Origin of the sequence: Candidatus Kuenenia sp. (genome assembly GCF_039794105.1) — a bacterium.
Lineage (GTDB): Bacteria > Planctomycetota > Brocadiia > Brocadiales > Brocadiaceae > Kuenenia.
The window spans coordinates 173015-273391 of sequence record NZ_JBDIWA010000002.1 but is presented as its reverse complement, the minus strand read 5'-3'; the positions used below and the strand labels follow the sequence as shown (position 1 = coordinate 273391).

Here is a 100377-nt window from a genome sequence, read left to right as displayed (position 1 = left end):
TCATCTGAAATGCCCCTTTTTCTGGTTATTGGAATTTTTACATATCACCATCTTAACCAGTAAATTCGGGCATTTCAACCTACCTTACCTCTCTCGGCTTAAAAAATTACGCTTGAAGAAGGATTAGCTTTTAAAGCGCAAGGGGAAAAACAATAAATCGGCTGCCTTTGGCAGTTGCCTTTATTCTTTTACACTGAGAATTGAACATTGAATATTAATTTTCAAAACCGTACAACTCATGTTACGCAGCAAGAAAAATATTCAATGTTCAATTCTCAAATTGTTACTCATTTGCCTTTATTCTTTTGCGAAGAAATTACTGGTAAGGTACTAATAGAAGCAAGATATTTTAAGTTGATTTTTCATTGCGGCTATAGTATCTTGCCCGGTGAAATTTTTATTAAACACTCTTATAATAAGCAGATGGGACAAAGGCAATGCAAATAATACTTTTGACTATGTGAATCACATGTGATATATTCCCGTCTGCGTAACTAAATAAAATTCGATAATGATGTGTAATTTTAATGCATTTGCATTGAAAAGGGGAACAAATCAATGCCAATAAACAAAAAAAAACCAAAAACAGCAAGCATGAAAAAGACTGCAAAAGGCGCCATGAAAGCTACAAAAAAATCTACGGATAAGATTGTTTTAAGTTCTCTTTTTAAAACAATTATCATTGACGGCAAAACGGAGCAGGTGACCAGGCAGATTAGGCGGACGCTCCTTTTTGACCATGTGGAAGTGTTTCCCTTTACGCAAATTAAAAAAATAGAATTAGTAAAAAATGAGAAAGAGTCAATAACAGACAGCTATTTGACATACGCAGTTTTATTGCATCTTAACAACGGAAAAACCATGTTGGTGGATGAACTTGGCGAAACATCCGTCAGGGGAGGCTTCAAAGAAATGAAAAACCTCGGGAAAAAGATCGGCATAATTACAGGCAAAGAATTTATTTTGTGTGACGATTAGTCCATTTCCATTGATAACCTTTACCTTGAAGCAGTTGTGGGGAGAGTTTCGCAATGTTCATTACGAGAAGTTTTTTTACCGCCATTTTTACGGCGATACTTGTCTCTCCCGGTATCGTAAATGCCTTTGAAGCTGAAATGAACGAAGAACATATTGCAGCGGCCATTAGTTTCGGGAAGAAGCATAAAGGTATGGATCTTTTTAAAAGCACTATGGTAAAAAATGCTTGTTTTGGAAAATATCCTGAATTAGATGGCGGATTGGTTATGAGTAAATACATTGAGTTTGCCATTGTTTCTGCCATGAATGCGGTAAAAGAGAAGGAAACGACTGCGGATGTTATAAATGAAATACAATCTGCGGATTTTTTTAAAGTAATTGTACTTGTTTCAGAAAAAGGCATTCAAACTCCAGGGGACGTGCAGATTACATTAAAACAAGGTTTAAACAACATCTTACCGCAAAAAACCGAGTTTGGGAGAATGCACAAGGAGGATAAGCAAAGCGTGATAGGGGTCTTTAGGTATGACAAGGTAGATACGGATGCAAAAACCGCGATTATTGTAAAGACGAAGGGATGGGAAAAAACATATAAAATAGATTTTTCTGATATAAAATGATCAAGGAAGTAGAAGAAATAAAGACATGCCCAAAGCATACCTTTAGAGATAAACTTTTCGATTTTTCCTGCCGTCGCATTGGTTCGCAGCAAACAAAAACTTTATTTAAATTATATGATCTGGCCACCTTCGACCTCTATGGCAAACCAAAAGGGGCAATAGGTGCGATTGATATTACCAACCGTTGTAACTTGCGTTGCAAACACTGTTATTTTTATACGCATGATTACGCAGAAAAACCGGAGTTGAGTGACGGTGAGTGGATTGAAAAACTGGAGGGATTGAAAGAAACAGGTTTCCCCTTTTATCAATGTTCATGGATTGGCGGTGAACCTTTGCTTCGGAAAGATTTGCTAGAGCGCTGCATGAAGTATTTCCGGTCAAATCTGATTGTCACAAACGGAACACTGGAACTTCCCAATTGGCCGGATGTGAATTTTTATATATCGGTTGACGGTAAAAAGGAGACACATGACGCCATCCGTGGAAATGGTTGTTATGACATAATAAGAAAAAATGCGGTGAGAAACGATTTAAAGATTATCGTTTCAATGGTAATTAATAAAATGAATTACCGTGAAATTGAATATTTTATTGAGGAGTGGAAAGATATTGGCGTTCGGGGTTGTTTGTTTCAAATACATACGCCGGTAAAAGGGTTGGCGAACAATGATTTTTGGCCTGGCTGGAAACTTCGGGATGAAATAGTAGATACATTGCTTCGATTAAAAGAGGAAAAGTATGGTGATTTTATAGGAGTGCCAGTGCATGTGCTTAAGCTTATGAAATCCGACAAATGTAAGGAAGTGACACGGAATTGCATTTTCAAAAAAGTATCGTTTTGTTTTGACCATCAGGGCCAGATTAAAAAACCTTGTATGATTGGACCGCAAGCAGACTGTCTGCGGTGTGGCTGTATCCTTCCTTTTTACCTGTGGGCATTGGAAGACAAATGGCTTTTAATGAGAGAGCTTATGATATATTTTAAACGCCGAGTAGGTAAAAAAATGCTTCGCTAGCATATCGATGCCAAAATAATAACATAGTAATGAGGGTTGTTTTTAATACCTTTACTTTTTATTACTTTGGAATTGCACTACCAGCTGCTTATACAATTCTTACATTCTCATGCCTCATGCCCCTGACAGGTGGGTTGTCTCTATCATAAAACACATATACGAGCACTATTACCAAACCCGAAAATATGAAATTCCAAAAAACGCAATAGTTCACCCACCTCTAATGGTAAAATCCGAAATGCTAAATACGAAATCCGAAACAAATTTCAAAATACAAAATCCCAATGAAAAACCAGGGTTTTGAACATTTGAAAATTTTACTCCGTTAGATGCAGAATTATCCAACAATAGTAAATGTACTATTGAATGTTATCTAACGGGGTGAATTTGGAATTTGTTTCGTATTTCGTGCTTCATATTTTTTATCTCGTGCTTGTTGGGTTCTGGCTATGCCAGCTTAGGATATTAATTCTTTATGTCTTACATTAAGAATATTGCAACTCGTTCATTCTTTATTAGCGGCATAATTTTTTTTCTTCTGTGCGGCGTCTATTTCTCAATTCCGGTAATTTTAGAAAAGAAAATTCTCCCTCTTCTTTTTAACAAAGCAGGATTCGTTCAATCAACCGGTAAAATCAGAAAATTTGGCTTTACTGGTTTGGATGTAACTTCGGTTAGATTGGGTAACCCGGAAAATCCCTCCGTTTCCCTTGATTCTATCCGCGTTGATTATTCTTTAATGGGGCTGGCAAAAAGGCACATTAAAAAAATAATAATCAGCGGCGTGGAGATACGGGCGGAGTTTAAAGATGGCAAAATGGGTATTCCCGGAATAGATTTCGGCAAACTCTCCAGAAATTCCTCAAATACCGGACGGGAACAACAAAAGGTTTCCCAAAAAATTCCCATTAACATTGGAGAACTTGAAATACGGCATGCCGCAGTTCTTTTGAAATCAGGCGTTGAAGATTTTTATATCCCTTTCAGTATGCGGATATATCCCGTCTTTGAGAATAAGGAAGAACAACCTACCGGCTACGCAATACAGTACAGATTAGACCTGCAACATGCGAATATCTTCCATGGATTAAGGATAAAATCCATGATAAATGGCAGTGCAATGTATGATTTTGCCACCTCTGATTTTGCATTGCGGCTCGATCTTACCGATATGGATATGGAGTATAATGACATACAATTTCAGAATGCTTCGAAAGACGTTCCGTTAATAATAACCATCACAAGAACAAAAAATATCGTTCAAATGCATTTTAACCGGTTTCGGGTTATGTCGCTCCTCCCCTTTGAAGTATCAATGAATCCTGATAGTCACCTTTCGGTGAATATGGATGGAGACGCACTGAATGCCGAAGGGAGCGTGAAGGTGTTTTTAAAGAAAGAATTGATGAACAACGATCCCCATATTGGCCTAAAATTAGACCAGCCAGCAGAGCTGCCAATTTTTTTTAAGGGAGAAACCCAGGGAAAGCAGTGGCGTTTTTCACTAAACTCTGCTGGAACATCGCACCCTTTGACTTTTTCCCGGGGAACCGAAACAATGAGTATTTCCCCCCAAAAGCTTTCCGTACAGGGAGAAGGTCTGAATGCCAGCGGTTCTCTGCAATTTGATGCAAGCCTTACTCATGTGCAGTATCGGGGGGATAATATGCATATACTGATTCCCCTTGTCTCATTGCAGGGCAGCGGATTGCTAAACTCCACGGAGAGTCCTTTTCTCCATGCATTTGTGCAAATAACTGATGCTGAATATGCTTCTAACGATTTTCATGCAAGGAAGATACAGGCTAAGATCCCCATTCAATGGCCATTCCCAGCTTCCGAAGATAACGACAATATTGCGGAAGATACGAATGACCGCTATGTTGCCATCGATGATATAAACTATGGCGGCATAAACATTGGGTCAATTGTCGCAACGCCCTATCAAAACGGCGCAAACCTTTATTTTACAGGATTGTTTAAGGGCGTGCTGTTCCCCGGTTTTAATGTAAATTTTACGGGCATGGCGGGTCTGAATGACGAGAATATATTTATTTCCAGGGTCGATTTCAACTCTGCAGAACCGGAAAAGACACTGCAATTTGAATTATCTTCTGTTGCATCGCAATTGAGCGGGATATTTTTTAATGGCCTTGCCGACATCCGTGGTAATTGGAGCTTTGATGGAACCAGGGGAACAAGCACGGGCATGGTGTTACTTCGCAATACGAAAATAGATAGCCCTCAAAAAAAGATGGCAATAGAAGGAGTGGAACTTCAACTTGCCATGAGCGACCTGTTAAACCTCCGCAGCGATCCTGGACAAATGCTGAAATTTCAGCGTTTTACATGGGGAGATATAGAAATACATGAAGGAGTGGCGTCGTTTCAAATAGAATCCCCTTCTTCCCTTTTCCTTAAAAAAAGTAGTTTTCTCTGGTGCGGGGGAAATGTCTATACGCATGGCCTGCGCTTAAAACCAGGCAATGATGGATTCGATATTATCTGTTACTGCGACCGGCTGAGACTGGCGACTGTTTTAAAACAGTTTCACCTCGCATCCGCTGAAGGTGAAGGCTCTGTAAATGGTCGTTTGCCCATCAGTTATAAAAACGGAAAGATAAAAATCACCGATGGTTTCCTTTATTCCACGCCCGGGGAGGGCGGCATTATTCGTTTTAACACAGAAACGCTTATCCCTGGCGCTGCGGGCATACAAAAGGGCATACAAACGGACGTTGCAATGGAAGCCCTTAAGGATTTCCACTATGATTGGGCAAAACTTTCGTTATTGAGCAAGGGAGAAAACCTCCACGTTTATTTACAGATGGAGGGAGCGCCTGTTAATTTACTGCCGTTTGCCTACACAAAAAAATCAGGGCTGGTGAAAGCAAAAGGAGAACCAAAGGCTCGCTTCCAGAAAATACTTTTTAATTTTAACTTTACATTACCCATTGATGAATTATTACACTATAGCGCAGGCTTGGGGGAATTATTACAATATCAGTAACATACAAAGATTTAGTAACACTTTAGTTTTTTGAAAAACGTAAGAGCGAGAGACGAAGCATGAGAGACGAGAGACGAGAGACGAAGGATGTTCGCAGTCTGTCGTCCATCATCCGTCGTCCTTACATCGTGCAGAAAACAGCGCTATTACGCTAATATTGGAATTTTTCGAAAAACTAAAGTGTTACGGAATATTGGGTTTTTTGTAATTAGAATTTGTTTAGTATTTCGAATTTAGTTGCGCCCAAATGCTGCGCTAAGATAATTATTGTGATAGGGTATTCTTGCTTTTATTCAAAGGCATCCATAAGGAATTAATGTTAAGGGGGAGGATTGATGAAACAAAATAGTGTCATTTTATGCATAGTTTTTTTTCTCGTTTTGCATGGTTGTAAAACGGAACATAAGGTAGAACTTGAAGTCAAACCAATGCAAATCACCATTGATGTGAATATTCGAATAGATAGGGAGCTGGATAATTTTTTTGGTAACCTTGATGAAGCCGCAAAAACACTAGGCGGGGAAGTCGGTGATTCTAAAGCAGTGGAGACGCCAAACCCTGGCCAGTAGTTTTCTATTGATTAAGAGATTTTTGTCATAAGGAGAAAAATAAATGAAGTCAAATTTTTTTGCAATATTTTTACTTATTTTATTGAGTGGAATTTGTTCTGCCACTACAGCAATCTTTGCCGATGATATACAGACAATAAAGGTGCAGATGGAAAAACGCCTTCCTCTCATAGTAGAGTTAAAATCGAAGGGAATTATTGGTGAAAACAACACAGGATATTTACAGTATGTGGCGACGAACCGTGAAAACGAAGAGGTTGTTAATGCGGAAAATGAGGACAGAAAAAAGGTGTATGCTATTATAGCAAAAAAGGAAGGCGCAAGCATCGGGCAGGTAGGCAGTCGCAGGGCATTGCAGATTGCAAAAAAAGCGCTAAAGGGCGACTGGCTACAGGACCAAAACGGAAAATGGTATCAAAAGTAGCACATGTAAGCATACTCTGCCAGGGTTGATGCGCGGGCAGAATGCTTCATTTATTTTTGTTGTGCGAAGTCTGTTTAGCACAACTCTGTTAATCGTGTCTTTCGCCATGATGGGTTTGTTTGATGATTAAACGGCAATATTATGAGGTGCAAAATATGTCTTTTAAAGCAATTATTTTTGATCTGGACGGCACACTGATAGACTCTCTGGAAGATTTATGCAATGCCGCGAACCGTGTATTAAAGAAAAATAATTTTCCAACGCACGAAATGGAAGAGTATCGGTATTTTGTTGGGGAGGGAGTTGTTGCGCTTATCACACGCGCATTGCCGGACGAAATAAAAAATGAGGACATAATAAACTCTTGCGTAGGGGAATTTCGTGAAGAATATCGGAAAAGCTGGAATATAAAAACAAAACCATACGAAGGGATTGCCGAGATGCTGGACTTGATCACATTGCGCGGCTTAAAAATGGCGGTCCTGTCAAATAAGCCCGATTACTTTACAAAAAAATGCGTAGCAGCATTTTTGCCAAACTGGAAATTTGACCGGATAATAGGCCAGCGCGATGATGTTCCTAAAAAACCCGATCCTGCAGGCGCAAAAGAAATTGCAGAATACCTGGCCGTTTCTCCATCGGAAATTATTTATGTTGGCGATACGCCCATTGATATGGAAACGGCCATTGCTGCAGGTATGCTTCCAGTAGGTGTTCTGTGGGGGTTCCGTCCTGAAGACGAACTTAAAAGGAGTGGTGCGCGTAGAGTAATTCAGAAACCAGAGGAAATTATTGAAGTTATCGACCATTAAAAATGCTTGTTCCCAAGTAGCGGCAAGGCATGCCTTGCCGCTACTTGGGAATGAGGGCAAAAGTGTAGGGGGGCACGTTGCAACGTGCCTCTATACTACTTCAACTATTCACCATGCTGAAGCATGTGGTTAACGCATGGACGGATTTTTCAAAACTCAAGTGTGTCTTCGTAAATATTAATTTCAATATCACGCTTAATAAAGTAATCCCTGTGAATTACCGCGTTAGTAATCGCTTCTTTAACGGCTCGTTCAGGAATACGATATTTGTTAATAAACCCTGATGATGGGATAGTTATACCGGCTTGCAAAAGCGTTAAAACATATTCCTGCGCTTCCTCCGTTAATGGGTGCATTCCCGGTTCTTTGTAACTATCTGCACAATGTAACACAAGCATCCTGCTTGTGATATTTAATACACAAGCTGCCAGCCTATACGTCCCGGCACGCAGGCAGGCGACTCGCCCAGACCGGGACGGTCTGGCTACCTTTGGAAACGTATGCAGACAGGGAACGTAGAGACACGCCATGGCGTGTCTCTACTGATTACTAAAATTTAATATACAATCCAGGTATCAATAGATGGGTGGCACAGGCATCTTGCCTGTGCGGAATACAGGCAGGATGCCTGTACCACCCTTGCAATAATTTTATTATTCATCTTCCGATGCGGGAAAAAATAGAATGATTTATATGAAATATTTGCCTTACATCCTGAACTGTGGAACACGATGCTATGTTAGGTTGGATATTAATCCAAAACTAATGAATAATGAAATGGCAAAAATAAGAATTTCTGTGCCGTCATTAGAAGGCTTAAATTTTGCTGACTTTGGTTGTTTCAATGTTTTTGTTCCTACAAAAGAGGAACAAAAAGTCATAGTAGATTTTCTTGAAAGAAAGATATCAGAAATCGATGGTCTAATTCAAAAAATCGAATCCGCAATCGCGAAACTTCGCGAATACCGTTCATCGCTTATCACAGCGGCGGTGACCGGGAAAATAGATGTAAGGGGGGCAGTAAAATGTTAACTGATAATAAATCATATAACGTTTATTGCGACGAAAGCTGTCATCTGGAGAATGACCACGAAAAGGTTATGACTCTTGGGGCAATTTGGTGTCCTGCTGAAGTGAAAAAGGATATGTTTTCTCGTATTCGGGGGATAAAAGAGAAGCACGGGTTACCCAAAGATTTTGAAATAAAATGGACAAAAGTTTCACCTGCAAAGGTTGAATTTTACAAAGAAATGCTGAATTTCTTTTTTAACGAGCCACATTTGCATTTTCGGGCGGTTGTAATTAAGGATAAGGACAAGCTTGATCATTCTAAATTTAGAAATCAGGATCATGACGTCTGGTACTATAAGATGTTTTTCTGTCTTTTGAATGTTATTTTCGAACCACATTCCCGTTACAGAATATATTTGGATAAAAAAGATACCCGAAGCGGCGAAAAAATAAAGAAATTACATGATGTACTGTGCAATAGTAAGTATGATTTTTCAAAAGAGATTATCGAAAATGTGCAGTCCGTTCATTCCCATGAAATTGAGTTGTTGCAATTAGCAGATCTTTTAATCGGAGCTGTTGGGTACGCTAATCGGGCATTAAAAACAAGCCGGGCTAAATTGGAGTTGGTTTCTTTAATTCGTGATCGTTCCGGTTATAGCTTGTCTTCGACGACTCTTTTAAAAGAGGAAAAAGTGAATCTGTTTTTCTGGCGTCCAAAGGAAGGTGATGAGAATGCCGAATGGTTTTAATTGGTTGCCGGAATTAGTGCTTTTTGAAAGCTACAATAGTTGGGATGCATATTTAGAGGTTCTTTATAACTTTTATAAGGCTGATTTTATAGACACTAAGCCAAAATACAAAAATAAGGATGTTGGTGTTAAAAGGTTACCGATGCACCATGGCAAGGAATCGAATTTTTGGCATTTGATTCAGGAGGCGTATCAAACCAAAAAGGAAGATGACCGTATTCCCGATTTGAGAAGATGTGAAAGAATTCGGTGGCCAAGGCCTGTTATTGAAAATGGAGAAAAATCAGTCATATTGCTCTGGGAAAACACAAGACATTCTAACTCAGGGGTAGAAACGAATATTTGCATGTGGCTGAAAGAAAAGGAATATTTGGTTGTTTTGCGAAAGCGAAAGGAATATTTTTTACTGTGGACCGCTTATCCAGTGACAAAAGAACATACGAAAAGGAAATTGCAGAAGGAATACGAGGCGTATAAAAAAACTGGGGACGCCATTTCTGACGACCCCGTTACTGCTTCTACGCATGGTAGATGAGCTAGTCAAAGTATGCCTTACTCTATTGACGAAGTCAATGATTATTTTTTGGCATATTTTGCCCTGTAGCCCTTGATTTTCAAGGGATGAATTCTCAAAACGGGCTGTAGTGCCGACCTTTCGAGATGACCCCTTGTATTTGCTGGTTTGGCGGCTTATTTGCCCCTCGAATTGCGAAGGTAATGTTAGCTGCCTTGTTTGCTGCGAAGGCAATGGCGCCAATTATTGCGAGAGAAATAGCCGCTGTCGTTGAAAAGGAATTTGGAGCTGCTTTTATCAGGAAGATGCGGGTATTTATCAGAAAGCCTGAATTGAGCGTGGTAAAAGACGCATTGCTCGCCAATAAAACCTCCGAAATTCATGCCATGCACGATCCTACAGAATGAGGTTTGCCCGCAGGAATAAATGGATATTGCCACCGTTTCCTGTTCGGGAGCGTTTGTTTACGGAGAAGCTATACCCTGTTATAAGGAAACAAAGTTCATCTGCATAATGTTTACTGTTCATTTACTTGGCCTTATCGCTTCCGGAGTGTTGTTGATAGCGTTGTCACCCCCCGGAGATACAAAAGAAGTTGTTGATAACATGGGGGAAAGTGGATAGTATGTACTGTGATTGGAAAAATTTACCCAAAAAGCGGGTGATTAAAGCTGCTGAGAAGGGGAAGGGTTACAAAATGCCTGTTTTTAAGAAAGATGAGATTATAAAGATTTTGTAAAAATAATCAATGTCAACAACACAACGTATTGATACGGCAATGCACAACACCGTGCTGCCAATTGAGTGATTAGAGAAAAGGAGGTCATACATGCCTGATTATGGACCGCGCAGAAAACAGCCGGATATAAACTTCGAACAAATATCCTTGCAGCCATTAAAAAAGTTTCTCCCACCCATCATTATGCTGCTCTTCATTATCATTAGCGGGTATTCGGCATTTTACACGGTAAAGGCGAATGAAGAAGCGGTAATTTTACGGTTCGGAAAATATAAAGAAACGGTTGGACCAGGATTGCATACCAAAATTCCTTACGGCATTGATAAAATACTAAAAGGAGAGGTGAAAACAATCTATAACGAGGAATTTGGCTTCAGAACAAGACAACGCGGCAATACGAGTATTATTGACTATGAGTTCCCTGAGGCGCAAGAGGAAAAACTTATGCTTACCGCAGATCTTAACTGTGCGGAAGTGAATTGGGTTATTCGTTACAAAATTAAAGCCTTAGAAGAGTATTTTTTCAATGTAAGGGATGTTCGTGAAACAATCCGTGGTATTTCGCAATCGGTAATGAGAACCCTGGTGGGAGACCTTTCCATCGATGAGGTTTTAACCATTGGCAGGATTGAAATAGAGCAAATGGCCAAAGAAAATATACAAAATGGCCTGGATGAGTATAAATGCGGCATCAGTATTCAATCGGTTTTGCTCAAAGGAGTTGATCCTCCTATTGCCGTCAAGGACGCCTTTAATGCGGTAAACCAGGCAATACAAAACAAAGATAAAATCATCAATGAGGCGGAAGGGCAAAAAAATAAACTACTGCCCGCGGCTGAAGGGAAAAAAGAGCAGGCAATCAGGGAGGCTGAAGGATATTATGTAAGAAGGATAAACAGAGCAACAGGGGACGTAAAGGCATTTCTTGCGGTATATGAAGAATACAAAAAGGCGGAAGATGTAACAAGGCGGAGGCTCTTCCTTGAGACGATGGCGGATGTGCTGCCAAAATGCGAAAAATTGTATATTATCGATAAAGATTTAAAAGGATTATTACCTATCCTTGGCCTCAATGAGGAGGGAATTAAGAAATGAAAAGGAACGTTATCATCATATTAATCGCAATAGGCATCATTGCAATATTCCTGAAAAGTTCCATGTATGTTGTTGATGAACGATTGCAGGCAGTAATCACTCAGTTTGGAAAACCCGTGCGAACGGTAAAGGAGCACGGACTTCATGTAAAAACCCCATTTATTCAGGACGTCAGATATTTTAATAAACGCATACTGAACTGGACGGGTGAAATTAGTGATATTCTCACAAGGGATAAGGAAAATATAGGCGTAGCTTCCTGGGCGCGATGGAAAATTGTAGACCCTCTCAGTTTTTATACCTCACTGGGCATAGAAGCTCGTGGACAGGGATTGCTTGATGAGGTTATCGAGTCGGCGGTAAAAAACGTTGTGAGCGCCTATCCGTTAAAAGAGGTTCTCAGAAACTCCAATCGTAAACTGGAATATACTACAAAGGAGCTTGAAGTAGCGGAAGAGACAAAAAAAGTAATTATTAAAAAAGGCCGCGATGAAATTACAGCAGAAATCCTTGCCATGGCACGACGCTCGCTCGAAGACCGGTATGGGATTGAATTGGTGGATGTGCGAATAAAATACATTAATTACGTGGCGGCAGTAATCCCAAAGATTTATGACCGTATGCGCTCGGAACGTATCCGCATCGCAAATAAATATGAATCAGAAGGGAGAAGGGAAGAGGCTGAAATTTTAGGCACGATGAGGAAGGAACTGGAAAGAATCGAATCGGAAGGATATCGTACGGCAGAGGAAACCAGGGGACAAGCTGATGCAGAGGCCATTAAGATTTACGCGGAAGCATATACAAAAGCCCCGGAATTGTATTCCTTTCTCAAAACACTGGAAACATATAAAACCACAATAAGCGCACAGACACGGCTTATTCTCAATACGGACGGAGAATATTTCAGGTATCTCAAGGGCTTTGAAAAAGATGGTGGAGCCGTTGAAGCGTGGTCTTTAGAGTAAAAAAACGGGAAGGGTTTCGCTTGTAGATCAGGAAACCCTTTTTTTAAGAACTGGCCTGAAAATTCAGAGAAAGGCTGCGGGTTGCATTTATATCTGCCCCGCAGCAAAGTCCAAAGTATCCCAAGGTACTCGTAAAATACTTGTTCTGCCTTATCAAAACCATGTGAACTGGGGAAAAAATCACCGGGCGCGGTTGTTTGTGATTTCAAAATAGTGCGTGTCCCGCAGGAGCAGGTATAGGACTCCTCCCTGATTTTTTTAACATTCCCATTGCGCGCGCCATGTGATTTGCCGATGTAACTAAAATAAAATGGTCATTCTCCACAATGGGTTTTACAAATTTTGCCTCATCATGCGTATCTTTTGATTCGGATTGCAAAATCAGCGATTCATCTTCGACTCCAAGCTCCATTGCCAATTCTGCCATTGCTTCCGCTCCTGAAACGAGATCAAAAACCCTTTCCCCAGATAAAACAATCCTGCTTTCAGGCGCCAACCTGTGTAGTCTAATATCGATTTGTTCGAGAAACTCGTAACACTTTAGTTATTTGAAAAATTCCAATAATCTCGACGTTCGCCCCTACTTTTTCAAATAACTAAAGTGTTACATAAACCTTGGTTTCTCAAAATAAAATCAGTATGTCTTGTTTCTTATCCTCGCCGGAAACAGAGTTTCCCGCGTAATTGCCTGTCTGCCGACAGGCCGGCGTTCCCAAACTGATACTTCACTATGTTCAGCACAAGGTTTGGGAACGAGTCGTGTTTTGGTCGTTTAATATATTACGATTAATGGTTACAAAATCAATTAGATAATAAGCAACAGCAGTTACGCATATAGTCCTAAAGAATGATGGGAGATGGGATATGAGTATTTTTATGACGCATATAACAAGTTGTGCTTCATTTCAAAACGATCGTGCTTAGTGGACACTGACGAGTAAAAAATGGGACTGCCTTGAAATGACACTTACGACAGAAAACCTACTTTTAATTGGTTCAATATTATTATTGTTAAGTATTCTTGCCAGCAAGACAACAGGAAAACTTGGCGTTCCTGCGCTTATTATTTTTCTTGCAGTGGGTATGCTTGCAGGTTCGGACGGAATTGGCGGTATCCACTTTGACAACCCCAATCTTGCACAATCACTGGGTGCTATTGCCCTGACTTTTATTTTGTTTTCGGGCGGACTTGAAACAAAATGGGAAAGTGTAAAACCTGTTTTGTGGCAGGGTGTTACTCTATCAACTTTGGGAGTATTGCTCACAGCAGTTTCTTTAGGATTTTTCATTTCCTATATTTCTGGCTTTACACTTACAGAAGGACTTTTAATCGGTGCAATTGTATCGTCAACTGATGCTGCTGCGGTATTCTCTATTCTTCGTTCAAAAAGCATAGGGCTAAAAGGAAATTTAAGACCATTGCTGGAATTGGAATCGGGTAGCAACGATCCGATGGCATATTTCCTGACTATTGGTATTACATCTTTGCTCGTGCATAAAGGCACCTCTTTTGTGTTATTAATTCCAATGTTCTTTCAGCAAATGATTATTGGCGCAATTGCGGGTTACTTATTGGGTAAGGCAATGATATGGATGCTTAATAAGATAAATCTTGACCATGACGGGCTTTATCCCGTCCTGACGCTTGCTCTCATATTTTTTACTTATGGCATTACTACTTTTTTCAATGGCAATGGTTTTCTTGCCGTTTACCTCTCAGCAATTATTCTTGGCAATGAAAATTTTATTCACAAAAAAAGCATTATACGGTTTTATGACGGGCAGGCATGGATGATGCAAATTGTGATGTTCCTTGCTCTTGGTTTGCTTGTGTTTCCAAAACAAATGTTGCCTTTCATTGGAACAGGAAGTGTCATTGCTCTTTTTCTGATGTTTGTAGCAAGACCACTTGCAGTATTTCTTTGCCTTTTATTTTTTAAAATGAGAAACAGGGAACGCCTGCTTATCTCGTGGGTTGGGTTAAGAGGTGCAGTTCCTATTGTATTTGCCACTTATCCACTCATTCAAGGTGTTGAAAAATCAGAAATGATATTCAATATTGTTTTTTTTATCGTGCTGTCCTCTGTAATGCTACAAGGAACAACCATTCCGATTGTTGCAAAGTGGCTTTATTTATTTAAACCTGTAAAATTCAAAACCCGTTATCCGCTGGAACTGGAACTATCGGACAATTTTAAAAATGAACTTTTTGAAGTAGAAATAAAAGAGAATTCAAACGCAATCGGCAGACAAATTTTTCAACTCAAATTTCCGAAAACATCACTTATTGTATTGATTAACCGTAGTGACAAATATATTACACCAAGCGGGACAACTACCATAGTACAGGGCGACAAATTATTGATTATGTCGGACAATAAAAAAGACAAGGATGAAATTGAACAAGTAATTCTTAACTACACAGAAACACCATCAAACTAATACTATGGACACAGAAGACAAAAAAGAACGAACGCGAACCGTCAGACAGGACAAGGGAGGAGGCTGTCCTTGAAAATAAATATAAAATCTGTTGCGCCGCTTGTTTAAACCTTCTTTGTTTCTGAAAAGTATGAATACATGGCAGGAACAATATAGAGTGTTAAAATTGTGGAAAAGGAAAGTCCGCCGATTACAGCAATTCCCATTGAAGTACGGCTTTCCGACCCTGCGCCAAACGCCAGCGCAATAGGCAGCGCCCCTAAAATAGTGGATAAACTTGTCATTAAAACAGGCCTGAATCTCAATACTGCTGCCTCCTGAACTGCCTGAATACGGTTTAATCCCATGGATTTCTTCTGGTTGGCAAATTCTACAATAAGGATACCGTTTTTTGCTACAAGTCCAACAAGCATAATGATACCAATCTGGCTGAAGATGTTCAGTGTTTCTTTGAAATACCAGAGGCTGACTACCGCCCCTGCCACTGCCAGCGGAACGGTAAACATAATAATAAGAGGGTCCCTGAAACTCTCAAATTGGGCAGCCAGAACAAGATAAACCAGCACCAGGGCAAGAAAAAATGCAAAGGACATACTTGAAGAGCTTTCAACATAATCCTTTGAAGGGCCTGAGAGCGAGGTACTGAAGGTTTCATCAAGTACATTATCCGAAATAGCATCCATTTCAGCAATGCCGTCTCTGATTGTTTTCCCTTTTGTCAAACTGGCAGAAATGGTTGCAGAAAGATAACGATTATAACGATAAAGTTGCGGCGGGGTACTCTCCTCATATAAAGAAATCAAATTGTCAAGTTGTACCATATCACCCTTTTGATTTCTTACAAAGAGGGATTTTAAGTCCAAAGGTTCGCTTCTATCTTCTCTTTTTAACTGACCAATTACCTGATATTGTTTGCCGTTCATAAGAAAATATCCGAATCTGTTTCCGCTTAGTGCAAGCTGCAGTGTTTGAACAACGTCCATTGCCGATACCTGCAGATTTCTTGCTTTCTCGCGGTTGATGTGTACATTTAGTTCCGGTTTGTTGAATTTCAGGTTTACATCTACGAATTGAAAGACGGGGCTTTTATATGCATGTGCAAGAAAATTGGGAAGAACATCCTTTAGTCTTTCTATGTTTGCCGCCTGGATAATATACTCAACCGGTAAACGGCTTCTGCGGTCGCCAATAGTCTGCTCCTGGGAAATATATGTCCTTGCTGATGGTAAATGTTTAAGCTTCCTTCCAAGGTGTTCGGCAATTTCCTGCTGCGTCCTTTTCCTTTCACCAGGATTTTTCAATCTCAGGCGTACGGAACCTGAATTAACGGAACTCGATGCACCGAAGTCCGGAGAAGTAACGGTAATTATTCCTTCTGCCTCGGGAATTTCTTTTTGGATTAATCCAATAAGCTCATCCATGTATGCGTCCATATACTCATAGGAAGCCCCTTCCGAAGCTGTTGACTGTAGTCTTAAGCCACTTCTGTCTTCCAGTGGAGCCAGCTCCGAAGGAATCCTCACCCCAATTCCAAAAATTAATCCTATAGACAGTATCATTACTGCAAAAGCAAGCGAACGTTTTTTCATAAATGCTTCTAATGAATTACGATAAGCATTCGTCAAACCAATAAAAAAGGGTTCCGTCTGCTGGTAGAACCAGTTATGGGATTTACGTCTCTTGAGGATTTTTGTGGAAAGCATCGGGGTAAGGGTTAATGCGACAAAAGAAGATATAATTACTGCCCCTGTGATTACAACGCCAAACTCACGAAATAGCCTTCCGGTAATACCCTTGAGAAAGATAACAGGGAGAAAAACCGCCGCAAGGGTGATTGTGGTCACAATAACAGCAAAAAATATTTCCGATGAACCTTTGATTCCCGCCTCTGCCGGAGCCATTCCCTTCTCAATTTTGGTGTAAATATTTTCCAGCACGACAATTGCATCATCCACAACAAGACCGATAGCCAGTACGATACCCAGAAGACTCAACACATTTATAGAAAAGCCGGCAAGGTACATAATAAAAAAGGAACCGATTAATGAAATAGGGATGACAAGTACCGGAATAATTGTGGTACGCCAATCCCTCAGGAAAAAAAAGATAATGCATATGACAAGACAAAAGGCAATGAAAATGGTTTGTTGTACTTCGGTGATGGATTCCCGGACGTATTTCGTAGTATCAAAACCAATACCCAGTGTAATATCATCCGGCAAGTCTTTCTTTATTTGTTTTATCCGCCTGTAAAACTCATCGGCAATTTCAATGTGATTGGAGCCTGGCTGGGGAACGATAGCGTTCCCCACCATTGGGATGCCGTCCCTTTTTAAAACGGTACGCAGATTTTCAGGGCCAAGCTCAGCATGCCCGACATCACGGAATCTCACGACTCTGCCCCTCTCTTCCCTGATAATAAGGTTATTAAATTCCTGAGGTGTTTTCAGCCGTCCGAGGGCCCTTACCGTTAATTCTGTGGCGCTCCCTTCAATACTGCCGGAAGGCAATTCGATATTTTCCCGCAGAAATGCGTCTCTTATATCAAGGGGAGTTAACTGATACGCAGCTAACCGCGCAGCGTCCAGCCATAAACGCATAGCGTATTTTTTTTCTCCCCAAATTCTTATTTCGCTTACACCGGATATAGTTTGCAGACGCTCTTTAAAGGTTTTTTCCGCAATTTCCGTGAGTTCGGGAAGAGAACGCTTGTCGCTTGTAATGTTGAGAAAAATAATGGGATCTGAATCTGCATCTGCTTTGGAAACTACAGGTGGGTCTGCATCCGGTGGCAGTTTGCCGATTGCCCTGGATACCCGGTCTCTTACATCGTTTGTAGCGGCTTCAAGGTCGGTATCCAGGCCAAATTCTACGATAATAGTACTTCGCCCATCACGGCTGACGGAAGTGAGTGATTGAATTCCCGCAATTCCGTTAATTGATTCCTCTAGCGGGTCGCTAATCTGCGATTCTATGACATTCGAATTAGCTCCGACATACGTAGTGCTTACGGTAATTACCGGTTTATCAACATTTGGATATTCACGGATTCCAAGGTAATGATATCCGATAATCCCAAATAAAACGACAACGATGGACATGACAATGGTAAGTACCGGACGTTTTATACTGACAGATGAAAGACTCACAGGGGAAATCCTTTAATTTATCTCTTGTAATTCCACGGAAACACCGTGTCCGATTTTCAGGATTCCTGAGGTAATCAGTATGTCACCCGGTTGGAGGCCTTGGAGTACCTGTATCTTACCTTCCGTCCTGAGGCCTGTTTTAACATAAGCGGATTCGGCCTTGCCATTTTTATAAATATAAACCTTCTGCTTTCCGATTTCCGGGATAAGCGCCTCCGTAGGGATTTGAATGGCGTTCTTAAACTCTCTGAGCGTTAATTCGATGTGGGCAAATGCCCCCGGTAAGATTTCGCCTTTAGAATTGGGATATATTGCCCGTAAGCGGAGTGTGCGTGTCTGCGGGTCAATCTTTGATTCCACTGCATAGACTTCTGCATTGTACCTGTGATCATTTCCTTCTGCCGTGAAGGTTATGGTAGCGCCGTTTTTTATCATGTTTCCGTACTTTCCCGGAACGGCAAAGTCGATCTTAACCGGCGTAATACTGATCAATTCAGCAATCCTGGCGCCGGTAGAGAGATATGCCCCTTCGCTTACATAGCGTAAACCAACTATGCCATCAAATGGCGCCTTTATTTCGGTTTTATTGATATGGGCTTTAATAAGGTCTACTTCTGCTTTTAATGAATTTGCTTCAGTTAATGTGCTGTCGTACTCTTCCTGACTGATAATTCCGGTTTTTAAGAGTTCACGTTTACGCTGTTCTGTTTGTACGGCAAGTTTTTTCTGATGGATTGTTTTTCTGAGTTGTGCCTGCATGTCCTCATTGTTAATCTTTACCAGCAAATCGCCTTTTCTAACGGCACCACCTTCTTTAAAATAAATACCGGTAATTTTCCCGGCTATTTCGCTTGTTAACAACACTTCCTCATTCGGGATAACAGTACCTGAGACCTTTATTTTATCAGCCAAATATGAAGGCTCTATGCGTTGTGCCCTAACTGTTATTTTAACAGGCTCTGTAGATTCGTTGATATCCGGTTTCCTTAATTTCAAAAGATCCAACCTTATCGCGGTCAATATCCCAATTATGGTAAGGATTAATATTAGAGTGACTATTCTTATAGATCTTTTCTTCATTTTATGCGCAGGTCGATAAATAAAGGAAAAGGAATACAAATTTCTACCGCTTGATTGTTTTTAATTGTGCAGAGACGGGGAAGTAAATACAAATCAGAGGGTAGGTGAACTATTACCAAAAAAAGCCATTAAAAACAAATTAATGGCTTTCCATGGACACATTGGGGGTGTTATTTTTGACAGGTTAAAATCATTAAGTATTTAATTACAATAGCTTAATTGGTGGAGGCGGCGGGAATTGAACCCGCGTCCCTAGATGTTTCAATATAGGCTTCTACGTATATAGTCTGTTTTTTAATTTCGCCGTTAAAACCCTAACAGACAAGGTTTTTAAAAGCTAGCACAACTACTAGTTCATTTAAGACCCCGCGGTGCAAAAGGTCTAAACTAACCTGCTATTCTTCGTTTCATCAATTTCGCAGGTAAAACGGATGAAACGTGGCTGTCAATTAAGCAGCCATTGCCATTGGTTCTTCGGCATTTAATTGTTTTGCCAGGTTTTTAATGAGGCCGCCTGACAACCTCAATACGCAACCTATATATCGTACAATCCGGTCGAATCCTTTCGCCCCCTTATTTTCTCTTTATTAAAAATTAATATGTAATACTTTATAAAATAATTATAGCATAAATGATGGGAAATGCAATTCTCCAAATGTATGTTTCCCAAATTATTCTTTGGTTTTTGTGACCAATTTCACAACGGCATCACCAATAATCGTTTTTTTTTAAACGGTGAATAAATCCTGTGCTTTAGAAAAGCCACATACAAAAAATTTTATTAACAGCGTATCCACATTAAAATAATCCGCATTCTTTTCAAAGAAACATACTTTCCCGAAGACAATCGCTAATTATAACTATTTAAATCACATAGAAATACATCATCTATTCGGAGAAAGATGTCGGGTAAAAAAACAATAGCGTTTTCCTCTTTCTTTTGTTTCTTTCATGACGAAAATATATAACTATCGTCTTTAGGCATGAAAATAGCTCGTATGCTATGCAACTTTAGAAATTGTATATGGGATTAGGTGGTTTTTGGGAAAGTAAAAATATGATAAATAATGTGAACTCATCGACGTCAGAACTGCTAAAACAAATACAAAGATTGTCTTCTCAAACAAAAACAAAACCAACGCCAAAACCAGAAACGCAGGCACCTTACAAAGGCAATGAAGTAAATACCCGCGCAGAAAACATAAAAAAAATACTTAATAATATAAAAACAAACAACTTAGAGAAAACACAAAAGGGAAATACGGTGGCGGCGCAAAAAATTGATGGAATGAAAAAGGTGAACAATGACGGTAAAAACCTTCAGATAGCAGAGAATTACAAACCCATTCCCTTAGAAAAGATATCCTTTAGCAGGCAAGTTGGTTCGTTTCTTGATACATATGTTTAAACTGTTTCGTCAATGAAAACAGACTGCCGTTTCGTGTAACAATCCACTATTACTCAATACCCCCATAGCAACAAATACTTCCCTTGATTTCCAGCTTGTATTCCTTCTGCGTTTCTGTGTGCTTATCGTTGCAACATAAAATTCCCCCAAAAAATCAGCAAGCTGGTTTTTGTAGAAAAGGAGGAAAACAAAAACCAGCTTGCCCTTGAGAAAAGGAGAGTAATGTTGCTTTATAAAACAACTATATTTCATAAAAAGTTCCAATGTAACTAATGTAAAATTTGTTTTTATGTTTCTTTAAATTTAAGTATAATTATTGACAATACATTGTAGTGTTCCCGCATAGTTGTGTTTCTGTTTAGTTGTAAGGGAATGTTTCTTTTGCAACTCCTTAGCGATTGTATATGACAACAATTTCAAAACATGCCCATTTAATAAAAAAAGTCCTATTTATAACCGGGATATGCATTTCTTATAGTAGTATCATCTTCCTTACGTATTGCGCCATTATTAAAGTACATAATATTAACGACCCTGAACATGCAAAAAAGATTGTTATTAGTACTTTTTTTGCCAATATAATTCTTTTTGGGGGGAGTATTTATTTGATTTTAAAGCTGAAAGGTCTATCAAAATAAAAATGAAAATTACCAAAAAACTCTTTCTTGTTTTGCCGCTAACACTCTTCCTTTTCTCAAGCAATAGGTTTGTCTTCTCAAATCAGGATATTAATGCAGAGACGTTGAGGCAGGAACTTGTCGAACTCGAAAAACACGCAAAACCAATCATAGAAATATTTCGAAAGGTTCCTGCGCTGGTGAATCCTTCTGTTGTAAGCCTTATTACGGAAAAAAAGGCATATGGGGGGGATAATCATCCCGCCCAACCGGCAAATCCTGACCAAGGCCCGCATGCCGGTGCAATTCCCAAAAAAGGACTTGGTTCCGGCATAATAGTGGATGAACGCGGTTACATTTTGACTAACAATCACGTTATAAGCGATTATTCGCCGGAAGAAATCACGGTGGTCACGTATAACGACGAGCAATATCATAATATTACCATCATAGGCATCGATCCAAATACCGATCTGGCGGTCATAAAAATCGATGGTGAAGGATTTATGCCGGCAAGGTTTGGCGACCCTGAAGAGGTACAGGTAGGCGATTGGGTTATTGCTATTGGCAATCCTTTCGGATTTCAGCAAACAGTTTCCATGGGTATTATCAGCGCCAAAGGAAGAACACATGTAATACCGCTAGCGCTTCCCTTTCTCTATGAAGATTTTTTCCAGACAGATGCGGCCATTAACCCTGGTAACAGTGGAGGACCATTGGTTAATCTAAGAGGGGAAGTTATTGGTGTGAATACCGCAATTGCCACCCGTTCAGGCGGATTTCAAGGCGTGGGTTTTGCGCTGTCTGCAAGCATCGCGCAAGAGACAGTCGAAACCATAATAAATACCGGTACAATCGTGAGGGGTTACCTGGGTATTGGAACACAGGATATTACCGATGAATTTGCGTTGAAGCTTGGTTTTGAAAATAAGTATGATATGGTAAAACACTTTGGCTTAGTCAATGACAAGGGTGTATTTGTCATGGAAGTATGGAGCGAAACCCCTGCATTTAAGGCGGGAATCCTTCCCGGAGACGTTATATGTGAAATGAATGATGATGTTATAAAAAATTCACTGGATTTGCAACGCGTTATAAGACATGCGAAGATAGATGCCCGTATCATAATTAAAGTTATAAGAAATGGTAAGGAAAACATCCTTACGGCCATAGTTGAACAGCAACCCGAAGACCTTTCCGGAAGAACATATGCCGCTTTTAGAAAACAAGATGAACCCTCGAAGTTTTCAATAGGGCTGATTGTCAATGATGTAACGTATGAAATCGCGAGATCGCTTGGGCTGGAAAAAGAAGAAGGTGTGTTGGTGCTTGAAGTGGACGATAATAGCCCTGCCGGTCATGCAGGCATAGAACCAGGCGATTTGATTACCAAAGTTGGAACAAAAAATGTCAATTCCGTCATTGAATTCATGGGAATTATTGAAGAGTACCTAAGCTCTAACGAAACAATCACGGTGTATATTAAAAACAAAGGATTTATTACCCTGAAGTAGCTATTTTATTTTGTCACACCAAGGCTTGTATCCGTAGCTTTTATTATATAATCCTCCATAAGAATACACCTGAACCTTTTCGCAGACAGTGCTGCAAAAAGGAAATCCGAAACAGGCAGGTTTTGCGGTCACAGCAAACGGACAGTCTCATGGTCTTGGTTTTGAACATTTGAATTTTGAGTTTTGGTATTGTTTCGAATTTCGTATGTAGACGCTTTGACATATCGGCAAAAAATTGTCGATGTTTAGGCGCTAAATGCCTAAAATGCCCTGTGATACTGCAATCATCTTAAGGAAATCAAATGCAAACCCAAATGTATAAACTCTATCAGATATTTTTCACACTGTTTTCATGGCTAACATTTGTTTTTGCCTGGATGCTTGCCACATTTCTATCAATACTTCTCAGTATGGACACAAAGAATAAAGAAAAGGTATTTAACACGATGGAAAGGGTTTTCAGCCGTATTTCTTTTAAGATCATTGGTATGAAGGTTGCCTTGGAAGGATTGGAAAATATTCCCAAAAACGAACCTGTCATCTTTATTGCAAACCATCAAAGCATGATGGATATTAAACTTTCTCTTGCGTACATTCCGGTAAATTTTAGTTTTATCTCGAAAGAGGCTATATTTCACGTGCCGGTATTGGGCGCATATATGACCGTTTCAGGACATATACCTATTAAAAGGGAAGAGGACAGAAAGGCATACACTAGTCTCATAAAAGCAATTAATGAGTTAACCGCAAAACAAAAATCACTGGTGATATTCCCGGAAGGCACAAGAAGCGAAGATGGCACACTGGGGACATTCAAAAGAGGGATATCGCTTATTGTCTTAAAATCAAAAAGAAGGGTCGTCCCTATGGCAATAAGTGGAAGCAACCGATTTATGCCAAAGCGTGGATTCTTATCGTATCCTGAAAACAGGAACGTGAAAATATCATTTGGTAAACCGCTCTCCTTTGATAATTCAAGGACTGATCGGGAATATACCATTTATGTTACCAATACACTGAGAAATGCAGTGATGGAACTTTTGTGAAATACTCAGCAGCGAAGAGACACTGAGAGGTGTAAATGCCATTAAAAAGATTCCGCTTTCCTACTTTGAAATCATGGAGATGTCTTTCTATCACTGTTTTTTAATATTGACTTTGAAAGTATTTATCTATAGATTAAAATAACTATTACTGTTAAATGCCGAAAAGAATTTATTCTGTAACTACTGTTTGTTAAGGAATTTGCAATTGAAGAAAACATTGATTTTCATGTGCCTTGCAGTGTTCTGTGCTGGCTGTTCCTTTAGCCACACAGGGGAGACGGGGAGTCAAAGTAAAGCAAGAAAATACCAACTGGCAATGGATTATAACAATCTCGGGACGAAATATTTCGACAAGGACATGATTCATGAGGCCATCATCCAATTTAAAAGGGCTATTGCTTTGAATCCTGACCTTGCAGAGTCGCACAACAACCTTGGCGTGTCCTATTGCAATATACAAGAATACGATAGCGCAATAGAAGAATTCAAACTTGCCATTAAGCTGAATCCTGATTACTCAAAGGCGCACGATAATCTGGGCTTTGCATACACAAAGAAGGGTTTGTTTGAAGAGGCAATTGCCGAACATCAGAGGGCATTAAAAATAAATCCGCAGGATATGGTGGCAAAAAAGAATTTAGAAATTGCCAAAAGGGAGGCAAGCCTTGAAGTAACGAAAAAAAAATTCCAAATCGAAACTAAAGCTATTTCTCCCGGATACATTATTGGTTATAACCAGTATACGAGTGGTTTATTTGACGACGCCCTCTCTTCATTTAAAAATATCATTGCAGGGTATCCTAATGATTTGATGTCCTATTACTACCTCAGTTGTACCTATACCATGAAGGGGATGGTAAATGATGCCATAAATTTATACAAAAACCTCCTGGCAAAAGATCCATCCAATATTATCGCCCGATTAAATCTTGCGGATATTTACCTGGAAAACGGACTTTATGACGAGGCGATTTTCGAATATGAGAATATTATACGAATCACCCCGAATAACATCCACGCACTGTGCAAACTTGGAGAGGCATACGCAGAAAAAGGACAGCCGGAAAAAGCAATCCTTATATACAACAAGGCTATTGCCTCAAACCCTGATTTCCCCAAGGCTTACAAAGAACTAGGCAGTGTTTATATGCAAACAGGCCTTTATGATGATGCAATATCGGCGTGGAGCAAATTTATCGCACTGAGTCCTGGTTCATCTAAAATACATTTCAATCTTGGCTTGGCATATGCCAACAAAGATATGTTTTCAGAAGCGATAGCAGCGTTTAAAAAAGCGTTGAGTATTGATCCGGAAAATATACAAACCCTTTATCATTTAGCAGATGCCTATGATAAAAGCGGTTTGATTGATGACGCTTTCCATGAATACAATATTGCCGCCAAATTGATCTCGAAAACGAGAAATAAGAAGAATAATGCATCTGCGGATAAACAAAATAATTCTGAAGAAATAGTCGTTACATTCGGAGAAAAATGAACTTTGAGAGGAAAAATGACCATAAAGCCAAGATTAAAAGTACTCATTATAACTGTTATGGCGCTGATTATTACACTAATTTCGCTTTATTCATTCGTAAGCGTTTCGCGCTCAATAGATCAAATTCGTGGCGCCGATTTATTCTGGAACTGTTTTGCCATATGGATAAAGAGTGTCATACTAACACAAGGGGTGCTTGTTGTCGGAGGACTTTTTTTATTCATGCTGAGAAAACCAAAAGGTACCGGATAAACCAGAAATGCTGCGATTTATTATTATCTTTGCCATAATCTATCTGGTGTACCTTTCGCTAAAAAAGAGTCTGCAGGGGGGGAAACAAAGGGGGGGGAGTACTAGAAGCCGTACTGAACAAAAAAGAGATGTTTTCAATACAAATCGTGTTAAAGAAATTTCTTATTTGTTTTATTCTGCAACAAAGGACGATTCAACATGTGATATTTGCAAAGAACTTGACGGGAAACATTTTTTACCCAATCACGAAATACATCATTCAATAAAACCCCCGCATCACCGTTGCAAAAACCCGAACGGCTGCCGTTGCTCGCTTGTCTACGTTACGGAAGATGAAGCGCAGAGTGAAAAAATAGAATTGATCCTTAAGAAATATGGCGGTACATGCAATAAAAGCACCATAGAAAAAGAACTGAGAGTGTAAAAAATTGTCTGATAACATACCGGAAACAATAATTGTATTTGTAACGGCAGGTTCAATAAATGAGGCCAGAGAAATAGGTAAAACACTAGTGGATGAAAGGTTAGTTGCCTGCTGCAATATAATGAATCCTATTGAATCCATATTTCAATGGCAAGGAAAGGTTACTTTTGAGAACGAGGCGCTCATGATCTGTAAAACAAAGGAAGAACTCTTTGAAAGAGTTGCAGACCGTATCCGCCAATTGCATAGTTACGAGGTGCCTGAAATTATCGCCGCACCTATAGTTCGCGGCTCAAATGATTATCTGAACTGGGTCAGAAAAGAAACCCTTCAATAAGACCGCAATAGGCGTTACTTTGAAAGTTTTTAACAATTTAGTTTTTTGAAAAATTCCAATAATCGTCGTGTAGGGCGAAGCATTTGCCGTAAATTGTCATAAATGCGTTCATACCCAAACGGGCAAATGCTTCGCCCATACTTTTTCAAAAAACTAAAGTGTTACGAAAGTTAAGATTATTTTTTTACTGTTTTAAGGAGCATTACGTTGGCTAAGGCTTTGGCATTATTATCCGGTGGTTTAGATAGCACTTTGGCGATACACGTTATTCAGGAGCAAGGTATTGAGGTTATAGCGCTGAACTTTGTCACAGTTTTTTGCCGCTGTACTTCACATGGCAGTTGCAAATTGGAAGCAGTAAAAGTTTCAGAAAAATTTGGAATACCGATTAAGGTAATTAATACCACAGATCGATTTTTGGAAATAGTGAAAAAACCAAAACATGGATATGGGAAACACATGAATCCGTGTATCGATTGCAGGATTAATATTTTCCGTGCGGCGGGAGACTACATGCGCGAAATTGGCGCAGATTTTATTATTACCGGGGAGGTACTGGGACAAAGACCTATGTCCCAGCGAAAGGAAGCTATGAGGATTATTGATAAAGAGGCAAACCTTACCGGACTGGTATTGAGACCATTGTGCGCAAAGCATATGGAACCGACTATCCCTGAAAAACTCGGGCTTGTGGACCGAGAAAAGCTGCTTCAAATCAGAGGACGTTCCAGGAAAGAGCAAATACAACTGGCAGATGTTTTTGAGATCAAAGATTATCCTTGTTCTGCCGGAGGATGTTTGCTTACTGACCCGGAATTCGCGCACCGCATGAGAGATTTGATAGAGACATCCGATGCCGATGTAAATGATGTTAATCTTCTGAAGGTGGGAAGGCATTTTAAAATAGATAATACAACAAAAGCCATTGTAGGAAGGAACGAAGCGGAAAATGAAAGAATAGCCGCCCTTTTTAAATCCGGCGATTATCTGTTAAATTTGATTGATGTGCCAGGTCCGATCACGTTGGTTCGCGGTGAAATTACGGAAGAAAAAATTCACACTTCAGCGCGTATCGCAGCGAGATACGGGAAATCACAATTTCTTCCACAGACAAAAGTGGCTGTGAGAAAATCGAACAATGGAACACCTGCGAAAATAATGGAAATTGTTCCTATGACGCGTGAAGAAGCTGATGTTCTCATGATAAACAAAAAAAATGATTTTAACTGAATAATAAAAGGCCAACCGTATCAGTCTACAGTCGGTAATCGGCAAATTGCAAATTGCCGATTGAGGATTGACTTATTATCCCCCTGATAAACAAACAGGGACTAATTGCTAATATTCGATTTGCAGTTTTTACAAAATAAAAACAAAGCGCTTTCCAACCATGAAATTCATCTCTTTTAATATTTCCAAATACCTTGATAAATTTAAAAAAACTGCATCAATCGCAGAAAAACCATCCTTTATCAGGACAAATAAACAGATTTCTTTGATTATCGGAAGTATCTTTGCAATTTGTGTTGTTTCCCTTTGTTGCTATTGGTTTCTTAAAGAAAAACCTTATTATGAAAAACTGCTCTTAGAAAAGGATGAACAAATAAAGACGTTAAAATTTTTACGCATGAAACAGCAAAAGATCGATGAAAATGCGTTCGAAGCAAAAATTGCCGAGTATGAGGAAAAATTAAAAAATGAATACATTCCCAGGTCTTTTTATAAGGAAAAGATAAAGGAATATGATGAAAAACTTGCTTCTTATGAAGGTGATTATTTTTCAAAAAAAGAACACGAAAAACAGATGAAGGAATTAGAACAAAAATTCAGAGAAGAGCATTTATTGGAAATAACTGCTATTAAAAAAGAAAGTGAAAAGAAAACGACAAGGCTTGAGCAGAAAATATCCTTACTGAAGGACAAAAATTTTGAACTTACGAATATTTTTGATAAATCAGTTGGTTTTATTGAAAAAGAAAAAGAGGCACTGGAAAATGCCCTCTCTGCAGAAAGGAAAAAGGCCTTCATATCTTCATTGATTCTACCTGAAACTCAAAATAAAACATTAGACGCCAATACCCTCAAAAAACTTGTTGCAATAAAAGAAAAATTAGAAAATATTGAGAAACTGAATATCAGCTTAAACTCAAACACTTACTTTGAATTGGGGCTTGTTTCTTATTATAACGGTCAATATGAAAAAGCAATAGAACAGTGGGAAAACGCGGTATCTCTCAACAAAAACAATTTAAGATCGTATTTATGTCTAGGAATAGCATACAACCAGGAAAATATGTCGGAAAATGCTATTATAATTTTAAAACGCGCAATAACAATCAACCCAAAACATGCAACCTTGCATCTAGCGCTGGCACGTATTTATGAAGAAAAAGAGCTGTTAGATAGTGCTATCTATGAATATTCAAAAGTATTGGAAATACAGCCAAACACCGTTGAAATATTAAACAATTTAGGCAACTTATACGAAAAAAAAGGTATGAAAGAAGAAGCAAAAAAGGCATTTGAACGATATAGAAAATTAAAAAATGATACTACTGGTTAAATTGCCTCCCCCCCAAGACTTAAAAATTAAATGACTTTGCATTGTTTAGCATGCGCCTTTTTTGCTCAATACTGCAAACAAGGTCAAAAAGATAATTTTAATATCCAGAAATATTGATCTGTTACGTACATACGCTATATCATATTTTATCCAATCGCCGAATTTCCCGGTAGGTCTGCCATAAATCTGCCACAAACCTGTCAGTCCGGGTTTTACCGTAAGCCTTATATTTTTCCAGAGGTCGTAGCCTGCCATTTCTTCTTTCGCCAAAGGCCTTGGCCCCACCAGGCTCATTTCACCTTTTAAAATATTAATAAACTGTGGCAATTCATCAAAGCTCCATTTTCTAAGAAATAATCCGATTCTTGTAATCCTTGGGTCTTTTTTTATTTTAAATACCGGCCCTTCCATTTCATTAAGAAGATTTTTTTTCAAAATCTCGGCATCATCAACCATGGTTCTGAATTTTAACATAAAAAATTCTTTACCATTTTTTCCGCAGCGTTTTTGTTTAAAAAAAACAGCGCCTTTACTATCCACTTTGATTAAAACTGCAACAAAGAAAAATATTGGAGAAAAAAGCATTATAAAAAACAGACTACAGGCAATATCAACCCCCCTTTTTACCACATTTTCTATAGTATGTTTCATAGTAGAATAATCTTTTGAATCTATATTTGGGCCAAATACGTCCTGTGTAATAATCTTTTCTGATAACATATAAATCCCCCATCTTCTTCTATAACATTAAAAACGATACAATTTCAATGCACATGGTGAAAATTTAGAAAATGTACTCTCTGCTTTTGAATATATCAAAATAGCAGACATAGTTTTCACAATTCTTATTATTCATCGCTAATTTTTAAACAATTATCGATGATAATTAGCAAATGCGCAATGCTTGTGCCAAACATTCATGGAAACTGCCTTTATTATTGCTCATCCAGCGATAATTTAAGGCATGGTCAATAGCGTGAATAAACAATAAACACGTATTTCTTTAATCAATGACAGTATGACTTATTTATGTGTTATGCCTGTTTCACTATTCGTCATTGTATAAAAAATATTTATTTATGAATATGATGTTTGTCACATTTATAAAGATTTTTATGGTGCGGTAAAAGGGGGAGGGCATCCTGTTTTTTTTATTTTTTCAGATTTTTTATGTTTTCCCTGACTTCATCGGCATCTGGCGCTTCGGGATTAAGCTTTAAGTAGGTTACATAATCCTTTAACGCTTTTTCTTTACATGCTAAATCACGGTGAGTATTTGCACGGTGAAGATAGGCAAGGGGATTGTAAGGAAAGAGTTCTATGGAGGTATTAAAATCAGAAATGGCTTCAGAAGGCATTCCTAATATTTTTTTTACAAGTGCGCGTTCATAATAAACACCTGCAAGCGTTGGTTTCAATGCTATCATTTTGTTAAAATCTTCAAGAGACTCCCTGAAACGCCCGCTTCCTCGATACGCCTTTGCCCTTATGTAATATGCAAAGGCATTTTCAGGAACAGATTCAATAAAGGTAGTTATGTCCTGTATCGCCTCTTCGTAACGCATCGCATCGGCATGAAGGATGCTTCTTTTCATGTAAATATCTACGTTGCCGGAATCAAGTTCCAATGCCTTATTAAAATCTTTTAACGCTTTTTCCGGTTCATTTGATTCGGCGTATGCCAGTCCCCTCGCTGCGTAAGCAGGGGCATATGCCGGGTCAAAAGTTATCACCATGCTTAAATCGTGTATTGTTGATTCTATTTGTCCAATTAAATAGAATGCGATGCCTCTGTTATAATACGCCAATTTTGAGCCGGGGTCTAATGATATTGCCTTGTTATAATCCATTATGGCAGTATCAATATTTTCCATTTTGGCATAATAAGACCCCCGGTTATAATACGTCGGCGCATAATCCGGATTCAAATCAACCGCCCTGTTATAGTCTGCTATTGCCTGCTCATTATTGCCAAGTTTTTCGTGGAGTACACCTCTATCACAAAAAGCAACTGCATCGGTATCACGCAATGCCATAGCTTTATTCACGTCATGCAATGCATCTTTAAATTTGCCTTTTTGTTTTTGAATAAGGGAACGATTTAAATAAACACTGGCAAGCACCTCATCCACGGTAAGGTTTTTCAAATAATATCCATTCTTAATACTTTTTTCTGAGATAGCCTTTCCGGGAACGTTTATGTAATAACTATCAGGCATGGAAAGTCCGTTATAACCTGTTTCTATGTTTATTTTATAACTTCCGTTATCATATCGCACAAACATATGTTCCGGCACACTTACCCCATAAACCGGCAATTGGAGATTCTCTGCTATGCAAAGATACAGGAGGGATAATCCAACACAGTTGCCCATTTTATTGTCCAATACCTTATTTAGAAATATATGTTCAATATCTCCCGCTTGTACATATTGGAACCCGAACGTATCAAAAAGAATGGTATTTATCGTACTGATGATATACTCCGGCGCTTTGTTTTTTCCCACAGAGGTTTTTATGATTTCGCATATTTCCTCTAATTGTTTAAGGTAATGTGTTTTGTCTATTCCCTGGCAGGACTCAGTGGCAATGTCAAGAATAGTGCCTGCAATGCCTTTTTTCTCCGGTTCAATTTCCCATACATGGTCAGGAATATGGTCTTCCGCGGATACGTGAAAAGCAACATTGCCCTTATCCGTAAAAGAGAAACCTCCATAAATTACGCAAAGAAAAAAGCAACGTAGCAGGACTTTTTTAAAGCTGTGTTCCATAATCAATAGGCATGTTTGTTGATAAAACCGCGCCATAAGGTAAGCCAGATAATCTTCAAATCAAATTTCATCGACCAATGTTCGATGTAGTATAGATCGTATTTTATCCGTTTTTCAAGGGAAGTATTACCGCGGAAACCGCAAACTTGCGCCCATCCGGTAATTCCAGCCTTCATTTTGTGTCGTAACATATATTTTGGTGTGGTATTTCTGAAATTCTTTATAAAAACAGGCCTTTCAGGACGCGGCCCGACAATGCTCATATCCCCCCTCAACACATTAAAAAATTGCGGCAATTCGTCTAAACTTACCATTCTTAAGAGTCTCCCGATTTTAGTACACCTGGAGTCGTTTTTCTTTGTCCAGACCGGGCCGGTTTGTTCTTCCGCATTTATGTACATCGTCCTGAATTTAAGCAGGTTAAAAAGTCTTCCATCCAACCCCATCCTTTCCTGTTTATAGAAGACAGGCCCCTCCGAGGTGAGTTTAATTCCTATTGCTATTGTTAACATAATTGGGGCTGCTACGATCAGCACAATTGTGGCAAAAACAACATCCAATGTCCTCTTCAAAATAACACTCCACCCGTAAAGTGGTGTATCGCGCAGGCTTATAAGAGGCATGCCCTCAAATTCACTAACATTTCCGCGTAATGTCACAAAATCAAAAAGATCTGGCAATACCATGATAGTAACCATTTCATCGCCAATATGCTCTAATACCTCTTTTAATTGGTAATGTGAATGAAAGGGCAATGTGATAAAAACAATATCAATATTATGCCGGGCAATTAAATCACGAATGTCAGAAAATTTACCTATAACTTCTATTCCGGCTATTTTTTTGCCGATACCGTTTGCATCGTCTGACACAAATCCAGCTACCTGTATGCCCAGTTCCAAATGTTTTCTTAATTTGCTTGTAAGTTCTTGTCCCAGTTTTTCCGTACCAACAACCAATGCGTATCTTTGGTTAAAGCCTTTATGCCGTATAAACCGCAAAAATTTCCTGAATATTACCCTTGTAAAGCACAGGAAAACGATGCTAATAATCCAAAAAAAGAGGAATATTACCCTGGAAAACTCATCCTGACGGAAAAGAAACGTCAGGGAAATGAGCATTAATGTTGCAAAAGTAGACGCCTTCACAATATCTATAATCTCTGATAATTTAGTAGAAACCCGGCGGGGACGATATAAACCAAATGTCTTAAATACAATTCCCCAAAGGGGAATCATAAAAATTAATAAAATGATGTAGTTTTTGAGAGGAGGGATACCCTTATATACGGGGATAATTTCAGCATAACAGCGTAAATAATAAGCGGTTATCCATGAAACGGACAGGGCGCACCAATCGGCAAGCAACAACAATGATTCAAAAAATTTGCTGTGTTTTTTAAGCATAGGGAAGCGCTACATTAAATTACCCTGTTTGTTATTAAAAAAAAGCACCAAAGCGCCTGGTCAAAACAACAAATTTCAAACAAATAATAACGATAAGACTACTACAAAACCATGTCGTTAAATGCAGAAAAGCGATTTGTTTTTAGCACATTTCTTATTAAACAAACTATGTATAACATACGGAAATGGAAAACACACGCGGTGATGAGGAAGCGAAGTTATGAAAATGCTCTTTGTTATATAACAAAAGGCATTTTGTTTTAACAATACAAAGATTCTTACCAGTTACAGGTCACATAAACGGCGATGCCGGAAATAGAGGCAGCAGGACTTTTTATAATAAAAGCTGTTACGCCACTCTATAGCATGGGTAAGAAAGGGCTAAAAACAATGGATACCGTTTATCCCCTGTAAAAAGAATGCAGAACTATCGCGTTGTATATAAATTCAGGCTATTTTGTGTAAACAAGAGCCCCTGTTTTACAAGCCTCAACACAAGCCATCGTATCGAATCCCTTGCAATCATCACAATTAAAAGCGTAGTTAAGTTCTGTATTTTTAGTAATGGCGCCAAACGGACAAGCGCTTACACACTCCCAACACCCGACACATTTTGCAGTATCAATTACAACATTTCCATCCTCATATTTCGTAATTGCCCCATATTCACAGGACGCCAGGCACTTTGGTTTTGCGCAATTCTGGCATACCGTCATATAGGGATGATCTTTCCTGATAGACACTTGCAAACGATACTGTGATTTCGGGTTTTCAGTAAAAGCGTCATAAAGGTTTCGGGACGATGAATGCCTCACCGCACACTCTATCATGCATTGTTTACACGTTACGCATTTGCTTTTTACAAATTTCTTTTTATGCATCGTTTCATACTCCTGAGTTTGACAAGTTCATTAAATAGTTTCTATGCGATTTATCTTCACAAATAAGTCAACGTGAGAAGAAATTTTCGAAACCACTGATTGTACAGATAAAAATATCGATACTTTGTGAAATCAGCAGCTTCAATCTTTTTTAACCGGCTGATAGTTTCCTCTCACCAGTACACGCGTATTTTATAATAGAATGAAACAAGCCGCAAACAAAATTCCACTATGATTGTTTTTCAGGGTCAACAACAGTAGGAGCGACTATCTTTTTCAGACCAGCCCCTTTGGCGGCATCCATTACGTCAACGACAAGTCCATAGGGAACATTTTTGTCCGCCCGCAAAACAAGGGTCTTTTCCGTTTGTTGAGAAAAAGCCTTCTTCAATACCTGTATAAGTTTTTTTCTTTCAACAGGTTCATTCTGGAAAAATAATCTTCCGTCACGGGAAATAGTTAATACTTGTTCATCTACTTTGCTGGTTGGTGTGTGTTTTGTCGTGGGAAGTTCCAGTTGAATATTCGGCTGATCTATAAAGGTTGAGGTAACCAGAAAGAATAAAAGGATAATGAACAACATATCCACCAATGGAGTAAGATTAATAAATGATTTTGAAGGAGTTTTTTCTCTGAATCTCATTGTTTAATTACCAAATTTCTACGGCTTCGGATTTGCAACCCGAAGCCCACATTTATTCCCATTCGGAGGGAATAAGATTGAAAAGTTGCAAGCCTAACCTGGGTTTTTATTTAATATGCAATTAAAAAATCTTTTGTTATTTAGACTAACTCTTTGAATTCTTCGTCAGACAAACCAGCATCTTTTATTATTGATTTCAATGTATATGGGTTAATCCTTTTATGGCGTGGTATCGTTATTTTGCGTTTACCATCTGACATACCAATATGTTTTCCCTGCGTAATAATTCTAAAACCGGCTTTAGAAAATGCATTTACTGCACGATCGGAAGAAATATCAGTAAATAGCATCAGGCATTTACCTCTACCTCATAAATAGCGCCTTTGTTTTCCTCGGCAAGCATTGTTAAATATGTATGAATCGCATCTTTAATGTTTTCCAGAGCATCTTCTAAAGTATCTCCCTGGCTGTGGCAGCCAGGGAAGATTGGACAATGCACATCATATCCATATTCACTTTTATGCACCACTACCGGGTATTTCATTTGTCAGCCCTCTTTCCAAAACAAAATTAGTTTTTGATTATTTCTACGTCTACTTCTTCGTACTCTGGAATAACCACTGTTCGTTTTGCCCCGGGATAATTCAAAATATGGGTAACACTTTAGTCTTTTGAAAAAGCGAAATGCTCTTTCCCAAGTTCTGCAGACAGGGAAAAATATTCAATATTCAATATTCAATATTCAATTCTCAAATTGTTGCTCATTTGCCTCTATTCTTTTACATTGAATATTGAATTTCGATAATTAATGGCAACTTCATAAAATCTATCCTTTTCCTAAAACTTGTTTTCGATGTCTTGTCTTCCTTTAATTCTTTTCTGAAAAGCCCCTTTATTATAACTCCAAACAAAAAATATCTTTTCTCTATACTTCCGGCGGATAAAGCTTGTTAAGAATGGTGAGGGAATATTCTTCTATTTCACGGACATAGCCATCCACCTTCCTGTCAAAATAATTATATGCAACCAAAGAAGGAATTGCAATACACAGGCCAAACACCGTTGTACGTATGGCAACCGCGAGGCCTCCGGCAAACGCTTTCGCATGTCCAAGACCCAGTTCAGAGATAATGGCGAAAATATCTTCCAGCCCTAATACGGTACCCAGCAACCCCAGCAAGGGAGCGATTGCGGAGATAACCTCCAAAAGCCAAAGACGCTTTTCAAGCACCCTTGTTTCCTGCCTTCCCATGGCCTGGATATCAATAAACTTTTCTTCCCGCGTGAGGTGGTTGTTCGAAAGAATACGCCGCAAAAGATTAGAAAAAGGGCCTTCTATTACCTCGCATTTTGAGATTGCAAACGGTATGTCCTTCGGGCTTTTTATTGCTTCTATTGTCTGTATTATTTCAGGTTTGAGCACCTTGCTCTTTCTTAAATTAATTGACCGCTCCATAATAATTGCGAGTGAAAACACCGAACATACCAATAATGGTATCATTATCGGTCCTGCTCCCAATAGCCATTCCAAATTACAATTCCTCCTGTTACGTATTTTTCTGAATAATTAGAAAAAATAAAAATTAAACCTTACATCAATAGATGTTTCCTTAATGTGCGCGGGAAAGGGGTCCAGCGGAGAAGCGCTCTTAATCGAAGAAACAATACGCGAGGCAAGTTGAAAATTGCCCGCATCCTCCACAATTTTTACCCCTTCGATAGCACCATTTGGCAACACTTTAAATTCGATAATAATCGGCTTGTCTTTGTTCGTTTCCAGTTTAATCTCTGCCCGTGTGCCATATCCCAGAAACCAATACAATGATATTCTCTGCCGTATATGTTTAAAATATGCCGCATACTTGTGTTGTTTAACGTTAAAAGACGGCGCCCCTGGAATTTCCGCATTCGACAGCGTATCTTCAAACAACACCGGATCATTGCCAGAGCCTTCATCCTTGGCGTCAACATTAAAGGAGGCCTTGGGCTGCTCCTTTTTTGTTACAACCTTCTGGCTTTCCGCGGCGGTTTCTCTTATATTTTGCTGTGTAATGCCGTATGTTCCTGAGGGCGGCGGAATTACATGGTCTTTTCTCTCTTGTCCCGTTTCTTTTGTTAATTCATTTTTCCTTATGCCTTGCAGCTCTTGCGGCTCTGGTAACAACTCACCTTTTTCCACTTTTGATGCATTTTTAATATTCCTTGTTTCTTCCAGAACATGTATCCCCTCCTGGCGGGAAATTTCCTCGGGGAATCTTTCCTGTCTCACGCCGGCTTCTGCCGCTAACGTTTGTTTCTGCAGTTCTTTTCCATCGGTATCCGTCAGGGTAGTGGTTTTATCGGTTTCATTTGCCTTTCCCGCGGATGGCACTCTTTTGTATTCTTTTACGTCAACCCTTTCCTGCTGCATACCTATGGAGTCAATTTGTTCTTTCTGGAGAGCAGGATTTCTTTCTGCCTGCCGAGATTCCTTGGCAGCATTGTTTTCTACAACTCTCTCTTCCTTACTGCCAGACTTTTCAACCGTTTTCTGCGCCTGGTTTTGCCGCTGGTCTTCAATGGAAATGCCCTGTTCGCCTTTTCCCAGCAAAGGAACCTTTGATTGTCCACCTGCGTATGGTTCGTTGTTAAACACACTTGTGTCATCCGGGTTTTTGCCTTTTGCGAATGCCCCTTTTTCACCAATCCTGTCCGTTTCTGCGGAGGGTTCCTCCTCTTCTTTGTTTTTAGAAGTATCGGTAAATGTCTTATACTTCTTTTCCTTTTCTAATAGGCTTTTTTCCTTCAATACTTCAGCCGCCGTGAGTTCTTTTTTATCGTCCTTACTTTCCAGGTCAAATGTAATTGTGAACTCATCCGGTTCGCGCACAAAACTATCTCTGAGCGACCTGATGCTTAATAACTGATTTCCATGTGGAGAAAAGAAAAAAAAAAGGCCATGGATTGCTACAGAAACAATAATAAGGAGGGCAAACAGGTATCTTTTATAAAAATCGGAAAGGTGTTTAATGAACATATTATACCGTCACGGGTTAACCGATAACAGTTTTAACGCAGATATCTGGCGGAGATATAATCATAAATAATCGTTTTTTTATTCGTGTTGAAGTTTAACGCACGCATATTTTCTTGTCAATATAATATAAGAGCCGCCTTTTCTACGGTAAATAACTATCATATCGATAATTTTCAAATTTTTTATTGAGAAAACCCCATAAAGTCCCTATAGTTATCCAAATTTGCGAAAAGGATAAATTACAGGTAGTATATACTTTTGCAAATTGTATGTTTTTAATAAATACAACGTTCAGGAATTTCAATATTCTTGTAGAGACGCATTGCATGCGTCTCTACATTTAAAAATGGGGATAAAAAATGGGTTTAAACTGTGGTATCGTAGGTTTGCCAAACGTTGGGAAATCTACCATCTTTAATGCGCTAACATCTGCCAAGGCAGCATCTGCAAATTATCCCTTCTGCACAATCGACCCCAATGTGGGCGTGGTATCGGTGCCGGATATACGTTTGGATAAAATAGCGGAAATAATACCAACGGAAAAAATTGTCCCTACAATAGTTGAATTCGTTGACATTGCAGGGCTGGTAAAAGGGGCAAGCAAGGGCGAGGGACTGGGGAATCAGTTTCTGGGACATATTAAAAACGTAAATGCCATATTGCATGTAGTGCGCTGTTTTGAAAAAAGCGATACCATCCATGTTGAAGGTAGTGTTCACCCGGAAAGGGATATCGACATTATTAATACAGAACTGATCCTGGCGGATATTGAAACGGTCGATAAAAGATTAACCAGGAGCGAAAAACTAGCAAAGACCGGGGACAAAAAAAACCTGGCAACTATTGATGTTCTGAAAAAGGTGAAAAACTCCCTGAACAATGGCGTACCGGTACGGTTATTGTGTTTGACAGATGAGGAAAAAGCCGACATTGCAGACCTGCATTTAATCACGTCGAAACCCGTATTATATGTGGCAAATATCTTTGACATAGAACAGGACAAAAAATACATCGACGCCATTGCCGGGTTTTCAAAAAAAGAAAACTCCGGGTTTGTCGTAATTTCCGGAGATATCGAATCAGAAATTGCGCAAATGGAACCTTCCGAAAGAAGGTCGTATTACGAAGAAATGGGGCTGCAGGAATCGGGACTCGAAAAGCTTATCCGGGAAACATACCAATTGCTGGGATTGATTACCTATTTTACCGCCGGACCAAAGGAAATAAGGGCATGGACTATCCTTCAAGGCACAAAAGCGCCTCAGGCGGCAGGGGTAATTCACTCGGATTTCGAGCGGGGTTTTATCCGTGCGGAAATTTATAATTATAACGATCTTATCGCCCTGTGTTCCGAACAAAAGATAAAAGAAAAAGGGCTTTTGCGGCTGGAAGGCAAAGACTACGTCATGAAAGACGGCGATATCGTTCATTTCAGATTTAATGTGTAACCGCCCTGTCGGAGATAAAGATAATGCCAGAGTGAGAGCGAAAACTTTCACTCTGGCTTTATCTCTCACTCCGAAGGGCGGTTACGGTTTGTTTTTATAAGTGCCAATCAATTCATCCCGCGTAAAGAGGGATTCAAATATAACCATTTTCTTTTCTATATTCTCCCTGCCGCCTTCCTGCCTGTCTACAAGCGCAATTACCTTAACAATTTCAAGTTTGTGTTCTCTTGCCCTGTCTATGGCCTGAATAGTAGAACCCCCTGTGGTAACCACATCGTCCACAATCACCACCTTATCGCCTTCCGACACATTGCCCTCAATAACCTTCATAAGCCCGTGTGATTTGGCTTCCTTCCTTATAACAAATGCCTGAATTGGTTTTGATCTGAGACCTGACCTCTGATCTCCGGTCTCTGACCTCTGGCCTCTGGCTTCTGACATAGCGCTTACCATTGAGGTTGCAAATGCTATGGGGTCAGCGCCATGGGTTAGGCCGCCTATGGCATCTACGTCAAGATGTCTGATTTTTTCATAAAAAAGACTGCCAATAAGCAACATTGAGGATGGATTAAGGGTTGTCGCCTTACAATTAATATAATAATTGCTTGTCTTTCCGGAGGTAAGCTTGAAAACAGGCCTTTCATTATACTTAAACGATCTTTCTATAAGTGCTAGCAGTAATTTTTTTCTGGCGTTATCGATATTTATGGGCGAGTTTTGTACAGATTCAAAATTGATTGTCAATTGTATACTTCTCCTTTTAAAGCCGTCTTCAATGTTAATATCATCTCCGGATCGTTTGTAAGCATTTTTCCAAAATAGGCGCTTGCCGGTGCAATTCTATCCCACATTAATATTGCCGGCTTCAGAAAGATACGTTGCTATTTTTTGTCTTTCATAGGCGCCAATGTCTTCAAAATGTATACTGGTCAGATATGTTTTTCCCTTCGCCCCGGCATACATTCCATTTCTAACGCGCACAATTATTCCAAAGCCCTCAACAGTTTCGTTCTTAACAGGCAGCTCAAGTGTTATCTTAACCGGCGTAAAAGAGGGCAAATATTCTGTGGTCTCGCAACACACCCCCCGTTCACTCAAATTTATGCTATTCGCGGGAAAAGTATTGCCATCTACATACAATGTGACAGGAAAGTTAGTCCCAAATCTTGGAGAAACCCTTCTTTCTTCAGACACGTTATGCAACTCCTTTCATTTGCCTAATGATGTTTATAATAAACGTATAGCTCAATTAACAACGCGGTAATAACAATAATAGAAATAATGATAATTGTTTTTTTCACATAACCCTCCTCCGGTTTAGAGAGTAATTTAGCAAAGGTGTAATGATTTTAAAAGTAAATATTTATTATTTTACAACAATATGCGAAAAAATGGAAAGAATAGGGGTTGGCGGTACAAAACTGGAGTTCAACAACCCATGCCTGAAGCAATTGCGCAATCCACTCACAGTCCTTCATGCTTCCTGGAGGTTCCAGAGCGGTCTCCAATATACGCATGCCCCAGACACATTTTCATCGTTTCTGGGTGCCGCTAAAGCGGCATGATGACCGGTTCGTAAACGGAAAATACGGAAAAGAGTTTGCATTCTTCTTCATTTTTGTGCTAACATCCTTCCATTTCCGGGGAAACGCAATTTCCTTGAGTTGCGCGTACAGGACATTGATTTTACCCGCAATGAAATCCCTGTATGCAACGGCAAAGGAGCGAAATACTGGAAAACGATGCTTCCTGAATTGCTTAAGAAACCACTTCAAGATCATATGCTAAAGGCCAGAACTGTCCATGAGAGAGACCTTGCCGAAGGCTGGGGATGGGTGCAGATGCCCGATGCTTTGGATCGCAAGTATCCCAACGCGCCAGCCGATTGGCACTGGCAATGGGTCTTTCCGCAGGGGAACAGATGGAAAAACACGTAACAGTTCATACCTTCTGGGTTGTTCCAGTATTTGAAAAGGACACACACCCCTCTCAAGAGGGGAATATAAAAAGTCCCCTCTTGGGAGGGGATTAAGGGGTGGGTGAATTGTTACTGATATTCGTACCATCCAGGAACTTCTTGGCCACAAAGACGTCAGCACAACGATGATCTGCATTCATGTCTTGAACAAAGGTGGTCACGGTGTCCAAAGTCCAGTCGATAGGTTGTAGGTTGGTTTATACAGACTGTATAAACCGGAATGAACAAAAACAAAAAAATACACAAAGGCTTTATAAAAAATAAGTTACAATGCGTTATAAGAAGATACGGCAACTTCTTATATATACTGAAACAGTCTGTATTTGCCGTTTTATACAGACTGTATAATCATTGTTAGACGGCAGGAGGGCTTCCGGGATGGGTCAAACCCGGGGACACCAGATGAGCAACGGGGGCACGAATGAAAATCCTGACGCGAAGGCCACGGACGCGGAGGTGCTGAAACGGGAGCGATACGAGCTGCTCCAACGTTTGGAGGGCTGGCTGGAAACACCGATGCTAGTTCTCTCGTTTGCGTGGCTTGGGCTATTGGTTGTGGAATTGATTCGGGGCGAGAGTCTGCTGCTCTATTTTCTTGGCACGATTATCTGGGTCGTCTTCATTCTTGATTTCGCTGTGAAGTTGGTCCTGGCCCCGGCCAAGGTCGTTTACCTCAAGGGTAACTGGCTGACCGCCATTTCACTGCTGATCCCCGCGCTGAGGATCTTCCGCGTCTTCCGTGCGTTTCGGCTACTCCGCCTGGCCAGCACGGGGCGGGGGTTGCGGCTGGTCCGTGTCGTCAGTTCGCTGAACCGCGGGATGAAGGCGCTGGGCGCGAGCCTGAGCCGACGGGGCTTCGGGTATGTGATCGCCCTCACAGTCCTGGTCACGTTCGCCGGCGCGGCCGGGATGTACGCTTTCGAGAACGAGGCGCCCGGAGGCCCGAACAGCTACGGCGAGTCGCTGTGGTGGACCGCCATGATCATGACGACGCTGGGCTCGCAGTACTGGCCGCAGACGGCCGAGGGGCGTGTACTGTGCGTCTTTCTGGCGCTGTACGCCTTCGGTATCTTCGGCTACGTGACAGCGGCGCTCGCCACCTTCTTCGTCGGCCGCGACGCCGATAGTATCGACGCCGAATTGGCAGGGGCCAAACAACTGGCCGCGCTCCGGGATGAGGTGATCTCCTTACGCGATGAGATTCGCTCCCTGTCGCGACAACCGCCGGAGTTGTGAAACGTATTCCAGGGACTAAAAGGCATGCCGAACCAAACGCTGCAGCAGACCGGGCCAGCATGTCGGTTTCTGTGGTTCATTGCCGCTATGGCGGCCCCGGCTGCTGAGCGGGGACGTTTAGCTCTCAAATCATTTCTTCGATGAAAACGCGAAATATAATTACGATGAGGAATTAATTGTGGATTGGCTGATCTTAGTATCAATCTGGCTTGGAATTGCCGTTATATACTTTGCGGGGCCCACATACCTGAGAGAAAAGGGTAAGAACGCAGCCACTCGCGAGGATATCGGAGCTATCACCCGGATTGTGGAGCAGGTTCGTTCGGAAACGCATGAGGACATAGAGCATTTAAAGGCCACTATTTCCGACATATCGGAAGCCACTGTCCGGCGACGCAACGTTTATGAGCGTTTAAGTGGCGCGTTGAGAATCTTCGTTCAAGGTCAATTTCCAGAACCCCGTGTTCATATAGAGCGTCAGCAGGACTTTCTGGATTCTTACGTAGCTTCATGGCTTTGGGCTCCCGACGATCTAATCCGCACGCTCAATAGTTTCATTCTTATGAATCAACGAAAACCCGCGGAAGACAATCCGGGTCAGCGAGAACTAAAGGAAGCCTTCTTTCGAGTTCTATTGCAAATGAGAAGGAATGCGGGATTTCCAGATACGGAGCTCGAATTCGAGGATTTGGTGTTTGTGCAGTTATGAATGGTAGGAAGGGGTCAAATCTTTACCATTGACAAATATGTAGCGGATACTTCCTCCGGTCTACTTTTATTACTTCCACCTCATCAGGATTGTCTACTTTTTTGAGCGTTACTCCATCACGGCCCTTTTGCCCGCCTGCCTTCCTTTCACCCTTCGCCTTGCTTTCTCTCTTGAGATTCGGATCACTTGAGGGCGGCTTGCGGTTGTTCCGGTTCAGACGTCCTGCCAGCAGTGTTATCAACAATACCTACAACTCTATCATTGACCTCACCGCCGGGGACAGCCCTTTCTCTTCAGAAAGTAGCTTCTCTACTTTCCGGAGTGTTGCGTCTACGTCTATATTCTCTATCGTCAATGGATGATACCTGTATAATTAGCCTGAAATTATCTACTGCATCTATTATACCACAGGTTTTTTCAGCCTTTTCTTTCGCTCTATAACACACCACAAAGGCTCGAAATTCTATCACTGAACAGACCTCACGCCTCTCTTTGCAAAGACTTCCTATGGACTGCGGTGACCGCATCTGCAACCCTATATATCGCTAACCATACTTGCTGCCTGCTTTTCTCATATTATCTGTCAAATAAATTCTAAATTATTTTCGCTGAATAGATACATTCCTTGTGAAAAATCGGGTAATGTGCCGCACATTGCCCATCTTCTTATACCCATATAATTTCTATAATTTCACACCATTCTTTCCCATTTCTCTCCCCTTTGGTGTTCAGTAAAGTAAAAAATATTGTAATCTTTCTTTGTTTTTGCTAATCTGACCACCTGATGAGGAAAAGCAATTTCTTATCATCCATCTATCATCTGACTAACAGACAAGCAAGAGATTTCGCACGCATTGCGCAATTAAGATACCGTTTATTGTCTCATCAATACGCTAAAGATCGGAGGGATACTCTATGAAAGTAACTGTCTACGATACCTACGTCGTAAAGAAGAACGGGGCGACGATGCATTTTGATATTATCGTCCCAAAGGATCAGCTCCACGAAAAGGTCCTTCAATATGGTCTTGAATATCTAAAGAGAGTCGGACAGGAGGGACAACCGCTCACAACCAAGGAATGTCGCATCTGTCATACGGAAGAGGCATCAGAGGATGTTGAAAAGGCCATTAAAGAGAGCGGTTATTACATTTACGAAATGGAAGGATGTGATTGAGAAATACCCCATCCGATTTTAATGCGAGGCGAACATGGAATTCAAAAGGTTGACAGATAATATTACAATACCTGTTATAGGTCTTGGAACATGGAATATTGGCGGAGGAGATGTGGCAGACACTACGTATGATAGTGAAGATATTTCTGCAATGAAAACTGCGATCAAACTTGGAATAACAAACATTGATACCGCGGAAGCGTATGCCCAAGGCCATACAGAAGAACTGGTTGGACGGGCAATCGGTGGTTTTGATAGAAAAAATCTATTTATCACTTCGAAAGTTTCACCGGAGCATTTAAGCTATGAGGAACTCATTGTTTCTGCGAAAGGGAGTCTGAGGAGGTTAAATACGGATTATATTGATTTATATCTGATTCATGCGCCGAACCCGAACATCCCAATACAGGAAACCATGAAGGCCATGGATTTTCTAGTTGAACAAAAACTGGTTAAGTGTATTGGGGTAAGTAATTTTGCGGTTGAACAAATAAAAGAAGCGCAGAAATATACGAAAAATAAAATCGTTGCGAATCAAATTGAATACAACCTGCTTGTGAGAGACAAAGGTAGAGTTACAGAAAATATGGAATCTAAAATAATTCCCTACTGCCAGGAAAATAATATTCTCATTATCGCATGGAGACCCCTTGCAAAGGGTGAGCTTGCAAAACCTGGTTTAAGAATTTTAGATGAACTGGTTAAAAAATATAACAGGACGCAGCCTCAAATTGCGATAAATTGGCTAATTTCCAAGAAGGGGATTGTTACCATAACGAAATCAACAAAACTTGAACACCTTAAGGAAAACCTGGGTGCCATCGGCTGGAAATTACAGCAAGAAGATATTGAACGATTAAATAACGAATGTATAACTTCAAGCTAACACTCGGCTTAAAAATTGGCTAAAATAAAAAATTACTATGCCACAGAAGTTATGCTACTTGTTTTAGAATGAGACTGGATTTCTTTATAGAGTGAAGAGAAAGGTGGTTTAAATTTGTCCTGTTTGGAATAAAACGGGTTTATGAAAAACCGGACGAAGGTGATGGGATAAGGGTACTGGTTGATCGTCTCTGGTCACGGGGTCTAAAAAAAGAAGAGGCTAAAATTGACCATTGGATGAAAGATATCTGTTCCAGTGATACGCTCCGTAAATGGTTTGCTCATAAAGAGGAACACTGGCAGGCGTTTAAAAGTCGTTATATGAAAGAGTTGAAAGATAAAAACGAACTCTTGTGAATAAGAGAAAAGAGAATTAAACACATGTGCAACAAAACAAACTTGCTAAAGATTTTTTATCTGTTTTTATTCTTGGAACTGTCAGTTTTTGGCGCCATGTGTGCCGAGGCTAATGAGTTGCACAGAGAGAACCATGCTTTGACCGAGAAATTTTCACATTTACCGAAGAAAGCAGTTGAAGTTGAAAAACAATACCCGCTCGATATAAAGCCAAGTCCGATAATAACAGCTGCGAATCAAATGTGCGTCGAATGCCATAAAACCATTACGCCTGCTCTGGTAATGGAGTGGGAACGATCACGCCATGCTCAAAAAGGGGTAGGGTGTGTTGATTGTCACAAGGCTAATGAGGGAGAAATAGACGCCTGGCAGCATATGGGAGCTTTGATTTCTATATTAGTTACTCCCAAAGACTGCTCAAATTGCCATGCAAATGAGTATAAAGAGTTTTCAAGAAGTCATCATGCAAAAGCCGGTGAAATCTTTGATAGCCTTGATAATCTGCTTGCTGAGAAGGTTATTGGCCTTCCAGACAATAATGCAGATGCCGTTAACGGTTGTTTGCAATGCCACGGAAGCATAATAAGATTTAAGCGTAATGATGCGGGTGAGATATTGCGGAAAGAGGGAAAACCGGTAATTGACCCTGATACATGGCCAAACAGTGGAATTGGCCGGCTAAATCCGGATGGTTCAAAAGGTTCGTGCCACGCATGCCATTCGAGACATTCATTTGAGGCAAAATTGTCCAGAGCACCTGAAAATTGCGGAAAGTGCCACATGGGGCCTGATCATCCGCAAATGGAAATTTATAAAGAGTCAAAGCATGGAATTGCGTATACCGCCAATATTGATCACATGGCACTGGATAAAGAAGGTAGTTGGGTGTTGGGAAAGGATTACTCCGCAGCTCCGACGTGTACTACCTGCCATATCAGCAGCTATATGACATCGGAAGGAGAGCATAATGCGAGTAACCATGATGTTGGAGAACGAATTAGCTGGACACTTCGGCCGGTCGTCAGTACAAAAATAAATATGGTAATATATAAAGATGGTTTTAAGGAAGATTATCCCGATACCCGGAAATTGCCTGAGATTGGTGAAGAGGTTCAGGTGATTGAAAAAATCGTGCACGAGGAAACGTTGGTTAAGAAAATCGTTTCAAAACGTGTTGATAAAATTGTGACCTGGCAAGAACGGCGTGAAAAAATGAAGGGCGTGTGTAGAAATTGCCATAATCATACCCATGTCGACAATTTTTACCAACAATTCGATAGTCTTGTGGTCCTCTACAACAAAAAATTTGCGAAACCTGCGCAGGTGATGATGAAGGCACTGACGGAGGATGAAGTCTTAAACCCAAAGGTCCCATTTGAACATGAAGTACAATGGGTTTTCTGGGAATTGTGGCACCATGAAGGCAGAAGGGCACGACATGGAGCAAGTATGATGGGTCCTGATTATACTCACTGGCATGGCATGTATGAGGTGGCAAAGCACTATTATATGAAGTTTTTACCTGCCGTAATTAAGGCCGCTGCCCAAAAGAGTGATGAGATGAAGACAAAATACGAACAAAAAATTGAGGAATTGTTGGAACAGGAAGAACATTTGTGGATGAAGGGTCTTTCTGAAGAAGAAATAAAAGTATTAAAGTCTACATACGAAAATCGTTATAATGAATAAACAGGTTTTAACCGTATGACTCTATAAATATGAGTGCTTCCTATCCCATTACCCTTCGTTGTAATCCATGATTTCGATATAACTAGTTTTGAGCAAAAGAAGGAGTATTATCAAATGTTCGTAGCAAAGTGGTGGAAGGGAAAGTTACATTTATAGACAACTAATCGGATAGTGAATATAAAATGAATTTAAAAAAGGAGGGTGAACAAGATGACGAAGTTAGATCCAATTGCAGAATTCAGAGAAGACCACAGAAAAGTAAGGGACGGATTGCTTGAATTAATGGAAGCCTTGCAATCAAAGGATGTTGCCAAAGCAAGAAAAATACTTGACAAGATAAACGTACTTGTTGGCCCACATTTCAGATACGAGGAAGAGATTCTTTACCCAACGTTACGTGTATTTTTGGGCGAGTATGTCGATCAGTTACTCAAGGAGCATGATGGGGTAATAGCTACTGCCCGTTCTTGTGCCGAGCTGTTAAAGAAGGATAGTCTAACTGGTGAAGAGGCAAAGCAGGCTGTTTCGGCGGCAAGAGCACTCCTGATCCATGTCTCAAACTGTGACGGTTTATCCATACTTTCCGAAAGATTGAATAAAAAGGAAATTGATAATTTAAGCGAAAAACTTGCTGCCGCAAGAAAGACGGGCGTATCTTTGTTAGATTGGGCAGATACTATTAGAAACAAATAAAATAAATGGAAACAGATAAGGAGGGTTTGTCGATCATATTTCATAGCGGTTCTTACGACCGCATTTATCACGGTTTTTCCATTGTCCTTGTAGCTTTGGCATTAGGCAGAGAGGTAAGGTGTTTTTTTACCTATTGGGCATTAGAATATCTGGTAAAAGGAAAATCTATGTTCCAACTTAATGAAGAAGGACAGACTCACAGGAAACTATTAGAAGATCATATGAGAAAAGGTCATATTCAAGAAATATCTGAACTTTTAACCCAGGCTAAGGCAATGGGTGCAAAGTTTTATGTCTGCACCAATTCTATGGGCTTGTTAAATATATCCCGGAACGAACTCGTAAATGAGGTTGACAAGAGTATGGGGTTAACCACATTTCTTGCTGAGACTGGTCAAGATCAAATTCTGTTTATTTAATTCATTTAATTTAATTTAATTCAGGAATCAGCAATGGGGTCACCTAACCTATTGACAATAATGTTTTTTCCCTATTCGTATTTCGAATTTGGTTGCGGCCAAAGGCTGCGCCAAGCCCTTTGTGGTTAAACTCTTTTTGGTTACGGCTTTTTCCTGCGCTATGTATCTCAAGTAGTTTTTTTTCTGCCGTGTAAATATTTTTGATAATGTCCTTCACCAACACACTCGCTTCCCACTGGACACTTCTCAATACAGCTTTCAGGGATATCTCGCTTTATCATTCCCCCGCAGCTCTCGCATGCGAATTCATATTCAAAACCGGCAACCGACGCCGTACCTTCCTGGTGGCAGTGGGGACACGTTACCTCCAAAATTTCCACCCTTTTTATTTTCTCCGCCCCCGGACATTGAAAGACGTTCGGTTTTTTGAATTCTTTTGCGGAAGATTGAGGGGACTCCTTTATTTTTGCAATAGTTTGAACCGCCAAAACGCGGAGAGGCATTCGCCGCTCTCCCTTTAAAAAGTCCTGAAGCATTTTTATGGCCTCGCGATTCCCCTTTCCGGATCTGCCGATTTCTTCAAGGGCCTGGCGCACCACTTCGCTTTCATTATGCTGCAATCTTTGCATAAGCAATTTCATAGGTGAATGCTCTTCGTTCATGCGGCTACTATGGCATATTTCCCACTGATGAGGAAGTAAAAAAACCTGACACAAAAGCCCACCAGACAGGTAATTTTTACATCGCTATTTTGTAAATATTACACAAAGGCGCAAAAATCTCTGTCAAAATCGTTTGCGTTATTTATTTTAACCATTGCCATGTTGTTATTTAACTCAAAAAAGCCGCATTGAAAATGCCTGGCATATATATTGCTTGGTAATTACAATTCATCAACGCAATGACTTGTGCAATGGTTATCTGCGTCTTTTCCGAAGAAAAAAGGTATTAACTAAATAATGAAAGATTACACGAAAAACAAACGTCCGGATATGCTGGAACCCTTTTTCCCGAACGAAATGTTCCGGTACATTATCGTTGGTTGCTTCCTTGTGGTGCTTGACCTCCTTGCCGTTTTGTTTTTCCCGCTCCCGTTTAACCCTGTAAACAAACCGGAACATATTCCATGGTTTTTCATTCCCATGTATTTACTCAAAAAATGTATCCACAACGAATTTGTCTTTATTTTTATTCTTGTGGCATGCGCCTTGTTCTTTATCTTCCTTCCATTCATTTTCAGAGGAAAACGAAGGCATGATACAAAGCAATCCTGAAAATGCATCAATAGGCATGCGCCTGTTTCCCTTTTTCATAGTTATCTTTTTCTTTCCGATGGCCTTCATTATCAGCGGCTGCATTATTTACCCTGAGCTGGTGGAAACAGGCATGAAATCGCCTGAAGCGGGAAAATGCGGCGATTGCCATATTGATATTTATCATGAATGGAAAGATTCTCCCCATGCCGGAAGTTATACCAGCAATGCCTTCAGGGAACAAACATTTGATTATTCATTCATTTTTTGCCTTGGATGCCACGCACCGGAAACCATTTTTACCGATGCTAGCATCGTCCCTCGGAATATACATGTAGAAGAGGGGGTCAATTGCAATGCCTGCCATTTAAATGACTGCACACTCGCCGGGCCAACCCCTGCCCGCGCCCCGCATCCGGTTGCCGGGATGAATATGTTTTACAAGACCAGTGAACTCTGCGGAAAATGCCACGTCGGCACGTATAACGTCTGGAAAGAAATAAAAGACGCTGAAGATAAAAAGACCTGCCAGGACTGCCATATGCCGGAAATAGTCCGAAAACTTATTCAGGATGAACCCTGGCAAAAGATATATCCAAAGCGGGAAGGCAAGCAGCATCTTTTTTCTTTTCAGGAGTTAATTCCCGCTGACGAACGTATTTTGTCCCTTTGCTTTACCAAAATAGTTCAGACAGAAGATGCTATTGAGGGCGTACTTGAAATAACCAATACCGGCATCCCGCATAGTGTGCCAACGGGTGATTACGGATACCGGGAAGTGCTCGTGACAATAGAGTTGTTAAATACAAAGGGGCATGTTGATGACTACATAGAGGCAAGCCTGTTTGTCGAATTGAAAACAGCGCTGCACTATAAGGAGAAGCGAATGATACCATTCCACTTTACGCTGAAAGATAATGTCTGTACCATCAGGGCAAAAATGATAAGAACGTCATTAAACCGTGACATATCCATCGTTTTGGCGGAAAAGATATATTCCAGTTGTAAGTGAAGAATAAATCATGTTCGAAGAAGTAAAAAAATTAAACAAAAAACACGTCGTCCGGCTGGCAATCTCTGCACTCATTGCCATTGTAATTGCAGTGGCAGCGCTGTTTTTTACCGTGACGAAGGTGAAGTATACACAATATTGCGGCAAGTGCCATTCGGACGTCACATTCAACAATAAATGCTACAATGTCTTGTCAGGGAACATTGCCTGTATCGACTGCCATGCACCCGAAAACAGAAGCATGAAGGTAATGGCGGTTGAACTGGCGGATGAACGTTGTACGTCAGAACTGTGCCATCCTTTACAAAAACTCTCTGAAACGGCAACCCGATTCAAAAAAACAAGAGATTTCCGGCATGCAACACATACAAAATATTTTCCGGGCAATCTTACGTTGCGCTGTGTTTCCTGTCACTCGCATGGTAATGGCGGAAAACATTTTGAGACAGAGGCCGATACCTGCAACGTATGTCATTTTACCGGCATGCAGCAAGCCCTTCTCACAAGGGAGAAACAACCCATTTCCGAATGTACCTTGTGTCATGCTCCCGTAGAAAAAACCATTCAAATTTACGGCAACACATTTAACCACATTGCTTACGAAGAAAGAAAGAACGTAGGTTGTTCCGATTGTCATTTCGCTGTTGTACAGGGAAACGGAGCCGTTGTCAGGAAGAATTGTTATGTATGCCATCAAACTATTCAGGAAAAGTATACTGCACCGGACATGCATGATATCCATATAATGAATCACAAAACATCATGTGTTGCATGCCACAATGCCGTTACACACACCGCTATAAAGAAAAATGGAGTTGTGCTTTCAAATATTCCGAACCGCACATTTGACCTCTCTCTCTACAAAACGCAATGGATGGTTATGGCGGGAACGGGCGGAGCAGGCATTGCGGACGAACCCGATCCCATGTTTATCGCAACGCTCAATTGCTCGGCATGCCACAAGGACGTATTATTATCAAAAGTAGCGCCGGGGGTATGCAACAATTGCCATGATAGTGGATTTGACAAAATAGTATCTGAGCAAATATCTTTCGTCTCGAAAAGAATGCGATTGCTAAAGCTTCTTTTGAAAAGGGCAAAAAAACTCCCCCTTCCGGATGCAGGGCATGTTATTACTGAAGCGGAGTCGAATTATTATTTTATTAAGGAAGACGGGAGTAACGGCGCCCATAACATTAAATATGTAAAGGACCTTCTGGAATACAGCATCACGAAACTCAATCAGGTTTTGCAGGAAAGCACATGAAACGATTAATAATCATCGCCTGTTTTCTTATCGCTTCGCTCAATCCACCCACATCAGGGGAAGAAAACCTGTTGATGCGGCAAACCCCGTTCGTGTATCCTTCAGGCTCATGCACGGACAGGTGCCACGTAAATTATTTGCATTACCGTACAAAATATAAGGAAGGCGTTTTTTTGCATAACCGCCATTCACCCTTGCAGAACATTGAGTGCTGTGAATGCCATACCAACGATCCGGCAAACACTAAAACACACGGCAATTTAATTATCGAAGAAACCGGCTGCAAAAAATGTCATCACAATGAGGCAACAAATGACGATTGTTTGAAATGCCATTCCGCAGTAAACGATTACCGAAACGGTTCGCTCCGATATGCGGGCATCCATTCTCCCGTCACCGGCGCCCCTGATTGGATGTACAAGGCGGTGTTGTGTACCGATTGCCACAAACAGGAGGAAAACAATTTTCTCTTCCGTGATCCCCGCAGTATCTGTATAGAGTGTCATAATGATGATTACGGATTACTCTATGATAAATGGAAAGAGTTTTTGAAAGAAAAAACGCAGCCGGTTATACTGGAAAACAATACTAACACGAAAATGCAAAGGTATGTAAAACAGATACAACAATATGGCATACACAATATCCAATTATCACGAATGCTTTTGAAAGGCATTCAAAAAGAAAGGGACGTCTCTGCACAACCATGAACATAACAGAAGAACACGTTCGTTTTCCTTCGGATAATTTATCCCTCGAGGGAGTATTGGCATACGATGAAAACACAATGCCTTCCAAGGCAATTCTTTTATGTCCCCCTCATCCTATCCTCGGCGGCGATATGGAAAACAATATAATAACGAGCCTTGCGCATGTTTCGGCAAACGACGGCTTTCTCTCGCTCCGTTTCAATTACCGCGGTGTTGGCAACAGCGAATGCGGGGCAAAAGATATTGCAGAAATATTTCAGTACTGGGAAAAAACACTGAGCAGTGAAAATTATGCCGATGCCGTAACGGACGTTCATTCAGCTCTAAATTTCCTGGTAAAGCAGTCCGGGAGGGGCGCGAAGATATTTATTGCGGGGTATTCATTCGGTTGTATTGTTGGCATGAGAGTGGCGGCGGCAAGCGACGCAGTATCGGCATTTGCTTCAATCTCCACGCCATTTGGAAAATATGACCTCAGTTTTTTAAATGAATGTAAAAAACCAAAATTATTCATATATAATCAAAATGATTTTGCCACTACAGTGGAAGACACACTGCAAGGTTTAGAAAAAATACCCTTGCCCGTGACAAGTGAGTTAATAGAAGACAGCGACCATTTCTACCGGGGAAAAGAAGACATTGTTTCCCGGAAGGTGTGTCATTTCTTTGATGGTATCAGGTGTTGACAATGCACTCAACCGGCTCGCCATTTGTAAGGTATACTCAAAAAGCTCACAAAATATGAGTTTTATAAGGGTGGCACGGACTGCCATGTTTGGAACTATTAGAGTTGCTGGTGTTTTAAGATTTCAAATGAAGGTAACAATTGAAAGCTTCCAAAAATCTTCACACAAAGTAGCCATTATATACAGCCAAATTTGAAGCATCTGTACAATGCAAGTTTAACTATATCCCATGATTTTCTTGACTTTATAATTGCAAAGATATAGTTTAACCACGAGCCTTGATATCGAGAGTTACTATAGCAAAAGGAAACGGGTGCAATCCCGATTTTTGTAACTATCTGCACAATGTAACACAAGCATCCTGCTTGTGATATTTAATACACAAGCTGCCTGTCTATACGGGTGGCACAGGCATTTTGCCTGTGCGGAATACAGGCAGGAATGCCTGTACCACCCTTGCAATAAATTTTATTATTCATCTTCCGAAAACCTTATTTTTTTGACTATATTTACAAAAAATCGGGAATGCACCCTATTCATGCCGTGAAAATAGAAGTCAATTATGATTTCAATATTCAGGCAATGCTCAAAGACAAACAACTGCAAGTAGGCAAAAGATTGTTGCAGGTAAATATTATTCACGCAGACATTTTTAATCAGTAAACAGTATGGAAAAGTTGCTTAAAAACGATTTACTGTCACCGTATGTATCCATGCTGGATATAGACCTGAATGATGCCTTTTCTTCAATTAAACAAAAAGAATGGACTGCGGATAACTTTAAATTTGCCACTGCAGTATCGGTAATGTCTTCATCCCGTATAGAAGGCGAAACCTTAGAGGTTGACAGCTATGTAAAACACAAAGTGCTCAACATTGAATATCTGCCCAACCTGACCGAAAAGCCCAATGATTTGTACGCAGCCTATGAATTTGCAAGGGACAACAGGCTTAGCCTATCCAATTTTTATAAAGCCCACAGCATAGCTACCCGTCAGTTATTGCCGGAGGCACAACGAGGCGTGATAAGGACAGGTAACATGCTGATTATGGAGCAGCAGTCTCAACGCATACAATACGAAGCTGCGCCTGCATCCATTGTAAAAAAGGAATTTGAACGCTTTTGGGATGAACTGGAAACATTGCTTGCCGGTTCGCCCGGCCCCGAAGAGATTTTCTATTATGCATCTTACATTCATTTAGTATTTGTAAAAATTCATCCATTCAATGATGGTAATGGCAGAGCTGCCAGGCTGCTGGAAAAATGGTTTTTAAGTAGCCATTTAGGTCAAAATGCGTGGTATATAGCAAGCGAGTATTACTATTATCACAACCTGCAAGCCTACTACAATAATTTAGCCCGCACAGGATTGTTCTATGAAGATTTAAAGTATGAAAAAGCATTGCCTTTTCTGCTAATGCTTCCAAAGGCATTGGAAATACAGTATAAAAGCAGTTAAGTCAAAATTATGGAATTAAAATTATATCAACATATACGCAGGCACTTCCTGAAGGAGACGATTGATTTATTCGACAAGTTCACACAGGAAAAAATTGAAGCTTATGATGCTTCTATTGGTTTGGATGAAAAAATATTGGACGCCGTAAAGAAGTATCTGAAAGCTTACAACACTTATCTGGAAACCCACAAGCAACAAAAAGTAACCCTTCGTTACTATCAGATATTGGCGATTTACTTTACCGAAGTTTTTTTCAGGCAACGTTACAGCAAGGAATTTGAAGACTTTGCAAAAAGTGCATTGGCTTACTGGATGGCAACAGGAAGCGGTAAGACAATGATAATGCACATCAATGTTTTTCAGTTTATAGAACACAACAAAGGTTTCAAAGACCTGGAACTTATCATCACCACACCCGGAGTAAACCTGATACATCAACACGAACGGGAAGTAACGCCATTGGTGGAATACCTGAATAAAATCCATCGAAACAAAATCAGATTTACCATTGACACCACAAGTACCTTGCTGAACAAAGCGGGCGGCTTTTTTGACTTTCCCGACAACAAAAAATATCAGCGTTTGATATTGGTGGATGAAGCTCACATCGGTTTAGGAACAAGCCAAAAAGATGATGAAGGAGAGTTTTTAAAACTGAGAAGAAGGCTAAATATCAAACACAGTTTTCTTTTTGAGTATTCGGCTACTATCCACAACCTTGATAGCAAATTAGAAAATGAATACAGTAAATCCATTATTTACGATTACAACTACAACCTGTTTTATCGGGATGGTTATGGTAACGATTTTTACTTCGAGAAAGTAAATGCAGATGTGTTGTTGAACGGCAGTTTGGATGATAACCTTGCTTTGAACCTGAAAGTAATTGAAGAAAAATTAGACGTATTTAACAAGCTCGATTACTCCGGCATCAAAGACCTATTCTCCGCCACAGCCTTTCCTGACAAACCACTGATTGCGTTCAAGGGTAATACCGTAAATGACAAGAAAGATGAAGGCAAAAAAGGTGCTGATGAGCTTTCAGACATTTCAAAAATTGCGGACTATCTCGCCAAGCTTACGAAAGCAGAAAGGGCGAAAATCAAAAATGTATCCAACAGCGATTACAATGGTAAACTAACGCTAACTCGAAACCCCAATGCAGAAGATGAAATTTTGCTTTCTTATGGCACAGGCGATTATTGGGGTATCATCAATGTTGGGAATGGCTTAAACTTCATCAACGATTACAAAGGAGAAAATGTAGAAAAAGTTACCAGCGCTTCGGTTGTAATCAGCAACATTGAAAAATACCTCTTTGAAAACATAGACAAACCACAATCCCCCATCAATGTATTGATTGGTAGTAGAAAGTTTGCCGAAGGTTGGAACTGCTTCCGTGTTTCGGTAATTGGTTTGATTAATTTGGGCAAAACCAAAGGCAATAAAATCATTCAGATTTTTGGTCGGGGCGTTCGCCTGAAGGGTTTAAAGAATGACGGTAAGCGAAAAGACCTGAATCACATTTAAGATTATTTTGCACTGAAAAACACCGATTGGGATAACCTTAAAAGATTGGAAACGCTATGTGTTTTCAGTTTGCGACGCAGCTATCTTGAAACCTTTACGGAAGCAGTAAGCAACGAATTGGAAATTACCAAGACCTTTGAAATGGCCGTTAATCCAAGTTTGATTAAACTAAATAGCGGTGATGTAGATTCCGATACATACAAAAATGACTTAAAGGTTTTCAAACTTTCTAAAACTTCGGTTGATGTAAAACGGGTTTTGTTTTACCCTGATGATAAAAAAGTGGAATATGAATTTGTGCTTGATGGAAAGCAACAAAAAACCGTAATCAATAATTTTAGTTTAAGTCTTGAATACCGAACAAACAGAAATGACGAAGGAAGAAATATCAGAAACTCTTTAAGCCAAGCAAACAATAATTGTTTTTAAAAATTTTCCAATGCTTCAAAAAAATAAAACACCCTACACAAGCCAGACAAAAAAGCACTCGACAAATAACAGTAACAGAAGACATAAAAATGGTAGTAAGCCACGACAGACAAGAACGCCAGCCTATAACAGCGTGTTGCCAAAATTAGCGGTTCCGTGCTTCATATTACAGTTGTGGGTCAACAAACAGTAGTGCTTCGAATGAACTTTAGTGCTGAAAATCGCCAACTTCGGCAACACGCAAAACGTTGGCGGTCATTGTAAGAGACGACACCGAAACCATAAACGAACAGACAAAAAAGGAAAGACTTGATGCAGAAATATTCAGTTAACCAACACTTAATCGAGACAATTTTAGCTTGGGTAAATTCAGGAGAAATTGCAATTCCAGAAATTCAAAGACCATTTGTTTGGGACAGTTCAAAAGTCCGCGACTTAATGGACAGTTTATATCAAGGTTATCCTGTTGGCTATGTTATCGCTTGGAGAAACCCTAACGTAAGGCTGAAAGACGGAAGTTTAAGTGAAGGAAAAAAGGTTTTAATTGATGGACAACAACGAGTAACAGCATTAACAGCTGCAATTCTTGGACAATATATAATCAACAAGACATATCAACAAGTAAAAATCAAAATAGCGTTCAATCCAATTGAAGAACGGTTTGAAGTTCAAAATCCAGCCATTCTTAAAGACAAAACCTGGCTACACGATATTTCAGAAGCAATAAACGGAGACCTATTTGAGATTGCTGACAATTATTTTGAACTAAATACTGATGTTGACAAAAAGCACGTTCGTAACGCTTTCTCAAACCTTATTAACATACCGAAAAAGCAAATTGGTTTAATCGAACTTTCGCCTGACTTAGACATTGAAACCGTTACGGAAATTTTTATCCGCATCAACTCAAAAGGAGTTGTTTTAAGTCAAGCAGACTTTGCAATGAGTAAGATTGCAGCAGACACCGAAAATGGTGGAAATGAACTAAGAAAAACGATTGACTATTTCTGCCACCTTGCCATTGCTCCTGACTTTTACAAACACATAGTAGATAATGACAAGGAGTTTGCAAAAACAGACTTCTTTCAAAAAATGCAATGGCTCAAAACTGAAAATGAAGACCTTTACGACCCCGACTATAATGACTTAATTCGTGTTACTTTTACTTCACAATTCAACAGGGGCAGACTTTCCGACTTGGTTAGTTTGTTATCAGGAAGAAATTTTGAAACAAGAACATACGAAGCAGAAATAGCTCAACAATCATTTGCGACACTTAAAAACGGAGTAACCAACTTTATCAATGAAACCAATTTCAAAAGGTTTTTAATGATTGTAAAATCAGCCGGCTTTATTTCACCTAAACTAATCCGTTCACAAAACGCTATAAATTTTGCTTACATAGTTTACCTTAAACTGAAAGACCTTGGAGTAAGTTCCATTGACATTGAGAGTTATGCAAGACGTTGGTTGGTTTATTCAATTCTGACAGGTCGGTATTCAGGTTCACCAGAAAGTGCGTTTGACTTCGACATTAAGCAGATTTCACACAAACCATTTAACGAGATTTTGAACGAGCGAGAAGAAGCCGAACTTTCAGAAGCATTTTGGAACGCTTCTTTGCCACAAAGTTTGGACACTTCTGTTGCAAGTAGTCCATATTTCCACGTATTTCTTGCCTCACAAGTAAAAGCTAATGACAAAGGATTTTTATCAAAAGACGTTTTAGTTAGCGACTTGATTTCGCTTCGTGGTGACATACACCATTTGTTTCCAAAAGGCTATTTGAAGAAGAACGGGCTTGACCGAAGCAAATACAATCAGATTGCAAACTATGTGTATATGCAGTCAGAAATAAACATTAAGGTGGGCAACAAGCCTCCTAAAGACTATTTCGACTTACTCAAAACGCAAATGACTGAGAACAACAGACAAGTAAGTGGAATTTCGACAGAGCAGGAACTTTTGGACAATTTAAAATTGAATTGTGTTCCGACAGAGTTGATGGAAATGACCATAGACGACTATCAAGACTTTCTGGCTTTGAGAAGGAAACTTATGGCAAACAAAATGAGAGATTATTACTTCGGACTATGACGACAGAAAAAGAACAACGAACCGCCAACAGGCGTTTGGCGCAATGGCGGGTGACGCGGTTAAATCAAGTGCAGTGCTTCTATCTGGCATTTATACAGGTTGACAGTTTTGTGCTTCTAAGTCCGCCACGGGTGCATTCCCGATTAAGCTTTCTAAAGGAATATGAAGATTAAAATGAAGCTTTTTAATCATATTTAAAGTAAGATTTCTTTGATGATTAAAAATTTCTGACACTCGACCACGTTTTCCTATAAATGGTTCTAAATCCTTTCTGGATAAATCCATTTGTTCCACTCTAAATCTTAATGCTTCTACCGGATCAGGTGGATCAACTGGATAGTGTTTTTCTTCGTATGCTTCCACCAAAACTAAAAGAATATCTAGTTTATCTCCTTCTTTTGTATTTTCCTTTGAGCCCCAGAGATTTTCAATTTCGGAAAGTGCTTTTTTGTAATCTACTTCTGTTTTTATTTGATAAATGTCCATTATATAACCTCCGCATTGATTTTATTATATTGTTGATAAAGGAGCAAAAGGGGGTAACATCTTGATCCTTGATTTCAAAAATGGGTTTAATCACATATCAAGATATGACCCCATCCCCTCGTGCTCAATCCTCAGTCCACAATCCACAATCCACAATTTGTCGATTGTCGATTGCCGACTGCCGACTGCCGACTACCTACTACCTACTACCTACTACCTACTACTTACTGCCTACTGCCTACTGTCCGTTTTTATGTAAAGAAAGATATTTTGTTTGCTCAGCGCCTTTCTTTTCATCCACAAAAAAAAGCAGTACCCCTCCGGCTATAAAGAGAATCACGATTGACGCAATGCCTATTCGCGAACTCTCAAAAAATATCCCCGTAATGCCGATTAAAACAGGGCCTAGAATAACGGCAAACTTGCCCACCATATTGTAAAATCCGTAAAACTCCGCCAATTGATCATGGGGAATAAGGCGTGAATAAAAAGACCGGCTCATTGCCTGAATACCGCCCTGAATAAGCCCTATTATGATAGCAAGCCCATAAAACTCATATGTTGCCTTCATCCTCATTGCCCACATTACGGCAAAGATATAGACTCCGATAGCAATAAAAATCGCATGTTTCGCCCCTATTCTTTCTCCCAGTTTTCCAAATGCTATAGCGCAGGGAAAACTCACGAATTGGGTGATAAGCAATGCCAGCAGCAAGTCCCTGTATTCGAAACCTATTGACAATCCATAATCAACCCCCATTCTTACTATAGTATCCACGCCATCAATATAAAGCCAATAGGCGGTTAAAAAAAGAATTATCGTTTTCATGTGTTGTATCTTATGTAAGGTATGAGCTAATCTTTTCAATCCGCTTCGGAAAGCAAATTTCAACGAAATGCGGGTTTCTTTCCCTGGTTCCTTTACAAAAAAAATAATGGGTAATGTAAATATTCCCCACCAGGCGGCAACGGTTAAAAAGGAAACCCGTATTGCGTGGTTCGCATCTTTTAGTCCAAAAAATGCCGGTTGTAATATCATCCAAATATTGAATGCAAAGAGTATCCCTCCGCCAAGATAACCCATTGCATAACCCAGCGCAGATACATAATCAATCCTTTTTTTATTTGTTATTAAAGGAAGGATGGAATCATAAAAGATAACACTGCCTGAAAATCCAACCGTGCCAATTGTGTAGGCAACCGCCGCAAACAGCCAATTACCCCTCTGCACCATAAAAAGTGCTGTTGTTGACAGGACGCCAAGATACGCAAAAAAAATCAGGAATCTTTTTTTATACGACCCGCTATCCGCAATCGCACCAATTATTGGGGCAATCGCCGCCACTAAAAACCCCGACAAAGAATTTGCCATTCCCAAAATCGCAGTACTTTTTGTCACTTCCATGTCCTGACACAAGTAATTTTTGAAAAACACCGGGAAGAATCCTGCCATGACGGTTGTGGCGAATGCCGAATTCGCCCAATCGTAAAAACACCAGCCCAATTCCTGCCTGTTTTTAAACTTCAGCATATATGTTCTTATCCTTTTTCTTTGCCATTACCTGTCTCTTTCCTTGCATTACAATTTGTTGATAAACAATTGAGGCGAATAGGGTTTTTTCGTTGACGGATAACCCTGTTTATGCTTGAATTTTAACTTGTAATGGCATCCTGCATGGAAACGCGGACCTTTATTGGGCGAAGCATTTGCCTGCATAGAAGATAAGGAATAAAATACTGTACATGCGCCTACTCCGCTCTGTTGAACGAGTTATATTGTAAGCAGGCAAATGCCTTGCCCCTACTATAGAATATCCTTTTACGAAGAAAGAGAGAAAGACATGGTTAAAAATAAATTTAAAGTATTTTGCACCCCGTTTTGCCCGAAATGTAATCAATTACTTGCATACTTAAACAAGAGAAATGCAGATTACATTTCCTACGATATAGACAAGGATGAAGACGCAAGGAAAGATGCAATAAGAATTGTTGGCACAGATGACATAGAATCTCTCGACAAACTTCCCATTGTCGTTGTTAATGAAGATAAGATATTGTATGGTTTCAATAAAGAAGAAATCGACGCATATCTTGTCTGATAATCTCCGGCTTTTTGCCGGAAGACGCCTGCCCATCCCTCTTTTTGCGCAGGCGACATCTATCAGTGTATCAATTATCAATTCAGTCCAAGCATATATTCAACAACTTTTTTCTCCGGCGCAAATTTATTTAGCTGGCTTAATCCCAGTTTTTCTACTGCAACGTTGACAAGGTTTTGTTCGTTTTCTTCCGAAGAATAAAAACGCCCTGCCGCAATGAGGGCGCCTTTTGGTATAAGGCCAATAACCTCGCTGCCACTGGCATTTACGCCATAAACGTTTGCAAGTTTCTTTATCTCTTCAAAAACAACATGCGGCGGGGTTACTTTGTAATTCAGGATGTTGGTGGATACCTGAGTGATTTTGTATTCCTTTAAATCCACGCCCATTGCCTGAACGAATTTCAGCGTACCTGCAACACGCTCCTTTTCCCCTTTTTCATTCAATTTCATTCTCCCCGAAGACCGGATTATCGCTGAAATAGTATTGGCAACGGAAATATCGTCGGTATCCAGATTCACATTGTAAGCGATTAAAAATTCCCGCGCGCCAATTACCGTGGCGCCTGTTTTTTTCACACGGTCGTTAAATATTGAAGGGCCGTAATCAGGCCGCCATTCCGCATCGCTCAATTTTTTTGAAAGGCCTTCATATTCGCCTTTCCGTATGTCCGGGAGCAAATAACGTTGAGGTACATTTGCCGCTTCCGCGTAAAGATACACGGGAATGTCAATCCTTTCTCCAACATCCTTGCCTAATAAATGCGCGATTTTAACGCATTCAGCCATGGTAATATTTGCAACGGGAACAAAAGGGCAAACATCTGTTGCGCCAATACGCGGATGTTCCCCTTTTTGCAGTGTCATATCAATAACGTTCGCTGCCGTTTCTATGGCGAAAAAAGCCGCATCCCTGACCGCCTCCGGCTCTCCCGCAAAGGTAATTACCGTGCGGTTATAGTCAGGATCAGATTCGACGTTCAGCAATTTTACCCCCTTAACCCTTTGAACCGCAGCAGCAATTTTTGCTACCTTCCGGGGATCTTTTCCTTCGCTAAAATTAGGCACGCATTCAATTATTTTATTCATATCTTTTCCTTAAAAACAAAAGACCTCCTGCGTTTTATTAAACGCAGGAGGTCTATGTAAATATATCTTCTCCGGCAGCACTCTTAGTGGGCTTCCACTACAAATTCTTCTTCATCATTGTAAGAATCTCTTCTGTGGCCAAACATAGAAACCACCGTCCCGCTTGCAAGCCCGGTAATAATGGCCACGACAAAGGTGATAACAACCCCCTTTATCTGCAATCCGGGTACTGCGCTGCCTGCCATAAAAATTGCTGCCAAACCACCCAATATACCAGGCATACCATGAAGGTTATGAACGCCGCAGGTATCAATGCCCTTAATCATTCTCTGAAGCCGTGGTTGTATGAGTGCAAAGCCAATGACACTCAAAATACCGGCTATGAAACCTAACATCAGCGCTGCCCTTGGCGTTGTATAAGCACATGAAGAACCGATAGCCACACCGCCGGCAAGTGCGGCATTTGCCATATCTTCAATAACGATTTTCTTTCGAATCAGCGTGGTCGCCAGGTAAGTAGAAATTGTTGCTGCACATAAGGAAAGAATGGTGTTTATCGCCGCAGTAACCATTTGTGACGCCTCGGCGGCTGCCGCACAAAACGATGGCCAGAATATCCACAGCACCATACTTCCAAGCATCGAATACTGATTGCTTATCTTATCGGACTCAATACCTTTCGAGAAGTCTTCCTTTGTGGTCATCCTTATTATTACGCCCAATCCAAAATATGCACCAAACTGATGGATAACTATCGACCCGCCCGTATCAATGAGCTTCCCCTTTGGTATCAAACCCATTCCATCGTCTAACATAATCCATTCGTTAAGCATATAGGAAGGAACGAACAACAATGCCGCAATAATATACTGAGACATTTTTAATCTTCCCAAATATGCCCCCATTGCAATAAGCATGGACGCCGCACAAAATTCCGCGAGGATCAAACGGTCTATTTGAAATTCCGCCGCCTCTCCGAATAGCCCCTTTGATTTTAAGTACATGTAGTAAGGAATAACAAAACTCACGGCAATATAGGTGGCGGTAACAGACCCCCAGCCGTATCTTTTTACGTAGACCATTAAAAATCCGAAACCGACCATCAACATTGCCATAACGTGAATGGATTTATTGTATTTATTTACTTCGAGCAATTCCTCCACTGCAGAAGCAACCCCTCCGCCTATTGCACTTATCTTAAAAAAATCAAAGTCCGCATTGGCCGTGGTTTTTTGTTGAGCGTTAAAACCTACCAAGCCGACCTGCGGATGTTTAAAATGTAAGCCGGAAATGTGATCTACGGTCGTCCAGGTTTCTCCATTCGTGCTGAAAGCGCCGGAAATACTTTCCCCGGACTTTGTTAATTTTAAATACAATGTTGTCAATGATGTGGCGGCAGATTTCGCCCCTTCCGTTTTAGAAATAGACCTGCTCATTACGACGTGCTGTGCGTCATCTTTTTGGCGGGTGAGCATTACATAGTTTTCCTCATCCTCGTAGAGGATTATTCCTGCTTGCTGAAACTTTTCCTTGGGATCATACGTTAACTTGACGACTATTTCAAAATCGCCATGTGGCCCACGGCGAAGGAGTTTAATCTTGTTGTTTACATTTATTTGCCACAAGTCTTCAGCCTTGGAAACAATCCTTAAATGCCCCGGGCTTTCGGTAAGACTAATATCACTTTGATTTTCACGTAATATAATCCATGAATTTTCCAGAGATTTCCCATCAAATTCATCCTCAAACAGTTCACTTGCATGAACCTTTGTTCCCCCTATCAACGGAAAACTTATGAGGCCAATAAAAAAAATACACAATACTAATGTCAGTTTTTTCATCACTTCCCTGTCCCCCTTTCTTAAACAATATTGGTTTCTGCCATTGATTACCAAATTTTAAAGACCAAATACAAATCTCTCATAAAAAATACAAACTCTCCTTTCAAAAAGTAAAATGAACATGAAACGAACGTAAGATTTCAGCCAGTTTTCTAAATGATTTCCACCAATTATTATGCTGTATGCACCAATGACGCCTTCAATGTATTGGTCAATAACTTACCGTTTTTTCGTACAGCCAAAAACAAAGAAGTGTGGCTTCACATTGATATTTTTCGGGATATATATATTTTATTCGCAATAAAATATCAAGCGAAAAAGTATTGGCAGGATAGGTAATTCAATTTAAATAAACGTCAGGTATGATAAGTGAGCGAAATGTATGCCAGAAAGATTTATGCCGGAAACAGGTTTACTAATGAGGAGTTACAACGTTTTAGTAGGGGCGAAGCATTTGCCCGTTTGGGTATGAATGCATTTATGACAATTTACAGCAAATGCTTCGCCCCTACAATGTTGCGGCGAACATCGCTAGTATTGGAATTTTTCAAAAGACTAAAGTGTTACCTTTTTTTGTAAGTTTTTCTTTGTGTCCTTTGCGTTCTGTATTCTTTGTGCCCTTTGTGGTTATAGGACAGACGCACGGCCGTGCGTCTCTACATTTTGGTTGCGGCTTTGCTGCGATATGTATTTAATGGCAAAATCCCCCCTACCAGCGGGAATACGCATTGATGCGTTTGTGGAATAAGAGGCGTGTCGATGGGTAAAATATGGTCAATTGCCCGTCAATTGTGTTTTTTTGGTTTCATAGTCTTCTTTGGTAATGATTCCTTGTTCCATCAATTCACGAAGTTCTGATAATTTTTCGTTGTTAACCTCTTTATCAATAATATCATAGGTAAAAACATCCTTACCTGTTAATTCCTTGTATTTGAGCCGGTAATCATCTTCTGTAATAAGCCCGTCATTATATAACCCTTCCAGCTCGCTTACTTTTTCATCATAGGTGTTTTCATCAAAGGCAAAAGACCCGGATTCCTCTTTCACGCTTAATTCATTATACTTATGCCGGTAATCTTCCTCCGTTATCAACCCCTCTTTATATAATTCTTTAAGGGCGCTAAGTTTATCTTCTCTGTCAGCGCCTTGTTGAGGGGGAATCGGAAAAGTCTTTTCTTCTGTTTTAAGGACCAACTCCCTCTTTTTTCTTTCAAAATCTTCTGCTGAAATCAGGCCTTCCGATCGCATTTCATTCAATAGCCTTAACTTATGATCCGTTGGCAATGTCTCAATCGCTGAAGTTCCCTCATAACCCGCCTCTCCCTGTCGTTGTTCATCTCCCGGTTGCGTATACGGATCTTCCTTATAATAGGTCTCTTCAATATCGGTATGCTTATCTAATGGTGTATTGGGCAAACGGTATGTATCTTCCGGTCGTTGTGCATATTCATCAACCTTTTTTAAGAGCGCAGCGTCTTTTTGGGGCAAGTCTCTTTTCTGCAAATTCTCTGGCTCTGTAAAGGTATCTCTCACTCCACCCATGATCAGCGCATCTTTCTTTTTTTCATATTCATCGGCGGAGATAATCCCTTCTTCTTTTAACTTCATAAGGTGGGTAAGTTTTTCATGCAAACTTACGATGTCAACTTCTGGGGGCTCAACAGACTCTGCATTTTTTGCCTTTTTTTTACCCCTCTCTTTTAACGTTAGATAATCGTCTGAAGCAGTACCTTCTTTTTTTGTTTGAAAATCCCGATCATCGGACAAGGGCAAAGCAGCTTTTTCTTTCATCCCTTCCTCTGCTGTTGCAACTTTCTCCGTTTCTTCGATAATTTCTTCCTCTGTGCCTTCCTCTGATGAGACTTCAACTTCTTCCTTTATTTTCTTTGCAGTAACACCTGCAAGTCGTTTTTCTTCTTTTACCCCCCGGTCGGCCCTTTTCTCTTTTTGTGTAAATTTCTGATCCCTACCATCAAAAGGCGGAGAAAAAAGAGAAATAGCCATAAATGCTTCATCACCGGTATTCACAAATTTGTGTACTGTTTTGCTGGGAATCTGCAAAATAGACCCCGGTTTTACCAGGTATCTCGTACCGTCAAGTATCGCTATAGCGTTGCCCTTTTTCACATAAATAACTTCATCATGGCGTTTGTGGTAATGTGAGGAAAATTCGGTATTTTCACGCAATTGAAAGACATGCATGCTGGAATTTCTATTTTCGCCAACATCGGTAATTTTTACATCTTCACCTTCCTGAAGAGGGTTCTTTTCCACGATATCCTCAATATTTTGTACGCTAAAATCGAAAATATCCGGGAATTTAGTGGGATGCTTCAGTGATTCTACAAAGTTGGACGGATAATACTTAACGGTCGTGCAGCCAATGCCGACGAATAAGAGGAAGAGAAGTGAAAGGGAAAAAGTTTTTCTTTTTATGTATGCCATTATCGCTATGTTCAGTACAATATTTAGTGTAGGGGCGAAGCATTTGCTATAAATTGTCATAAATGCATTCATGCCCAAACGGGCAAATGCCTCGCCCCCACTTTTTCAAAAAACTAACTTGTTACGAAAAATCACTTTTTTGTCATAAGTATGAATATTACCTGAAAATTATTTAAGGGAAAGTAAAATGTCTGTAAAAAGTGCTGAAAGAAGATTATTTCTTAAAAAGGCATTGCTAATGGGAGGGGGATTTTGCACCACTTCAATCCTGGCAAAATACCTGACACATTGTACCGCACACTTTGCGCATGGAAATGATATGCAACCTGCAGTTCTTCCCGATGTAGTTATAGGGCGGGATGATGCCATTGCCAGCGACAATGGAAACGTAAACGTAAAAGAATCAAAAATAACAAATATCCTGCATGCAGCAGTTATGCAACTGACAGGCTCTGCCTCAAAAGAGCATGCATGGCAGAGGCTTTTTCGCCCATCCGATATTGTAGGCATAAAACTAAACTGCCTTTCCGGCCGTATTATGTCGCCGCATGTCGCAATAGTAGATGCCATTCTACATGGACTCAAATTTGCCGGTGTGAAAGATGAAAACATCATTGTATTTGAGCGGTATAACAGGGAACTTGAAGCGGCAGGGTTTAGGGTGAGGCGTGCAACCAAAGGCGTGCAATGTTTTGGCACTGACGAATTGCCGCAGGGAGGTTACGACTCCGAACCCCAGATAGCGGGAAGTGTAGGAACGTGTTTCAGCAAAATAGTCTCTCAAATGTGTACCGCCATCATTAACGTCCCCGTCCTGAAAGACCATGATCTGGCAGGCATTAGCGTTGCCATGAAGAATTTCTTTGGAGCAATGCACAATCCGAACAAATACCACACCAACAATTGCAATCCCTATATTGCAGAACTGAACAGCCATCCTTATATCGTAAACAAGGTCAGGCTTATTGTTTGTGACGCCATACTGGCGCAATACAACGGAGGCCCCGGTTACAAGCCTCAATGGACATGGAATTATAACGGCATTATCGTAGGAAGGGACCCTGTTGCTTTTGACAGGATATGCCATACTATTATAGAAGATCAGCGAAAAAAGATGAAACTTCCCTCTTTACAGCAAGCCCGCAGGGAGCCGAAATATATCTCCACTGCAGCCATGCTCGGATTGGGAACAGATGATCTCTCAAAAATAAACCTTGTTTCTATTTAATGTATTGATTTGCTCAATAGCATTTGTTATCATTTTTTTTCAAAAGATATTTAAGCCGTGTAAAGCTCTGTGAATACAAAGCGGGCCATGTTATGGTACATGGCCTTTTTTCTACAGATAATTAACAGATTGGCAAATACGTTAGGAAGAAAGTATGTCATTATCATTTACTGAAGAACAAATAGAACGATATTCCCGTCACATTATTCTCCCCGAAGTCGGAGGCAAAGGCCAGCAGAAGTTATTGAATGCCAAGGTGTTTCTGGTAGGTGCAGGTGGCCTTGGCTCTCCTGCCGCATTTTATCTTGCCGCCGCCGGCGTTGGAAAAATCGGAATTGCCGACGGTGATTGTGTTGATTATTCAAACCTGCAACGCCAGATATTACATTCTACAAAAGACGTCGGGCGCTCCAAGGCTATTTCGGCAAAAGAGACCCTTGAGGCATTAAATCCCGATATAGAAGTCATTCCTTATACCGAACGTTTAACTTCCGGCAATATCCTGGATATTATTAAAGATTATGACGTAATACTTGACGGCGCTGATAACTTTCCCACCAGATATCTCGTGAACGATGCCTGCGTTTTTCTCAGAAAACCGCTTTCGCACGGCTCCATTTTTCGCTTTGAAGGACAAGTAACCACCATTCTGCCATTTGACGGGCCTTGTTACCGCTGCCTTTATGAAGAGCCTCCCCCTCCGGGCCTGGTGCCTTCTTGCAAAGAAGCGGGAGTATTGGGGATATTGGCAGGCGTCATTGGCACCCTCCAGGCGACAGAAGCAATCAAACTCATTCTGGGAAAAGGACAGTTATTAAAAGGCAAGCTGCTAATATATGATTCCTTAAACATGGAATTCAAAAAGGTGAATGTCCGGAAAAACCCCAATTGCCCGGTATGCAGCGATAAAGCCACGATCAAGGAACTTATCGATTATGAAGAATTCTGCCAAATAAACACTTAACATGATGAAAAAACACATCCTCTATTTTGAAAACCCGGGAAAAGAAAATACAGAGGAATGTATAGAAATAGCTGCATCCGCTGTCTCTGAAGGATATACGCACATCGTTGTTGCCACTTCCGTTGGGGAAACCGGCGTTGCAATGGCAAAGAAACTGCACGGTAAAGAGGTAAACCTTGTAGTTGTCACTCATTCAGCCGGTTTTCAAGAACCCAATCATCAGGAATTGCTTCCCGAAAACCGGGATCAAATCGTAGCCCTGGGAGGCAAAATCTATACAGGCACCATCCTTACCCACTCAATAGAAACCTCTTTTTCGCAAAAATTTAACGGACTCTATCCGGCAATGATCGTTGCACAATCGCTACGAAGACTGGGCGAAGGATTAAAGGTTTGCTGCGAAATTGTTATGGAGGCATGCGATGCGGGACTCATCCCCGAACGGGAAGAAGTGGTTGCGGTTGCCGGCACAATAAGGGGTGCAGATACCGTATGTATAATAAAATCTGCAGCCTCAAAGAGGTTCCTCGATGTAAAAGTACTTGAAATCCTGGCAAAACCACGTTGTTAATCCCCCCCGGCGCCCTTTTTCCATACCAAAATGTAGAGAGGCACGGCCGTGCGTCTCTACTCCGATGCGAACCTTTCTAATGTCTCGAGGAAATAAACATGGAAGTATCCGGGAATTTTCTACAAGCAGCCATTGATGGTATTCGCGCATATATCAATATAATCGACAAAGAGTACAATATATTGTTTGTCAACGACGCGGTAACAAAAAAACTCCGGAAAACACGCCAATCCATTGTCGGGAAAAAATGTTATGAACAATTATGGAACAAGAATGCGCTCTGCGAGAATTGCGTAACTCCAAAAGTCTTTGAAAACGGCCAACCCCACCAAAGGATAAACTGGGAAAACAACGCTGATGGAGAAAAGCGCTGCATTGAACATTTTGTATTCCCAATACCAAACAAACAGGGCCAGGTTGAATTTGCGGTAGAAATCTTTATGGATATCACCGAAAAAAAATTGCTGGAAAAAGAACGGGAAGAACAGCGTTTGGAATTGGGCAAAAGAATACGCGAACTTCGCCATGCGTACGAAGAACTCAAATCTCTGCAAAACCAGCTTTTGCAGGCTGAAAAAATGTCTTCAATAGGACTCCTCGCCTCCAGCCTCGCGCATGAACTCGATACCCCCCTTGCTACCATCTCCGGATATTGTGAATTGTTATTGGAGGAAGTTCATGATGAAAAAGCTCTCGGCAAAATCAAAACCATCTCCGATCAAATCGCCAAATGCCAGAAGGCAACACGAAATCTATTAATTTTTTCAAGAAAGTCCGACAGTGAGAAAAAGGAATATCATATAAATACGTTAATAACTAATATTCTGGCGCTGGTGGAACATCGTTTAAAAATCCACAAAATAAACATCCGCAGGGCATTTGACAAACAGTTGCCCCCTTTATTAGTTGAGGGGAATCAAATCCAACAGGTTATTTTAAACCTTGTAAATAATTCAGTGGACGCCTTGCCTAATGGCGGAGACCTGTTTATCAAAACGAGGATGAACAATGCAGAAAAATCCGTGGAAATTGTATTTGAAGATAATGGAACAGGCATCCCCGAAAAATATCATAAACGTATTTTCGAACCATTTTTCACCACTAAAGAACAGGGAAAAGGCACCGGGCTTGGTTTATCAATTTGTAAGGACATAATTTCCGCCCATAACGGCACGATACGCCTTGATAGCAATACAGACAAGGGGGCAAAATTTATTATCTCACTCCCCTGCAAATAGTAGCTTAAAAGTTGTTTTTTACATTTTTTGGTAAAAGATTTAACTGTCCCTTCTGCAGTCGGCAATCTACAGTCGGCAGTCGGCGGTTGACCAATGATCAATGACTGTGGTAGGTTTTTATAAGGGAGTCATACTCTGAAAAAAATATTAGTGGTAGATGATGACCCGGCATTGGGAGAAATGTGTACGGAACTCCTGAAAAGCAAAGGATATGCAGCGGATGCCGTTACAAATGGCGTTGATGCCATAGAAAGGGTTTCAAAAGATCCGGAGTATGCCATTGTCCTCACGGATTTTGTTATGCCGGAAATGGACGGCATACAACTGCTCTCAAAAATCAAACAGATCAATTCCGCTATTGATGTGATTGTAATGACCAGTTACGGCACCGTCTCAAGCGCCGTAGAAGCAATGAAGCACGGGGCGTCTGATTACATAACAAAGCCTTTTAAACGCGATGAACTTGTTCTGGTGATAGAAAAAATACTGCAAATGCAACGCCTCGAAGGAGAGGTGGACAGATTACGGTCTGAACTGGGAGAAAAATACACCTTTAGCAATATCATCGGAGAAAGCCCTAAAATTAAAAAAATATACGATATTATCTCCCATGTCTCAGGCACGGAAGCAAACATACTCATCCAGGGCGAAACGGGCACCGGAAAAGAATTGGTGGCAAAGGCAATACATTATAACAGCGCCAGAAATAATCACCGCTTCGTTAAAGTAGATTGTTCCTCTTTAACGGAAACCTTGCTGGAAAGCGAACTTTTCGGACACGAAAAGGGGTCTTTTACCGGTGCGACGAAAGACCGGATTGGGCGTTTCAGAAAAGCAGATCATGGCACTATCTTCCTTGATGAAATAGGCAATATCTCCCTTGCCGTTCAGGCAAAGCTGCTGAGAGTCCTGCAGGATAGTGAATTTGAAGCGGTAGGAAGCGATGAATCCATAAAAGTTGATGTGCGCATCATTGCCGCTACGAATGCCGATCTTGAGGGCTACGTTGGAAAAGGGCTTTTCCGCAGCGATCTGTTTTACCGGCTTAATGTAATACGGATATTTCTACCGCCATTAAGAGAACGAACAGAAGACATCCCCCTGCTTGCCGCCCATTTTCTCGCTATCCATAACAAGAAAAACCGGAAAAACGTGGAAGGGTTTTCCCGCGATACACTAAATATACTCACGTCATATACGTGGCCCGGAAACATCCGCGAACTTGAGAATGTAATTGAACGTGCGGTAATTCTTTGCAAAAAGAACAGAATCACCCCCGAAGACGTTCCATTATATCAGGAAAAAATGGGGATGTGCCCCGGCTTGTCCGGGAAACCGCTTCAGGAATTATTGGAACAGACCGAACGCCAGATAATCATAAATACATTAGAAGCCAATGACGCCGATAAGGAAAAAACCGCAAAAATCCTGAAAATCTCCCGTGCAAGTCTCTACAATAAACTCAACAAATACAAGATATGAGCATAGGGGACACATCCCATCCCCATCCACACGTATAGTCATATTTATGCACAATTCCGGCAGGCAAAACTACCATCCAATAACGCCTTTTTTGCTCTGTTTTGAAAGTTCCTTTTCATCTTCCCATACGGCAAGGCCTGCGTTATTCGTGAGGGAAAGTTGAAAGGTATACGATACTTGCCTTATGTCATTTTGCCGTTCACGTTTTTCAATGATCTTGCCTGAAAGCGAGAAATCCGGCATGCGCTGCGGTTCTGCTTTGTCGCTATAAAATTCTTTCTCCTGTTGTATGCCTTGCGCCAGAGGGTCTTCGGCTATGCCACCCAACCCGATTGTAGTGGTTGTCAGCGCCTTTCCACTTATGTTCAGCGCGACCCTGATCTTTTTTATTAACAGGTCAGTATCAATCTGTTGAGTAGTATTGTTTGTAATGCGGCTTATTGCAAGCATTGCCGGCTGGATTGGTGCAGTATCCAACGCACCCGACGCCAGAAGCGAATTAATCATTTCCTCCGCCGCATAAGAAAAGTCCTGTATGTTTATATCAGTAGTGACGAGGGTACGCGGGCCTCCGGTCTCTACATATCTTGTATGGGTAGAACAACCGGCAAAAAATAAAGATGCTACTGCAGGCAACATAACTACGGTCAATGGTAATTTCATCTTGTATCCTTTCTTCTCTTAATTATCTCTGACGTTTTCCATAAATTTCACACGAAAATCACGCGCAGTCTGTTTCGGCGCCGTCGCAGTAATAGAAAGTGTCTCTTGCCCCTCTATTTGTCTTGGAACCCATACAGACGCAGGTGTATCCACACGCATGCCATTCTCATCAAACCACTCTATTTTATAACTAACTTCCTGCATGGAATTTTTTCTGTTAAGTATTTCTATCTGCACTTGAAGAAACCCGCCCGGCGTTACGACTTCGTTCAATCCAACAATGCTGACCTTTTTATTAAGCGTAGCATCGGTAATAACACGTTTGTCAGCAACCACCTGCTTTGTCCCGACAGATTCTTCACGCTCCACGGTGTTAACTGTGGTGCATGAAGAAAAAAAGGTTATGCCAATAAACATCCCTGCTAATAATAGTGTAATATTTTTCATGCTGCCTCCTTTATAAATTATTTAATGGTGCACTTGGAGGGTTCAGGTTTGCAATCTGAACCCGCCTCAAGTTTGGGTATTAACGCCTTCATGACAATTTACAGCAAATGCTTCGTCCCTACTTTTTTAAAAATCCAAAGTGTTACGGCATTTCCTGATTTGTCTCCGTATTTTTCTCTTTTTGGACATCTTGTTCTGCGGAAAAGGCCTTAGCATCTGTAGCCGCAACGACCGGTTCTGGGCGCCTTACCGGCAGTTTTATCCCTTCCGGACTATCTTTTAGCCTGAATTGGGTAACCGTAAAAGGACTATTCCTGTTTATGGATTTGACCCATACCACATTGATTATACCATCATCTATTGCTACCGGTAATTTGAAACCCGAATACGGTTGTTCCAGTTCAATTTTCCGGTCAACCGGTGTAGGAAAGCGGCAAAAATGAAATTCCTTAGGCAGGGTCTGCCATGTCCTTATATCAGCCTGATTCATTGCCGCCTGATACACGAATGCAGCAAACATCACGGCAAGCCCGGCCGTTGTGTTTTTTTGGTTGCTGCCTGTTACGCCTGTGTATGCACCATATGCTGCACCAGCCTTTATTGCTGAAGCAATAAGTGTTTTAGTAACTATGAGGGGTAATTCATTTTTAAAATCCTGCGCAATAACGGCATCCATGCTTGACAACAACATTGCCGGCTCTGTCAGGCCGTCATGTGAAATGTTCAGAGAGGAGATAAAATCATTATTATATAGAAGTTTAGGAATCGCCGCACCAAAGTAAGGAAGGCCTGGTGTTATGAAAAAAAGCGGCAAATCAATACGCATGCTGTCCCTTGCCGGCGCTTGCCCTGTTTCAAAGATAACATAGGTGGTAGCCTGCAGCGGTTGCCCTATTATTCTTTGTCTCACCATTTCAATATCCTGATTGATATATGCATTTTCTCCGATCATGCTGCACACCCGTTCAAATGATTTCAGTGATCGCTCCAGGTCTGAACTGCTTGTTGCCTGCGCCATAAAATACAGCGCGTCGAGATAAACCGTCAGAGGGTTGACATAAAGCTCAAGGGCTTTAAACCGCTCAAGGTCTGAAAAATTATTTTCATATTGTTGCTTAAATTTACTGTCACTATTAATTTGGGCAAGATTAATATTGTAGTTTTGCCTTTTCCCTTCTTCCTCCGCTTTTTCAATTCGGGCTGAATTGATATAGACAGCATCTTCCTGGCGTTGATGTGCGAGGTAAAGTTCGACACGCGCCTTTTCATACTCTGCAAGTTGAAGATAATTAAGCGCTTTGTAGGTATTCATCATAATTTTGTCATACGCAAAACCTTCATAAGGCAGCATTGCAAGGTTCGTGACAGTTGCTAGCGTCTCTCGGGTAACTTTTACCTTTGCCTTATCCTCATACTTATCAATAAGCTCTTCCGCCAGATCAAATGCCTTGTTGCTTTCTTCGTATTTCCCCGCAGTTCGCAGGACTGCCCCCTGCTCCAATCTCCACACAACAGCGTCCTTTGATTCACCTTTTTTTTCTGCCTGTTCTGATATTAACGCTGCCGCCTCATTGAAATTGCCGGATTCCCACTTTTGGTTCATCCTCTGTGTTTGCATATTGTAACTGACGCATCCGGCACATAACAACATCGATACCGTCATACTCAATAAAATGTGATGCCATATAGTTTCTCTATTGTGTCTCATACCAACAAATTTGTCATAGAATATTTTAAGACAATTCACCCAATTTAATGTTTAGGCATTTCAATATTTTTGTAGAGACGCATTGCATGCGTCTCTACATTAACATCAACAATAGAATAAAGTCGCTGACAAAGGCAGCCTGATTCATTCTCATGGTAGGTTGCAAACCTGAACCAAACGTTTTATGCCTTCAATCCAGCCTTCTATTAACAGAACAAATGACAAATAAATTCAAGATTCCAAACAGGGATTTTGGGATTTGGGCATTGGAATTTTTCCTACCCCATTATACGCATAAACTCATAGGTTCAGGCTTCGTCGTGAGCTCAGCCGAACGGTTGCAAACCTGAACCCGCCGGGAGTCGTGTAATGTTTATGCTGAATAGTTGCCTGCAATCTGCAACTTGCCGATTGCTGACTGCCGACTGCCAAAATTTTACTGAGCCATTCTCACTATTGCCCCTTTATCAATCCCATGATCTTCTATAATCTCAGCCGTCGATACCTTCGGGAGTATATTAACAATTTTCACCTTGCCAACCAGGATTTCTTCTCTGCCGAGGGATTCGTTTGTATCGGGATCAATCAATTCATCCCCCACTGCAAATATGTCCCATATCTGACCTGAAGCAATATCAGTTCCATCTCCCCGGTTAATAGTAATCCGGTTATCCCTTTTATTTATCACTTTTGGTGGAAAAATCACATCTGTAACCCGGTGAGTAATTTTATCTGCCATTTTGCGTGCAATTTCCACTAACAGCGCTTCATTGAGATCGCCATCCCTTGTCGAATAGGTTTTATTTTCATAAATGTCCTTATTGCTTATCTGAAAATTGGCAGATTCCAGCAATTTGCCGGTAGTAGCGTCATATATCTTACCGATACATGAAAGCCTGATAACCCGTTTCGTAGCGGTTCTTTCTGTTTTCTTAAATGTTGCAAGCTCGTTATAATCCTGAAAATCATCAATTGTTGCAACGAGCAAATACTTTATCCCTGATATCTTAAATTGTTTCGCAGCGGTTCTGTCATCCGCAGAAACATTTCCGGAATGTGCAAATTCCTGTTCTTTGACAATATCATCAAGATCATTACGGGCAACTATCTGGAATTTTCTGGTTGCGTTAATGCGGTCTGCCAATTGCCCGTTCATCGATTGAATCACGCGGTCCAAAGAAAGCCTGCTTCCACTCCTGTTAGCGCCATCTATTATTGCTTGTGTCGGCCTAACGGTCGCAATACCAATTGTTTCTATTTCTGCAAACGCCCTTGTTTGCATCAAAAACGCCAGCGCACATCCTAAAAAAAATATTTTCATTATGGTTAGTCTTTTCATACACACCTGCCTTTCTTATAAAGTAGGGGCGAAGCCTTTGCCAGTTCGGGTATGAACGCATTTATGACAATTTACGGCAAATGCTTCGCCCCTACACTATGCGGCAAACACCACTATTATTGGGATTTTTCAAAATACTAAAGTATTACAAAAGTGTTTCTTTCTGGTTTTCCATGACTACCAGAACAATTCGAAGATGGAGTTTATTTCCTTGGCTACATCTGCCTTTACGTCAATTTTGAATCCGCTTTGCCGTAACATCTGCGCACCACTCTTTATTAATTCAACATTGGCGTCCGTTAATTTTTCGCCGTTTTTCAAATGATGAAGAAAAGCGGTATTATCCTTCCACCTTGCATAACCGGCTTCATTCATCTGCAATGCCACCTTCAACCTTTGTCCGTTGTAAACATTAATTGTCCTTTCCCAGTCCCTGAATCCTTCACGGGTAAGCCGGATCTTGTTTAACCCGGGTGGTGCTTTAAAAACGCCAGGTGCAGCGCCAATAACAACGCCGTTGAGTTCTACGGTTACATCCAATACCTGCACTTCAAGATTGCTGTTTTGCACTACAATCATAGTCTTGTCTTCCTTTACCAGGACGTCAGGCACACTTACCGGAAGTTGCGCAAGGTCTTGCATGCCGCAGGCAATGGTAATTTCCACAAAATCAGGCTTTGGCGGAGGCGGGGCAATATGCTTGCTCCCCAAACTTTCTGCAATCCTGTATGCCGTCTCGTCCAGCAGCATATTCATCATGTCATCATCTTCAACCGTACTCCTTTCGGTAAACCGCTCAGATTTGCTTGCCATAATTGTATCCGCAACCAAGGTGCTACCTTGTGAACCTTCCAGTATTTTGAAACTGGCACGCAGATTGGTAACCAGATTAACTGTTTCAACACCATATCCTTTAAACGTTTTCTTTTCCGTTCCTAATGAACTTATCGATGCGGCAATAAGATAGTCGGCATTCATCATCTGAGCCAGTCTTAGTGCGGATGTATTGTTACTGAGAAGTGTATCCAGTCTGTTTTCTTTTGCCGCACCGGGGGAGTAGGTTTTCAAACTACCGGTTACCACTTCACGGCTAATGACGTTAAACCCCTTTTCAGCAACACGGCTGGTAATAAAATCCTCAAATACTGCAATCTTATTATCAAACTGGCGTCCTGCCCTGTTTTCCACAAAAATTGCCGCTTTATGCACCTGTTTATCATCTTGCTGCGCCAAAAGGCCTGCATTTAAGGAAAGAAAATACAAAAGCATAAAGCCTGTAACAAAAGACATGCGTTTTAAAAAAAGCGACATAATTCACCTCCTTTCGGTATATTTCTGATTTCATAAACCTTATTTGTTCGATCATATTAAACATTTAATTATTATACTAACCCGTATTTTATAAAATATAGATCAATAAATCACGATTTAGTTTATTCGAATCGCATATCTGGTGGATTGTAAGAAATCATTTGTATTGTAACGCTTTAGCTTTTTGAAAAATTCCGGGAAAAAAGGAGAACCCCGAAGGGGTAATATGATTATAGAAAAACTTGGGTTTCAATCCTCATCCAGCCCGAAGCTTCGTCGCTCCACTACCCGCAATGACAAATGTTTTGAACATTCAAAACATTTGAATGGTTCGACTTCGCTCACCACAGGTTTAGGATTTGTTTCGTATTTCGATATTCAATATTCGAGTTTTTTCTCGAGGGTTTTTTTCAGTAATACGTCTTCACGTTGTCTGCGTTGAATCCACATATTATGCGCCTGTTGAGTATATATCCGGAGGTATTATTATTCCTCGATTGTGAAAATTAATTGAAATGCCAAAATATATTGACTAACATTATGACATTATGTTGATTTATATTTCAGGCTTGTTTTGTTTAGGAAAGATACAATGAAAATTACCATGTTAGGATACTCAGGGTCAGGCAAAACCACTCTCATGCACGGAATGGCCTCCACCCTGGCGCCGGGAAACGCAGACCATGATTATGCTTTAATCCCCAGGCGAAAAAATGATGATGAATTGGCGTCTTTTAATGAAGAAGTTGATGTACTGGTTGATTTTATGGAAAATGCCGTTGAGCATGCGGGTTACTGGCCTCTCGGAACGAATAAAACCACGGTATATCCATTTGCAATCGAATACCTAACGAACCATAAAATTACAAATATAGAATGGGTGGACTTCAGAGGCGGGCTTTTATCACATATTTTTAAACCTGCACATAGAGATGAAAAAGAACTGGAAGCCCTGTTTTTCCACTTAATCGAAAGCAATGCGGTGGTGATTGTTGCAGATGCTTATCATCTTACTCATTTTACCAGAATTGATGAAATCAGACATTTTTCAGGCGCTAAGACTATTAATCTGATAATGAACAGGTTTGACAGAATATACCCCAACAGAAAATTGAACATTTTAATTGTTCTTACAAAGGCCGATTCTGTCGATACCTGCTGGAAGGAAGAAGATTATAAACAACTTCTTGACAAGGGAATGGAAGTATTTGACCCTGTGGTGAAACTTTGCCGGAATAACAGCAACTGGAATGGCGGTATCCTGCCGGTTTCTGTTATTGGTGAAGAAAATGTAGAAAGAAAAATTACACCGAAAACCGATTCAAATAGCCCTATGGATATCCCATTTTTAGCGGAAGACAAAATTATAGGACTGCCCCAACCGTTTAACACGGAATATGTTCTTTATTTTTGTCTTGGCTTTTCCTTGTTGCAAATGAAAAATGCGGCAAAGGAATCTATATCAGATTATCAAAAAACCATAGAGCAGGTGCTTCAGGACGCCGGGACATTAAACTCAATCTGGTCATTTTTACGCGGCAAGCCAAGCGCTGCTGAAATTGCCCGCAAGTCCTCGGAAAAGAAAAAGAGAGACGAAGAATCCTTGCTTAAGTTTGAAAGCCATATAGATACACTTCTGGATTGTACCAGGAAAAGGGTAAGGCTTTTTGTATGAATGTGGAACGATTCATATATTCGAGGACTTTGACTGCTGACTACCGGTGGATTGTTACGTCTCCTTCGCTTTCTTCTAAAGAGACACATCTCCTTGAACGATTTCTTGATTTTTTTAAAAAATATCGTTTTGCATACGCAAAAGCCCCGCTTAAACCGCTTTTTTGCATAAATTTTCCGAAAACTACCGTGCTTTTTACCCTTCAAAGCGGTATGTTCAAAGATGAATTCGGCAGGGACATTTATTCCCTGGAGGGCATTTGCACAGGTCGTATTCACAGGAAAACTTTATGGAAAAAAATGCCGGAGATAATAGACAATTACGCAGGGGCGCTTAATCCCTGGACCGATATAAATTTCCGGAAAGCAGATAATCTGGTAAATAACCCATCGGCGTTTTACACACTGGAAAATCTGATTCCTGATAGAGCCCAGCCCCAGCCCGAAAGCATGGAAGTTCTGCCGGAATCGCAAGCCCCCTCCGGCACAATCATTATACCTTTTGTTGAAGAAGGATTGAGAAAACTGAAAAAAACAGTTAATACCCCTTCTTTTTCACCATCAAATTTTGCATTTGGATGCACTGCAGAGATGCTGAAAGCAGAACAATTTCGCATAATAGCTTACGTAGATGACAAGAACAGAAAAGAATCCATTGGAAAACCTGCAGAAAGGAAAAAGAACAAATCATCCATTTCCGGCGCCTCTGATGCTGAGGTGAAAATTACAACAGAAAATATCCAAAAAATTAAAGGAAAAAGACGTTTCTTCACAGATGAAAAATGGAAGAAAATAGTTGATAAAATACGGCTCGTATTCCTTAAAAAATAGTAACTATTCAGCGTAATCTATTAAACTACCGGAGCACAACTCGCTCCCAAACTCCTTTTCGGAAACGTACTGGCGCTGGAAACTACATGTGCGGGTTCAGGTTTGTAACCTGAACCAAACGTTTTATACTTTCTATCCAGCCTTCTATGAACAGAACAAATGACAAATAAATTCCAGTGTACAAACAGGGATTTTGTGATTTGGGCATTGGAATTTTGCCGGAGTACATTGCCCCATTATACGCATAAACTCATGAGTTCAGGTTGCAAACCTGAACCCGCCAGGCATCGTGTAATGGTTTACGCTGAATAGTTACAAAAAATAATTGCAATATGTTTTATAACGATTTGTATTCACTCAATAATTCTCTGAACTTGCCAAAGGCTGCTTCATACTACTTTCCCCTGCAAAGTCAACCTCGGCGCGTCTTTTAGAATTTCCAGAGGTTCTTTTCTTTGCGTGACCCAGCGCCCAGAAATCTACTGTCAGAACCCAAAGGAACCAATCATACTACTAATGGCATAAGTTCTAAAACCCTCGTCTTTGGCTAAACAATAAACCCAATATGGACTTACTTTATTATTAGCATTGTTTTTCAATTTTCATGTTGTCCGGTTTATGCATCAGCGCATTGAATTCTTTCTCTGCTTCAACGGGAGCATTCCCAATTTTTTGTAAATTTTCCCACATTGTATCGCAAGCATCTTGCTTGACTCTCAGGAATTTCAAAGTTGTAGAACGAAGCGATTGTTTCGTTCGAGCGAAGTGGCACTTCGCTCTACATCAACGAAAAAGTCGTCTAAGGCCTAACTTGTGAACTCGTAAGGTATAGCAGATGGAGGGCATTCCTGATTTTTTGCGACTTCCGCTGGTTTCGGTGAAACGTTGCAGAGTATTAACACTGTCAGGGTTGTTTCGTCCTGATCCCATGAACGGTTACAAAAAATCTGGAATGCGCCTGCTTCAACATTGTTGCCTGCACGATATAACGCACTTGCAAATCTAAAAGTAATTCCAAACCTGTCTTTCTCGTCCCGCAGATATCGCAGTGCCTGTCGATATGCCTCGCTCGTCAGACATAGCTAATGCCGGGTTCAGATTTTAAAACATTGATAAACATATTTCTTTTTCTACGACCGGTGTATATGCGCCTACATTTAAGATTGCGGTTGCCCCGGTCTTTGTTAATAAATCTTCGGGAATTATTCTCGGTGATCATCAAGATAGGAATGGATGGCTTGGATATTTAAATTCTAAATTTGTTCGTTTTCTTCTCAAGGCATACGTTAATCATAGCGTAGAAATGGAAGTCGATGACCTTAAGACCTTGCCTGCGTTGCCTAAGCATAATTTTCTATCAGATAAAGTCGAAGATATTATGAATAAACAAAGAAGAAATTCATCTTACGACTACGCATCAAACGAACCGGAATTTATAATAGGCTAGCGAGAATGACAGCATACCTATTTTAGTTTGTAGAATTAAGTGAAGTGTCACCGGAATTCCAAATTAAATTAATTATTTCCATTCCCGGTTTGCAGGGACTTTTAAGTTGTCAGCGTAGCTGCCAAAAATGCTCATGATGCAAACCCGAAATGCCCGCTGTTAAAGCATAATTGTCTTGCTAAAATACATCCAAATGCATATAAACATAAAACAAAAGGATGGTTTTGAAAAAGCGGAAAGCAAAGGGATAAAATATAATGTGTATTTCTCCTTATTTTGCTAAATTATTCATCCTTTCACGTCCGGCCTGTTTTCGTTAGGCTATTTACAAAACAAATCGCCGTATGAAAAAGATAAAAACATGTATAGCGAAAACAACCTGCCCTAAGATCGCTAATATCTTTCCCAGAGAAAGATTGTTTCGTTTGATGGATAAAGGCAGAGACAAGCCTGTTATCTGGATATCGGCGCCTGCCGGTTCCGGGAAGACAACCCTTGCCGCAAGCTATCTGGATAGCCGCAAACTCCCCTGTCTCTGGTATCGCGTGGATGAAGGGGATGTTGATATTGCAACCTTCTTCTATTATATGGGAATCGCAGTAAAAAGGGCCGTTCCCTCGCGACGAACCCCCCTCTCCTTGTTAACCCCTGAATACCAACGGAGTATTCCCCTGTTCACCAAAAGGTATTTCGAAGAACTCTGCGGCAGGCTGAAGCCGCCCTGGATAATCGTCTTTGACAACGTGCAGGATGTGTCTGTTCAGTCTTTGTTCCATAAAGTGCTGGCCCAGGGGATTGACATAATTCCTAAAGGCATCAATATTATAGCAATCAGTCGGGATAACCTTCCTCCCCAATATGCCGGTATGTGCGCAAACAATAAATGTCATCTTATTGAATGGAACGATATCCGGTTTAACATGAAGGAATCCAAAGAGATACTGCTAAAGGGGGTAAAAAAAAGAATGACAAAGGCATCCTTCCTCCGGTTGCACACACAAGCGGAAGGCTGGGCGGCTGGTCTTGTGCTTATAGTGGAGCATATAAAAACAAAGGGTAGTGATGATACGTTGCAGAACGGATTAATATACGAGAAGGTATTTGACTATTTTGCAAATGAAATCTTTGTAAAGACGGATAAGAACACACAAACATTCTTACTCAAGACATCCTTTTTGCCAAGAATGACGATACCCATGGCAGAAAAACTTACCGGCGCCAGAGAATCAGGACGCATCCTGCATGAGCTGAATCGAAAGAACTACTTTACCACGGCACACTATCAGAAAAATACTATTTACCAATACCACCCGCTTTTTCGGGAATTCCTGTTTTCCATGGCAAGGGATTCTTTTGACACCGGAAGATTGTCCGCTATACAGCGAAAGGCTGCTGCGCTTCTTGAAAAATCAGGGCAGATAGAAGACGCCGCTCTGTTATTCAGCAATGTCGGTGACCGGGATGGCCTTGTCAAGCTGATATGCAGCCATGCATTGTCCCTCATAGCGCAGGGGAGAACAAAGACGCTTGAGGAATGGAGTACAAATATTCCTGAAATTACAAGAGACAGGGAACCGTGGGTACTGTACTGGCACGGTGTTTGTAAATTATCGTACAATCTTGTAGAGAGCCGTAGTTGTTTTGACAGGGCATTTGTGCGGTTCCGCTCTCAGAATGAACAAACGGGCATGTGGCTGTCCTGGTCGTATGCGGTAGATACTATTTTTCACGAATTTGAAGATTTTCCCCGTCTTGACAACTATGCATCATTATTTGACGACATATTTCAGAAAAGAACACCCTTCCCTTCATTTGAAGTTGAATTGAGGGTTCTTCCCTGTAGGTTCTTCATTATGGCGATGCGGGAACCAAATCACCCCGAGATTGAGAAATGGGCTCACCGGGTTTTTTTGTGCCTGCAGGGGTGCAGGGACGTTAACCTTCGCCTGCAACTCGGATTCCATCTTGTGGTCCATTACTTATGGATGGGTGATTTTACAAATGCTGGCATTGTAATAGACTCGATCAATGAAGGGCGACTATCCGAAACAATCCTTCCGCTGGAGCGCCTTTTGTGGAAAAACACAAATGCTATGTATACATGGCTTACAGGTTCTATTGAGTCGTGTCTTCGTTCCGTTTCTGAGGCGTTAAAGCTTTCCTGCGAAACGGGCATACACCTCTGGGACCACCACCTCCTCTCATTTGCGGCTTGTGCAGCGCTGAGCGATGGGGATGTTGAAACGGCCACGGGAATGATCCGTAAAATAGAAGCCGGCCTGACACATGCGCGAAAAATTGACATTGTCTTCTATCACTTCCTGTGCGCATGGAGAGACCTGGCCTGTGGAAATGTGTCATCTGCCGCAGAGCATATAAGAATACATGCTGGCCTGGTTGCAGAGATAGGCACATATCTCCCCGTTGCGGTAAATCACGTTGCGTCGGCGCATATCTTTGCGGCAAAGGGAGAATACCGTAAAGCAATATCATGGCTCAATCGTGCCCAGCACATCGGACGGCAGACAAAGAGCAAGCTTGTCAAATATATGTGCCTCCTGACGAAGGCCTGGTTCGCTTTGGAATACAGCAGAAAGGGCGCTTCTGAGAAAGATGGTCTGGATGCGTTGCGTAAGGCAATGTCGTTCGGAAGGGAACATCGTTTTATCAACAGTTTCCTGTGGCGGCCTGAAGTCGTCTCACGGTTGTGCATAAAGGCGCTTGAGGCCGGAATCGAGACAGACTATGTCCGGCAGCTTATCTGCGCACGAAAATTGGCACCCGATACACCGCCCCTGGGGTGCGAAAACTGGCCATGGCCGTTAAAGATATTCACGCTGGGGAGGTTTACCCTGCTGAAAGAAGACAGTCCCGTTTCTATGTCCGGAAAGGTACAGCGCAAGCCGTTGGAACTTATCAAGGCGGTTGTTTCTCTGGGAAGCAAGAATGTAGCTATAGACCGGGTAATAAATATCCTGTGGCCCGATACAGAAGGAGACATGGCGCATCATGCCTTTGAGAGTTCGTTGTACCGGTTGCGCTGGCTTATTGGCAATGACATGGCAATCAGGCTTCAAGGCGGACATTTATCGCTTGACAGCCGCTATTGCTGGGTTGACGTGTGGGCATTTGAAAAATTACTGGAGGAAGTTACGGAAATCTCCGTTTCCTGGAAGTCTGCGGCTTGCTTTCGCACAGATATCCTGAAGTTGATTGAGAAGGCTTTTGATCTTTATAAAGGATGTTTCTTGCCAGACGACTTGTTACATATATGGACGGCTTCAGTTCGAAAATCTTTACAAAAGAAATTTTTCAGGCTGGTTATGTTATCAGGGAATTATCTGGAACGCGCAAAACAATGGCAGACGGCGTCGAAATATTACGAAAGGGCGATTGAGGCAGATAATCTTGCCGAAGAATTTTACCAGAGGCTTATGATGTGTCACCATTGGCTTGGCAGGCGTTTGGAAGCGGTCAAGGTATATCAATCATTTGAGGAATGTCCTCTCTTCAGTTTATCAGATAACACCATCCCCGGAAACAGAAGCAATATACAGATCAATACTATCAGAGCAGAACAAGCCGGAAGGCAGACCCGGGTAGTTACACTATTTTAAAAATATTGAGAATCGGTGAGCTAGCAGAATCAGTTCCGGCAGTAGTTATACATCATATTGCTCGGATCAGACCCTGGCCCATGAAATGGGACACAATATGGGATGCGGCCATGATGATGCCTCGACTACGGGAATATTTAGCTATTCATACGGATACTGTTTTTATCCCTACAGATCGGTCATGGCCACTTGTGGCACAACGAGGGTCAGCTATTTTTCGAATCCCGATATATCCTATGAAGGATTTGTTACCGGAACAGAGGATGCCAATAATGCCCGTTCGATAAACAAAGTCAAACAGACTGTTTCCCAATTTCGGGATTCGGAATGCCTGGGATCGATAACTACAGATCCCAATAAGTTATACCTAAGTCGAGAAGAAAGCAGCGATGTGACAGTGACCGTAACAGGCGAATACGATTCTCCTTCTGAAGGCGAGACGATAAATGCAACAGTAAACAAGGCGGGCAAAAAGCGCATATCGGTTTCACCATCCGGCAATATCACAGACGCCAACGGGCAGGCTCTATTTACCATAACCGCAAAGAAAAAAAAGGGGACTGCAAAGGTCAAATTTAAGACAGATTGCCTGAAAAAATCACTAACGGTAAAGGTTGAATAGAAATTTTACCGTCTCTTTTAACTATGCATTGATTTTGCCCTGCCAATCAAAAAATAAAAACATATCCGTTCACTCAATGCTTGGAAATAGTACAGCCTTTAAATACTGTTGATTAATGAAACAAATTTGATTTGAGTAGTTTACGTTTAATGGCCATTTCACATAATTATTTTATTAAACACATCGTTATCGTTCAATTTTGAATAGTTTAGCAGTAAAAACAGAAGGTCTTACAAAAGTTTACAAAGACTTTTGGAAATGCAAAAGTGTTTCCGCCCTGACAAACCTGAACCTTTAAATTAAACACGGAGAAATATTCGGGCTATTAGGACGGGAGCATTCCCAATTTTTTGTAAATATTCGCACCTGCCTGCCGTCTGACAATTGTATCACAAGTATCCTGCTTTATTAACCCTGACAGGGTTTGAAACCCTGTCAGGGTTGTTTCTTTCTAGCCCCATTAACGGTTACAAAAAATCGGGAATGCTCCCGTTGTTTTCCTTCAACTTCAGAACTCCGGAAGTGCCTTTTTTGTAAAAAAGTACCTAAGCTGATTAATTACAGTGTGATAGGGAGGGATTCAAGAGAGGCATTGCCATTGCGGGATGGAAAATGGCATGACCCCTGTTTTTGCACCCCTCGTTCCTACGCTCTCAGACTGGGTCAAATGGGCAATTTTGCTTTATTTTGTGGGTGTAATTCCCCGCTTTGTTAGTGAAAAGCGACAAAATAGGCGTAAAAACAGGAGTTTATAGCAATTCATCCTCACTTTGGAGGCAAAAAAGTTCTTTTGACCCAGTCGGAGCGGCAAGGCATGCCTTACCGCTACTTGGGAACGAGCATTTTTAATTTTTAAAAATCGTAAATCGTCCCTCTCGTCCCTCAACCCAACCTTCAGGCTATATACTCAGGATTTCGCTTACCTTATGAAATAATTTATCAGGAGTTATCGGTTTTTGCAGAAAATATACCCTCCCATCCCGGAGGTCTTTGTTTGTTAAAATATTTTCTGCATACCCGCTCATAAATAATATTTTAATATCGGGTTTGGTTTTTTTAATACGGTCATATGCATCCCTGCCATTCATTCCCGGCATCATGACGTCAAACAGCAGCATATCGATGCCGCCTTTATGTCCCTCAAATTTATTTACCGCATCCTCGCCGTCCACCGCGGAAACCACCTTGTATCCCTTGTTTTCAAGCAGTTTTTCCATTATTTCCCTCACGGCATATTCATCCTCGGCCACAAGGATTGTTTTCGGCTTTTCGCTGCCTGCGGCATACATTGTTTCCGGCACGTCTATTATCGTTTTTTTGGGTCTTTTTTCCGTTATGGGCAAATAGACATTAACTGTTGTCCCGCTACCAGGTTCGCTCACAACGTCTATGTTTCCGTTGTGCTGTTTAACGATGCCGTATGCTATCGAAAGACCTATTCCTGTGCCTTTGCCTCTTTCCTTTGTTGTAAAAAAAGGTTCAAACAGCTTTTTCTTTGTTTCTTCATCCATGCCCTTTCCTGTGTCAGAGACGGACAGGACGGCGTATTTCCCCTTTTTATCCAGTCCGTGTTTGAACGCAAATGTTTCATCCGCATCCATAACAGCAGTATTTATGCATAACCGGCCGCCTTCCGGCATAGCATCTACGGCATTTGTCGCAAGATTCACTATCACCTGTTCCAGTTTGTCGCAATCCGCCATTACAACAACGTCGTTATCCGTCAACTCTGTCGTAATCAACACTGTTTCCCCTGAAAGGGCGATTAACAGGTTTTTCACTTTCTCCACGATTTCGTTCAGTATTTCAGGTTCAAGGGCAACGGGCTGTTTTCTGCTGAAGGCAAGAAGGCTTTGCGTTAACTTTGCCGCTTTGTCCGCTGATTCAAATATTTTTCGAATATACGCACTTGCTGGGGTGTCATGTGCGTTGATTTCCAGTTCAGCCAGATTCGCGTATCCGATTATTCCCATAAGCATATTATTAAAGTCATGGGCAACGCCGCCTGCAAGCCTTCCTATGGATTCCATCTTCTGGGAGTGATACAGTTGTTCTTTAAGTTTTTTCTGTTCCTCCTCAAGCGCCTTTATTTCAGTGATATCATCTTTTACCGAGACGAAGTGGGTGATCTCTACCGCCGCATTTTTTATCGGAGAGATGCTTGTGCGTTCGCGGTAAAGCTCGCCATTCTTTTTTTTATTGAAAAATTCGCCTTGCCATGTTTTTCCGGCAGTGATTGTTTTCCATAAGTTTTTATACGTTTCAGGAGGCGTTTTCTCTGATTTCAGAATACGCGGGGTTTTCCCCTGTACATCCTCCGGGGTATAGCCGGTAAGTTCCGCGAATCTTCTGTTCACATACTCAATATTTCCCTTAGTGTCTGTAATAACAATGGAAGAAGAACTTTGTTCAACTGCCTGGGATAGTTTAATTATTTCTCCTTCTTTTTGTTTGCGGTCGGAAATGTCATTAAAGGCTACGACAGACCCGATAATCGTGTTACCTTTGTATATTGGATTCGATATGTATTCCACGGGAAAACAACTTCCGTCGGATTTCCAGAAGACCTCATTATCGATATGAGTTCTTTTGCCGCGCAGAAATGCCTGGTGAATTTTACACTCTGCTTCCGGATAGGGGGTATTATTACTATGTTTATAGTGAATACTATCGTGCATTTTCTTTCCGATCAGTTGATTCGCATCGTTGTACCCGAGCAATTTAAGGCAGGAATTGTTTACGAATGTGCAACGCCCCTCCGTATCCAAACCATAAATGGCTTCGCCGGTGGAATCAAGTAGGAGGCGTATCTGCTCCTGGCTCTCCTTGAGCGCAAGTTCGGTTTGGAAGTGACGCTGTATTTCGTCTTTCAGTTGTTTGTTCGTGTCTTCCAGTTCCTTTGTGCGTCTTTTGATCTCCCTTTCCAGACTAACAAGGGCTTGTTGTAAATTCTGTTCCGCATTAATGCGCAGTTCGTTTTCGTTTGATAGTTTTTCATAAGCACATTCAAGCGCTTGCTGCCCAAAGACCTGTTCAGTCACATCGTTGACGGTAAATAGCGCCTGCGCATCACTTTCTCCATGCCACAGTCTGGTGACAACTATCCTGAGACTGCGCAGATTTCCGTCCGGCAGTTTTGACAGCAGCAGGTGGCCATGCAACTGTGGAGAGAAAATTACCGGCAACCCGTTTTCAAATGTGAATGTTATCCGGTCAAGGTATTTTCGCTTGTTAAATTCAGGGAAAAAGAGTGTAAAAGGTTTTTCTAATATCAGATCTCTTTTGATATTTGTCCACGATTCAATACATTTGTTCCAAAAGGCAACGGACAGATCTTGCCGTAAAATAATTATCCCAGCCGGCAGACTATCCAATATCGAAACGGGAATCTTCAGTAAGTTTAATTCACTCATATAATTTTCCGTAACAAATGAAGTTTATTTTAACGTCAGTTTTTTTAAACCCACGATCAATTTGCCGAACGAACTCGATTTCATAACGATGATTGTCGTCGCAACAATTTCATATTGTTTTATTTCAAAGCATATTTCTCCCACCAGAATTTCAAGGCCCTCCGCAAACTCGTCTATTTCAAGGATATGTTCTATTTTGTTTTCTATGTATTCGGGAACGGAAAAAGACAGCCGTGTGCCAATAATATTGCTAATGGAACCCATAATTCCGTTCAGCAGGATGTTACCAACCTCGGAAAGCGTTTCCGGTTTGACTACCGTCTGTATATGTGCGCTATGGATTTTTTTTGTTATCAGAGAAAAAACCCTGTTCGCACTGTCGGGAGGAAAAACAAGCACCGCAATGCCGCTAAACGAATTTTCATATTTCATCCTTACCGCAGAAAAGTAGCCGGAAGTATTATGCGCCAGCAATTCATTCTTATAGGTATCAAAAGAAAGTACTCTTGCTGAAACAACCTTTATGTTTATATGAACGTCCAGAATGTCATTAATAATGGCGGCGGCCTTGCCAATGCCTATATTAAAAAGTTCTTGTATCGCATCAACATAATTATGAAGACTCTCCTCCTTTCCCATAAGGACATGGCGTATTGACCTGGAAAGTTCGGCCTTGTTTGGCGGCTTCTGCAAATAATATTCAACGCCTAACTCTTTGCACTCCTTTTCCGCCGTTTTTTGAATATTAGCAGTCAACACTATTACGGGAATGGCGGATTTTTGACTATGCAGGGTTTTAATGATATCGATCCCCGGGATGTCCGGCAAAACAAGGTCGAGGATGATACAGTCCGGATGCCGGGAATGTATAAGTTCTAAACCCTCTGCACCGTTTTTTGCATGTATTATCTCATATTTTTCATCGCGGAGGGTATGCACAATAAGCTCCTTCATAAACAGAGAATCTTCAACTAGTAAAATCTTTGCCATCTACAGCCTCCAAAAAATTCAATGATGATTAAACGTTTAGTACCTTACCTTACCTTACCTTACCTTACCTTCGCAGTAATTTCTTTGCACTTTTTTGCAAAATATTTACTGGTGAAAGCAGAACAAATGGCAAATAAATTCCAGATTCCAAACAGGGTTTTTGATTTGGGCATTGGAATTTTACCGCAATACATGACCCCATTATCTGTATAAACGCATGGGTTCAGGTTGCAAAACCTGAACCCGCCGTGATTAATTTTCAAAACCGTGCAATACATGTTACGCAGTAAGAAAAATGTTCAATATTCAATTCTCAAATTGTAGATCATTTGCCTTTATTCTTTTACATTGAGCATTGAGCATTGAATATTAATTTTCAAATTTGCAAAAAAATGCAAAGAAATTATTGATATTGTATTATTGTATCAAACAATCGCTCCCGATTCACTAAATTATTATCGTCAAAATCATCGGGTATTGTTGCGGAAACATCCGCCTCCGGACGCATCCATTCACATTTTATTTCAGCGAACAGCGACCGGAGTTCCCGCTGCTACAAAGATTTGCGGCTTGATGTTCCCCATACCGTATAGTAAAATCAGACCAGATATTACATTGTTTTCCCCGTAACAATTAAAAACGCTCGTTCCCTATTTCGATTTCACCATTTCAGTCCGAAAAGCCCCCCTTTGGGGGGATTTAGGGGGGGTGCGCAGCATCCGGAAAGTAGTATATGATAAAAGGCGTCACCCTTTTTAGCGGCATTGGCAGAAAGCTATTCTGCTGGTTTTTGCTGTTATCTATTTTCCCCATCATTGTTGTCGCTATACTTACATATCGGTATGGTCAGGAAACTATTAAGAATGAACTCCTCAACGAGGAAGCATTCATCGCCGAAGGGATCAAAAACCACATACTCACCATTCTTGACGCAGGTGAATATTCGGCACAATTTTTCGCATCTGACGAGTTTATCCGAAGGCATTTAGAGATGCTTAATCGCAATCCTGGCAACAAAAATGTCGTAAAAAAATTTAATGATTATATGGTGTACAAGACGAACCTGAATAAGGATTTTTATGAAACCTTTGTTTTAAACCCATCGGGCATAGTTGTTGCCTCAAGCGACGAAAACAGTATCGGAAAGAATGAATGCGATGTGGATTATTTTATTTATGGCAAAAATGGTCCTTATATTAAGGATATCTATATAGACAGGGATACGGGAGAGTATTCTATGGCCTTTGCGTCTCCTATCCTTAGGAAACGCGGACGAAAATTCCTGGGAGTTTTAGTGATCCGCTATAACGCAACGAAGTTAAATGAGATTACCACCGGCAAGAAACTGCTTATAAAAGATTATGGCGGCACTTTCCTCAGAAGGGGAGAAACCAGCGAGGCCTATATTGTAAATAAAAACTATTTTATGATTACCGAATCAAGATTTAAAACGAATGCTATTTTAACGCAATCGGTTCATTCTGAACCGGTAGCCGCTGTATTTTTAAACGGGCATGAGTTTGTAGGGGTTTACAAGGATTACCGGGGTGCTAATGTTATTGGTGCGGCACGGTACTTGAAAAGGATGGAATGGGTTTTACTGGTGGAAACAGATGAATCGGAGGCATACTATCCGATCTATAAATTCAAATACCGCGCAATTACCATGGTTGGCATATGCATTATCGGTGTAATATTTGTATCATTATTTGTTTCACGGGGGATTATCAATCCCATCCTCATGCTTGTTAAGGGTATGAAAAGAGTGGCAGCGGGCGATTTGGATTTTCGGGTAAAAAGCAACCTGAAAGACGAACTGGGAGAATTGACCGATTCGTTTAACAAAATGACGTATTACATTAAAGATTCCAGCGAAAAACTCCTGCACCTGAAGGAGGCCCTTGAGGAAAGAAAAGAGTATTTAGAGAGCATTTTAACGTTTGCAAATGAATTGATCTTTATGCTCGACGCACAGGGCAATTTTACCTTTATCAATCCTAAGATAAAAGACTGGGGCTACGAAGAAGACGAGTTGATAGGGCGGCATTTGATTTCTATTTTATTTAACAAACAGCAACCGCAGGTAAACCAGATTCTTCATGCCGGTTCCCGCAGGAGAGTTGAAGTCGAAGCGATGGATAAACAAAACAATATACGAAATGTATTGCTCAGCACTTCCCAAATAAAAAATAAGGAGGGACAATTAATGAGCATATTGGGGGTTGCCAGCGATATTACGGAGCTAAGAAGTCTGGAGCATAAACTTGTGCAATCAGACAGGCTGGCGTCCATAGGCCAGTTAGTGGCGGGAATTGCCCATGAACTAAATAATCCTATCGGCGTGATATACCTCTATAGCACAGAAAGCCTACGGCTTTTTGAAAGGATTACTATTGCTTTAAAAGAAAGCAACGCACATTCCATCATTGAAGATACACATCGGTTGATCAAGGTTCTTTCCGCCATTGACTGCGGGTCGCTTGTTAATAAGGAACTGTTTGAACAGGAATTGTCCTCCATAATTGATAACCTGAAAAAGAACAGCAGGAGATTTGAGGAAACCTATAACGTTATCAGCAAAAACAGATTCCATTTACATGAATACCTTGAGGGTTCCGCAAAGGAATCCATTCGATGTAAAGAATTAATTGGCGGTTTGCTGGATTTTTCCCGGCAGAAAGAGCCGAGAATGAGCAGGTCAAATGTCAATAAGTTGATCGACAATGTACTCAATATTGTGGAAAAGCAATACCAAAAAGAGAAGATTGACGTTGTGAGAAATTTTGATTCCCGTATTCCAGACACGATGATGGATAGCAGCCAGGTAGAGCAGGTTATTATTAACATTGCCAACAATGCCGTCTTTGCAATAAAAGAATCTCTGAAAGACGCCTTGCGTGAAGAAGCCCGCAAAAAAGGGGTACTGACAATTGGCACACATTTTCACGCAGATAAGGAATCGATAGAAATATGCATAAAAGATAACGGCACGGGCATCAATAAGCATGATTTGGGAAAGATATTTGATCCTTTTTTTACGGCAAGAAAAGATGGAAAGGGAACGGGACTGGGATTAAGCATCAGCTACGGAATTGTAAAAATGCACGATGGAAGTATTGAGGTAGAAAGTATGGCGGGGAAAGGTACAACATTCAGGATATTCCTGCCGGTAAAGGGGAAAAACCAAAATGAACAAAACTAAAATATTGGTCGTTGATGATGAAGAGGGATACCGAAAGGTGCTGTATAACGCACTCACCGAACGCGGATTCCAGGTCAAAACAGCAGCATCGGGAGAAGAAGCGCTTGCGGAACTTAAAAAAAACGCATTCCCTGTAATTGTTATCGATATGAAACTTCCCGGCAGCATTGACGGGCTTGAATTGCTTCAAAGGGCAAAGGAAATGGATAATGCTTCCGTCCTGATAATGACCGCCTATGGCGGGATAGACACTGCCGTAGAGGCAATGAGGCGGGGTGCGTTTAATTACATCACAAAGCCTTTTAGCATTGATGAAATCATGCTTAATATTGAACGCATGATTGAGCAAAATAAAATTATTGAGGAAAACAACTACCTTCATTCCGAGCTGGAAAAAGCATTTGGGCGAAAAACCATTATCGGGAATTCGAAAGAAATACAGAAGTTGATGGATATGATTTCCAGGGTTGCATTTAGCTCCGCCACCGTTTTAATCACCGGCGAGAGCGGCACCGGTAAGGAACTCGTGGCACGGGCAATCCATTTTAACGGCAATAGAAAGCATAAAAAATTCGTAGTGATCAATTGCGCCACCCTGTCTGAACATCTTTTGGAAAGTGAATTGTTTGGACATGTCAGGGGCGCCTTTACCGGCGCTATAAAAGATAAAAAGGGTCTTTTCGAAGAGGCAGACGGCGGCACCCTCTTTATGGATGAGATTGGAGATATTCCGACATCGGTTCAGGCAAAAATCCTGCGCGTTCTGCAGGAAGGGGAATTTATCCCGCTGGGAGATACCGTTGCACGAAATGTAGACGTCCGGATTATTGCGGCGACAAACCAGCACCTGCTCAAAAAAGTACGGGAGAAGGAATTTCGCGAGGATTTATACTACCGGCTGAATGTAATCAATATAAAAATGCCACCATTGCGGGAGAGAAAAGAAGATATTCCGCTGTTAATAAAACACTTTATCGAAAAATATAATAAAAAAGAAAACAAGCAGATAAAGGGGCTTTCTCCCGAAGCGGAAATGGAATTATATAAATATCACTGGCCGGGCAATGTGCGTGAACTTGAAAACGCAATAGAAAGGGCCATTACCCTTACCAATGAACCAATCATTCCGCTACATGTTATTTTACCCATTGTACGGAAAGAAGAAGGCAACAACATGCTCTGGGACGACCTGCTTTCTCACCCTTACAAAGAAGCGCGAAAAAAGGCGCTCGACGCCTTTAATATTAAATATGTAATGAATGTTATAAATAAAAATAACGGTAATGTAACCAACGCAGCAAGAGAATGTAAGATAGAAAGACAATATTTGCAACGCATGCTAAAAAAATACGATATAAAATCAAGGCAGACAATATAATTGCCAACATACAATCGGCAATCGGCAAATCGCAGATGGAGGACTGTTAATTGTGAAATACGAAATCCGAGACAAATCCGAATAACAAAGCATAAAATTCAAAACAAATCCAAAATATTGTAACAATTTAGTTTTTTGAAAAACGTAAAAGCGAGAGACGATGGACTACGGACAACCTTCGTCTCTCGTCCTTCGTACTTCGGATTTCGTATTTTTTATATCTTATTTGGTTTGGCATGCCTTGCCACTACATTGTTAAAAATTACCGAATGCCTAATTAATTTCCGCTTCCGGTTTTCCGATAAAGTATCCTTGTGAATAATCCACCCCCAGCTCCTTTATTTTTCTGTATACTTCAAATGAATCCACATACTCTGCTACGGTTTCTATATTTAATTTCTTCGTAAAATTAACAATAGTTTCAACTATAATCACAGCATTAATATCTTTATCGATGTTTTTTATCAGCGACGCATCTATTTTTATATAATCTACATATAGTTTTAAAACATGTTCAAAGTTTGAGTAACCTGACCCAAAATCATCGATGGCGATCTTACAACCATAGTTTTTCATTTCTCTAATGAATTTGAGCACAATCTCATAACTTTCAATACCTTCGCTTTCCAAAAATTCAAAGATAATTCGTTGTCCCAATTGTGCATTATTATTAAGTTCTTTTCTCAGGAAATCGTTGAAAGATTTATCCAGAATATCTTCGATTGAAAGATTTACGGAGAATGTATAAGCACTGTTTTTAAAGGCATTGAAATTCTTTTTAACGGTTATTTCAGTTAATGATGCATATAGTTTGGATTCTTTTGCGACTTTTAAAAAAGAAACGGGAGACAATACATTGCCGTCTTCATCTTTAATCCTCATCAGGCATTCGTACTTATTAATTTTTCCTGTTTTGTTATCTAATATTGGTTGAAATACAGAAAATATAGTATCGTTCCTAATGGCATTTTTTAATATCCGTATTGTATTTAAATTGGAGGATATGTTTTGATAAATGTTAAGATGTTCGTTGTATTCCATAAACTTTATACGTGCATTTTTTTTCAAATATTTCAGCACCATATCCGCTTTTTCCAGCAGAGGGGCTTCTTTTGAAATACCAATGGTCACACTGGTAGAAATGTCGTAATCATGATAAAGAATGGCGTCTTCTTCCAATGCTGCAATAATTTCATTTACAAGTTTTTCGTATTGGAAAAACGGCGTGTTCTCACATAATACCCCAAAATCATCTCCGCCTAACCGGTATATGTTGGCACGGATGTTTTTCGGCATTAAATGAACGAGTTTTTCTGATATTTTTTTCAATAAATGGTCGCCTGCCTGAACCCCATAAAAACTGTTTATGCGTTTGAATCCATCAAGATTTATTAATAGCAGGATCGGGTTTTTAAACAATTCTTTATCTGATTCAAAAGAAACGCGGTTTAAAAGATTTGTTAACTGGTCTTTTGTTGCAATTTCTCTTAATTCAGATGTTCGTTCATCTACCTTTTTTGAGAGTTGTTGATTCAGGTTTTTTTGTTCCATTTCAATAGCCCTAAGCTTGTTGTTTTGATTTACCATATTTTCGTATGTCGAAACAAGTATATTAAGAATTTGCGGGCCATCGGCATTTATCTTATATTGTTTCCCTTTGTACGCAAAATCCATTGTGGTACGTGGTGCATTAATACAAAGGTTTTTGTTATTCGCAATAAGGTCATCTACCTTTGAAAGGAGAAGCTGGTAGTCACAGGGCTTTGTCATGTAACAATCAGCGCCTGCCTGGATGCTTTTAAGGACTTCTTCGGGGTCTGATAAACTGGTGAGCAATATTACCGGCAATTTGTTAAACAGTTGATTGTTTTTGATTGAACGGCACAGTTCATAACCATCCATCACAGACATCGAAATATCGCTTATTATGATAGACGGACATTGTTTTTTTATTTCTTCCAGGGCAGCAATTCCATTTGATGCGGTAAAGATCCCATATCCTTTATTTAAAAAGACATGCTCCAGTAATTCAAGTTGTGTCAAACTGTCTTCGACGATAAGAATGCTATGTTTTTTCATTTACGTTGGCTAAAATTGATAACGAAGAATATAAGTAACAATAGTCCACAGTCGGCAGTCCCTAAGCTGGCATAGCCAGAACCAAACAAGCACAAAATAAAAAATACGAAATACGAAATACGAAATACGAAACAAATTCGAATAACAAAACATAAAATTCAAAACAAATCCAAAACATACAACAATTATGAAGCACGAAATGCGAGATATGAAAAAGGCTTTTGTTTAGAATTTCAAATAATTTTGTTATTAGAATTTGTTTCGGATTTCGTGTTTCGTGCTTCGGATTTCACAATTATCAGATTTCACAAGTAAACATTTTGCCAAAAAGTGCGAAGGAATCACTGATAAGGTACTATGGCATCCATATATACATAAACGAAGAAGGGGCGCCGGAATGGATAAACGTCTTTATATCAATGTTGAAAAGATTAATGTTTCCTGCGCTTGCGCCGGTTAATTGCGAATATATGTTGTTTTTGTATGACCCGGGTCTGTGATAAAGAATAACTCGCGCCTCCTTAAGATTAGTTTCTTTTTTTGCGATTGAAACAGCGTCATCCAGATACCCTATTTGATCAATCAATCCATTCTCCAGCGCCTGTTGAGCAGAATAAATCCTTCCGTCCGCAAGTTCTCTTATCTTCTCCATCGAAATACCCTCCCTGTTTTCCTCAATGACGCAAAGGAATCTCTCATACATAGCATTGAGTATCTCTGAAAATATCCTCCGATCCTCTTCGGTCATCTTCTTCAAAGGAGAACCCATATCCTTGTGTTCTCCGGTCTTAACAGAGGCATCGGCAATTCCTATCTTCTGCAAAAGCCCTTCTATGCTAAGATTGATCATAATGACGCCGATACTTCCTGTTACCGTTGTCGGGTGCGCTATAATTTTATCCGCAGAAGCCGCAACATAATAACCCCCCGATGCGCCAATATCCATAATACAGGCAATAACCTTTTTTTGCGTCTCCTCTTTAAACCGCATGATTTCATAATACATCATGTCCGATGCAGTAACCTTCCCGCCAGGACTGTTTATGCGCAGGAGAATTGCCTTCACTTGTTTGTCCATCTTCGCCAGCGTCAGCTCTTCCTTAACACGTGAAACCATATCCAGCTCTTCCGTCAAACCGGGAAAGCCTGCCTTTTTTTCATCAGAAATAATTCCTGAAATATCAATAATGAGTATTTTGTCTTTCCCCCTTCCCGAAACGGTCTTTTCCTGAAGCGGTCCCACCGTAGGCCCCAAAGAAACCGTTATAAAACTACAGCCTGAAAGCAAAAACATGAGACAGGAAAGAAAATAGGCAAGGAGCATGTGACAATGATTGTTTTTCATAATTGATTATGGGGGGCGATTTTTAATAATAATTATATGCCATAATAAAACAGAAACCGGTATCTTCTCCCATCGGCAGTCGGCAAATTGCAGATTGCAGATTGCCGACTGGAGACTGCAGACTGTACAGTATTCCCCATTATCAGGGCAATACCGTCCAGCTTTCTTGTCCATTCGTAAGTATCACCTTTTTAATACCAAATCTTCTTAGCGTTGACATCATATCTTCCTGGTGTTCAAGCAATGAGACGGTAAAACGCTTCATATGCTTCCATTCCACTTTCAGACAGTCTTCATCTTCATTTTCAGGGATCGATAACTGGATTTCGTAACCCTGTTCCGATATTTTGCGCTGGAGCAACGAAACAAACTCTTCCTTATCTTCCGCATTTGTTAAAATTTCCTCCAATGAGGGGGCGCCAATTTCATCGTAAAGAAACAATTCCTTATCCACAAAGGCCATAATAAAAATTATCGCCGTAAGAAGGGCTATTGCTCCAAGGATTATTACAACATCTTTATATCGTTCCTTTTGTCTGCGTTTTGCCATAGTTTATGCCTTTGCGTATTTTATTTCCCGCCACCATATTGCGAAAGCGGATTTTTAATGCATCCTTTTATTCTTGTCAAAAAAGTATTGAATCTCGCTTCATCATGCATTACAGTAAACCTTATGATTTCTTAACCCCCACAACAGGCCGGAAGAGAGGTGCAGGGCGGCCTTCGCTTTGCGTTTATTGATTGCCGGCAAGTTTGAAATTCACTGTATGTACTGGCACAAATGAGAAACACGTATAAATTTATATCATTGGGTAATAGACAAAAACAATCATAAAATAATTAAGGAGCAGAAATAATGAACAAGCAAAAATGGAACTATGTAGCGATTGTATGTGTGGCGGCTATTTTTTTTACCTTTAAAATGGCGCTTGCCTCAACCGATACCGTAAAACCAATAACAGTATCTGAATTAAACTCCCTTTTGCATAATAATAAGGGGAAAATCGTAGTAGTTGATCTATGGGCAACCTGGTGCCCTCCATGCAGAAAAGAAATACCGGGATTTATAAACCTCTATAACAAATATAAAAACAGCGGCGTGGAGATTATCGGCATCGCCTTTGATGAAAATGGACTTGAAGTGGTGCCTGATTTCGTAAAAAACAACGGCATTAATTATCCCGTTTATCTTGCGGGAAACGAAATCGCTATTTCTTACAACCTAAGGGCATACCCAACCACCATTATTTACGATAAAAACGGAGACGTTGCAAATAAACACATAGGATTTGTGACGGAAGACGCATTCGACCTGGAAATTGCCGCTCTGCTGAAAAAATAGCCAGTGGCAGGTTTGCCTGAAAGAATTACCATGAAGACAAAGGTTGTTATTGCCATGAGCGGAGGTGTTGACAGCAGCGTTGCGGCACACCTGCTGGTGGAACAAGGATATGAAGTCGTCGGACTTTTCATGCGCTTAGGACTTGAAAAACTGGACGCAATGACGAAAACAAAGGTGTGCTGCAGTCTGGAGGACGCCAATGACGCACAAACCGTTGCCGATCAGATGGGGATTCAATTCCATGTCCTGAATTTTAAAGAAGCCTTTGATCACATTATCGACCATTTCTGCACCGAATACCTGAACGGAAGAACGCCCAACCCCTGCATCATGTGCAATCAGGAACTAAAATTCGGTAAACTGCTGAATTTTGCAAAGATGCTAAACGCGGACTTTGTCGCCACGGGACACTACGCAAAGGTAGAAAAACACAACGGCAGGTTTTTGTTAAAAAAAGGTGATGATCTCAATAAAGAGCAGTCATACGTTCTCTTTTCACTCAACCAGGAACAACTCTCAAAAACCCTTTTCCCCCTGGGAACGCTGACGAAAGAATCCGTCCGCCGGATAGCAAAAGACTTAAACCTGAAAACAAAAGACAAACCTGAGAGCCAGGATATTTGTTTTGTACTGGACAATAATTACCATTCCCTTCTTTACGAGAGATATGGCAACCGTATTACTCCAGGCCCCATCAAGGACAGGCAGGGAAACATCCTGGGAGAACACCAAGGGGCGCCGTTCTTTACCATCGGACAGCGCAAAGGTCTCGGAGTTGCTTTTGGCTCGCCACGATACGTAGTAGATATAAACCCACGGGAAAATGCAGTAATAATCGGCACAGACAAAGATCTCGAGGAAACCGGACTGATTGCCTCCGCACTAAACTGGATTTCCATCCAGCAACTGGAATTACCCATAGAAGTGCAGGCAAA

90 protein-coding genes, 1 other RNA gene and 2 pseudogenes (1 of these 93 running past the window's edge) are annotated in these 100377 nt (G+C 40.7%); 59 read left to right on the top strand and 34 right to left on the bottom strand.

Annotation, left to right across the window (positions count from 1 at the left end; all coding sequences use genetic code 11):
- Positions 1-558 precede the first annotated feature (558 nt).
- The 7 genes from ABJL82_RS02810 to ABJL82_RS02780 all read left to right on the top strand — a co-directional run bounded on the left by ABJL82_RS02810 (position 559) and on the right by ABJL82_RS02780 (position 7432).
- The gene (locus ABJL82_RS02810; protein ID WP_347273182.1) at positions 559-978 is read left to right on the top strand and encodes a hypothetical protein; all 420 of its coding nucleotides are present in this window, start codon (positions 559-561) and stop codon (positions 976-978) included.
- Between the two features lie 53 nt (positions 979-1031).
- A complete protein-coding gene (locus ABJL82_RS02805) occupies positions 1032-1598 on the top strand; it encodes a hypothetical protein (RefSeq protein WP_347273181.1) in 567 nt (188 codons plus the stop codon).
- The gene (locus ABJL82_RS02800; protein WP_347273180.1) at positions 1595-2617 is read left to right on the top strand and encodes a radical SAM protein; all 1023 of its coding nucleotides are present in this window, start codon (positions 1595-1597) and stop codon (positions 2615-2617) included. The genes ABJL82_RS02805 and ABJL82_RS02800 overlap by 4 nt, the downstream gene beginning before the upstream one ends.
- A gap of 475 nt (positions 2618-3092) precedes the next feature.
- Positions 3093-5627, top strand: coding sequence for a YdbH domain-containing protein (locus ABJL82_RS02795; RefSeq protein ID WP_347273179.1), 2535 nt, complete (start codon positions 3093-3095; stop codon positions 5625-5627).
- A gap of 335 nt (positions 5628-5962) precedes the next feature.
- Positions 5963-6196: a hypothetical protein gene (locus tag ABJL82_RS02790; protein ID WP_347273177.1), complete on the top strand. Its 234-nt coding sequence runs from the start codon at positions 5963-5965 to the stop codon at positions 6194-6196.
- A gap of 43 nt (positions 6197-6239) precedes the next feature.
- Entirely contained in the window at positions 6240-6620 is a 381-nt protein-coding gene (locus ABJL82_RS02785) for a YdbL family protein (RefSeq protein WP_347273176.1), read from the top strand.
- A 122-nt stretch (positions 6621-6742) separates the two neighbouring features.
- Positions 6743-7432, top strand: a complete 690-nt coding sequence (locus ABJL82_RS02780; protein ID WP_347273175.1) for an HAD family hydrolase — start codon at positions 6743-6745, stop codon at positions 7430-7432.
- A gap of 149 nt (positions 7433-7581) precedes the next feature.
- Here ABJL82_RS02780 and ABJL82_RS02775 read toward each other — a convergent pair whose 3' ends face one another.
- Positions 7582-7962: a hypothetical protein gene (locus tag ABJL82_RS02775; protein WP_347273174.1), complete on the bottom strand. Its 381-nt coding sequence runs from the start codon at positions 7960-7962 to the stop codon at positions 7582-7584.
- 154 nt (positions 7963-8116) lie between these two features.
- On the opposite strand from ABJL82_RS02775, the gene ABJL82_RS02770 reads away from it, so the two are divergent.
- The 7 genes from ABJL82_RS02770 (at position 8117) to hflC (ending at position 12511) form a co-directional block, all read left to right on the top strand.
- On the top strand, positions 8117-8464 hold the full coding sequence (locus ABJL82_RS02770) for a hypothetical protein (RefSeq protein ID WP_347273172.1): 348 nt from the start codon (positions 8117-8119) through the stop codon (positions 8462-8464).
- Entirely contained in the window at positions 8458-9195 is a 738-nt protein-coding gene (locus tag ABJL82_RS02765) for a DUF3800 domain-containing protein (RefSeq protein ID WP_347273170.1), read from the top strand. Before ABJL82_RS02770 ends, ABJL82_RS02765 begins: the two co-directional genes overlap by 7 nt.
- Positions 9179-9730 (top strand): hypothetical protein, encoded by a 552-nt coding sequence (locus tag ABJL82_RS02760; protein ID WP_347273169.1) that lies wholly within the window; start codon positions 9179-9181, stop codon positions 9728-9730. The genes ABJL82_RS02765 and ABJL82_RS02760 overlap by 17 nt, the downstream gene beginning before the upstream one ends.
- A 182-nt stretch (positions 9731-9912) precedes the next feature.
- Positions 9913-10116, top strand: a complete 204-nt coding sequence (locus ABJL82_RS02755) for a hypothetical protein (protein ID WP_347273168.1) — start codon at positions 9913-9915, stop codon at positions 10114-10116.
- Between the two features lie 19 nt (positions 10117-10135).
- Positions 10136-10333, top strand: coding sequence for a hypothetical protein (locus ABJL82_RS02750; RefSeq protein WP_347273167.1), 198 nt, complete (start codon positions 10136-10138; stop codon positions 10331-10333).
- A 205-nt stretch (positions 10334-10538) separates the two neighbouring features.
- Complete coding sequence (gene hflK, locus ABJL82_RS02745; RefSeq protein WP_347273166.1) at positions 10539-11543, top strand: FtsH protease activity modulator HflK; 1005 nt, start codon at positions 10539-10541, stop codon at positions 11541-11543.
- Positions 11540-12511, top strand: a complete 972-nt coding sequence (gene hflC, locus ABJL82_RS02740) for a protease modulator HflC (RefSeq protein ID WP_347273164.1) — start codon at positions 11540-11542, stop codon at positions 12509-12511. The genes hflK and hflC overlap by 4 nt, the downstream gene beginning before the upstream one ends.
- A gap of 205 nt (positions 12512-12716) precedes the next feature.
- On the opposite strand, the gene ABJL82_RS02735 is transcribed toward hflC, so the two are convergent.
- Complete coding sequence (locus ABJL82_RS02735; protein WP_347273163.1) at positions 12717-13007, bottom strand: ElyC/SanA/YdcF family protein; 291 nt, start codon at positions 13005-13007, stop codon at positions 12717-12719.
- Positions 13008-13471: 464 nt separating this feature from the next.
- Between ABJL82_RS02735 and ABJL82_RS02730 the strand changes: the two genes are divergently transcribed.
- A complete protein-coding gene (locus tag ABJL82_RS02730; RefSeq protein WP_347273162.1) occupies positions 13472-14953 on the top strand; it encodes a potassium/proton antiporter in 1482 nt (493 codons plus the stop codon).
- Between the two features lie 104 nt (positions 14954-15057).
- On the opposite strand, the gene ABJL82_RS02725 is transcribed toward ABJL82_RS02730, so the two are convergent.
- The 3 genes from ABJL82_RS02725 to ssrA all read right to left on the bottom strand — a co-directional run bounded on the left by ABJL82_RS02725 (position 15058) and on the right by ssrA (position 19755).
- The gene (locus ABJL82_RS02725) at positions 15058-18102 is read right to left on the bottom strand and encodes an efflux RND transporter permease subunit (RefSeq protein WP_347273161.1); all 3045 of its coding nucleotides are present in this window, start codon (positions 18100-18102) and stop codon (positions 15058-15060) included.
- Positions 18103-18114: 12 nt separating this feature from the next.
- Positions 18115-19182 carry an efflux RND transporter periplasmic adaptor subunit gene (locus ABJL82_RS02720; protein WP_347273160.1) on the bottom strand — a complete coding sequence of 356 codons (1068 nt, stop codon included), beginning with the start codon at positions 19180-19182 and terminating at the stop codon, positions 18115-18117.
- A gap of 220 nt (positions 19183-19402) precedes the next feature.
- Positions 19403-19755, bottom strand: a transfer-messenger RNA (tmRNA) gene (gene ssrA / locus ABJL82_RS02715).
- A gap of 484 nt (positions 19756-20239) precedes the next feature.
- On the opposite strand from ssrA, the gene ABJL82_RS02710 reads away from it, so the two are divergent.
- On the top strand, positions 20240-20590 hold the full coding sequence (locus ABJL82_RS02710) for a hypothetical protein (protein WP_347273159.1): 351 nt from the start codon (positions 20240-20242) through the stop codon (positions 20588-20590).
- A gap of 9 nt (positions 20591-20599) precedes the next feature.
- Here ABJL82_RS02710 and ABJL82_RS02705 read toward each other — a convergent pair whose 3' ends face one another.
- Positions 20600-20842 (bottom strand): hypothetical protein, encoded by a 243-nt coding sequence (locus ABJL82_RS02705; protein ID WP_347273158.1) that lies wholly within the window; start codon positions 20840-20842, stop codon positions 20600-20602.
- 388 nt (positions 20843-21230) lie between these two features.
- Here ABJL82_RS02705 and ABJL82_RS02700 point away from each other — a divergent pair, with 388 nt between their 5' ends.
- The 8 genes from ABJL82_RS02700 (at position 21231) to ABJL82_RS02665 (ending at position 28841) form a co-directional block, all read left to right on the top strand.
- Positions 21231-22721 carry a trypsin-like peptidase domain-containing protein gene (locus ABJL82_RS02700; RefSeq protein ID WP_347273157.1) on the top strand — a complete coding sequence of 497 codons (1491 nt, stop codon included), beginning with the start codon at positions 21231-21233 and terminating at the stop codon, positions 22719-22721.
- Between the two features lie 302 nt (positions 22722-23023).
- Positions 23024-23767, top strand: coding sequence for a lysophospholipid acyltransferase family protein (locus tag ABJL82_RS02695; protein ID WP_347273156.1), 744 nt, complete (start codon positions 23024-23026; stop codon positions 23765-23767).
- Between the two features lie 205 nt (positions 23768-23972).
- Positions 23973-25265, top strand: coding sequence for a tetratricopeptide repeat protein (locus ABJL82_RS02690; protein ID WP_347273155.1), 1293 nt, complete (start codon positions 23973-23975; stop codon positions 25263-25265).
- A 15-nt stretch (positions 25266-25280) separates the two neighbouring features.
- Complete coding sequence (locus ABJL82_RS02685; RefSeq protein WP_347273154.1) at positions 25281-25517, top strand: hypothetical protein; 237 nt, start codon at positions 25281-25283, stop codon at positions 25515-25517.
- 7 nt (positions 25518-25524) lie between these two features.
- Positions 25525-25941: a phage minor head protein gene (locus ABJL82_RS02680; RefSeq protein ID WP_347273153.1), complete on the top strand. Its 417-nt coding sequence runs from the start codon at positions 25525-25527 to the stop codon at positions 25939-25941.
- 4 nt (positions 25942-25945) lie between these two features.
- Positions 25946-26278: a divalent-cation tolerance protein CutA gene (cutA, locus tag ABJL82_RS02675; RefSeq protein WP_347273152.1), complete on the top strand. Its 333-nt coding sequence runs from the start codon at positions 25946-25948 to the stop codon at positions 26276-26278.
- 207 nt (positions 26279-26485) lie between these two features.
- Positions 26486-27508, top strand: a complete 1023-nt coding sequence (locus ABJL82_RS02670) for a hypothetical protein (protein WP_347273151.1) — start codon at positions 26486-26488, stop codon at positions 27506-27508.
- 160 nt (positions 27509-27668) lie between these two features.
- On the top strand, positions 27669-28841 hold the full coding sequence (locus tag ABJL82_RS02665) for a tetratricopeptide repeat protein (RefSeq protein ID WP_347273150.1): 1173 nt from the start codon (positions 27669-27671) through the stop codon (positions 28839-28841).
- Between the two features lie 45 nt (positions 28842-28886).
- On the opposite strand, the gene ABJL82_RS02660 is transcribed toward ABJL82_RS02665, so the two are convergent.
- The 9 genes from ABJL82_RS02660 to ABJL82_RS02620 all read right to left on the bottom strand — a co-directional run bounded on the left by ABJL82_RS02660 (position 28887) and on the right by ABJL82_RS02620 (position 37558).
- Positions 28887-29561: a sugar transferase gene (locus ABJL82_RS02660; RefSeq protein ID WP_347273148.1), complete on the bottom strand. Its 675-nt coding sequence runs from the start codon at positions 29559-29561 to the stop codon at positions 28887-28889.
- Positions 29562-29992: 431 nt separating this feature from the next.
- Positions 29993-31612: a tetratricopeptide repeat protein gene (locus ABJL82_RS02655; protein WP_347273147.1), complete on the bottom strand. Its 1620-nt coding sequence runs from the start codon at positions 31610-31612 to the stop codon at positions 29993-29995.
- Between the two features lie 2 nt (positions 31613-31614).
- A complete protein-coding gene (locus ABJL82_RS02650; RefSeq protein WP_347273146.1) occupies positions 31615-33018 on the bottom strand; it encodes an undecaprenyl-phosphate glucose phosphotransferase in 1404 nt (467 codons plus the stop codon).
- 452 nt (positions 33019-33470) lie between these two features.
- Positions 33471-33899: a 4Fe-4S dicluster domain-containing protein gene (locus ABJL82_RS02645; protein ID WP_347273145.1), complete on the bottom strand. Its 429-nt coding sequence runs from the start codon at positions 33897-33899 to the stop codon at positions 33471-33473.
- Between the two features lie 229 nt (positions 33900-34128).
- Positions 34129-34542, bottom strand: coding sequence for a biopolymer transporter ExbD (locus tag ABJL82_RS02640; protein WP_347273144.1), 414 nt, complete (start codon positions 34540-34542; stop codon positions 34129-34131).
- A gap of 140 nt (positions 34543-34682) precedes the next feature.
- Positions 34683-34892 carry a type II toxin-antitoxin system HicA family toxin gene (locus ABJL82_RS02635; RefSeq protein ID WP_347273143.1) on the bottom strand — a complete coding sequence of 70 codons (210 nt, stop codon included), beginning with the start codon at positions 34890-34892 and terminating at the stop codon, positions 34683-34685.
- Complete coding sequence (locus ABJL82_RS02630; protein ID WP_347273142.1) at positions 34892-35086, bottom strand: type II toxin-antitoxin system HicB family antitoxin; 195 nt, start codon at positions 35084-35086, stop codon at positions 34892-34894. Before ABJL82_RS02630 ends, ABJL82_RS02635 begins: the two co-directional genes overlap by 1 nt.
- Before the next feature lie 381 nt (positions 35087-35467).
- The gene (locus ABJL82_RS02625; protein ID WP_347273141.1) at positions 35468-36043 is read right to left on the bottom strand and encodes a MotA/TolQ/ExbB proton channel family protein; all 576 of its coding nucleotides are present in this window, start codon (positions 36041-36043) and stop codon (positions 35468-35470) included.
- A gap of 66 nt (positions 36044-36109) precedes the next feature.
- Entirely contained in the window at positions 36110-37558 is a 1449-nt protein-coding gene (locus ABJL82_RS02620; RefSeq protein WP_347273140.1) for a hypothetical protein, read from the bottom strand.
- A 359-nt stretch (positions 37559-37917) separates the two neighbouring features.
- Between ABJL82_RS02620 and ychF the strand changes: the two genes are divergently transcribed.
- Positions 37918-39006, top strand: coding sequence for a redox-regulated ATPase YchF (gene ychF / locus ABJL82_RS02615; protein WP_347273139.1), 1089 nt, complete (start codon positions 37918-37920; stop codon positions 39004-39006).
- Positions 39007-39087: 81 nt separating this feature from the next.
- Here ychF and pyrE read toward each other — a convergent pair whose 3' ends face one another.
- Entirely contained in the window at positions 39088-39750 is a 663-nt protein-coding gene (gene pyrE / locus ABJL82_RS02610; RefSeq protein WP_347273138.1) for an orotate phosphoribosyltransferase, read from the bottom strand.
- Positions 39751-39846: 96 nt separating this feature from the next.
- Positions 39847-40200: a PilZ domain-containing protein gene (locus ABJL82_RS02605; protein ID WP_347273137.1), complete on the bottom strand. Its 354-nt coding sequence runs from the start codon at positions 40198-40200 to the stop codon at positions 39847-39849.
- Between the two features lie 149 nt (positions 40201-40349).
- On the opposite strand from ABJL82_RS02605, the gene ABJL82_RS02600 reads away from it, so the two are divergent.
- The 5 genes and pseudogenes from ABJL82_RS02600 (at position 40350) to ABJL82_RS02580 (ending at position 42929) form a co-directional block, all read left to right on the top strand.
- A complete protein-coding gene (locus ABJL82_RS02600) occupies positions 40350-40571 on the top strand; it encodes a hypothetical protein (RefSeq protein WP_347273136.1) in 222 nt (73 codons plus the stop codon).
- 99 nt (positions 40572-40670) lie between these two features.
- Positions 40671-40943, top strand: coding sequence for a hypothetical protein (locus ABJL82_RS02595; protein ID WP_347273134.1), 273 nt, complete (start codon positions 40671-40673; stop codon positions 40941-40943).
- 115 nt (positions 40944-41058) lie between these two features.
- A pseudogene (locus tag ABJL82_RS02590) lies at positions 41059-41175 on the top strand (integron integrase); the annotation flags it as partial.
- Between the two features lie 187 nt (positions 41176-41362).
- Positions 41363-42220, top strand: coding sequence for an ion transporter (locus tag ABJL82_RS02585; RefSeq protein ID WP_347273133.1), 858 nt, complete (start codon positions 41363-41365; stop codon positions 42218-42220).
- A 178-nt stretch (positions 42221-42398) separates the two neighbouring features.
- Positions 42399-42929 (top strand): hypothetical protein, encoded by a 531-nt coding sequence (locus ABJL82_RS02580; protein WP_347273132.1) that lies wholly within the window; start codon positions 42399-42401, stop codon positions 42927-42929.
- A gap of 43 nt (positions 42930-42972) precedes the next feature.
- On the opposite strand, the pseudogene ABJL82_RS02575 reads toward ABJL82_RS02580, so the two are convergent.
- Positions 42973-43284, bottom strand: a pseudogene (locus ABJL82_RS02575) (IS66 family transposase); the annotation flags it as partial.
- Between the two features lie 560 nt (positions 43285-43844).
- Between ABJL82_RS02575 and ABJL82_RS02570 the strand changes: the two are divergent.
- From ABJL82_RS02570 to ABJL82_RS02545, 6 genes are all read left to right on the top strand, one after another.
- Entirely contained in the window at positions 43845-44105 is a 261-nt protein-coding gene (locus tag ABJL82_RS02570; protein ID WP_347273131.1) for a DUF2024 family protein, read from the top strand.
- Positions 44106-44139: 34 nt separating this feature from the next.
- A complete protein-coding gene (locus ABJL82_RS02565; RefSeq protein ID WP_347273129.1) occupies positions 44140-44991 on the top strand; it encodes an aldo/keto reductase in 852 nt (283 codons plus the stop codon).
- Positions 44992-45110: 119 nt separating this feature from the next.
- Positions 45111-45347 carry a DUF488 family protein gene (locus ABJL82_RS02560; protein ID WP_347273191.1) on the top strand — a complete coding sequence of 79 codons (237 nt, stop codon included), beginning with the start codon at positions 45111-45113 and terminating at the stop codon, positions 45345-45347.
- A 24-nt stretch (positions 45348-45371) separates the two neighbouring features.
- Positions 45372-47036: a multiheme c-type cytochrome gene (locus ABJL82_RS02555; RefSeq protein WP_347273128.1), complete on the top strand. Its 1665-nt coding sequence runs from the start codon at positions 45372-45374 to the stop codon at positions 47034-47036.
- Positions 47037-47246: 210 nt separating this feature from the next.
- On the top strand, positions 47247-47729 hold the full coding sequence (locus ABJL82_RS02550; protein ID WP_347273127.1) for a hemerythrin domain-containing protein: 483 nt from the start codon (positions 47247-47249) through the stop codon (positions 47727-47729).
- 5 nt (positions 47730-47734) lie between these two features.
- The gene (locus ABJL82_RS02545; protein WP_347273126.1) at positions 47735-48148 is read left to right on the top strand and encodes a DsrE/DsrF/DrsH-like family protein; all 414 of its coding nucleotides are present in this window, start codon (positions 47735-47737) and stop codon (positions 48146-48148) included.
- 167 nt (positions 48149-48315) lie between these two features.
- Here the strand turns inward: ABJL82_RS02545 and ABJL82_RS02540 are convergent, their stop codons facing one another.
- Positions 48316-48789: a HEAT repeat domain-containing protein gene (locus tag ABJL82_RS02540; protein WP_347273125.1), complete on the bottom strand. Its 474-nt coding sequence runs from the start codon at positions 48787-48789 to the stop codon at positions 48316-48318.
- Between the two features lie 318 nt (positions 48790-49107).
- Here ABJL82_RS02540 and ABJL82_RS02535 point away from each other — a divergent pair, with 318 nt between their 5' ends.
- The 9 genes from ABJL82_RS02535 (at position 49108) to ABJL82_RS02495 (ending at position 58592) form a co-directional block, all read left to right on the top strand.
- Complete coding sequence (locus ABJL82_RS02535; protein WP_347273124.1) at positions 49108-49422, top strand: hypothetical protein; 315 nt, start codon at positions 49108-49110, stop codon at positions 49420-49422.
- Positions 49403-50413, top strand: coding sequence for a cytochrome c3 family protein (locus ABJL82_RS02530; RefSeq protein ID WP_347273123.1), 1011 nt, complete (start codon positions 49403-49405; stop codon positions 50411-50413). Before ABJL82_RS02535 ends, ABJL82_RS02530 begins: the two co-directional genes overlap by 20 nt.
- Positions 50414-50423: 10 nt before the next feature.
- Positions 50424-51680 carry a hypothetical protein gene (locus ABJL82_RS02525; protein WP_347273122.1) on the top strand — a complete coding sequence of 419 codons (1257 nt, stop codon included), beginning with the start codon at positions 50424-50426 and terminating at the stop codon, positions 51678-51680.
- Entirely contained in the window at positions 51677-52390 is a 714-nt protein-coding gene (locus tag ABJL82_RS02520; protein WP_347273121.1) for a hypothetical protein, read from the top strand. Before ABJL82_RS02525 ends, ABJL82_RS02520 begins: the two co-directional genes overlap by 4 nt.
- Entirely contained in the window at positions 52387-53076 is a 690-nt protein-coding gene (locus tag ABJL82_RS02515) for a dienelactone hydrolase family protein (protein WP_347273120.1), read from the top strand. Before ABJL82_RS02520 ends, ABJL82_RS02515 begins: the two co-directional genes overlap by 4 nt.
- A 668-nt stretch (positions 53077-53744) precedes the next feature.
- Complete coding sequence (locus ABJL82_RS02510) at positions 53745-54536, top strand: Fic family protein (protein ID WP_347273119.1); 792 nt, start codon at positions 53745-53747, stop codon at positions 54534-54536.
- A 9-nt stretch (positions 54537-54545) separates the two neighbouring features.
- The gene (locus ABJL82_RS02505; protein ID WP_347273117.1) at positions 54546-56066 is read left to right on the top strand and encodes a DEAD/DEAH box helicase family protein; all 1521 of its coding nucleotides are present in this window, start codon (positions 54546-54548) and stop codon (positions 56064-56066) included.
- A gap of 117 nt (positions 56067-56183) precedes the next feature.
- Positions 56184-56495 carry a hypothetical protein gene (locus tag ABJL82_RS02500; RefSeq protein WP_347273116.1) on the top strand — a complete coding sequence of 104 codons (312 nt, stop codon included), beginning with the start codon at positions 56184-56186 and terminating at the stop codon, positions 56493-56495.
- 312 nt (positions 56496-56807) lie between these two features.
- Positions 56808-58592, top strand: coding sequence for a DUF262 domain-containing protein (locus ABJL82_RS02495; protein WP_347273115.1), 1785 nt, complete (start codon positions 56808-56810; stop codon positions 58590-58592).
- A 90-nt stretch (positions 58593-58682) separates the two neighbouring features.
- Here the strand turns inward: ABJL82_RS02495 and ABJL82_RS02490 are convergent, their stop codons facing one another.
- A complete protein-coding gene (locus tag ABJL82_RS02490) occupies positions 58683-59078 on the bottom strand; it encodes a transcriptional regulator (protein ID WP_347273114.1) in 396 nt (131 codons plus the stop codon).
- Positions 59079-59316: 238 nt separating this feature from the next.
- Positions 59317-60609, bottom strand: a complete 1293-nt coding sequence (locus ABJL82_RS02485; protein WP_347273113.1) for an MFS transporter — start codon at positions 60607-60609, stop codon at positions 59317-59319.
- Positions 60610-60919: 310 nt separating this feature from the next.
- On the opposite strand from ABJL82_RS02485, the gene ABJL82_RS02480 reads away from it, so the two are divergent.
- The gene (locus ABJL82_RS02480) at positions 60920-61177 is read left to right on the top strand and encodes a glutaredoxin domain-containing protein (protein ID WP_347273112.1); all 258 of its coding nucleotides are present in this window, start codon (positions 60920-60922) and stop codon (positions 61175-61177) included.
- A gap of 77 nt (positions 61178-61254) precedes the next feature.
- On the opposite strand, the gene ftcD is transcribed toward ABJL82_RS02480, so the two are convergent.
- From ftcD to ABJL82_RS02465, 3 genes are all read right to left on the bottom strand, one after another.
- Complete coding sequence (gene ftcD, locus ABJL82_RS02475; RefSeq protein ID WP_347273111.1) at positions 61255-62265, bottom strand: glutamate formimidoyltransferase; 1011 nt, start codon at positions 62263-62265, stop codon at positions 61255-61257.
- Between the two features lie 83 nt (positions 62266-62348).
- Positions 62349-64106, bottom strand: coding sequence for a DUF1349 domain-containing protein (locus tag ABJL82_RS02470; RefSeq protein ID WP_347273110.1), 1758 nt, complete (start codon positions 64104-64106; stop codon positions 62349-62351).
- A gap of 774 nt (positions 64107-64880) precedes the next feature.
- Positions 64881-66551: an SHOCT domain-containing protein gene (locus ABJL82_RS02465; RefSeq protein ID WP_347273109.1), complete on the bottom strand. Its 1671-nt coding sequence runs from the start codon at positions 66549-66551 to the stop codon at positions 64881-64883.
- A 187-nt stretch (positions 66552-66738) separates the two neighbouring features.
- Here ABJL82_RS02465 and ABJL82_RS02460 point away from each other — a divergent pair, with 187 nt between their 5' ends.
- The 5 genes from ABJL82_RS02460 to ABJL82_RS02440 all read left to right on the top strand — a co-directional run bounded on the left by ABJL82_RS02460 (position 66739) and on the right by ABJL82_RS02440 (position 72034).
- On the top strand, positions 66739-67779 hold the full coding sequence (locus ABJL82_RS02460; RefSeq protein WP_347273108.1) for a DUF362 domain-containing protein: 1041 nt from the start codon (positions 66739-66741) through the stop codon (positions 67777-67779).
- A gap of 154 nt (positions 67780-67933) precedes the next feature.
- A complete protein-coding gene (gene moeB / locus ABJL82_RS02455) occupies positions 67934-68743 on the top strand; it encodes a molybdopterin-synthase adenylyltransferase MoeB (RefSeq protein ID WP_347273106.1) in 810 nt (269 codons plus the stop codon).
- A gap of 1 nt (position 68744) precedes the next feature.
- Positions 68745-69314 (top strand): pyruvate kinase alpha/beta domain-containing protein, encoded by a 570-nt coding sequence (locus ABJL82_RS02450; protein ID WP_347273105.1) that lies wholly within the window; start codon positions 68745-68747, stop codon positions 69312-69314.
- A gap of 98 nt (positions 69315-69412) precedes the next feature.
- The gene (locus ABJL82_RS02445; RefSeq protein WP_347273103.1) at positions 69413-70552 is read left to right on the top strand and encodes an ATP-binding protein; all 1140 of its coding nucleotides are present in this window, start codon (positions 69413-69415) and stop codon (positions 70550-70552) included.
- Between the two features lie 150 nt (positions 70553-70702).
- A complete protein-coding gene (locus tag ABJL82_RS02440; protein ID WP_347273102.1) occupies positions 70703-72034 on the top strand; it encodes a sigma-54 dependent transcriptional regulator in 1332 nt (443 codons plus the stop codon).
- 69 nt (positions 72035-72103) lie between these two features.
- Here ABJL82_RS02440 and ABJL82_RS02435 read toward each other — a convergent pair whose 3' ends face one another.
- The 5 genes from ABJL82_RS02435 to ABJL82_RS02415 form a co-directional block, all read right to left on the bottom strand.
- Positions 72104-72697, bottom strand: coding sequence for a penicillin-binding protein activator LpoB (locus ABJL82_RS02435; protein ID WP_347273101.1), 594 nt, complete (start codon positions 72695-72697; stop codon positions 72104-72106).
- Positions 72698-72715: 18 nt separating this feature from the next.
- A complete protein-coding gene (locus tag ABJL82_RS02430; RefSeq protein WP_347273100.1) occupies positions 72716-73144 on the bottom strand; it encodes a YcfL family protein in 429 nt (142 codons plus the stop codon).
- Positions 73145-73286: 142 nt separating this feature from the next.
- Complete coding sequence (locus ABJL82_RS02425) at positions 73287-74747, bottom strand: hypothetical protein (protein ID WP_347273099.1); 1461 nt, start codon at positions 74745-74747, stop codon at positions 73287-73289.
- Positions 74748-75288: 541 nt separating this feature from the next.
- Positions 75289-76191, bottom strand: a complete 903-nt coding sequence (locus ABJL82_RS02420) for a CsgG/HfaB family protein (protein ID WP_347273098.1) — start codon at positions 76189-76191, stop codon at positions 75289-75291.
- Positions 76192-76368: 177 nt separating this feature from the next.
- A complete protein-coding gene (locus ABJL82_RS02415) occupies positions 76369-77502 on the bottom strand; it encodes a PEGA domain-containing protein (RefSeq protein WP_347273097.1) in 1134 nt (377 codons plus the stop codon).
- A 592-nt stretch (positions 77503-78094) separates the two neighbouring features.
- Between ABJL82_RS02415 and ABJL82_RS02410 the strand changes: the two genes are divergently transcribed.
- The 4 genes from ABJL82_RS02410 to ABJL82_RS02395 all read left to right on the top strand — a co-directional run bounded on the left by ABJL82_RS02410 (position 78095) and on the right by ABJL82_RS02395 (position 85693).
- Positions 78095-79177 (top strand): hypothetical protein, encoded by a 1083-nt coding sequence (locus tag ABJL82_RS02410; protein ID WP_347273096.1) that lies wholly within the window; start codon positions 78095-78097, stop codon positions 79175-79177.
- On the top strand, positions 79174-80007 hold the full coding sequence (locus ABJL82_RS02405; RefSeq protein WP_347273095.1) for a hypothetical protein: 834 nt from the start codon (positions 79174-79176) through the stop codon (positions 80005-80007). Before ABJL82_RS02410 ends, ABJL82_RS02405 begins: the two co-directional genes overlap by 4 nt.
- 1791 nt (positions 80008-81798) lie before the next feature.
- The gene (locus ABJL82_RS02400) at positions 81799-85071 is read left to right on the top strand and encodes a BTAD domain-containing putative transcriptional regulator (protein WP_347273094.1); all 3273 of its coding nucleotides are present in this window, start codon (positions 81799-81801) and stop codon (positions 85069-85071) included.
- 28 nt (positions 85072-85099) lie between these two features.
- A complete protein-coding gene (locus tag ABJL82_RS02395) occupies positions 85100-85693 on the top strand; it encodes a M12 family metallo-peptidase (RefSeq protein WP_347273190.1) in 594 nt (197 codons plus the stop codon).
- Between the two features lie 899 nt (positions 85694-86592).
- On the opposite strand, the gene ABJL82_RS02390 is transcribed toward ABJL82_RS02395, so the two are convergent.
- Positions 86593-89106, bottom strand: a complete 2514-nt coding sequence (locus tag ABJL82_RS02390) for a PAS domain S-box protein (RefSeq protein ID WP_347273093.1) — start codon at positions 89104-89106, stop codon at positions 86593-86595.
- A gap of 24 nt (positions 89107-89130) precedes the next feature.
- Complete coding sequence (locus ABJL82_RS02385) at positions 89131-90096, bottom strand: response regulator (protein ID WP_347273092.1); 966 nt, start codon at positions 90094-90096, stop codon at positions 89131-89133.
- Positions 90097-90829: 733 nt separating this feature from the next.
- Here ABJL82_RS02385 and ABJL82_RS02380 point away from each other — a divergent pair.
- Complete coding sequence (locus tag ABJL82_RS02380) at positions 90830-93298, top strand: ATP-binding protein (protein ID WP_347273091.1); 2469 nt, start codon at positions 90830-90832, stop codon at positions 93296-93298.
- Positions 93285-94676 (top strand): sigma-54 dependent transcriptional regulator, encoded by a 1392-nt coding sequence (locus tag ABJL82_RS02375; protein WP_347273090.1) that lies wholly within the window; start codon positions 93285-93287, stop codon positions 94674-94676. Before ABJL82_RS02380 ends, ABJL82_RS02375 begins: the two co-directional genes overlap by 14 nt.
- Positions 94677-94949: 273 nt before the next feature.
- Here the strand turns inward: ABJL82_RS02375 and ABJL82_RS02370 are convergent, their stop codons facing one another.
- The 3 genes from ABJL82_RS02370 to ABJL82_RS02360 all read right to left on the bottom strand — a co-directional run bounded on the left by ABJL82_RS02370 (position 94950) and on the right by ABJL82_RS02360 (position 98650).
- Complete coding sequence (locus tag ABJL82_RS02370) at positions 94950-96755, bottom strand: EAL domain-containing protein (RefSeq protein WP_347273089.1); 1806 nt, start codon at positions 96753-96755, stop codon at positions 94950-94952.
- Positions 96756-97110: 355 nt separating this feature from the next.
- The gene (gene sppA / locus ABJL82_RS02365) at positions 97111-98100 is read right to left on the bottom strand and encodes a signal peptide peptidase SppA (protein WP_347273088.1); all 990 of its coding nucleotides are present in this window, start codon (positions 98098-98100) and stop codon (positions 97111-97113) included.
- Between the two features lie 142 nt (positions 98101-98242).
- The gene (locus ABJL82_RS02360; RefSeq protein ID WP_347273087.1) at positions 98243-98650 is read right to left on the bottom strand and encodes a hypothetical protein; all 408 of its coding nucleotides are present in this window, start codon (positions 98648-98650) and stop codon (positions 98243-98245) included.
- A 306-nt stretch (positions 98651-98956) separates the two neighbouring features.
- On the opposite strand from ABJL82_RS02360, the gene ABJL82_RS02355 reads away from it, so the two are divergent.
- Both ABJL82_RS02355 and mnmA read left to right on the top strand, forming a co-directional pair.
- Positions 98957-99442, top strand: a complete 486-nt coding sequence (locus tag ABJL82_RS02355; RefSeq protein ID WP_347273086.1) for a TlpA disulfide reductase family protein — start codon at positions 98957-98959, stop codon at positions 99440-99442.
- Between the two features lie 30 nt (positions 99443-99472).
- A protein-coding gene (gene mnmA / locus ABJL82_RS02350) for a tRNA 2-thiouridine(34) synthase MnmA (RefSeq protein ID WP_347273085.1) crosses the window boundary here: on the top strand, positions 99473-100377 show its 5' portion. 169 nt of this gene lie beyond the right edge of the window; 905 of the gene's 1074 nt are visible here — the first part of the coding sequence; the start codon lies at positions 99473-99475; its stop codon lies beyond the right edge, outside the window.

What these genes read in the sequence shown, in the direction of transcription:
- ABJL82_RS02810 (WP_347273182.1), top strand. Translation starts at nt 559, where the DNA reads ATGCCAATAAACAAAAAAAAACCAAAAACAGCAAGCATGAAAAAGACT.
- ABJL82_RS02805 (WP_347273181.1), top strand. Translation starts at nt 1,032, where the DNA reads ATGTTCATTACGAGAAGTTTTTTTACCGCCATTTTTACGGCGATACTT.
- ABJL82_RS02800 (WP_347273180.1), top strand. Translation starts at nt 1,595, where the DNA reads ATGATCAAGGAAGTAGAAGAAATAAAGACATGCCCAAAGCATACCTTT.
- ABJL82_RS02795 (WP_347273179.1), top strand. Translation starts at nt 3,093, where the DNA reads ATGTCTTACATTAAGAATATTGCAACTCGTTCATTCTTTATTAGCGGC.
- ABJL82_RS02790 (WP_347273177.1), top strand. Translation starts at nt 5,963, where the DNA reads ATGAAACAAAATAGTGTCATTTTATGCATAGTTTTTTTTCTCGTTTTG.
- ABJL82_RS02785 (WP_347273176.1), top strand. Translation starts at nt 6,240, where the DNA reads ATGAAGTCAAATTTTTTTGCAATATTTTTACTTATTTTATTGAGTGGA.
- ABJL82_RS02780 (WP_347273175.1), top strand. Translation starts at nt 6,743, where the DNA reads ATGATTAAACGGCAATATTATGAGGTGCAAAATATGTCTTTTAAAGCA.
- ABJL82_RS02775 (WP_347273174.1), bottom strand. Translation starts at nt 7,962, where the DNA reads ATGGCGTGTCTCTACGTTCCCTGTCTGCATACGTTTCCAAAGGTAGCC.
- ABJL82_RS02770 (WP_347273172.1), top strand. Translation starts at nt 8,117, where the DNA reads ATGATTTATATGAAATATTTGCCTTACATCCTGAACTGTGGAACACGA.
- ABJL82_RS02765 (WP_347273170.1), top strand. Translation starts at nt 8,458, where the DNA reads ATGTTAACTGATAATAAATCATATAACGTTTATTGCGACGAAAGCTGT.
- ABJL82_RS02760 (WP_347273169.1), top strand. Translation starts at nt 9,179, where the DNA reads ATGCCGAATGGTTTTAATTGGTTGCCGGAATTAGTGCTTTTTGAAAGC.
- ABJL82_RS02755 (WP_347273168.1), top strand. Translation starts at nt 9,913, where the DNA reads ATGTTAGCTGCCTTGTTTGCTGCGAAGGCAATGGCGCCAATTATTGCG.
- ABJL82_RS02750 (WP_347273167.1), top strand. Translation starts at nt 10,136, where the DNA reads ATGGATATTGCCACCGTTTCCTGTTCGGGAGCGTTTGTTTACGGAGAA.
- hflK (WP_347273166.1), top strand. Translation starts at nt 10,539, where the DNA reads ATGCCTGATTATGGACCGCGCAGAAAACAGCCGGATATAAACTTCGAA.
- hflC (WP_347273164.1), top strand. Translation starts at nt 11,540, where the DNA reads ATGAAAAGGAACGTTATCATCATATTAATCGCAATAGGCATCATTGCA.
- ABJL82_RS02730 (WP_347273162.1), top strand. Translation starts at nt 13,472, where the DNA reads ATGACACTTACGACAGAAAACCTACTTTTAATTGGTTCAATATTATTA.
- ABJL82_RS02720 (WP_347273160.1), bottom strand. Translation starts at nt 19,182, where the DNA reads ATGAAGAAAAGATCTATAAGAATAGTCACTCTAATATTAATCCTTACC.
- ABJL82_RS02710 (WP_347273159.1), top strand. Translation starts at nt 20,240, where the DNA reads ATGATAAATAATGTGAACTCATCGACGTCAGAACTGCTAAAACAAATA.
- ABJL82_RS02705 (WP_347273158.1), bottom strand. Translation starts at nt 20,842, where the DNA reads ATGAAATATAGTTGTTTTATAAAGCAACATTACTCTCCTTTTCTCAAG.
- ABJL82_RS02700 (WP_347273157.1), top strand. Translation starts at nt 21,231, where the DNA reads ATGAAAATTACCAAAAAACTCTTTCTTGTTTTGCCGCTAACACTCTTC.
- ABJL82_RS02695 (WP_347273156.1), top strand. Translation starts at nt 23,024, where the DNA reads ATGCAAACCCAAATGTATAAACTCTATCAGATATTTTTCACACTGTTT.
- ABJL82_RS02685 (WP_347273154.1), top strand. Translation starts at nt 25,281, where the DNA reads ATGACCATAAAGCCAAGATTAAAAGTACTCATTATAACTGTTATGGCG.
- ABJL82_RS02680 (WP_347273153.1), top strand. Translation starts at nt 25,525, where the DNA reads ATGCTGCGATTTATTATTATCTTTGCCATAATCTATCTGGTGTACCTT.
- ABJL82_RS02665 (WP_347273150.1), top strand. Translation starts at nt 27,669, where the DNA reads ATGAAATTCATCTCTTTTAATATTTCCAAATACCTTGATAAATTTAAA.
- ABJL82_RS02660 (WP_347273148.1), bottom strand. Translation starts at nt 29,561, where the DNA reads ATGTTATCAGAAAAGATTATTACACAGGACGTATTTGGCCCAAATATA.
- ABJL82_RS02655 (WP_347273147.1), bottom strand. Translation starts at nt 31,612, where the DNA reads ATGGAACACAGCTTTAAAAAAGTCCTGCTACGTTGCTTTTTTCTTTGC.
- ABJL82_RS02650 (WP_347273146.1), bottom strand. Translation starts at nt 33,018, where the DNA reads ATGCTTAAAAAACACAGCAAATTTTTTGAATCATTGTTGTTGCTTGCC.
- ABJL82_RS02645 (WP_347273145.1), bottom strand. Translation starts at nt 33,899, where the DNA reads ATGCATAAAAAGAAATTTGTAAAAAGCAAATGCGTAACGTGTAAACAA.
- ABJL82_RS02640 (WP_347273144.1), bottom strand. Translation starts at nt 34,542, where the DNA reads ATGAGATTCAGAGAAAAAACTCCTTCAAAATCATTTATTAATCTTACT.
- ABJL82_RS02635 (WP_347273143.1), bottom strand. Translation starts at nt 34,892, where the DNA reads ATGCTATTTACTGATATTTCTTCCGATCGTGCAGTAAATGCATTTTCT.
- ABJL82_RS02630 (WP_347273142.1), bottom strand. Translation starts at nt 35,086, where the DNA reads ATGAAATACCCGGTAGTGGTGCATAAAAGTGAATATGGATATGATGTG.
- ABJL82_RS02625 (WP_347273141.1), bottom strand. Translation starts at nt 36,043, where the DNA reads ATGATACCATTATTGGTATGTTCGGTGTTTTCACTCGCAATTATTATG.
- ABJL82_RS02620 (WP_347273140.1), bottom strand. Translation starts at nt 37,558, where the DNA reads ATGTTCATTAAACACCTTTCCGATTTTTATAAAAGATACCTGTTTGCC.
- ychF (WP_347273139.1), top strand. Translation starts at nt 37,918, where the DNA reads ATGGGTTTAAACTGTGGTATCGTAGGTTTGCCAAACGTTGGGAAATCT.
- ABJL82_RS02600 (WP_347273136.1), top strand. Translation starts at nt 40,350, where the DNA reads ATGATTTTAAAAGTAAATATTTATTATTTTACAACAATATGCGAAAAA.
- ABJL82_RS02585 (WP_347273133.1), top strand. Translation starts at nt 41,363, where the DNA reads ATGGGTCAAACCCGGGGACACCAGATGAGCAACGGGGGCACGAATGAA.
- ABJL82_RS02570 (WP_347273131.1), top strand. Translation starts at nt 43,845, where the DNA reads ATGAAAGTAACTGTCTACGATACCTACGTCGTAAAGAAGAACGGGGCG.
- ABJL82_RS02565 (WP_347273129.1), top strand. Translation starts at nt 44,140, where the DNA reads ATGGAATTCAAAAGGTTGACAGATAATATTACAATACCTGTTATAGGT.
- ABJL82_RS02555 (WP_347273128.1), top strand. Translation starts at nt 45,372, where the DNA reads ATGTGCAACAAAACAAACTTGCTAAAGATTTTTTATCTGTTTTTATTC.
- ABJL82_RS02550 (WP_347273127.1), top strand. Translation starts at nt 47,247, where the DNA reads ATGACGAAGTTAGATCCAATTGCAGAATTCAGAGAAGACCACAGAAAA.
- ABJL82_RS02545 (WP_347273126.1), top strand. Translation starts at nt 47,735, where the DNA reads ATGGAAACAGATAAGGAGGGTTTGTCGATCATATTTCATAGCGGTTCT.
- ABJL82_RS02540 (WP_347273125.1), bottom strand. Translation starts at nt 48,789, where the DNA reads ATGAAATTGCTTATGCAAAGATTGCAGCATAATGAAAGCGAAGTGGTG.
- ABJL82_RS02535 (WP_347273124.1), top strand. Translation starts at nt 49,108, where the DNA reads ATGAAAGATTACACGAAAAACAAACGTCCGGATATGCTGGAACCCTTT.
- ABJL82_RS02530 (WP_347273123.1), top strand. Translation starts at nt 49,403, where the DNA reads ATGATACAAAGCAATCCTGAAAATGCATCAATAGGCATGCGCCTGTTT.
- ABJL82_RS02525 (WP_347273122.1), top strand. Translation starts at nt 50,424, where the DNA reads ATGTTCGAAGAAGTAAAAAAATTAAACAAAAAACACGTCGTCCGGCTG.
- ABJL82_RS02520 (WP_347273121.1), top strand. Translation starts at nt 51,677, where the DNA reads ATGAAACGATTAATAATCATCGCCTGTTTTCTTATCGCTTCGCTCAAT.
- ABJL82_RS02515 (WP_347273120.1), top strand. Translation starts at nt 52,387, where the DNA reads ATGAACATAACAGAAGAACACGTTCGTTTTCCTTCGGATAATTTATCC.
- ABJL82_RS02510 (WP_347273119.1), top strand. Translation starts at nt 53,745, where the DNA reads ATGGAAAAGTTGCTTAAAAACGATTTACTGTCACCGTATGTATCCATG.
- ABJL82_RS02505 (WP_347273117.1), top strand. Translation starts at nt 54,546, where the DNA reads ATGGAATTAAAATTATATCAACATATACGCAGGCACTTCCTGAAGGAG.
- ABJL82_RS02495 (WP_347273115.1), top strand. Translation starts at nt 56,808, where the DNA reads ATGCAGAAATATTCAGTTAACCAACACTTAATCGAGACAATTTTAGCT.
- ABJL82_RS02490 (WP_347273114.1), bottom strand. Translation starts at nt 59,078, where the DNA reads ATGGACATTTATCAAATAAAAACAGAAGTAGATTACAAAAAAGCACTT.
- ABJL82_RS02485 (WP_347273113.1), bottom strand. Translation starts at nt 60,609, where the DNA reads ATGCTGAAGTTTAAAAACAGGCAGGAATTGGGCTGGTGTTTTTACGAT.
- ABJL82_RS02480 (WP_347273112.1), top strand. Translation starts at nt 60,920, where the DNA reads ATGGTTAAAAATAAATTTAAAGTATTTTGCACCCCGTTTTGCCCGAAA.
- ftcD (WP_347273111.1), bottom strand. Translation starts at nt 62,265, where the DNA reads ATGAATAAAATAATTGAATGCGTGCCTAATTTTAGCGAAGGAAAAGAT.
- ABJL82_RS02470 (WP_347273110.1), bottom strand. Translation starts at nt 64,106, where the DNA reads ATGAAAAAACTGACATTAGTATTGTGTATTTTTTTTATTGGCCTCATA.
- ABJL82_RS02465 (WP_347273109.1), bottom strand. Translation starts at nt 66,551, where the DNA reads ATGGCATACATAAAAAGAAAAACTTTTTCCCTTTCACTTCTCTTCCTC.
- ABJL82_RS02460 (WP_347273108.1), top strand. Translation starts at nt 66,739, where the DNA reads ATGTCTGTAAAAAGTGCTGAAAGAAGATTATTTCTTAAAAAGGCATTG.
- moeB (WP_347273106.1), top strand. Translation starts at nt 67,934, where the DNA reads ATGTCATTATCATTTACTGAAGAACAAATAGAACGATATTCCCGTCAC.
- ABJL82_RS02450 (WP_347273105.1), top strand. Translation starts at nt 68,745, where the DNA reads ATGATGAAAAAACACATCCTCTATTTTGAAAACCCGGGAAAAGAAAAT.
- ABJL82_RS02445 (WP_347273103.1), top strand. Translation starts at nt 69,413, where the DNA reads ATGGAAGTATCCGGGAATTTTCTACAAGCAGCCATTGATGGTATTCGC.
- ABJL82_RS02435 (WP_347273101.1), bottom strand. Translation starts at nt 72,697, where the DNA reads ATGAAATTACCATTGACCGTAGTTATGTTGCCTGCAGTAGCATCTTTA.
- ABJL82_RS02430 (WP_347273100.1), bottom strand. Translation starts at nt 73,144, where the DNA reads ATGAAAAATATTACACTATTATTAGCAGGGATGTTTATTGGCATAACC.
- ABJL82_RS02425 (WP_347273099.1), bottom strand. Translation starts at nt 74,747, where the DNA reads ATGAACCAAAAGTGGGAATCCGGCAATTTCAATGAGGCGGCAGCGTTA.
- ABJL82_RS02420 (WP_347273098.1), bottom strand. Translation starts at nt 76,191, where the DNA reads ATGAAAAGACTAACCATAATGAAAATATTTTTTTTAGGATGTGCGCTG.
- ABJL82_RS02415 (WP_347273097.1), bottom strand. Translation starts at nt 77,502, where the DNA reads ATGTCGCTTTTTTTAAAACGCATGTCTTTTGTTACAGGCTTTATGCTT.
- ABJL82_RS02410 (WP_347273096.1), top strand. Translation starts at nt 78,095, where the DNA reads ATGAAAATTACCATGTTAGGATACTCAGGGTCAGGCAAAACCACTCTC.
- ABJL82_RS02405 (WP_347273095.1), top strand. Translation starts at nt 79,174, where the DNA reads ATGAATGTGGAACGATTCATATATTCGAGGACTTTGACTGCTGACTAC.
- ABJL82_RS02400 (WP_347273094.1), top strand. Translation starts at nt 81,799, where the DNA reads ATGAAAAAGATAAAAACATGTATAGCGAAAACAACCTGCCCTAAGATC.
- ABJL82_RS02390 (WP_347273093.1), bottom strand. Translation starts at nt 89,106, where the DNA reads ATGAGTGAATTAAACTTACTGAAGATTCCCGTTTCGATATTGGATAGT.
- ABJL82_RS02385 (WP_347273092.1), bottom strand. Translation starts at nt 90,096, where the DNA reads ATGGCAAAGATTTTACTAGTTGAAGATTCTCTGTTTATGAAGGAGCTT.
- ABJL82_RS02380 (WP_347273091.1), top strand. Translation starts at nt 90,830, where the DNA reads ATGATAAAAGGCGTCACCCTTTTTAGCGGCATTGGCAGAAAGCTATTC.
- ABJL82_RS02375 (WP_347273090.1), top strand. Translation starts at nt 93,285, where the DNA reads ATGAACAAAACTAAAATATTGGTCGTTGATGATGAAGAGGGATACCGA.
- ABJL82_RS02370 (WP_347273089.1), bottom strand. Translation starts at nt 96,755, where the DNA reads ATGAAAAAACATAGCATTCTTATCGTCGAAGACAGTTTGACACAACTT.
- sppA (WP_347273088.1), bottom strand. Translation starts at nt 98,100, where the DNA reads ATGAAAAACAATCATTGTCACATGCTCCTTGCCTATTTTCTTTCCTGT.
- ABJL82_RS02360 (WP_347273087.1), bottom strand. Translation starts at nt 98,650, where the DNA reads ATGGCAAAACGCAGACAAAAGGAACGATATAAAGATGTTGTAATAATC.
- ABJL82_RS02355 (WP_347273086.1), top strand. Translation starts at nt 98,957, where the DNA reads ATGAACAAGCAAAAATGGAACTATGTAGCGATTGTATGTGTGGCGGCT.